Here is a 115,343-nt window from a genome sequence, read left to right as displayed (position 1 = left end):
ATGAAGAACTATGAGTGGTTCTCAGGTGCGCAGTCTTCCAATGGCAGAGCGCAACTCATTGGGCTGTTACAGTCCAATCCGCTGGGTTTGTATGACATGCTGGGCAACGTGTCAGAAATGATGTTCAATCCGTTTTACCTAAATAAACTCAACCGATTGCATGGCCAGGCCGGCGGCTTCGTCGTACGTGGCGGTAATTTTCTCTCCGGCCCGACAGAAATTCGCAGCGCGACACGTAAAGAAGTAAATTACTACGATCAGGCGACGCCTTTAACCAGCAAAACCACCGGCCTTCGTCTGGTGCTGGTGGCACCGACCATCACTTCAACTGATAAAGTGAAACTGCTGGAGAAAAGCTGGGAAACACTCGGGGCTGAAAATCAGGCCAACACAAAGAAAAACGATGAAGCCAAAGACACAGTCAAAGCGCTGGGCAGTCTCGCGTCGAATGTTGACGATGCAGCACTAAAACAAAAGTTGAAAGATCTGGAAAACCAACTGCGAGCCAGCAACCAGAAACAGCAGGAAGAGCGTGACCAGTCGATTCGCGCCAGCCTGAATTTAGGTTCATTTCTCTGCACCAAGTTACAGGATGATGGCCGCTTCCTCGATTTCTTAAACCATAACTACGAACTGCTGTGTAAGAACAAAGACGCCAGCGACGCCAATTGCGCCATTCGTAAAACCAAGCTGGGTGAGCAGTCTGACAGACTGCAACAGCTTACAGGATATTACGCAAGTAGCTTGGTTGATGCGACCACTCTGTATGGGAAAGAGGGTCTGCAGCATGAAGTCACGGTATTCGATCAAATGCTCACACTGAACAAGCGACTTTCAGGACTAAAGCCCTTCCTGGCCGCACACTGGCAGAATCAGCAGAAATATCTGGCAAACGGCAAGATAGATACAGCAGGCTGGCTGGAAAGCTGCAAACAGACCAACACCCCTAAAGCTATCACTCAGGAAAAGTAGGAAACAACGTGGAACGGGCAAGTAACTTATATTGGCAACGGTATTACCAAGGCTAGGTTGGCAGTCGACCAGCCTTGCCGAAACACAGCTCTATATCAGTATTCGGAATACCGATAGTGTATGGATTAAAGGCGTTAGTTAACGGGTGTTCAGGCTGGACAATAGTGGTGCCAGAGAGTTTAACGAACTGGCAGTAACTATTCAGCTCAATGATAAAACTAGTCATATTAAAATATCGGGATTTAAGTAATGCCTTCATCAGTTGTGCGCTCTATATTTCCGGCCTGACCGCGTTTGGCACAGCGGCCCAACATGAAGGCATTGCTGAGCAGGCTGAAGAAATATTCAGCCAAATCAGGAAAATTGTCAGCCTAGAAGAGATAGATTTTTCAGCACTAATCAAAGTGACTATATTCATCACCTCTTTTGAGGAGATCAACGGGCTACGCAACGTGCTGTACCGAAATTACCTGATCACTTGCCAGCCAGCTCGCTCGTAGAAGTCAGCCGCCTCTTCTCCCCTGACCTCTCGATAGAGTTTGAGGCTATATTCGGCCTTTGATTCATTGCTCATAGCCGGATAGTGACAACTGTTCGGCTCTAACGCCGTTTTATCAAACCCTCTCTGCAACATAACGTCCGATTTTCGCTCATAACTGACGTGTACTACTTGCATGTGGAAAGCGTCATGCCAGAAACGGACGCGCCTGGCCTGTAGGTAAGTTAATCAACAAGGAAAAGTTGAGCTGCTAAGTGCGTTTTAAAAGAAAATCTCTAAGTTCGGCTGTAACTTCTTCTGGTGCCTCTTCAGCCATATGATGACCGCTACCTATGGCTTTACCCGTGACATCTGGTGCCCAGCTTCTCCAGATACCCAATACGTCACCGTATATGTCTTCCAGATCATCAAATTTTGACCATAAGCATAGCGTCGGGCATTTAATCATCCGGCCGAGTTGACGGTCCTGAAGCTCATGCTGTTTATCTATATATAAACCAGCGCGATAGTCTTCTATCATTCCGTGTACTGTTTCCGGATCGTGTATGGCTCGCCTGAATTCAACATATTCTTCATCTCCCATTGATTCCGGCTGGCCTCCGTACCATTTGTCCGGGTCAGCCAGAATGGCCCGCTCTGGTTTCTCTGGCTGAGCAAAGAAGAACCAGTGATACCACTGTCTGGCAAATTTCTCATTACACCGGCTGAGAGCTTCAAGTATTGGGATACAATCCAGAACGGCAAGACAGGTGATTCGGTCCGGATAGTCAAGGGCAGCCCTGTAGGCCGTATAGCTGCCCCTGTCATGTCCAACAAGTGCAAACTGTTCGAAGCCCAGTTGGCTCATCAACTCAATACAATCTTTTGCCTTAGCTCTTTTAGAAGAATCCGCATGATCAGGCCGGTCGGCAGGTTTAGATGAGCGGCCGAAACCACGTAAATCAGGACATACAACGGTAAATGATTTGGCAAGCTCCGGGGCGACTTTTGACTAGGTTACATGAGTACGAGGATGACCGTGTAACAGCAAAACCGGAGGGCCATTACCACCATAACGTACATTAAGCTCTGCTTCTGAAACGTTAATTACTGTGTGCGTAAATCCCTTAAACATATTTTTCCCCTGCCAGTTGTGTAGTAAAAATTATAGGCAGTTTCTGCTCGCAATATTCCGAGGACGGATAAGCAACGGGAAGGCTGAGATAAATCATGGCACCCGAGGGCAACCAGAAATTCACGCAGGGATACAGGACAGAAACAGGCATCCGTCAGGGAAGATTTTCAGGCTTAACGTCCGCTTTTCACTCATAGAGGACAGAGTATCCGTGGCAAACTGCGTTGTGCCGTTCTGACGCTTCATAAATAAAGCTTCTGGCCGGAACGCTCACAGGTGATTGACGAAGATATTACGTGCTAGTGATCGGCGGGCAGCGGGTTAAAAATACAGAGACTGCTCCCACCAGCATAAGGGCTTCATGGATCATTTCCCCGCAGACAACGCTGGACCGTGGTTAACAAACCGGCGGCTCAAAACAAAAGGCCTGTCACTCCTTTTTGCCTGAAATCACACGCCGACGATGACAGTCGGTAGGCTGCAGTATGTTCCCGTCACATGAACGTACCTCCAATGTTTGGACAGGCTGTCCGTGCGTGTTATCCACAAGGACTGAATGTATTTCGTCCTTCTCAAACATATAGCGCTCTCCCCACTGACGTATAGCCACAACAATGGGGAAAATGGTTCGCCCTTTATCGGTAAGGACATATTCCCTGTACGCGCTGCCATCTGAAGCAGGACAGATCTCAAACACACCGATATCAACCAGTTGTTTTAGCCTGGAAGCCAGAATATTTTTAGCCAGTCCTAAATTCTTCTGGAACTCACTGAACCTGCGTACATCATCAAATGCCTCACGGATAATCATCAAACACCAACGTTCACCAATTGACTCTAATGTCCTGGCAACGGGACATTCGCTGGTCCTGAGTGATTCTTGTTTTGCCATCCGTTTTATCTCTCAGTTTACTTTTAGTGATCCAACCATACCCCTCCTTAAAAGAGGTTGCAAAAAAAAACCACCACTGTAGATTCTATTCGCAATGTAGTTTTAAAAAGAAACCAGATGAGGCAAGTATGCAGTGTAAGGCAGGCAAGAATTCTGATGTTGCGATACAGGCATCGTTAGCAGATGACCCGGTGCTCTCTCCCTGGATAATTTTTTTGTTCTCAGTGACTTGTGCCCTGGCGGTGGCAAATGTCTATTCTGCTCAGCCTTTACTTGAATCTATGGCAGCCACCCTGAATGTTGAACCCGGTATAATTGGCAGCGTAGTCACCCTTACCCAGACAGGCTATCTAGCCGGCTTGCTCTTTCTGGTTCCGCTCGGAGATCGGGTGAACCGAAAAATCCTCATTGTTACTCAACTGATACTTTCAGTACTGGCTTTGATAATAGCGGGATTATCACAAAATCTGGCGATCCTGCTTTGCGCTATGCTAGTGATCGGCTTGATGGCGGTAGTGGTTCAGCTCATGGTTGCATGGGCAGCGATACTGGCAGCTCCCCATAGACGCGGAGAGGTTGTAGGCAAGGTGACCAGCGGCATCGTTTTGGGGATTCTGCTGGCCCGCTTCGTCTCAGGAATCATTGCCGATCTTGCCGGTTGGCGGGCTGTTTATTTGATTGCTGCCTGCCTGATATTGCTGATCACATTAATCGTTGCGAAAGTGATGCCGCCCTCCCCGCCGCAGGCGAAAAAACCAACCTATGCCTTTCTACTCCTCTCTATTTTTCGTCTGTACATCACTGAACCTCAACTGAGGAAGCGCGGAGTCCTTGCTCTGCTTATCTTTGCAGCTTTCAGCATGCTATGGACCACGATGGTCATGCCACTTACTGCTATGTCGCTTTCGCATACTCAAATAGGTATGTTTGGTTTAGCTGGCATAGCGGGTGCGCAGGCGGCCTCAAAAGCCGGATTATGGGCAGACAGAGGCAAGGGGCAGCGCGCAACCGGATCAGCTCTGGCATTACTGACACTCTCATGGCTACCCATCGCGTATGCCGAAAAATCCCTGCTGTGGTTGATTATCGGCGTCATCGCGCTGGATTTTGCGGTGCAGACGGTCCATGTGATCAATCAGAGCATCATCATTTCAGCCATGCCCTCAGAGGCAAGCCGCCTCGTCGGAGCTTATATGTGTTTTTATTCCGTGGGCAGCGCCTTTGGCGCGCTTGTCGCAACTCAGCTCTATGCGCTCTGGGGGTGGCAGCCCGTCTGCTTCGCGGGTGCATTCGTGAGTGCCTGTGCTTTTATCTTGTGGTCAGGATTACCTAAATCATGAAATTACATCATCTGCTGCTTGCGATTCTGATAACAGCAATCTGGGGGGTTAACTTTTCAGTTATCAAGCTGGGGCTGAATGCCGTGGATCCCTTAATTCTGGCAGGTATACGTTTCACGCTATGCGCCTTGCCTGCGTTATTTTTCATAAGAAAACCTGACGTCAAATGGCGCTATATCATCAGCTATGGTCTGGTTTTTGGCATTGGTTTATGGGGGCTGGTCAACCTGGGGATTAAAACCGGGCTTTCTGCCGGAATTGCATCACTTCTGCTGCAATTCAGTGCCTTCTTTACCATCCTACTGGGAAGTTTGGTATTTAAAGAAAGTCTCAACCGTTATCAAATCGCGGGCTTCACTCTCGCTTGTACGGGCTTACTGAGTATTGTTTTTATTACTGATGGTTCCGTTACTCTCTTCGGTACGCTGCTGGTATTGGCAGGTGCGATGGCGTGGAGTATCGCCAATATCATTAATAAACGTTCGGGTACGAAGCAGATATTTGCCTTTTTGGTTTGGTCGAGCGCCTTTTCTCCAGTACCACTTTTTTTGCTGGACTGGCTGGTCAACGGTGCCAACGGATACACTGCGCTAGTCACACACCTTGACGCTCGCTCTGTGCTGTCAATACTGTTCCAGGTCTATCCCAATACGCTGTTTGGCTACTGGGTGTGGAATTCCCTGCTTAAGCAATACCCGATCTCTACCGTGGCGCCCTTGTCGCTGTTGGTACCGGTGTTCGGGATTCTGGGATCTATGGTGATATTTGGGGAAGATGTCTCGATGGTGAAGATTCTCGCCCTGATGCTGATTATTTCTGGACTGGCTGTAGGATTGTATGGTCACCGGTTAACGTCTTTTTTGCGGGAAAACGCATCAATTTGACACGTTACGTTCTTTACCGGCTGACGGCACAAGAACTATTTTGAAAAGCCCTTATAGCCATCAGGGATCAATTAAATAAAGCGGCCCGGAAGCCCGGCTACTTGCTCTACCTTGAGAAAATGGAAGCTGCAATTCTTGCTGCACTTGAAATCGAAGTCTTCCTTTAATTCGAATCATTCACCTTTAAAGCGCTTCCGACAAACTGATTATATCCGAGTGAAGTTAACGTCCGCTTTACGCTCACAGCAGACTCAGAGTAGCGCCTGGCCGCTGTGTGCCTGAAGCGGACGTTAATGCATTACCTATTCAGAAACAACCCAGTCATTTTAAGTCAGCAATAGAGTGCCAAGTTGATTAAATCAATGTTTGACGCTGACTAAATTTCCATTATTCTGGAAATATAGTTATTGGAGGTAGTATGGACTTACATACCGCAGCAAACGCACTTCGGGAGCTGGGCCACCCGACCCGTCTCAGCATATACCGGGAGCTTGTCAGGGCGGGTCATGACGGCCTGCCGGTTGGCGAACTACAGAAGCACCTTGATATTCCTGCCTCCACTCTCAGCCATCATCTTTCTGCGCTGATGTCTGCTGGCCTCATAAGTCAGGAACGTCAGAGCCGAACCCTGTTCTGCAGGCCCTGTTATTCACAGCTTGAGCAGCTGATGGCTTTTCTGACTGAAGAGTGCTGCGCCGGCGGCAGCGACTGCAGCCTGACTGCCGCGATCCCCCTTAAAGAGACTCCATTGTGAATAACGTGAATGATGCCTTGAACAATATCGATCCGACGCTCCTGGATGCGCCCCTTACGGAAGAGAAGCTGAAGGCCGCAGAAGTGCCGCACCCGCCCCGCATCCTGATGCTCTACGGTTCGTTGCGGGAACGCTCTTACAGCCGGCTCACCACGGAAGAAGCTGCCCGGTTGCTGACGGCTATGGGCGCGGAGGTGAAAATATTTAATCCGTCCGGCCTGCCTCTGCCGGATGATGTACCTGAAACGCACCCGAAGGTTGCAGAGCTGCGCGAACTGGTACTCTGGTCAGAAGGGATGGTCTGGTGCTCTCCTGAGCGTCACGGTGCCATGACCGGCATCATGAAGACGCAAATTGACTGGATACCCCTGACGTCCGGGGCGGTCCGGCCATCGCAGGGGAAAACCCTTGCAGTCATGCAGGTCAGCGGCGGCTCACAGTCGTTCAACGCCGTAAACCAGATGCGCATTCTCGGGCGCTGGATGCGAATGATCACCATCCCGAACCAGTCATCCGTGGCAAAAGCCTGGGCCGAGTTTGATGAGGACGATCGCATGAAACCTTCACCATATTACGACCGCATCGTGGACGTCATGGAGGAACTGATGAAGTTCACCCTGCTGACGCGCGGGCGAAGCAACTACCTGACCGACCGCTACAGTGAAAGAAAAGAGAGTGCCGCTCATCTCTCAGAGCGGGTCAATCAGCGCAGCATATAAAAAAGCCGGCAGATGCCGGCTTTTTTCACACTCGTTATGTCTGCAGCCTGGTGAAAAATCAGTGGCTGACGCGGTGACCGTGCTCATCAATGACCACTTCGCCATCCTCTTTGGTAAACGCTCCCTGCTGCGGATCTGGCAGAATGTCGAGAACCGCTTCGGACGGACGGCAGAGCTTCGTGCCGAGCGGCGTCACCACCACCGGGCGATTAATAAGGATCGGATGAGCCAGCATAGCATCGAGCAGTTCGTTATCGCTGAAGCGGTCTTCTGCCAGGCCGAGCTGCTCGTACGGTTCGGTATTCTTGCGCAGCAGGGCGCGTACGCTGATGCCCATGTCCGCAATCAGCTTCTTCAGCTCGTCGCGTGACGGCGGTGTTTCCAGATACAGAATAACCTTGGGTTCGGTGCCGCTGTTGCGGATAAGCGCCAGGGTGTTGCGGGACGTCCCGCACGCCGGGTTGTGATAAATGGTGATGTCAGTCATAAGCGGTACTCCGTAAAGGCGCTGCACAGTCGCAACACCGGGGTTAAGGTTAAACAGACAGGCGCAGGGCCAGCGCGGCCAGCGTCACAAAAAGTACCGGCAGGGTCATCACGATGCCCACGCGGAAGTAGTAGCTCCAGCTGACAGTAATATTTTTTTGCGCCAGTACGTGCAGCCACAGCAGGGTAGCGAGGCTGCCGATGGGGGTGATTTTCGGGCCGAGGTCGCAGCCGATGATGTTGGCGTAAATCATCGCTTCCTTCACCACGCCCTGTGCGGTGCTGCCGTCAATCGAAAGCGCACCAACGAGCACGGTAGGCATGTTGTTCATGACAGAAGAGAGCGCCGCCGTCAGGAAACCGGTGCCGAGCGTTGCGCCCCAGACGCCGTGCTCTGCAAACCGGTTCAGGGCGGCAGAAAGGTAATCAGTCAGGCCGGCGTTACGAAGACCGTACACCACCAGATACATGCCCAGCGAGAAGATAACAATCTGCCAGGGCGCGCCTTTCAGCACCTTGCCGGTATCAATCACGTGTCCTTTGCGGGCAACCAGCCAGAGAATACACGCCGCCACCGCTGCCACCAGGCTTACCGGCACGCCGAGTGGTTCGAGAGCAAAGAAGCCGACCAGTAGCAGGATGAGAACAATCCAGCCGGTTCTAAAAGTGCGCGCATCGCGAATGGCCTCACGCGGCGCCTTCAGTTTCGTCAGGTCGTAGGTGGCCGGGATGTCCCTGCGGAAAAACAGGTGCAGCATCACCAGCGTGGCGGCCACGGAGGCGATATTTACCGGCACCATCACCGAGGCATACTCGCTGAAACCCAGCTTAAAGAAGTCCGCCGTGACAATGTTCACCAGGTTCGACACGATGAGCGGCAGGCTGGAGGTGTCGGCGATGAAACCTGCTGCCATCACAAACGCCAGCGTGGCGCCGGGGCTGAAGCCCAGCGCCAGCAGCATGGCGATGACGATCGGCGTCAGAATAAGCGCCGCCCCGTCATTAGCGAACAGGGCGGCTACCGCCGCACCCAGCAGAACGATATAGGTGAACAGCAGCCGGCCTTTTCCGCCTCCCCAGCGGGAAACGTGCAGCGCCGCCCACTCAAAAAAGCCGGATTCGTCGAGCAGCAGGCTGATGATGATGACGGCAATAAAGGTAGCCGTAGCGTTCCAGACAATCTGCCAGACCACCGGAATATCCCCAATCTGTACTACGCCGGTCAGGAGCGCCAGAGCCGCACCGATGACTGCACTCCAGCCAATACTGAAGCCCTTCGGCTGCCAGATAACCAGTATCAGCGTCAGGACGAAAATCGCACCCGCCAGAAACATACTTTCTCCTTTTTAAATAAAGTTGCCCGTTAATCCGGGTTGATGATTATCCCGCACAAAACACATTCAAAAAATCGCATATATGATGGTAAAATTTTTTAAATGCAGACAGGCTTGCCGTTGGTGGTTGCGTTATCGCGTTCAGCCTGCTGGCTGAGCTTAAGGATGTCATCTCGCTGGCACAGGTAAGCCTGTTCAATTACTGCTGATGCCCAGGCTGGCATGTGCGGAGACAAACGGTAATGGATCCACTTGCCGTCTCGCCTGTCGATAAGCAGGCCGCTTTCTCTCAGTAAAGCCAGGTGTCGGGAAATTTTGGGTTGTGATTCCTTTAGCGTGGACGAAAGCTCGCAGACGCAGAGCTCACCTTTTTCGCGAAGTAACAGCACAAGGCTGAGCCGGGTTTCGTCAGACAGGTTTTTGAAAAGTTGCAGGGGCAGAAGTTGCGGCATGGTGATTCCTGTATACGATGTTAAGACAAGTGTCGTAGCTGGCAAACTTTGAGTCAATAACATATGCATAAAAACAGATATATTGATCTAAACAGGATTTATTTTTTAAGAACTGAATGCTTGTTATGCCTGCTCAGTTTAACGGAGTAGCTGTATCCTCTTTAGAATATTGAATGTCCGTTTTTCGCTCAAATCGAACCTTCCCGGCACTTATGTCCGCTCTGTGCTGTGAGTTCAACGGGTCGACGCAACGCTATCCTTAAACAAGGGGGGGACGTTGCCATGAAACGAAGAACGCGCATTTACTACACGCCAGAACAGAAAGCGATTATCTGGGACAGGTATAAGCAAGGTGATTCCCTGCATGATATCGCCAGAATGTTCGACAGATATCACTCTTCTGTTATGCCCACTATTCACCAAACTGGTGGTTATCGCCCTCCTGTCAGAAAGCGACACCGGCTGGCTCTTTCACTTGATGAAAGAGAGGAAATATCCAGAGGGCTGGTAGCAAAAAGTAGCATCAGGGACATCGCTGACAAATTATCAAGAGCCCCTTCGACTGTTAGCCGCGAGATCAAAAGGCATGGAGGTGCAAAACATTACCGAGCTGCAAAAGCTGATAAGGGCGCGTGGGACAGTGCCCTGAGGCCAAAACCTTGCAAGCTAATTGGATGCCCCGCATTGTGTAAAATCATTGCAGAGAAGATGTATCAGGACTGGTCGCCGGAACAAATCGCCGGTTGGCTTAAACGCTGTTATCCGGATAATCAGGAAATGCAGGTGTCACACGAAACGATTTATAAAACGCTTTTTATACAAACCCGGGGAGCTTTAAAAAAAGAGCTGCAGCAGTGCCTAAGAAGCGGAAGAGTAGTACGTAAATCCAGAACGACATCACTTAAAGGAAAGGGATTAGGCTCAATTCCGGATGCAATACCCATCAGCGAAAGGCCATCTGATGTTGCAGACAGAGCCATACCAGGTCACTGGGAGGGAGACCTGATACAGGGCTCTAAAAACTCATATATTGTCACGATGGTAGAACGCCATTCCCGCTTTGTTATGCTTGCCAAAATCAGTGATAACAAGACAGCCACAGTCATATCCGCACTAATCAAACAAGCCCGGCAGCTGCCTGTTGAACTGTATAAAACATTAACCTGGGATCGAGGGGCGGAAATGACTAATCACACCCTTTTTACTGTAGCGACAGAAATTGAGGTCTATTTTTGTGATCCTCAATCTCCCTGGCAACGCGGCTCCAATGAAAATACGAACAGATTGCTTAGGCAGTATTTTCCAAAAGGAACTGACTTATCGGTTCACAGCCAGCAAAGACTAAACAGTGTTGCCAGGCAGCTCAACGAGAGGCCAAGAAAAACGCTAGGCTATGAATCACCCGCAGAGCGTTTTAACCAATGTGTTGCATCCATCGGTTGAATTCACAGCCAAAAGCGGACGTTATTGACGCTAAGGTATATTAAGCAAAGGAGAATATGTCCTGCCCCCTTTGCAAAGCCATCGCATCTCAGCTGGCCAGCTAAACTTCATTACCGCACAAATTACCCATAGTGAAACCTTTCGTAACTGAGCAAGAACGCCTACTATTTTATCTAGTGCACTAGATAATCAAGCACCAGAGATTAAGAAATATGAAACCCAAAGAAAATATGGAAATTGGTAAGCAGCTGTCGTTTGCCCTTTATGGCGCTGCAAACCGCATGAACCGGCTCCATAAGCCGTTTCTCGACCCGCTGGGCCTGACGTTTCCCCAGTATCTTGTAATGCTTGAACTGTTCTGTGGCACACCACGGGCTGTGGGTGAGTTAGGGAGCAAACTTGATATGGACACGGGAACCATCACGCCTCTGCTAAAACGCCTGGAGGCTTCCGGCAAGGTAACGCGCACGCGCGATCCTGCTGATGAGCGTCGGGTGCTTATCACCCTGACCGAGGCCGGAGATGCCCTGCGAGAGGAACTCTGGTGTATCACCGACAAAATCAAAACCGCCTGTCAGCTCAGCGAAGAAGGGCTGGCTCAGCTGCGTGACACGCTGAATGCTTTGTCCCACCCGGCATCCGAATAAGCGGCGTGTCATCACTCCATAAACAAGGTACTTAATATGAAAATTGGCATCATTGGCGCAGGAAACATTGGCGCAACTCTGGCCCGTAAGCTTTCTGCTGTCGGACATGAAATAAAGCTCGCCAACTCCAGAGGACCGGACAGCATCCGTGACCTGGCTCGTGATGTGGGCGCAACCGCCGTTACGCGCGAAGATGCGGTAAAAGACGTTGACGCGATTATTCTTGCCATTCCTTTTGAAAAGCATCGCGGCCTGGCAAGCCTGTTCAGCCAGGTACCGGAGCGTGTCGTGGTTATTGATACCTCTAACTACTATCCCTTCCGGGACAGTGCCATTGCTGAAGTTGATAATGGCAAACCGGAATCTGTATGGGCGAGCGAGCAAACCGGACGACAACTTGTAAAAGCCTGGAATGCAGTCTTAGCCGCCACGCTGGCTGATAAAGGTCTTCCATCCGGCGCGCCCGATCGCATTGCGCTGCCCGTTGCCGGAGATAACGCTCACGCAAAAGCCGTAGTGCTTAAGTTAGTCAACGAAACCGGCTTTGATGCACTCGATGCCGGTCCTCTGAGTGAATCCTGGCGTCAGCAGCCCGGTACACCTGCCTATTGCACTGAGCTGGATACAGAGGAACTCAAAAAAGCCCTTTCATCCGCCGATGCCGCACGCGCCCCGAAAAACCGCGATGATCTGATAAAGGAATTTATGACCCCCGGTGCGAATTTCACGCATGAAGACGTTATCGCACGTAACAGAGAAGTGACGGCTTAGCGCCCTCGCCCCCTGCTTTTTTGAGTAAATAATGACAGGTCGGGGCGCAGGACTTGTCGGCATTAAACAGCCGGACTTCCATTTCAGAGGCGTCACAATTTGTATGTGAACGCCCTCTCTCTGAGAGCAAATATTCATTCAGGAGAAAACGATGAATCATTCTTTCCCTCTCAACATCGGTATCCTTGGCACAGGCCACATAGGTAAAACCCTGGCACGTAAACTGGCAGCCGCAGGACACAACGTAAAGGTCGCAAACTCGCGTGGACCGGAAACAATTGAGGCCGAAATACTGGAAACGGGCGCTCTGCCCGTTAAGGCTGAACACGCCGTCAGCGACGTTGATGTGTTAATACTTTCAGTACCGCTTATGCGGATCCCTGAGATTTCGCAGCTTATCGTAAGTCTGCCTTCTGACGTTATCGTGGCTGACACATCGAATTATTATCCGCACCGGGATCAGAAAATTGACGCGATTGAAGGCGGTCAGGTGGAAAGCCAGTGGGTTGAGAAGCAGTTAGGCTGGCCCATTATTAAAGCATGGAATGCAATTGGCTCCGGATCATTTGCAGCCAAAGGCAAGCCAGCCGGCGCAGAAGGCCGCATCGCCATTCCCGTGGCGGGTGATAACAAGGAGCATCGCAAACTGATTGCGAAGCTGGTCAGTGATACCGGCTTTGATGCCTATGATGCCGGCAGTCTGACAGAATCCTGGCGTCAGCAGCCGGGGTCTCCGGTTTACTGCACAGATCTGCAATACGATGAGATATCCGCCGCTCTGGCATCCGCTGAGGCATCTCGTCTGGCCACAAGAAGGGATCTTGCAGCCGCCATATTTCAGGAGCGGGCCGGCGACAACAGGACCAATCCGGATGCTGATTTTGGTGTACAGGTATCACGTATAATCTTTATGTAACTATTTACCGGGCGCTCAGAGAGGGCTTTACACATCCCTCATTCAGTACAGGAGTTCGTGGTAGTCCCGAAAATTAATGCTGACATCAGTCAAAGTAAGGTTTTAAAATTTCTTCAGTCCAGTTCATAAACGCCCTTACACGCTGCGACAAATTGCGCCGATGCGCGACAACAAAAGATGCCGTGAGTGGCTCGGGTCGCAGATCAGGAAGGACCTCAATCAGGGCGCCGCGTTTGATGTGCGGTAAGAGCGAGGAATACCCACCCTGGATTAGGCCCAAACCCGCCAGTCCTGCATCATGATACGCCGGCACGCTGTTGACCCTTATCGCGCCTGGTAGCATCAACGATTTGTAGCCATCGCCTGCCGGATACGCCCATCCGTCAGGCTTCGAACCAAAATTCCGGATGTAATGAACCATCCTGTGGCCTTGTTTAAGAAGATCATCTATCGTTTTCGGCACACCGAAGCGATCCAGATAGCCTGGGCTTGCTGCATTGATCATGCGTAGATGTCCCAGCGGCCTGGCAATAAGCGTTTCATCTACCACGGGCCCGAGACGAACCACGCAGTCAAATCCTTCCAAAACCAAATCAACACGCCGATCGGTGCTTGAAAGCTCAAGTTCCAGCTCAGGGTGTGCTTGCAGCAACTGTGGCAGGGCGGGAATCACCACGCTCTGCGCCAACACAGTCGGCATATCAACGCGTAACCGTCCCCGCAGTGGCATACCGAAATCAGTAAACATTGACTGCAATTCTTCAGCTTCCGACAAGAGATCGCGCGCGCGCGAATAAAAAGCCCGCCCATCTTCTGTCAGCTGCACGGTCCGCGTTGTCCGGTGCAGAAGCGTAGCGCCTACATCATGTTCGAGCTCACGGACCACCATTGAGGCACGTCCTTTCTGGATACCCAGACTTTCAGCTGCCTGAGTAAAGCTCTTCATTTCCGCTACGCGCGCAAAAATAATCAGCGCCTCCAGATTCTTCATTGTTCACTCTCAGGGTAACAGTGCGTTATTTTTTCCGTTATTTATTACCATTTTAATACTTAATAGACTGCTTTCACACCGCGTATCCCGCATAACGCTGTCTGAAACCTTTCATCTCTAAAGCACAGAATTAAACCCAACGTCTTTAATTCACCTCAGCTTTTTCGCGGCTATCTCTGTGATTACGCTGAAATACAACACCACTTACGCAGGATAAAGAGAAATGAATAAAGGTTATTTAATCGCTCACGTGACTGTATCAGACCCTGTCGCATACTCTGAGTATGCCCAAGCTGCCGGGGAGGCAATGCAGGATTTCAATCCGAAGATCATTGCCTGGTCTGGGCAGTATGAAAATCTTGAGGGTGAATCCCATGAACGGCATGTCGTTTTTGAATTCGCTTCTTTTGCCGAGGCCAAACGTTTTTATGAGAGCCCTAAATATCAGGCAGCCAGGTCAATACGAGCAGGCGCTGCGACCGGAACTTTTGTGTTGATTGAAGGCGCTGACCTTTAATACCAAGGACTATCATGTCCGTTTTGCGTTCACAAAAGAGTGTGCCCTCGCCTCACCCGCACCGTACCCAGATATGCCCGAAACAGGGCATATCCGGCCATAAACAACTGGATACTCTCAGCAGATGCCCGCACATATGACGGAAACCCGTTACTCTCCACAAGCGCCCCGGCTTTCTGAATATTTACAATGCTGCCGCTTACCCGCAGCCGGACTACCGCCGCCCGATATACGTCCTGGACGCGTCGCTGCTCCTGCTGCGCACCGCGTTGGATGGTATGGAACTGGATAAGCCCGGGCAAATCAGGATTATCCCTGGCGATTCATCGCACATTTTTTGCTCAGTGTATGATAGGATGAAGTTCATTCATTGAAAGGTTAATCGTTATGTCTTGTATCGATTCGCAATGAACCTTGGTGGTGAATCTACAACCACTGTTACCTGCTCTGTTAGAGCCTTTATGTCCTATCCCTTTTCAATAATTCTTCTTACGCAAACAATGCTTTGCTTTGGATTTAAAGTCCTATTTGTTGCTCTATGATGATCCTGAAACATACTCAGGCGAAAATCAGTAACCAGAACTTAAAAAACATACCAGCAGCTGTTAAATCCCTGATGCCCGACGCCCATCCTGAGAGAACGTTTCTGAACTGATTTCGCAACTGCTCCTGAGCATTAACGCTGCATCAGAGCCATCTTATGAACATGAAGCTTAAGAAGTGGCTCGGCCACTTCTCTACACGGCCACAAACATCCGAGTTCATCCCGTACCTTCCGAGCAATGACCCTGGCAGTGAAAATAGTTTCAAAGCAGAGCTATTTTCGACCTCTCAGATGGAGCGCTACGGACAAAAGCTGGCACGTTCGCATAAATTGTCTCCTGACAAACTGCCCTATTATTTGCTCAAACGCCTCGATAATAATGAGGCGGTAATTACGCAAAACTGCTACGAGCTCAATGCCGGGAAAAAGGCAAGCATCATGCCCGCAGGGGAGTGGCTACTGGACAATTACTATCTTATTGAGGAGCAGATCCGTATCGTTCGCCAGCACTTGCCGAAGAATTTCGGCAAGGGTCTTCCGGCGCTGGCCGCGCCGCACTCCTGTCCGCGTATCTATGATATCGCCGCCGAAGCGATTGCTCACGGAGACGGGCGCTGGGACGCAACAAATCTGACCAGCTATATCAGCGCCTATCAACAGGTGACGCCGCTTACGCTCGGCGAAGTCTGGGCTTTGCCCGGTATGCTGCGCCTGGCGTTAATTGAGAACCTCCGTCGGGTCAGTATCGATGTCGTAAAAGCCCAGCAAGCACGCACGCTGGCAGACAGTTGGGTAACGCGAATTTTCAAATGCGCGGAGAATGCTCCCGCCGACTTGATCATGGTAATTGCTGATATGGCGCGCTCCAATCCCCCGCTGAACAGTGCATTTGTTGCGGAACTGGTACGCCGTCTACAAGGGCGCGGCAATATGCTGACCTTGCCTCTGAGCTGGATTGAGCAGCGACTGGCTGAACAAGGCACGACCACCGACACCCTGATAAACCTATTCAATCAACAACTTGCCGCTAGCCAGCTCTCGGTGAGCAACAGCATTGCCGGTTTACGTTTACTGAGTGAAACGAACTGGGCTAATTTCGCTGAGGCCATGAGCGTGGTGGAGCAGACATTACGTCTTGATCCTGCGGGCACCTACCCCTTGATGCACTTTGATACGCGTGATCATTATCGCCACGTCATTGAGATCCTGGCCAGAGAAAGTCGCTTCAGCGAGCCAGAAGTCGCCCGCCGCGTGCTGGCGCTCTCCAAGGAAGCCGCCTCTGACACGCCGGGCGCCCATATTGGCTATTACCTGATGGGCGAAGGCCGTCATCAGCTGGAAACGCTTTTGTCGGCAGATACTTCACGGCTTATCCGTCTACGGCACAGTTTCAACCAGATCCCACTGGTTTCATGGCTTGGTAGCTTGTGTCTGCTAACCACCGCGATAACAGCCGAAATAGTGCAAGAAACGGCACACCAGGGAATGGACTGGCTACTGATACTTCTCGCTATCCCGCTTGTTGTGGTGATAAGTCAGTCAGTGACCGACCTGCTGAGTGAGGCGACCACCCGATTTCGCACCCCGCGCCCGCTGCCAAGGATGGATTTTTCTACCGGGATCCCGGAGGGCGCCGCCACCATGGTAGTAATCCCCTGCCTGCTCAGCAGCAGCGAAAGCATCAGCAAACTCATCACCAGTCTTGAGGTCTGCTGGCTTGGCAACCATAGCGAAAATCTCTGTTTCGCCCTTGTGGCCGACGTGACTGATTCGGCAGATGAACATTCTCCGCAAAATAACGCACTGATCGAACAGGCCATTTCACAAACGCAAGATCTCAACCGCCGCTACCCGGCCAGTCGCCCACGTTTTTATCTGCTCTACCGGGAACCTGAATGGAATCCGCTCCAGGGTGTATGGATGGGTTATGAACGCAAACGTGGCAAACTGGCCTTGCTGAACAGCTGGTTACGCCATCCCGAAGCCCAGTTTTCCAGTGTGGCAGGTATGCCTGCTGACCAGCTACCTGCGCGGATTAAGTACGTTATTACGCTGGACAGTGACACAGTTCTGCCACGCGATACGGCGCACAAACTGATCGCGACAATGGCACACCCACTGAACCGGCCCGAGTATGACGCTGCACGCCAACGGGTGGTTAAAGGGTACGGGATATTGCAACCGGGACTGGCGGAGGAGATGCCACGCAACGGGCAGGGGCGCTATGCCGCCATGAGCAGCAGCGTTGCGGGTAATAATCCCTATTCGATGATGTCTTCAGATATCTATCAGGACCTTTTTGGGGAGGGATCGTTTATCGGCAAAGGGATTTACGATGTCGATATCTTTGTTCAGGCCACGCAAAATACCTGCCCCGAGAATCTGGTGCTCAGCCATGATTTACTGGAAGGATGTTATGCACGTTCGGGTCTGCTGAGCGAAGTCTTACTCTATGAACAGTACCCAAATAACTATCTGTCGGACGTTGCACGACGCACCCGCTGGATCCGTGGGGACTGGCAACTGCTTAACTGGCTCAAACCCAACGTCAGAAAAGCGGATGGAACACAGGATAAAAATCCGCTATCTGCACTCTCTTACTGGAAATTATTCGATAATCTGCGACGCAGCCTGGTGGCCCCTTTCTCCTTGCTACTCCTGTTTTGTAGCTTGCTGTGGGTACCGAACCCATTTTATTGGCTAAGTGTACTGCTGCTGGTGTGGCTAATGCCTACAGTGCTGGCTGTTGTGCACGATCTCCTCAATAAGCCTGCCCGCCGTCCCCTTGGGCAGCATCTGCTGCTGGTCACTACCGGTGCGCTGAAGCGGTTTTCCCGGATCGGGCTCAATTTTACCACCTTGCCCCATGAGGCCGGCTATGCCCTGTACGCCATTGCCGTGACATTATGGCGTCTGGGATACAGTCAACGTAACCTCAGCCAGTGGGCCAGCCACAGTCCGGATAATGACCTGGCAAAAACCTCGCCTGTGCGGTTTTACCGGGCGATGTGGCTGAACGTGGTCAGCGGCGTGGCACTGATTGCCCTGACCGCGTATTTTGCACCGCCATTCCTGGCAATCGCTTTACCCGTCGGTGTGGTGTGGTGTCTGGCACCGCTTCTGCTAAGTTGGATGAGCCGCCAACCCGTACCGCATGCGTTCGCACCCAATAAAGAACAAAAACTGTTGTTGCGTCAGACCAGCCGCGAAATTTGGGCATTTTTTGAGACCTTTGTCACCGCGAAAGAGAACTGGCTTCCGCCTGACAATTATCAGGAAGCTTTACCGCCGGTAGTCGCACACCGTACCTCACCCACCAATATTGGCCTCTCACTGATGGCCAACCTGACTGCATGGGATTTTGGTTATATTCCGATTAGTGTGGTATTGCAACGCGTGACGCTTACCCTGGACACACTGGATAAAATGGCGCATTTCCGGGGTCATTTGTATAACTGGTATGACACCGTCACCCTTGCCGCACTCAGTCCACGTTATGTTTCAAGCGTCGACAGTGGCAATATGGCAGGCCATTTACTCACGCTTCGCGAAGGGCTTTCAGCCATGCGCAGTCAGCCGGTATTGAACCCGGTACAGGTGCTGGCGGGCCTGGACGATACACTGAGTATTTTGGAGAAGCACTGGGGCCAGAACGCCCCTGACAGTCTGCAAACGCTGCGTAAACAATGTCTTAATGCTGCCTCGCTGGCTCCGGCACAGTTGTTTATCGCATTAAAAAATATGCACACCCAAAGCAACCATCTGCAGGAGGCATGCAGTCACGAAGACAAACTCGCTCTGCGCTGGATAGAACATTTACAGAATCAACTGGCGCTGCTGTGCCATGAAGGGGCGCATCTGCTTGGATGGTTAACGCCAGCGTATGACGCAGAAGCCCTGCCCTCCCTTAGCTGGCTTGCCCGGGCGAAATTTACCGGAGAAGGAACGCCTTCAGCATCGGCAATCGCGCAGGCACGTATGCAGCTGGACATCATCACTGAACTTGAACAGCGGCTGCATGACCATGCGCAAATGGATTTCACGTTCCTGTACAGCGAAGCAACCAGCCTGCTCAACATCGGCTATAACTGTGACAGCAATATGCTGGATAAGAGTCAATACGATCTGTTGCCCTCCGAAATTCGCCTGACCAGTTTTCTCGCCATCGCGACAAATCAGTTGCCACTCAAAAGTTGGTACGCTCTGGGGCGGCTGTTCACCACCATTGATAACGAAACCGCACTGATGTCCTGGAGCGGATCAATGTTTGAATATCTGATGCCCAACCTGGTGATGCCCACCTGGCGCGGTAGCCTGATTGATGAGATGAGTCAGTCAGCGGTTATGCGCCAGATAGACTGGGGGAAAGAGCGCGGGGTGCCATGGGGCGTATCTGAGTCCGGCTACCACGCGTTTGATGTGCAGCAAAATTATCTCTATCAGGCATTTGGCGTTCCTGGCCTCGGCCTTCGTCGGGGATTGGCTGACGATATGGTCGTCGCCCCTTACGCCACGCTGCTGGCGTTAATGATCTCTCCGCAAAAAGCGTGTGAAAATTTGTTCAGACTGCAAAAAAGTGGCGCGCGCGGCGAGTACGGTTTTTATGAAGCGCTGGACTACACGCCGTCGCGTCTGGCCACCGGACAGTTATATGCCGTGGTGCAGTCATGGATGGCACACCATCAGGGAATGGCCTTTCAGTCACTGGCTCACGTGCTGCTTGGCGCCCCTATGGCGGAGAGATTCATGTCCAGCACGGCCTTCCAGTCGGCGAGCATGCTGTTACAGGAACGCGTGCCGGATGCGGTCGATCTCTACAGCCCGCGCCGTCATTTTGAGTCTCATGAAGGGATAGTCAAACCGGTTCGCTATGAACCCCGTATTTTCACTGGCGCTGAGAGTCCGGTTCCCGAGGTTCAGCTGTTGTCCAACAGCCATTACCATCTGATGATGACCCATACCGGCGGCGGTTACAGCCGCTGGAACGATCTTGCCCTGACACGCTGGCACAGCGATACCACCAGCGATAACTGGGGAACATTCTGCTATATCAGCGATCCACAAACGGGTGAAGTGTGGGGCAATACCTGGCAACCTATAGGCCGTGCCGACAGTAACGACGAAGTAATATTTACCGAAGCTGGTGCTGAATTCAGAGGTACCCTCGGCTTTCTTAGCGTCAAAACGCAGGTTGTGGTGTCGCCTGAAGACGATATTGAACTGCGCCGGATCACGCTGCTGCATCGTGGTCGCCAGCCTCGTACCATTGAACTCACCACCTACGCAGAAGTGGTGCTAGCTCCTGCCACCAGCGATCGGGCGCATCCCGCGTTCAGCAATTTATTTATCCAGACTGAGCTTATTCCCGCCCAGAATGCCATTTTGTGTCACCGGCGTCCGCGCGCTCCAGACGAAAAGAGTCCATGGCTGTTCCACATGATGGTGGTGCATGGCGACAACTCAAGAAGCGTCTCCTTTGAAACCGATCGGGCGAAATTTCTCGGTCGCGGCAAACGTCCGGTTGATGCACTGGGTATCAGGCAAAGCGGACCACTCAGCAACACATCGGGATCCGTACTGGACCCTATGCTGGCGATACGTCAGTCTGTGACCCTGCAGCCCGGAAAACCGGTCATCATTGATATCGTTTATGGTATCAGTGAAAATCGCCAGCTCAGCCTGGCGCTGCTGGAAAAATATCGCGATCATCCGATCGCTGACCGTGTTTTTGAACTCGCCTGGTCCCACAGTCTGGTCGTGTTACGACAAATTAACGCCAATGAAGATGATGCGGCGTTATTTAACCGGCTTGCGGGCGCGATCCTTTACCCTTGTCAGGAACTCCGCGCTGAGAGCCGGATAATTAGCAGTAATCGACGGGGTCAGTCGAGCCTGTGGGGCTGGGGCATCTCCGGCGATCTCCCCATTGTGCTTCTCAGCGTCACCAGCGAAGATAACATCCCTACTATTACCACCATGATTCAAGCGCACCGCTACTGGCGACTGAAAGGCCTGGCGGTGGATCTGGTGATCCTGAATGCCAACCCGGGTGGCTACCAGCAGGCGCTGCAAAATCAGATTATGGATCTGATTTACGCCGGATCTGAAGCCAGCCTGCTGGATAAATCTGGCGGGATTTTTGTACGTAATGGTGAACACCTTTCCGCCGAAGACAAGCTGCTTTTGATGAGTGTGGCGCACCTCTACCTCGATGACCGCGCAGGCGGCCTTAATGAACAGCTCGATCAGCGCATTCAGACGTCGAAAACGTTACCAAGGCCGTTTATTCCCTACGTTGTGCCGGGAACCAATCAGCATATTCCCTGGACGCCAGATACCGATCAACTCCTTCATTTCAATGGTCACGGCGGTTTTTCTCAGGACGGTCGGGAGTATCAGATTGTGCTCAGGGAAAACAGTCCGACGCCTGCTCCTTGGTCAAATGTGCTGGCAAACCCGAGTTTCGGCAGCGTGTTGTCTGAATCCGGCCAGGCCTACAGCTGGTATGAGAATGCCCATGAATATCGGTTGACGCCGTGGGAAAACGACCCCGTTAGCGATCGCAGCGGAGAAGCTTTCTATCTGCGCGATGAAGAGAGCGGCGCATGCTGGTCGCCGACCACCTTGCCGGTGCGCGGTCAGGGGGATTATTTGTCCCGACATGGTTTTGGCTACAGCGTATTTGCCCACCGGGAGAGCGGCATAGACAGCGAACTGACGGTGCTGGTCGCCGAGCAGGCTCCAGTCAAACTTGCGATCCTGACGCTCAGTAATAACTCCGGCCGCACGCGAAAACTAAGCGTTACGGGTTATGTAGAGTGGACCCTGGGTGAGTCACGAACTCAATCTGCTCTTCACGTTGTTACCCATGCGGCCAGCGTCGAAGGCGGCTGCGGTGTAATGGCAAATAACTTTTATGGCAGTAACGGAGCCGCACGTACCGCATTTTTTGCCGTCACGGGTGCTCACTGTTCGTTGACGGGCGACCGTCGTGAGTTTCTCGGCCGCAACGGTTCCCTGCAAAAACCGGCGGCAATGAATCTGCGCGCCCTGTCAGATAAAACAGGAGCCGGTCTCGATCCCTGCGGTGCGGTGCAGTCTGCAGCCACATTAATTGATGGTGATCAGAAGACATTTATTTTTGTGCTGGGCATTGGGGAAGATCAGGCTCAGGCTCAGGCATGCCTCACACATTATCTGAACGAAGAGGCCGCCCGCGAGGAGCTAGGTAACGTTCACCGGTACTGGCACAGCGTGCTGGATAAAGTCGTGGTCAGAACGCCTGACACCACCGTTAATTTACTGGTGAACGGCTGGCTGCTGTACCAGACGGTGGCCTGTCGTTTAATGGCGCGCAGCGGTTACTATCAGTCCGGCGGCGCGTTCGGTTTCCGCGATCAGCTGCAGGATACGCTGGCGCTGAGTCACGCCATGCCGGACCGGCTACGCGACCAGATTGTGCTGTGCGCATCGCGCCAGTTCATAGAAGGTGACGTACAGCACTGGTGGCATCCTCCGCACGACAACGGTGTCCGCACGCGCTGTTCGGATGATTATCTCTGGCTCCCGCTGGCTGTCTGTCACTATGTTGAAACCACGGGGGATACCGGCGTACTTGAAGAGCGCATACCTTATCTGGAAGGTCGGACGCTCCAGCCCGGCGAAGAGTCCGTCTACGATAAACCCATTATCAGCACCTTTGAAGAGACGCTGTGGATGCACTGTGTGAAAGCCATCAGACATGGCCTGCAGTTCGGGCTGCATGGTCTGCCCCTCATGGGCGCGGGCGACTGGAATGATGGCATGAACCGAGTCGGGATCGAAGGTAAAGGGGAAAGCGTCTGGCTGGGCTTCTTCCTGTACGACATTTTACAGCGCTTTGCAGACTTGGCTGAACAGCGTCAGGACGCCCAGATTGCTTCGCTGTGCCGTACAGAGGCGTCGCGTTTACAGAAAAACCTTGAAGCCTCCGCATGGGATGGCGAATGGTACCGGCGTGGCTATTTTGATGATGGCACCCCCTTAGGGGCGAAAGCCTCACAGGATTGCCGAATTGATGCTATTGCGCAAAGCTGGTCTGTGCTATCCGGGGCAGCCAGTCAGGAGCGCAGCATCCTCGCCATGCAGTCACTGGATAAGCATCTGGTAGATAACGAAGCCGGGATTATAAAACTGTTAACGCCGCCGTTCGATGGCCATGGGCCGAATCCCGGTTATATTCAGGGTTATCTGCCAGGCGTGCGGGAAAATGGAGGGCAGTATACGCATGGCGCAATCTGGGCGGTAATGGCTTTTGCGCGAATGGGTAATACTGCGCGCGCATGGCAGCTGTGGTCGATGATCAATCCCATAAACCACGCGCTAAATGCCCGCGATGTCGAGAGATATAAAACAGAGCCTTACGTTATGAGCGCGGATGTTTACAGCGTCGCTCCCCATATCGGGCGTGGAGGATGGAGCTGGTATACAGGCTCTGCAGGTTGGGCATATCGCCTGCTTACAGAGGAATTACTGGGGATTAAACATTATGGTGCAGATTTAGTTATACATGCCCACTTACCTCATGACTGGCCACCGGTTGGCATAACGTATCAATGTGGGCAAAGTCAGTATCACATCACCGTTTCGCAGGGCTGCGAGGAGTACCGGGTCGTCCTGGATGGTGTAATACTGCCACACGACCGGATTCCGCTGATTGATGACGGGCATAACCATACGGTCGATATTTTTCAAAACTGATACTGGCTCAATCAGTGTATTAACGCCTGCCGTTAATGCATTGATTGGCTTGGGGAAGAAGAATTGCGATTTGCCTCGGAGTTTCACTCCCTTCTTTGATTGTTTTTCCTGGCTCCTCTGCAAGCATGTAAGCAATGAACGGGTATTGGTGGGTCAACCTGCTCACCGACCACCCGAACGGCTTCTCTGGGTATGCTTTTTTAACTGGCGGTCATTTTTTGGGGTATCAGCCGGGAATGTCTTGCGCTTTTCATATAAATTCCCAAGGCATCCCTGAAAGCATCAGGATGAAATCAAGGATAATAATAAAAATCACAGAACATTGTTTAATAACGGCGTATGATTATTTATTACAGAGTTATGGTGTTAATTTATATTTTTTAGCCAGCTGTCGAAAAATAAAATAACAGGGAAAAGTTTACCTGTGCTTTTGTACATTATAATTGACAAAGCAACCGGTAATATTGGAAACGATACCTGTCTTGAGTGCCTCCTTTGAGGGTTGTTTTGTCGACTCTCCGAAAGCTGACAGATTTTATTCAGCCCTAAATTGACTCTTTTTTGCAATAAGCGCACTGCGCGACGGCAATTTACAATTATCTTTTTTATTAATTTTACAACTGTAATAAAGGTAAACTCATGAAAATCAAGCATGCTATGCCTATTGAAGGACATATTGTTGCGAGTCGGCGCATGGGCGAGACAAGCCACCCTTTTTGTATCCATAATGTCATGTTTAATAATGGAAAGTTCGCTGTCGTTCGTGCAGCATCAGGAATATGTCTCAAACCCGGCGATACTCTTCATAGATACGAATCCGCATGGTTTTGCAACAATATCCAAACACACCTTCTTCCCTTTGAATACATAGAAGAAAACGAATCCCAGAGACTATTAAATGAATACTAGGGCCTAAAATTAATTATCTGCTGTCATTAAAATAATGACTGGCAGGATGCTGTCTTCTGGTCACATTCACATAAAGCCCGCAACAGGCCTACAAACCGTTAGTTCGTCATGATGGAGAGTTTGATGTACTGGCCGCACTATGTGGACTGGGTCATAGTGATTATTAACCACTACGGATTAAAGATTAACTTACGCGCTAAGATGCCCATTTAAAATTACCGAGCGCTTCGTCGCTAGCCGTGAATGATCGTAAAACGGATATTGCCATGAAAAGACGTTGATTTGCCCACACTGTAAGTCGCTATTTATTATACATCTTGATAGAAAATAATTACCTGATGCATAAAAACCGCGCGCGGACGTTTTTTTATGGCATGAGTCTCATCACTCAGGACCGGTGGGCTGTTAAGTCGGCTTTCTTCACCGTAGCGGCGAAACGGGCTGTCAGGGGTATAGCCCTTGATGTGTTCCATATTGACGCGAGCGCCGTACATGGGCGGGTCATAGTTTTTCGCCATCTGTGAAGAAATGACGCGGCCTTCGGTGGTTGCGCCTTCAACTGCGATGCGAAAACGCTTTGCTTTAGTTGCCATTCATCAGGCTCCGGTCAGTGAGTTGGGTCAGGTCGGGGCCAGTTTCCTCCCGTCAGGCCGCACTGCTTTACTGGCAGGGATATTCTGTGCGCCAGATTGCGGAGACGCTCAGCCAGAAAACGCCGACCATGCAGAGCTGGAAGCTGCGCGACGCGTGGGACGACGTTGACCTTAAGGGCGATCCGATTATGCTACCAAACGACACACGCCTGATTTTCCTCGGCACCTATCCCCGCCCCGTCTGCCCGCTTTATGTAGCGGTTTTTTCCTGCAGCTGCATGATATAAACAAAAACCCGCTATCACTGGCGGGCCTGAGCATTGAAGAACCTTTTAGGATCATGCGAATTCATGCAGCATAGTCATGCACTGCCAGAAATTTCTGCCTTCACCGGTTCAGGTGTCAAGAAATCATCAAAAGACTTGTAGGTTTCAGTATCGAAAAGCGACACAGTCTCAACCTGCTCCATCGGCATGACGTGTCGGAAATGGCTGAAGTTAAGCGGCACAGAGTCAGCTGTAATATCTTGGCTCAGATAAAGCTCATAGTATCTGTGTTGCTCTTGGTAGCGCAGAGTGTATTTATCACGATATCCACTGATATAAGGGATGATGGCCAAGTGCTGTGTATCGTGGTGCTCCATACGAGGAGCAGCAACATAACCGATATAAACTTTACGGGACTTAAGGGTAACAAAAATCAGCTTCCCTTCATCAATCGCCTGGAGCAGTAATGCCTCGATACCATCCTGTGCTGCCATTTCTCTGTAAGCCTGCTGCCTGGTATCATTATTCTCCAGCGCCCGCTTCGCACTGTTTCCCTGTTCAATAGCCAGACATACAGCAATCATCAGAGAAAGAACGAAAAAAAGCGGGTAAGACATGACTTTAATATCCGTCAGCCATGAATAAAAATCAGCGTGGAGGCTGGGCCATATCATACCCAGAATGTTAATTATGGTACTCAGGAGAAGGAGGAAAACAAAAATTATGGAGACAACACCAAAGCCCTGAATAGCGAACTTACATCCATGCATAGCCACGTAAAAGTAAGCATTCCAACCATCGCTTCGGGCTAACTTTATGCGGGATTGATAGTGATTCTGTGTGTACCAAAACCCGCATACCAGAACAACCATAATGATCAGCGGACCCATCAACTATCCCTGTCGTTTAGCAGCCAGTTCTTCCATACGTGCACGCATTGAGTCACGTACCTGCTGATTTTTCATGTTGACCGTCGCTGAGCCGTTCAAATCGGTGATAATTTTACCGTTCCCTGAATTACTGACATCATGACGGATAGCTTCCTGCATGATCTTCCCCGGGGCGGATAACATCTTTCTGAGAAGTTCGGTCATATAACCTCCTGATGACACAAACGCCGCAGGCAGCGGCGTTTATAGTGTACTGCTACCTAACTATAGGACAGCTGTAAAAATACATAATTCGGCGAGAGCTACTTATTAACCTACCTGGCAGGGTCAATCAACCATTTTTAGTTGACGTGTTTATGAACAGGCAGAACCTAACGCCTCGTAATACTGGTTGTTCAACCTTGCCAGTGCTAAAAGTGGAACACGTTCTAGTCACACACGCTCTTGCAAGTCCCTAAACATTTTCCCTTCCGCCCTGAAATACTGTACACAATCACAGTATGTTTTTTCTATCGGATTGTGAAATCATTTTTACCTTGAAGTGAAATTAAACTTACGAAATCCTGTGCTTGAAAGTGATAAGGACCAACCCGTTATGAGAAAAGCCTGCAATGAATTTTTTGGCCCGGACTGGATGGCCTATCTAATTACTGGCGAACCTGGAACAGGCAAGTCCCTGCGGGCTGTACAACTAACAGCGCTTGATTCGATAACTCCTGATGAGGTTCGCTGGAAAAAAGCCATTGCACTGTGCGAAAAAAGGCCAACGAACTCAAATTTAAAGTAACAGGCACACTCGGGCTTTGTCTGGCTGATTGGTAAAATTGAACAATGCGGATAGCGGTAATCGTTACCGCTCAAAACTGTCTTCCTGCAATCACCCGCTCTGGTAGAAAAGCCGCACTTTTGCCCCTACATTTACGCTTTGACCATTCAATAACAGAGCAGTTTCTTCATCACTGCCACAAACCCCCTCGCTTTTAGCTCCTGCTTTAACCGTCGGCGCTGCGGCCCATACAGTTATTGACAGAACTCCGAGAGGACGCGGACGCGTCCTTAAATTCAAAACCCAATTCAACGGCACGTTTCGGAACAATCTTCCACTGCGCGAGACGGGTCAGGATCGGCGTATCATCGCCGCGTAAACGCCTTTAATGCGCAGGGTTACCGCTCAGTGCCTGATGCCTGATTGATGGATCTCGACACCACCGGCAAGAAAAAAAGATCAAAAATTCATCACTTTTTTGCCAGGTGAAAGGTTTAGTAAGAAATATCAGCCCCTTCACTTTCAGCCCTCCCCTTTCTCCAGCCCGCTGCGAATTCAGACGGGCTGTGATAATTCAGCGTAGAGTGCGGGCGACACGCGTTGCAGATACCCTCGGCAACGTGTTATCGGCGACAAAGAGCAGCCGGCTTTAAAAAGTTGCCGTTGTCCCATATAGCGCTATTATCCTTGCTTTAAGCTATTAACGGCTCTGAAAGGATTGACTGCCGCTATGCCCGTGAATTTTGATCTCAACGATCTTTATGCCTTTCGAGCGCTGGTTGAATACGGTAATTTTCGGCTTGCCGCAGAGTCTATCTGCCTTTCACAGTCAGCATTGAGCCGCAGGATAGAGAAGCTAGAATCTGCGCTCGGTATAAAGTTGTTCCAAAGAACTACCCGGCGCGTCACGCTGACACTATATGGACAGACCTTTGCTGAACGTTCAGATCAGCTACTGGCCAATGTTGAGTTGGTATTAGCGGATATCAATAAGGTTGGTCAGGATCGCGTGGGCTTGGTAACTGTCGCCACAGTGCCTTCGGCAGCCTACTATTTCATGCCTGACGTGATTCGCCGTTTCCAGGTCCGCTATCCACGGGTACGCGTTAAGATTATTGATAGCAGTGCCGGTAATGTCATTGAAGCGGTTGTCAGTGGTCAGGCAGACTTCGGTATCTGTTTTGCGAAAAACCTGCAGCCCAATATCGAATTTCTCCCGTTGGTGGGAGATGCTTACGTTGCCGCCTGCAGACGCGATCATCCAATAGCCAGCAAAAAAAGCCTGACCTGGCGCGAGTTTTATCAACACGATTATGTTGGGCTGGATAAGACATCTGGTAACCGCAATTTGCTCGATAAAATGCTGGAAAACATCACTCCTGAGCGTGCCAGTATCTGCGAAACCCGTCACGTGACGACCATGCTAGGTATGGTTGAAGCGGGCGTCGGCATTGCTGCCGTGCCCGCTATGTCGATGCCGACTTCTGAGCATTCATTGCTGACTCACCTGCCGCTAACGGATCCGGTGGTGAAGCGCACGGTTGGCCTGATCAGGCGCAGCGGACGTATGCAGTCCTACGTTGCCGCCGAGTTGGAAAAGTTGATCACTGAACAGTATCACGTGGGTTAATGGGTCGTTCAGTTTTCACAGATCGCATCCCGGTGGCGCGAATCGTTTTTTGCACCTCGGCGGAAGAGAGGAAATTCAGTAGTGCTTTGCCTTCTTTCGGGTGTTCTGCTTTGGCGGTCACCGCGCCGGAAAAACGGGTAATGTACTGCACATCTTCAGGCAGCTCGCCAATAAAGGTTACGCCCGCTACCGGCATCAATTCGCTCACCTGCTGGAAACCCAGAGCATATTTTCCTTTTGCCACCTCGGATGCCACCGGAATGCGCTGAATCAGGTGTGCTTTCTCTTTTACCTTCTTTTCAATACCCAGTTTTTTGAATAGCTGGCTGCTGACATATCGGCCGCTGGCACTGTCAGAATAAGCGATGGATTTGGCCTGCAGTAGGGTATTGCGCAGATCTGCCTGCTTTTCGATAGTAGGTTCAGGGTCACCCTGTTTGACGACCATACCAATTGATGAGTCAGCTAGCTCCACGCGCGAGCCTGGCAGTAGCCACTTATCCTTTTCCAGATTTTTCAGCGCATCACCTACCATAATTACCACATCAGCGTTTTCGCCACGGGCCAGGCGTGCTGGAATCGCCTGAGGGGTTTTACCCATGGAGGGGCCGGATATCAAAATGATGTTGTCGCCGCTCTCAGCTTCAAATTGTGGGGCCAATTTTTCCAGTGCGGCTTTAAATCCGCCTGATATCATGACGGTTACTTCTGTGGCCAATGCTCCCGTGCTGACAGAGGCAAACAGCAGCGTGGTAAGGAGCGAACGATAAATTTTTTGCATAACGTAACTCCTGACTCAACGGGCAGTTTGAAGTGATAACGCGCTGCGACGGTACAAATAAAACGTCGCCAAGAGAGCACATACAGCAGCAAAGCTCATCCAATAGCCGGGTGAGGCTTTATCGCCGGTGTACTCAATCAGTGCAGTGGAAATAACCGGCGTAAATCCGCCAAACACAGCAGTTGCCAGACTGTAGGCCAGAGAGAAACCAGCAACCCGGACCTCTGTTGGCATGATCTCCGTTAATGCCGGGATCATAGCGCCGTTATAGAGGCCGTAGAGGAAGGACAGCCACAGCAGTACCATCAGCATCATGGAAAAGCTCGGTGCTTTAGCAAGCAGGCTAAGCGCCGGATATGCCGTGATGAGGGCCAGCAATGCCATGGCAACCAAGACCGGCTTACGGCCATAACGATCTGACAGGGCACCACCTACCGGTAACCAGAGGAAGTTAGATATCGCAACCAGTAAGGTCACCAGCAGACTGTCAGAGGCGCTGAGCATCAACACTTTCTTACCGAACGTCGGAGCATACACGGTGATCAGATAAAATGCGGTGGTGGTCATGGCGACCATTAACATACCGGCAATAACTACCTGCCAGTTTGCTAAAAGGGTTTTAAACGCGTCGCGCATCGCCAGGTGATTACGGCGCGCGGTGAACTCTTCGGTCTCTTCCAGTTTGCGGCGCAGGAAAAAAATGAAAGGTACAATCAGGCAGCCGAACAGGAAAGGCAGTCGCCAGCCCCACTCGCGAATGGCGCTTTCTTCCATGATGGCATTCAGTGCGAAGCCCATGGCAGCAGCTACCATAATGGCCACTTGCTGGCTGCCAGACTGCCAGCTGGTGTAGAAGCCTTTACGGCCTGGCGTGGCAATCTCTGCCAGGTAAACAGATACGCCGCCCAGCTCTGCACCCGCGGAGAAACCTTGCAATAAACGCCCTCCCAGCACCAACAACGGCGCCCAGAAGCCAATCGTTTGATAGGACGGGAGCAGGACAATCAGGAAGGTCCCTGCGGCCATGATCGACAGGGTAACAATCAGACCTTTACGCCTGCCGACTTTATCAATGTACGCACCCAGCACGATTGCGCCGATAGGACGCATCAGAAAGCCCGCACCAAAGACGGCGAAAGTCATCATCAGCGAGGCAAATTCACTGCTGGCCGGAAAGAATGTATGTGCGATGTAGGTGGCATAAAATCCGAACAGGAAAAAATCAAACTGCTCTAGAAAGTTGCCAGAGGTCACACGCAGTATCGCGCTGGTTCTTGCCCAAGTTGTCATGGGTGCGTTAGAGGAATGCATTTTTATCTCCAGTTTGTCATTGACGCTTTTACAGCGCCTGTAGCTGCAGACTGGATCAGGAAAATAAAGTAAATAAGCGCAATAAAATCATGAATTGATGCGTTTGGTGCATGAATCAACGTTAACAATTATGATGGATAAGCTGTAACGGGATATTAACAGTTTCACTCCGGGCAATATTGTTTGATGAAGGCTAAAAACTTCATGCCTGTTTTGTGACAAGGTTCATATAAGGCTTAGGGGCAGAAAAAGGCTAAGGTGGGTAAAAAAGGAAGGATTGAGGAACGTCGCAGAATATCTCTGAAATAATCTTTTCCCTACGTCAGTATGCGACATTTCACTCTATAGCCACGTTGAGCAGCAAGATTTGAGATTGAATTTATTAGGGGTTTACGGCATGACTTGTCGGTCCGCTTCTCGCTCATAGCGATCTGAGCCACCCCATCAGGCTACCTTTTGCCAGCAGCGGACATAGCGATTCAGTGATTCAGTGATTCAACACATTCAGGCCACAAGTAAGGCATACTCACCGCAAACGGGTTTACCTTCAGGGGCCTCTAAAACAGATCATTTAAGCAGAGCGAGCTTGCTTTCAATAATATTGAGGGTGAATTCTGAAGACTTCTCGAAGCTTGCATTTTGAGCAACCACTTGAATCCCCTCAAGAATGAGCGTTATCTCTTTTGCCAGAGAATCAGGGGCATTTGCACCAGCCTTGGTACATAAAGCCTCCAGCCGCTGATATTGCCTTTTTTTATGACTGATTATCAGTGCGCGTACATCAGCATACTGATCACCTATCTCTGCCAACGTGTTGGTAAAAGGGCACCCTCGCTGGGACGTGCCAGAGAGATTGTCGATAACAAAACGTACGAACCCGCTAATTTGTTCAGCCGCACTATCAGCATGACTTTCCGCCAATTGGTCTAAAACGTGGCTGTAATCTTCGATTAACAACCCGATCCACTCCGATACCAGCACTTCCTTGGATTCAAAATGACGATACAGCGTCATCTTCGTTGACTGCGCTTTTTCTGCAATGGCATCAACGGTAACGCGAACTATTCCTTCCTGATAAAAAAGTGCTTCGGCCGCCTGAAGAATGCGATCTCGGGGAGGCAGGCGTGGCTCATTGGCTCTGGGCATCGTAAATTCCTGGTTGCAATGATACCGACTGGTATCATACGATACCGATCGGTATCAAAAGATACCACCAAGTATACCCTACATGGGCTTATCTGTCTTACTCAAAACACCGGAACGTTTATGAACTTATCTGACTACACATCTTTTGATGCCATCGGTCTTGCTGAGCTGATCAATAAAAAAGAAGTTAGCCCTGCCGAAGTATCATCCGCAGCCATGCGGGCTTATCAGGCCGTAAACCCTGATGTTCACGCTGTTATAGAATGCTGGGAAGGTGAAAAATACAATCAAGCGGGGCCAATGGCTGGCGTGCCGATGCTGGTTAAAGATCTGGGTATTTCCGTCGCCGGGCGCCTCAATGAGCTCGGTAGCCGTCTCGCAGCTGGCATGGTTTCGCCTCATGACTCCCATCTGACCGTAAAAATGAGGCAGGCAGGCTTGGTTCTTATGGGGCGAACCACCACGCCTGAGTTAGCTGCCAGTATTACTACCGAACCCCTGTTTAATGGCGGTACACGAAATCCATGGAATAGTGATTTTAGTGCCGGTGGATCGAGTGGCGGTTCCGCTGTTGCCGTCGTTTCCGGTATCGTTCCTGCTGCACATGCTACAGATGGCGGTGGCTCTATTCGTATCCCGGCATCAGCAAACGGCCTGTTTGGATTAAAATCCAGCCGGGGCCGGATCAGTATGGGACCTGATGTTGACGAAATCTGGTCGGGACTCGCCGTGCATGGTTTTGTCACCCGCTCGGTACGCGATAGCGCTGCGCTTTTGGAAGCCGTTCAGGGAAATATGCCAGGAGATCCCTTTAACATTGACCGCTCCACGCCTGGATTAGTCACAAGCGTTGAGAGCGACCCGGGCAATCTCAAAATTGGCGTTTTAACTCATCCTCTTAACGGTAAACGAAGCACACCGGAAGTCGTGTCTGCAGTTGAACAAACCGTCAAGCTGCTGCTGGCACTGGGCCATCAGGTGGAAGAAGTCATGCCAGACATTGGGCTGAGCTGGGATGCATTTGTGGAAATGAATGCGTGTTTCTGGGCGGCAAACTCAGCAGGCTGGATCGATGCGCTGGCTTCAATGAACAATAAACCCATCAATACCGAAACCCTCGAACCTTCTAACCTTGCCCTCTGGAAACTCGGTCATGAACTTAAGGCAACTGAGCTTGTTGGGGCAATGCACATGAGAAACACCGTTACGCGAAAGATGGGGGCATTTTTTGGGGAATACGATATGTTGCTGACCCCGACTTTGCCTGACGTTCCTGCGAAGTTGGGTGCCTTCAATCGCGGTCAGGATAAAATGGATGGCCGCGATTGGCTACATCATGTTTTCAGCCAGACGCCCTTCACAGCGCTGGCTAACGTGTGCGGAACGCCAGCCATGTCGATTCCACTGGGTTTCTGCGAATCAAACCATCTGCCAATCGGGATGCAGTTCTTCGCAGGATACAACTGCGAGCATGCACTACTCAGTCTTGCCGGTCAGATTGAACGTGCGCACCCTTGGCGTGGACGGCGTCCAGAGATCTGGGCAGGTGCGTTGCCAAACTGAAACTGCAATCTTCTCAGTTAATCGATAGATTGCGATATACGTAGCGGCGCGTCGCGCAAAGATAGATTTATTGTGCGACCGCTTCTCGCTCATAGCAGACTCGGACTAGTACCCGCTTTGTGCCAAACTAAAGGCGGGGACAAGCCTCACCCTAAGTCGGCAAGACCGTCTTTACAATGTCAGATACCTATCGGTTGATAGCCCTGCCATTCGGGTTGATCACGACTTCCTGAATCGCAGGGAGCCAGATGAATAAATAACCCCCCTACTTTTTCAAGTAACAAACAATCGTCAACATCTTTCAAATTATCTTTATGTTGATGATCGACGCCACAGAGCAACGTTTGTAGTGCTTTCTCTTTGGCACCTTGTGCATTTTCAGAGACAAATAAATCGAATTCATGTAACTCTGCTAGCCTGTCAGGTCTGTAACCGCCTGCGTTTACGAAAAATAACTTTTTCGTAAATTGCGATGGTTCAGCAGAGAGCTTGACGGAATATCCATCAGCCCAAGTAATACGGCTGTAGCCGTCAATATGAATTTTATCACTATCACCAAACCATGCTTCCCGCAGAGCAGGCCAAGCATCTTTTGGTTCTTTGGCTGCAACAAACTGGATGTCATGCACTTCAATATTAGATTTACCGGCGTTTCCACCGATGTAAAACATATACAGATTCATTGAACCCCTCTTTCAGTATTCTTATCGCTATGTATTTCACTACATAACGATTTGCACTGCAACTACCTAAAAAAGATAGAGTTGGTGTTCGGGTGATCTTTCATACCGGCATCCGTTAGCTTTGTAATTAAGATCGCAGACAGAATATCCGCTTTTGCTCGCGTAAGACGGCTTTGTGCCAATAGCGAATGTCTGAGAAGCTTCTAACGTCATTTCTTATACATTTTTTGCTTAGCTATGCTTAAGCGCAGGATTCATTTGCGAAATTCAGTGCATCTTTCTGAGGCGGGAAATATGCGCTGAAGCGCTCTACGGTAATGCGCCGAACGGGCATTAGGGTAAACGACACCCTGATGAATTACAGACAAGGGCAGAAAGCGAAGCCGGCTATCCTAATCACGTAACGGCCGCGTTGTGGGCTCAAAAAACTGATATGAACTATCACGGCATGCTTTCGCTTGATACATCGCCTTATCGGCATTTTCAAATAACATCTTGGCCGATGTCGTCCCAAACCGTGCAAGGCTGATGCCAATCGCCGCTCCGATCCGCACTTCCAGACTATTGATAGAAAATGGCTCTTTCAGGCTGTCAATGAGGCGCTGGGCGATTATGGACGCCGCCTCGCGATCGCTGCACTTCGCTGCGACCACAAACTCGTCTCCGCCCAGGCGTGCCACAGAGTCGCCCGGGCGCATGCAGCATTGTAGCCGTTCGCTTACCTGCTGCAGCAAGGCATCCCCAGTCGCGTGTCCCATCGAATCATTGACAGCTTTGAACCCATTCAGATCGATAAACAGGACTGTCGTGTATGCCAGATCTTCGCCCTGCGAGAGCATGCAGCTAACCTGGTCATTGATCCAGGCTCGGTTAGGCAACCCGGTCAACGTATCGTGGGTGGCCAGTTTCTCAAGTTTCTGGATCTTTTCTTTGTCACGCGTAATGTCGCGCGAAATCAACACGGCACCGATGTTGTTGCCTGTGGAAGGATCGCTGACGCCGCAGGCCTTGGTGCCAAGTGTAATGTAGTGCCCATCGCGATGTTGCTTGCGCACCTCCACTACGTCCGCCCGCACGCCACCATTGAAGAGATGTACCAGTACATCCGTGGCGGATGCGCGGTCGTCGGGATGCAGGAAATCTACGACCCGTTGGCCAGTCATCTCATCGGCTGACCAGCCTATCATTTTGCTATAAGAAGGCGAGATCGACACGTATCTGCCGTCCGTGTCGCAATGGGCGATCAGGTCGGTGCTGTTTTCAATCAACAAACGGTATTCCGCCGCCGTGCGCAGCGCGTCTTCAAGTGCTTTGCGCTGCCCGGTTATATCAACAATGAAGCCGCTGTACTGCAGATGAGAAGCACTAGGTTGGCAATCCGGCAGGCCTGAAACAATCACACGCCGCGTCGTCCCATCCAGACAATGGATCGGCACTTCGAGATGAAAAGGTGTCACAAATTCCAATGCCGCAGTAAGTTGCTGCGCGATCTTCGCATCATCATCAGCCTGTGCGAGCTTCAGCCATGCACTTAGCGTGACGCCTTTCAGTGCGGGCATTAGACCCGCAGGGCTTTCCTGACTGGCGATGCATATGCCTTGTGCGTCCATAGACCAAACGGCGGAAAGGGTAGGTTTGATCACAGTGTTCATGGTGGTCGGATCCGTTGTTTGCTGACAATACTGAACAAGCTCGATACTGGTCATCACCGACCTTTTGATCGCCGTAATTGCTGCCTCAGAAACTTGGGAAGTGCGTCGGTAAGAGGTTCTCAATTTCGCGAATGTCAGTCATGAGCGGTGGCTGACACTGTAGCTTGATCAACAGCACTTCTACGGTGCCATTTTGCCCGCAGAAATGAGCGGGAAATTCTCTATGACGAATACAAGGTCAGAAGGAGTAGTCTACGTTTATCGGCTGATTTACCCATGATCTTTAATGAAACCTGCATCCTACAACTGGCCTGGCCCCGGCCATATATGACATCTGTTGATGTCAGTTTAGAAGTGAACACGGCTTAAACGCCTGCAAGGCATTATCGGCTGGCTGATAACCCAGTACCTCCCTGGTACGTGACAGATCAAATCGCTTAAACCGGTTATTTGAAATTAGGATTAGATTGATCCTTCTTTTTCAATAACAAGAACGCGTGCTATTCCTTGCGGATGAGCAATGTGTTCTGTCCCTTCACTTGCATAAAAAATATCTCCTGTTTTCAGCTCCCTGCTTTTAATTTCCCCATTTTCTTTGTAAAACATTTCAACACAACCATCCATAACAGCAAAAACCTCTTGTCCGTCATTGATATGCCATTTGTAAGGTTGATCGGTCCAGTGAAGTTTTACGCTGATATTATCGAAGCTGGCAACATGTTGAGAGTCCCAGGCTTTTAAGCCAGTGAATTCTTTACTGCAATAAAAATCCATATATCCGCCTTATGCAGAAGTGCTTTAATCTCATCAACATAATGATTACCAGACAGGATTAATTAATTCTATACTCTCGACATCTCTTGTCCTGATCTGTCCTTCATACGTCCGCTTTTCGCTAATAGCCAGTATTATGCTGTGTGTTCAATCGGTCATGCTCGGCCACCTTTTTTAAAGATAGCCATGCGTAACCCGCTGAACTTACCGTTGATCGTTTGTCTTAAAAGCACTCAGTTTTTGGTTCTGCATAAAACAACTGTGCCTCGCCCTACATCGCCCTTTCTAAAAACTCAATAAAGGCTCGGACCTTTGAATTAAGTGCCGAACGTTCGTTGACGCAGGCATAAATATTCATCGGTAAAGACTCTATTTTGCTCTCACTACGGTGGCCTGAGCAGAACAAAGGCATGAGTTGACCACTGTTTATCAACGGCTGAGCAACAAAGCTTGCCAGTCGAGCAACGCCTCCTCCGTTTGCCGCTATTTTTGCAATGATATCAATATCGTCACTAATGAACATGGGGTTGAGTTTCGCGTTAACTGGTTGGCCATTGATCATAAAAGTCCAGGGTAGAAAACGACCATCTGTGGGATAGCGGAAAACCAGACAGGCGTGCTGGCTAAGTTCTTCGGGAGTTTGAGGGATGCCCGCATGGTTCAGATAAGCAGGGGCCGCACAGAAGATAAACGGTAACGATGCGATTTTCCTGGCAATCAGTTGATCGTTCAGCTGTGCCTCAATGCGGATACTGACGTCGACGCCTTCCAACCGATGGTCGACGTTGCGATCGGTACTAATCAATTCGATATTAATATCAGGAAAAGCGTTTTGAAAAGCGGGCATCAGTGGAGCGAGAACGTAACGACCAAATGCAGCCGTAGTAGCGATACAAAGAGGACCCTGCGGTTTGGTTTCAAACGCTGCAGCCTGCGAGGCGATTTCGATATCATGGGGAATATGGCGTACTTTCTCGAAATAACGCTTACCATTTTCGGTGAGTGTCATGCTACGTGTGGTGCGCGAAATCAGGCGCACACCCAAATGGGTCTCAAGCCGAGAAAGGCTCTGGCTAACTGCCGCTGGGCTCATGCCTTTAGCGCGTGCCGCCGCTGCAATACTGCCGTTCTCCACCACGCGGATAAAAGTGCTAATCAGCCCTAACACGTCCATATCATCCCCAATGCTTGATTCGTTACTTTTACTTAGTAATGATTAAAGCATAACCGCTCTACCCTCGTCCTCGTTAGGTTGTTAGGTTAGTCGCTGTTTCGCTAATCTTTGTTAAAAGGGACAACTTGATGACTCATTCAATCACTAAAAAAACAGCAAAATTCCGCTTACCCAAGCACGCTTCGCCCTACATATTTGCTCTTTATATGGCAACCATCATGGCGTTTCTGATGAGTTTGGTCATCACTCTGGCTGAATTTGGAAGGGGGCCGCATTACATGACAAATGTGATGAATGCTTATCAGGTTGCTATGCCAGCGGCCTTTGTTTGCATACTCGTTGTACGTCCGATTGTTATCCGACTTGTAGGATTGACCGTTCGCGGTCACTGAGGGATTTAATCCGCCTATTTCGACATCTCACATTAAGGCTTGCGAGTCCGATCCTCGCTCACAATGGAAGGTGCGTCCGCGTCCGGCTGCTTTGTGCCCGAAGCGGACGTTGTCAATGTTTGCACTATGCAGCCTTATCGAACGGCTGTTTCCGGGCAATTGTAGCCGCCCACATGTAGAGTAAGTGTCAGCTTGTAATGCACATGGGCGAGCATCGATCGGCACATTTACAGTAAAAGTCGTCCCCGTTATTCAGCACTGTCATCAGTAACATCACCGCTGTGACTTTCGGCATCACTTTGAACAAAGGGTAATACACGTCGCAACACCTTTTGCCCATCGAACGATCTATTTACTGGCTTTGCTTACATCGACATCTGTTGGGCGGACTTTAGGTGCTGCTCAACAACTGGCGTGTGCGCGTCGGCCAGGGCCTTCACATCCGGATCCTTGATCTTCCTGGAGTCACTCTGCAGCGTCGATAGCACCATCTTGTGGTCCTTAGTGCCGGCGTTTTCCATATACATTTTGTCAAATGCGCCGCCGCTCTGCTTTTCCAGCTCGGTGGCCATAGCCTTGTGCTTGGCGTCTGGCTCAGTCGGCAGTGCTACACCCTTTTGCTGGGCAACCGTCTGTACTTTGGTCAAGGCAGCGCCGTGGTCGTCGACCATCTGCTTAGCGAATGCTTTGACTTCACTGCTTTGGGCCTTGCTCAGCGCGATTTTGGCGGCGGCGATTTCATTAATATTAGCTTGCGCCATGTCCTTCAACGCTTTTACGTCGTCGGAGCTGAGCATGGTGCGCGATCCGGTCTGGCCAGCGGCACCATTCTGCGCGGCGCTCGTCGGTGTCTGGGCTTGCACGCCGACAGAGCTGAACATAGCTGCCACTACCGTTACGGCTAGCAGGGCTTTCAAGGTTTTACTCTTTTGCATTTTGCTCTCCTGATGGTCATGGGTAAGGTTAGCACCCGGTAATTAACCGTGCGCAGCCTCGTATGTAAGTTACTACTGCAATGGTCAGTATAGTGGAGCAACGATGTGAGACAGCAGTTTACGCTCATTGTCCTCAACGCAGGACGACAGGAAATGACGGAAGCAAAGAAGCGGAAACTGCACAGCGCGGAGTTCAAGGCGAAGGTCAGATTGGAGGCATACCGCTCACGAACGCGCGCAACTGATCCGGTGGCTACGTAAAGCCATAACGTCTGCTGCCCGCCTGTCGGAAAGTAGGGTTTAGCCTCACGAGCTGGCGGCGCTGGAATGGGCGGACTGAAGCCCGTCGTCCCACAGCGATCTGTCCTTATTCATTGAGTCTATTGTGAAAATGCTCTTGCCTCTATCCCCAGTAATAGGAGCAAGCTCAGCTGACAATTTTTTCAATCACATAAGATGACTATGAAGAAAGGGAATGCTTTTCCGGTTAGAAAAATCGCTACCAAGCCCGAGTCGAATGGATCCAAGCTGATTTTACCGACCTGATGTCGGGCCTGAGGTTGTGAACAGCGAAATCCCTGCTTCTGGCTCTTAAAACGACGTGTATCAGCGGATCTAAAAAAGCGCAGGAACTTCTTACCGGGCCGATACGACCTATCCAACCGGGCTTATTCGTAAAAAAAATCTTAACTCTGAACGCAGTCAGTCGATGTGTTATACAAATCAGCTCTGTTTTTTTGACGGAATAAGATCGTAGACATAACTGCGACGAAATATTCCGGGCAGGCGGTCATCTCAGCGTGGCATATCGGCTCGCTGCGTCCTCATATTTAATGCCTGTTAGAAGATAATAGATATTGTCCAGCAGCCCTTATGGTTAAACTACCGGTCGATGCGAGGCAGGCAGAAATCGGCTACTCTGTTTTGACGAAAGCGTAACAGGTCGCAGCAAGGCTCATTTCAAACATCAATAACGTGCTGTTACGCGATAAATATTAACCACTATTTTCAGAGTGGATTTTTAGCTAACAGACAACTCTCTTCAGAAAAGGCCATGTGAATCTCCAGATATGATTCAGCATAAGCCAGACTGCCCTCTCCGTATTTATTTTCCCGGAAAATCTACGACATCAGCAACCATGACATCGATTGCACTTTTTAAGTCATCCCTGCTTATCTGAGACTGACTGGTAGAAACTTTACCACCGTACGCTTTTCTGACTACTTTAATGACCGGCTAATTCGTTGTGACGTCTGGCAATACGGCTTCGATAAACAGATAAGTGCGCTGTGAGCGTTTTCCGGTCATTGTCCCCGCAACAACGGCTGTCACAGGAAGAAGCTCATAAACCTGAATACTGACTGGTTTCTGCCACTTTCGAAGAACAACCTGAGAGCGTTAAAAATTCTAATAGCGCTCAACTTTCAATCGAGCTTCTGTGGAATAATCATCTTCCCCCCCGGGAAATGATTGATAATGCATTGCCAGTTAAATTCATTACGAATGTTAAGATACCTATCATGCCGCAACCCTAATAAATATCACGCCATTAAAACAATAACCCACAGTGAATTTAAGAAAGCAACAGTCATGCGCCGAAAAATTTAACTCAACCTGTCTTTATTTTAAATTTATTTCTTCTGAAAGTTCTAAAAACCTATAACCTTTAGCACTCTAAAATATATAACCTCATTCAATGCTGGCTAATCCCCTAAAGACGTTCTTCTTTTACTGAGGTTATTTGCGACGAATCTACTTTTAAGCAGTACCTCATATGCCCTGAAGAAATCACTCATCACAAAAAGGAAAAATAAATTTAATGCCTAAGGCAAAAGTCTGGAGCTGACTATATATTTATCCTTGTAATTAATATTAACTTCATACTAAACCAGACGGGAGAGTTCTCAGATGAAAATATACATTTACGCTATAGCCGTGTGCGTTTTTTCATTTAGCTCATTTGCGGCAGAAATGATGCCGAAAAATGATTTTGAAAAGGTGCAGGGGCAATATGAAAAGGTTGGCAGCATTTCAACATCAGGTGAGACCAGTGCAGCCGATGCAAAGACTGAGCTTTCTGAACTTGCCGATAAGAAAGGCGGAGATATTTACGTCCTGACATCCGGCAATACCAAAAACAAGATGCATGCTACTGCAGATGTTTATAAGAAAAAGTGAATTAGGAGAAAGACACCCGTTGCGTAAGCACGGGTTTTCCAGTCTAAAGGGTGCCCGTGCTTCTAGCGTTTTGAGCATGAAGATTACCCTCTTGAATGATTCGCGGCAGTATCAGCCTAGCGGCTGGAAATTTCGCAGGCAGGAATTTATTTTTTCAATTTCTATCCGGAACCGATGAAACACGGGCTGGTTATCTGGGGAAGTCAATACCAGCTACAGCCCTGAAGATCTCATGGCGTTTCTGTTAATGCCTTTGTCTGACTGGCTCCGCAAGGAAGAAAAGGAAATTTTACGGATACGCTTTATGATGTGCCTTCACAGTATGACGCAACTGCTTAAGTCCAGACTATACGATGAGCATACAAAACCCCTGCTGACAGTGATAACTGTTGAAGGATTACCCGTCTCCTGGCATTTCCGAACTTGTCGGAGCGACCAGCATTGGATTAGAGCTAAGCTTCTAACACATGAACAGAATGACTTGCATCGCTCAACATACCGTGAGCCTCAGGTCCGCTTTTCGCTCATAGCGGTCAGACAACGTTCCTTATTTCCTGCTTTATGCCAGAAGTGGTCCTTGCTAACACCATGCTGAGTTAATTTATGGGCGCAGATCATCCTCTTTAAGCAGGAACAAAAAAACCTATCCAGAAAAGCACGTACCCAGGATTAGAAGGCTAGCGCTAAGGCCACAGGACGGTAATGTTTGCCGCTCCGCGGTAAACGCAGAAATTATCGGAGTCAGCTCGCCTCGTCCCCGCCATGGCTAGGCCATAAAACTCGAAATCATCCCTATACCTAAGCCGATCATTCAGACTATTGCTTTACTTCCATTCATTATCAAAGACGAGAATGGCAATATTTCAGTTTCCTGTTCTTCAATGCTGAAGGGTCATCGAAATTACTGGTCTGAACATTTGAATTAACACCCGCTTACTGTAATGCTCCGATGTACCCTGTTTAATCAAATAGTGGGATGAGGCATAACAGCAAAGGCGAGAGGCGACGTGACAGGCGTGTTTATTACAGGCCAACAGGGCCATCGTCGTACGAATTATTCCTCCGTGTATTGGCATTGCTCCTGACGAATACTTTAGATGACACTGGTAATAATACTAAAAATAAGCAGCCCCCGTGCATAAATTTAACAGGCCGTTGATGATGCGCTTGCTCATTCGCTTTTCTATGATAAATGCATGTGACTTCATGCTGGTGACACCCAACGCAAAACCTGTGATCGCCATTCCATTTATCGCATTACCTGCCCATAAAACACTAAAAATAAGTGGAATCATTATTTATAAAATACTGCCACTAATCTGATTCATTCAAAAAAAACTTTCCTATTTTTATATAAGCATTCACACTAACAACTCAACAAAATGACGCGAATGGTTATTTAGATAAAAAGAAAACCCTAGAAATAAATAAAGAAATTGTTCATAACAAAGGACCACTCTATCCAAAAAATCATAGATTAAATTTACAGACATCAAAAAACTATGTTTACGTGAGAAATAAAATGTACTCTAACGCGATATGGATTATGCTAGAAAAGTCAGTTAATATAATCGGCTTGATATATATTAATTCGCTTATGGCAAAGTACATTGGGCCAGAAAACTTTGGCAAAATAAATATTTCGACATCTATTTTTATTTTTGTACAAACGCTATCATGGTTTGGTGGTCAGAATATTATATTTAAACGCATGAGTGAAAATACAAAGTCTGGAATCGCAATGGCGATACACACTCAAAATCTACGGCGTATTTTCTTTCTCGTATCATCAGGCTCAGTTTTAATTTATCTCTATTTCTTTACTGATTTAATTGTATTTTTATTTGGCTTGGCCAACTGCATTGCCACATACTATATTGTGATGGACTTTTTTTCCATTTACAACAACACTCAATTAAAATCCAAAATAAATACAATTACGAATGTAATTGGGTTATCTCTCGCCCTATTAATTAGATATTATATTGCTCATTTTAAAATGCCGGTTCACTACTTTACAATACCTATTATCATTATCCCTCTCATACCTTACATTATGCGCTTCATTTATTTTAAATACACAACAAAAATAAAAGAAAACAGTAAGGTGGCTGGCATATATAATCGTCACATGTTATACGCTGGTGGTGCTTTAATCTTATCAAGCTTATCAGCAGATATATACACTCAGATATCCAGCATTTTTTTAACTAAGATAATGTCTTACTCTTATCTGGGAATTTATAGCGTAGCGTTAACAATAGGAGGTGCTTGGTCGTTTATTGTATTGTCATTAGTAACCAGTTTTTTCTCAAAGATTTATAGTGAGAAGAATGAAATAACCGTTGAGAAATTACTCATTAAAATAAACAGAATCGTGATTCTATTATCACTTATTGCTTTAGGTGGATTCTATCTTTTTGGAGGTTATTTTATACATTTACTCTATGGCGATAATTACATGGATTCGGTTAACATTATCCCCATAATAATCATTGGCACAATGTTCTCTTCATTAGGGACAATTTGTTATAGATATATGATAAAAGAGTCTGGGTATAGTTACCTGGCTAAAAAAATGATCTTATGCTGTATATTAACGATACCATTATCCTGGGTAATGATTAGTTCATTCGGGATTAATGGTGCTGCATATTGTTTTTTAACTGTAGAGATACTCTCTTGCACTTTACTTAATTATTTCTTCAGAAATAAAACAATCATCAAAATGCATCTTAACATTTTCAAAACGAGATAATTTAAATGAAAATGATAAAACACACAGTAAAATCAGCTTTAAACATCTATGCTAATATCTCTCCAAAGTTTTGTGCTAAAGCTCATTACTATATTAAGTTTAAGAAAAAACTTAACTTAACAAACCCCACCAATTTTAACGAAAAAATACAGTGGCTTAAGTTCAACGAACTGAATGGTGATATTTACACCATGTGCGCTGATAAATATAAAGTTAGGGAGTATGTTTCATCTAAAGGGTGTGATGAAATCCTTAATGACTTATACGGCGTATACGATAACCCACAAAGCATTGATTATAATACATTACCTGAAAAGTTTGCACTAAAATGCAACCATGGAGCCGGTTATAATATAATATGTGATAATAAATCATCAATAGACATTGAAAAGACAAACAGACAACTAAATAAATGGTTAAGACAAGATTTTTCTAACCTTTTTATTGAGCCCCAGTATAAAAAAATAGAAAGGAAAATTCTGTGCGAGAAGTATATTGAAAATGAAAGCGGTGGCTTTCCTGATGATTACAAATTTTACTGTTTTAATGGAAAACCATACGCGGTAATGGTATGTATAGGGCGAGAAAAAGGAATACCTAAATTTTACTATTTTGATATGAACTGGAACCCTTTACCTTTCGAGGATACCATTGAATTAATAAATAAAAAACGTTTCCCAAAAATGCCTGATGGTTTTAATAAAATGAAAGAGTATGCTGCAAAATTAGCTTCTGACTTTAAGTTTGTCCGAGCTGACTTTTACCTTCTAAATAGCAAGGTAATATTTGGTGAGCTGACATTTACCCCTTCAGCGGGACTAGATGTAACATTACAGGAAGCAGACTTTATTTTAGGAAGTCAGCTAAGATTATAGAGAGAAGGGTGATAAATAGATTTACAAGTGGAACAGAAAAATGCGTTACCCTTTACTCTGTCAGAACACAGTGATTTCAGGTAATAGGCAACGATTGGGGATAACACTAACATATTGATATTACCACTATCATTCATAGACATATAACTATGACGGTCAGGCTGATGGCCACAATTCAGCAATTCAGCGGCATGCCGCCTTTGTTGAGAAAATTAAAAGGTTGAGCTCGCTCAAAAATGGCGTAGTAGCTTCATTTTCATCCAAGGCTGCGCCATTACCTTTATAAACGTCTTAGGTAAAATACATTCGCGAAAAATTTAAAGAGGACACACCTAAAAAAAGACATGCAGTCATATAAAACATGATCTTAAATAACCCGTTATTCCATAATGAAAAATTTCTCGTTATTTTTACTTCTGGTAGAACACAAGTAGTTAATGACAGCGATGAATAATGACATGCAATAGAGGCCAATCAGTAGAAAACCATGGCCGAGACACGGTAAAAGTCTGTTTAGCGTCTTTACTCAATCGTTATCGTTCTTATCAATGATTGCTGCGATGAGCATCATCGCTCAGTCCGAATGATGGTTTGGGATAGTTGATGATTGATCTCATTGCTCAACCCGGACTGAGTAGGGATATAAAATTTGGCGAAGTTATTTAGCCAACAGTTCTCTTCGGACGATGTCTGCACCAGCACTTAAAGCATTTAGCTTGCCTCTTGCTACTCGACGAGATAAAGGCGTCATGCCACAGTTGGTGCAAGGGTAGAGCTTATCGGCGTCGACAAACTGAAGTGCTTTTCGCAAAGTATTGGCAACTTCCTCTGGTGTTTCAATGGTATTGGTTGCCACATCTATGGCCCCAACCATGACTTTTTTACCTCGAATGAGTTCAATGAGTTCCATTGGTACATGAGAGTTTTGACATTCCAATGATATTATATCGATATTCGATTTTTGCAGTTTAGGAAAAATCTCTTCATATTGTCTCCACTCTGTTCCCAGCGTCTTTTTCCAATCTGTATTGGCTTTAATGCCATAACCGTAGCAAATATGTACGGCAGTTTCGCAATTAAGCCCTTCAATTGCTCTTTCTAAAGCGGCAATACCCCAATCATTTACCTCATCAAAAAAAACGTTAAATGCGGGCTCATCAAATTGGATAATATCGACACCAGCAGCCTCTAACTCTTTGGCTTCTTGATTAAGAATTTTGGCGAATTCCCAGGCAAGTTTTTCGCGGCTTTTATAGTGACTATCGTAGAGCGTATCTATCATAGTCATGGGACCTGGTAGGGCCCATTTAATGGGTTGCTTGGTTTGCTGACGTAAATACTTGGCATCTTCAACAAAAACGGGCTTTTGGCGAGACACGGCACCCACGACGGTCGGTACACTCGCATCGTAGCGATTACGAATTTTAACGATCTCACGTTTTTCAAAATCAACGCCGTCGAGATGCTCAATAAACGTAGTAACGAAATGCTGTCGCGTCTGCTCGCCATCACTAACAATATCAATACCTGCCTGTTGTTGATCTTCCAGGCACAAACGCAGGGCATCTTGTTTGCCCTCAATTAATTCCTGATCTTGTAATTTCCAGGGAGACCAAAGTGTCTCAGGTTGAGCAAGCCAGGAAGGTTTAGGTAAACTGCCAGCAGTCGAAGTGGGAAGTAACTTTTTCATAATAGATGACCTTGTATTTGATTAATCAAAGAACGGAATTAGCAGACCATTGCTCAAGAATAGTTTGGTAAGGTTTGATGAAGTGCTTCTCAGTAAACTTTCCCTGCTCAACAGCTAATTGGCTACGTTCTTCTCGATCATAAACAATCTGCGTTATAGAATAATCCTGATGATTCAGGTTTGGTTGGTAGTATTTTCCTGCTGCAGAATTAGCATTGTAAATCTCAGGTCGATAAATCTTTTGAAAAGTCTCCATCGTGCTGATGGTACTGATAAGCTCAAGATTCGTGTAATCGCTGAGTAAATCATCAACAAAATAAAATGCCAAAGGCGCAACACTATTTGGCGGCATAAAATAGCGAGCCTGCAACCCCATTTTCGTAAAATATTGGTCAGTTAAAGAAGATTCATTCTGCTGATATTCGACGCCCAATACAGGATGCTCATTACCTGTTCGATGATAGGTATTTTTGCTTGAAACACTTAGGCATATAACAGGTGTTTTATTGAAGTTATCTTTGTAAGCCTTTGAACCAATGAATCTTTTAAAGATATTACCATGCAAAACGCCAAAACTCTTCGGCGTGCTAAATTTGGATTGATTATTATTGTGCTCTGGGAGTAGTACGCTGAAGTCATAATCACGTACGTAAGAGGAGAAATTATTGCCTAAAATACCATCAATGCGTTCGTTGGTTTTTTTATCAACGATATTTGTTTTCAGTATTTCAATAACTGGGAAGGCATCACCGTTGCCGTCAGCATCAACATTCAACTCAGCGGATATAATTTCAAGCTCGACAGAATAACGATCGCCTTTGGGGTTATCCCAATGCGCCAATGCGTTGAACCGATTGTCAATCATCACTAAGGCGTTACGCAAGTTCTCTTGGCGTTTCTCACCTCTAGCCAAATTAGCAAAATTAGTAGTGATGCGCGTACTTTCGGAGGGGTTATAATTCTCGTCGAAACGAATGCTTTTAATAGTAAAAGTAAATTCTTTATTCATTGTAATCTGGCATCCTAAACTCTGAGATAAAAAAACCTGATTTTTTCATTGCTTTTCAGCATGTCCTAAATTTCATTTGTGGTTTTCTCATTCAGTAGCCTTTATATTATCTATAGTTAATTACAGAGCATATTTTATGCCTGACTCATTGAGTGAGTAAAAGTGATTTAATTTCATTAAACATGAGTCTTATTCATGATTAGGGGTGCGGTAAGCAAAGGCATTGTGGCAGAAACCCTGATCGAAATGATTTAAAGCTGGAGTCCATAGGGTGTAGAGCGGCTAACTGTTGGGGTGTGATGGACGTCTCCCTCAGCGTAAAATCTGCCACTTATGCTGGTCTTGTTGAATAAAATGCATGTTGCTGAATGACAGGATCAGAACACGCATAAGGCTTGTCCTGCGCTCCGTTGGTTAGCACACCGCGATGCTGGCCATGTCATCATCAATCACGTGAGGGCATCCTTTGGAAAAACGTTTTCCGAGGAACAGATCTTCATGAAGCCGAAACCGGGGTTTCTGCCTGCAGGCTTTGCTGTAAACATACCACCTCAGATCCATCTTCTACGCCTGGCGTAATAAACCTGGCGGGATGGAAGTGTCGAAGTTAAACGCCTAAAGGCTCGTGAAGAAGAGAATGCCCGCCTGAAGTGGCTGCTTGCCAGAACCCTACTGGATAAGCAGATGCCTCAAGTGGCTTTAGGGCAAGAGTACTGACGACAGATCAAAAGCGAGAGGCGTGTAATGTGTAATGCGACGGTTCTGTTGCAGCGTCATGTCTGCAAGCTGACAGATTTGGCCCTGTTAACATGTCGCTATAAGTCACAGCACCTGGACGCTGGTGCTTATTTATCTACCCGCATAACTGAATTGGCGCTAGCACGCAGGCGTCTCGGTTAGCTATGCCTTCGACAACTTAGGCGGCGTGAGGACCATTACGCAAATCCGAAGCATGTCGTTTATCATCTCAGCGGCCAAGCCATAAACGCACACGTCGCAAGTGACTTGCCACTGAGCGGCTTTCGCTGCTGTACCCGAAAGCGGCCAGCCTGACGCAACAACACGTGTCTGACATCATTTATGATTGGCGGCAGCACAACAACGAACGTCGGCTACATGCAACGCTGAATTATCTAACACCATTAGCGTCTGTAATGAAGTTGCGAAACGGAGAATCCGTCAATAAAGACCGGCATTTTTCACTGATGGAGGTATCTAATCCTTGAACAGATTATGCTGACAGTACAGGCAGTATCTTGTTAAAACAGGCGTTCAGAATAACCAACTGAAACACCTGTATTAAAGCGTTCAAAGAGATAATTGATTAAGTCAGATATCCAGCCGATAAAAAACGGATGGCTCATTATGAGCTTCCGTTGACGGTTTAGATTGGGGACTCAAAAGATGCGCATCGCGTTGGCTCACTGCTTTCTCAATGTTTCTTCTTCGCTCATAGCCGTCTGAGGCAGTTTGGTGCCAACAGCGGACATATCAAACCTTATTTCTTCTTGTTCAGCATCGACTTTAAATCGGCAAAGGGATTATAGGTTGCTGCATCAACATCATTTTGCGCGTCCTCCCCCGCCACAACGCTTGTCCCGTACTGATCAGCTTCAGTGTACTTCGAGTGTTCATGATCATGACAATACAGACACAATAACTCCCAGTTACTGCCGTCTTCCGGGTTATTGGTATGGTCGTGATCAATATGGTGTACCGTTAATTCGCGGAGGTTTGAATAAACAAACTCGCGCGCGCAGCGTCCACAAACCCACGGATAGATTTTCAATGCTTTTTCGCGGTAACCATTTTCCAGCCGCGTGTAGTTTTTTGGGATCAGAGCCATTACCGATGTCACCTGTTATAAAGAGATAATCTTACATTTGATTGTTAGCTGGCTAGCTTGCTTAACAGGGTACTCCAAGTTGAATACTAAGTCCGCTCCTCACCTAAAATTCGATTAGAAGACCCGCTAAATGCAGATCTCAAGGAGAATGCGTACTAATTGATCCTCGACTTACTCCTTTCCGTTTTACCACTTCTGTCATGAGTTTTTGAGCGGCTAATCGGCTTTTTGAGCAATGAATCGCATGAGTTTATTACTGAAAGCTTATCTCTTACTGTGTAGGCCTGAGAAGTGCGTAAGCAAAGGGGATGATCCGGCCAGTACTGATCACTAAGGAACATATGGCTATGCAACTCAAAGATATACAGACCGATTCTCTGCAATAACCACTGTAGCGAGAAGATCGCTATGTATAACCACTGTAGCGAGTAATCTAAAGAGGCTATCCACTATAGCGAGTAAATAGCGGCATCTGGGCTCGCTAACTATCCACTGTAGCGAGTAAACCTGCTCATGCGGTAGTCATGATGAGCAATGTTTGCCTGGATAACCACTGTAGGGAGTATAAAAACGAGTATAACCACTGTAGCGAGTGAAGTTACTGCCCTAACAAGCTAACCGCTATAGTGAGAAATTACAGAATGAATGCGTGGTTGTTGTCATGTTAGTGATTACTAACATGAGTAATGACATGGCTTGGCAGGTTAGTAGTTACCAGGGCGGTTTAAAAGAATAACCACTATGAAGAGTAAAATACCTCGTTACAGTGGTTGGTTACTCGCTATAGCGGTTACTTGATAAGAGATCAAAAATACTCATCACAGTGGTTAGTGAGCCTTCTTACTCTCGCTACAATGGATAGCTTTTGCATTGCTTACTCTCTGCAGAAAGCGCTAACTCTTTTTGCCCTTTCTGATTTTCTCAAGCAGCGCCATCTCTTCACGTGAAAGCATCACCATCTCTCCGCCCTTCTCATTCACGTCCGGCTCGTTATCAAGCTCATCATCATGAATATCAGGCAGGCTTAACGGCAGGTCTGCAGGCCTGAGTTTTGGCCGGCGATAATGCACGGCAAAGTAAACCGTATTGCCACGCTTTAGCTCTGTGTAATCCAGGTAACCAATCTCTTTAAGCTGCAACATCGCCTTTCTGACCGTGGCATTTTGCGTAATAGCACGTGAGGTGAGATTAAGTCTGGCGCGTAAGCGTGCCATCGATATTGGTGCTGGATCGGTAGGAAGGCTTTCAATAAAAGTGTAGAGCGCCTGTGCAGACTCTTTACGAGAGAGTTCATTGATGGCCCTTAGCTGAAGAAGGACTTTTTTATCGAACTGATAGAGCTCGAAGATTTTGGGATCTGCCTGCAAGGTTACACTGTCGTTTTTGACGCTGTATTTTGCTGACTGAACAAGGTGAGTGATGTAAGTATCACCCTCTTTGTTTGAAAAAGAGATGGTGTTAGTGGCAATACGCTTCAAGGACGAATCTAAACGGTCTCTGAGCTTCGCAGAGGAGCGCACAGAGGGTATGCCACATAACTTGGCGAAATCGACGAAAGGAAGCGTTACGCTGTCTCCCAGAACCTTATATTTGGCAAAGGCATGAATGATACCGACCCAAGTTTTGAAATCGTTATCCATATCCAGCCGGGCACCAAGGATCTTTATATTCTCATAGCCTTCAGATTTGACGATCGACAGCTGTTTTAGCTCATCAGTAACGTCCATTGAAGAGAGTTGATTCTTTTGACCTCGAGCCGTGGATTTCAGCGTAGGGACAAATAAACCCAGTCTCATCAGGGCAACGGGCTGAACTGTGTTGTTACTATTGGGTGTGAGGTTGATAACTTCACCGGTTCGCTTGTCAGTTTCGCTAAACGCTTCCGCTATCATATTGTTTTCTTGTTCTTTTTTCGGCATCGGAAATTCCGTGATATGAACAATTAATAATCGCCGTTACTGGTTATAGTGGATACTAGCACTCACTGTAGCGGTTAGGCTACTTACTACAGTGGTTTATTTCCTCGCTATAGTGGTTGCTTTACTCACTACAGTGGATAGTGATCCCCTTTCAGAGCAGGCAGGGCAAGGGATGGCTGCACATGGGGATCTTATGAGGATCTGTTATTGGATCTACCCATTAGATAACTCGCTCAAATAGTTACCATGAACTGTGCATATCTTCATCATACTTTCTTCGAATTCAATATCCTTCACTGCAAGGCTCAACCGCGATGGGTTATTTCGTTCATTTCGTAGCCAGAAGTTAAGCACAGGATAAAAGCACAGTTACTCGCTATAGTGGTTTTCATCTACTCTCCAGCGCGGTTAGTAACACTCGCTACAGTGGTTGTTTCACTACCTATAGTGGTTAATCTTCTCTCCATAGTGGTTATAGAAGCCCTTAAAGGCCTTATACAGCAAGGGCTGCCAAGGTACGGGGATCTATTTAGGATCTATATATGATCTATATAGGATCGACTGATTGGATCTAGCCTGTGAATAACGGGGAAAAGTGATTCATAAATATTTGAGAGCGATATACAAAAAGAGACAACGCAAGACGCAAAGTTAACGGCCTGTATTGGCAGTGAATCTACATTTTTTCAGATTGAACAACCCTTCACCTTAACGCTCAGTTTTTGACACCGCCCTACTCTGTTCAAAAAGGTGACATTCGTTAAAACTTTACCTTCGCAAAGGTAGCTCCATGCATGACGAGCAACGTAACCTGTATTTTTCGAAACCGGGCAAAAGAATTCTTTCAAATACATCAAATATGCTTTTCTGATCGACGACCTCATTAACCACATAAAATATGTGGTTAATGAGGATGTTAATAATTAAAATAAAGGCTCATTATATCTGTGAAGTTAACGTATTAACTTGCTGATAATTAAGTTTAAAGATGACGACAATAGACATTTTAAAATGGGAAGATCTTGGTTCCTGAGTTTGCCGTTTCTGATGAGCAAAACCAAATCACTTTTATAACGATATTTTCCCTTTACAGGCATATACGAACGTAATGAGGAAGGCTTCGGCTTTCTGAAATTAGACGAGGGAGAACATAGGACTGATCAGACTGGTGCGAGAAGAACTTTTGATGATGGGGATCAACGATATGTTTTCTCTTTTGCAAAGAGGCTAAATGTTCAGATACAGGTCACTTATGTCGAGCCTCTGTAAGTTTCACCCGCTCAACACGGCATTACACTTTTTATCATGCTTAGCTCTCACTGGATTTGTGGATGAAACTTTTTTACGTATAGAAATAAATCCGTCATCAGTACGTACATCAACAGTTTTAACGCCGACATGAAAGTGTTGCACATGCTTAGACTAAAAAATTAGAACAGATCATTTTAGAAATAGAACTCGTTAAACCTATCTACTGCTTAACACACTGCTTATCTTCTCTATTAAATATGTCGTTAAATCCAAATGAACCGCCCTCCCCTTTGCTCATCCTTATGTGCCGCCTATACATGTACCATCACTTAATAGATCCTCGCACTGCCGTACAAAAACAAGCTTTTGAAAGCAGTAATTTACAGCAGAAAGCGATTGCCCAGAATCGTATGCCAGCAGCAGAACATTTTTTTTCACCCTTTGAATATACTGCTAACTATATGACAATAAGGGGTTTTTGTGAGATTTTCATGATGAAAATACCCTAACTAATCTTTTGAATTTTTCGATTGCGTACGAGTAATCAGGGTACATTGCACCAATTTGCAGTTTGGTGGCTCAAACTCACTAAGATATATATCTGCGTATACCTACCTAAAGCAGATTTAATTTGATGAGGTAATGCAAATGTGAACGGCACAGCAATATTACTTGCTCGCATCTTAGTTTTTTTAAAAAAATTTATTATCGTTCAGCATCATCAGGCCAGGTTGCCAGATCCGGACTCTAGATAATTTTTCTCTTAGCTATCAAGCCGCATGCTTTTTTAATATTGCTGAATGTAGCAATAATAACTCGCAAACACAGCGTAAAGTGAACATCAGACTCTTTATTTTCCATTAGAAAGAACAAAGGTAGTCTACGAAACGTGATCTTCAGATTCGTTTCACCAACCCAATGATTTAAGTGATCACTATGAATTGAATTAAGCTTTGAGCGTTACACGTTCTTTATCCTGCGTAGCACTGCTTTGACCCGGTTGTTAATAAAGGTGGAATTAGTTTGCGGGATTAGATATGGCTGTCAAATGCACGCTTGTTAAGTAGCTATGATCTTCATAAGCACCCATACGTTATATGCTCCTACTATTCTGTTTTTTGAAGCGCAGCCGCACTGCTCTCTGCTAAATTTACCTTGAGGAGCTAAACTTTACTTATTGATGGCAGTTCCATGCTTCAAATTAACTTTAGCGTGATAAGTCAGCGAAATTTACATGACTTCCCTGGTTGTTATCAGCAATTAAATAAGGTGTGTGTGTACCGTTTGAATAGTTGAGAAGGATTTGACGTGACGCTCAACATAGTTGTGCTTTAAATTGTAGTTCATCTCATGAATGCGTTTTTTACAACGTAAACCGAATAAGCCAAAGTTGACTAGAAAAAATACGACCCAAGTCGTCTGTGAATTAACCGGCGTAAAGATACTTGCGTAGAGTTTCTACAACGTTGACAACTACTGTGAAGTAGTCAAACAAACCTGATCTGCCATTACCTCTTTTGAAGCCCTTAAACGATACGTAATCCTCTTTAGCTTACCTCAGAAGCGAATACCGACAGCCTTCCCTCGAGACTAATCGCATTTGATTCCCATACTTCTAATCTCATTATTCATAAAATATATCACCTTACCATTTTAATTCTATGCTATTGAATCTAAAGGAATATATTATAATTTTCATGATGAAAACACCTCTTTGCACTCGTCTTTAAGACTTTACGATAGCGGAATTTGGATACCCCCTCTTATGAATAAACCCAAAAAGTTATGCTCGAAACACGCAGCCTTCTAAGCATCATTTACTGTATTAAAATGATTACAGATAGAAGCATTGATTTCCCCTAAAGAGAAGAAATGCTCTCGATTTGAAAAGCTCTTGCTTATAAGCGTGTTGAAACTGCAACAAAGCAATAAAATCGCTTCAGTAAGAACAGCCAGCCAAATTGTTGTTGTAAGAAAAGGTCAATAATAGATGTGCATTTTCCTTGTTACGCGACTTAGCGTTATATCGTTATAAACCTTATTTAGGGTAAATGTCAGTTTCTTTCTTTTAATTCAAAAGTAGTAATTTGAAATCATCTAATAATGAACCGCATGCTTTGATCCACCTAGTCAGAAAAAATCCAAGTTTTTGGGATTTTCCTAAAAAATTGGCAGATTTCAGTTTTTTGTGTAGTATGCCAAAAAACATTAATACTGAGGTGCTTATGAAGCGTGATTACGGTGGTGTGCTGGAGATGGCGACGCGTGCTAATTCCATGTTGCACGGGTTAAGCAGTCACATTGAACAGCAGCGGCAGGAATTTAATCAAACAAGCTTTTATCAAACTTTTTCCCGCAACGCTGTAGCTAATATGCCTTTGCTGAGTAAACACGCTGTCGTTGCTGCCATAAATGATATGGAAGAAGCCGGTTATCAGTTTGGTAAAAAGCAAACGGGCAGCACTTCACAATACGCACTGAGCTTACAAAACGTCATCGACATCTATCAGCATCGCAAAGTGCCAAAATACCGCGATAAGCATGAAGGGCCATTCGTTGTATTTGTGGTGAGCCTCAAGGGTGGCGTGTCTAAAACCGTCAGCACTGTCACGCTTGCTCATGGTATGCGCGCCCATCCGTCCATGCTGCACAACGATTTGCGCATTTTGGTCATCGATCTTGACCCGCAGGCATCCAGCACCATGTTCTTAAGCCATACCAACAGCGTCGGTTCTGTACTCGAGACGGCTGCCCAGGCGATGCTTAACGATCTGGATGCGGATCAGTTGCGTGCTCAATTCATCAAACCGACAGTCATGCCAGGCGTCGATGTTATACCTGCTTCAATTGATGACGGCTTTGTGGCCAGCGATTGGGAAGAGCTGGTTGCGGAACATTTACCAGGAGTTGCACCTTCAGAAGTGTTGCGTCGAAATGTGATTGATCGCCTGGCAGGCGACTACGACTTTATCTTCCTTGATACGGGTCCGCATCTTGACTCCTTTATGTTGAATGCCATCGCCGCCAGTGATGTTCTGCTTACACCGACACCGCCTGCACAAGTTGATTTCCATTCAACGATGAAGTACCTGACGCGCCTACCGGAAATGCTTGAGCGCATCGAGTCAGAAGGGGTTGAGCCGCGACTTAAAGCTAATATTGGCTTTATGTCGAAGATGACGTCTAAGCATGACCATTTAACCTCTCAGAGCTACGCGCGCGAAGTTTTTACCAAATCAATGCTGGACTGCGGTTTACCGCGATTGGATGGATTTGAGCGCTGCGGTGAATCCTTTGATACTGTGATAAGTGCAAATCCTTCTTCTTATCCTGGTAGTGCGGACGCATTACGTAAAGCCAAACATGAAGCTGAGCAGTTCTCACGGGCTGTTTTTGACCGCATTGAATATATCAGGAGCACGCTGTGAGCGATCCAAAACAACTAAAGCGCATCGGCCGAACCCTTGGCCAATCAGCGATCGCGAGTATGATCGACAGCAGTAGCCAGTCTCGCGTCTTCACGCTGAAGTCAGGAAAAACAGCGACCTTTGTTCGTCAGTTAGTGCCACATGATGATATTGAAGCGAAAACTTTTGTTGATCCGCAGATCAATGGACGTGACCAAAAAACGTTGACGGAAGAGTCCGTTAAAGACATTACGCGGACTATCACCTTACAGCAGTTCTTTCCAGCGATTGGCCGTATGAAGGGCGATCGTGTTGAAATCATGGATGGTTCGCGTCGTCGAGCGGCTTGTCTTTTCTCCGGTGCCAGCCTTGAAATCCTGACTACCGTAGACGAACTCGATATCAGCGATGCGCGCCAGCTAGCTGCAGATATACAGACAGCTAAAGAGCACAACCTACGCGAGTTAGGTTTGCGCTTCATGTTGCTGCATGAAGCAGGCATGAGCAAAAGCGATATTGCCAAAGCTGAAGGTATCTCTAATGCCAAGGTGACGCGTGCTTTTCAAGCCGCCGCAGTGCCAGTGGAATTTATTGAGCTGTTCCCGGTGGTTTCAGAATTGACGCTTCAGGACTATCAACTGCTATTGGATGTTTGGGAAGAGGCGAAAGCGGAAGCTGTCGACATTACAGATGTAATCGCGAAGGTTAAGGAAAAGATCACCGAAGCTGAGTTGCCCAACACCAGCAATGCTGACGAGAAGAAGTCTGCGATCCTGGGATTCTTCAAGGCGACGAAACGGCAACTAAAAGCGCCGGTTAAGATCAATAAAGCAGTTATAGAAAAATTGGCAAGTTTTACCACGGCTAATACCTATGCACGTCGTAAAACCAATGAAGAGAAGCGCACGGTGCAGTATGAGTTCAGCCGTTTGCCGAAAGAGATTGCAGATCAGATCGACCGCTCAATTAGAGAAATTTTGGCGACAATGAAATAACGCCGTTGAGTAGGGCAGGGGAAGGTGCTGAGTTCTCTGCTTTATGATTACATTTAAGAAGCCGGCTACGAGCCGGTTTTTTATTGGTTTTGATAATTTAAAATGTTAGTGGCATTTCAAGTTATGCGTCATCAATTGAGCGTAATCATAAGGTGTGAATGCTCATAAAAGAGCCCTTTGCATGGGCAACCTAAGGTATAATTTTTTCTTTTGGTTAAAGAGGTAGATATGTGTGCGTATTTAAATTCTACCGCGGGTAAAAGTGCAGTTGAGTGTGTATCAATGATAGAGAATCAGGTTGCGACTTTTCCCGACGGTAACTGGCATGTTGGGTTAAAAAATAAAACTAAAATTGTTTTGGCGCTCATTAATGAAGAGTTTGCGGCCGAAAAGCTGGGCTTCAAAGAAAGTGAAGATCTAAAACAACGTGTCTATATCGCGCAAGATAAACTCATTGAAGCAGCTCTCTGGTAAGTACAGGTTACAGCGTAATAGTTAAGCTGCTATTTAGAATGAACCGTGCCGCAGAGCATTTAACCTCAGAATGGTCTCGGCACAGCTTCTAACATAACGCTTACCAATAAATCAAAGCACACCGTTTGGGAGTCATGACTTCTATCATTAAGCGCGTCCTATATCCTGACAACAATCAGTTGCGGGTTCTTTATTAGCTTAAAGCCTTCTCGTCCACTCAACCTTTACGTTTACGCTTGTCACTTTCGCGAACCTAACAAATATGTTTACTCTCTGAGGCGTCGATCCATGCATTGGTGTTGAATCCGTGTTCACGCTTTAAGGTTTATACACCACGAATGAATATTCAAATTTTTTGATTTCTTTGAGCAAATAGCACTGCTTTTAATCAAGCTTCCTCAGCTCTATGATTGTTCACATCGAGGCACAATGACTCACACCGAATAAAATTAACTGAGGAAATGACCATGAAATCTATCAAAACTTTCGTTGCAGTTGCAGCCCTGACCCTGGTTTCTTTCGGTAGCTTCGCACAAAGCGTTACTGCTTCCGCTTCTACACTTGACGGTGCCGAAGCCAAAATTGCGGCTCAGGCTCATAAGATTGGCGCTTCATATAAAATTACTGGCGCCCGTGTTGATAACAAAGCTTACGTATCAGCCGAACTGACCAAATAAACAGAATTGATTCAGGAAAGGCTGCCCAATAGGGTGGCTTTTTCGCATTTGAAGTCAACACTCCCATCCAGAATGATGCCGCAGTATTGAGTCATGCCAGCGCGCTCCTCCTCTTTTTTACTGATACGGCACAACCACGTTTAGGTGACATGGATTTCATCACAGTTATCCGTAAAGTGAGGCGGGAAAGCGCACTCATTTCAATTGTGAATTGGGCAGGGCATGTGGATGACTTGCCACGAGAGACACGCTGAGCTTGCTATCGCAACTTTAAGTCTCAATCCTGAGTATGTTGCGCGATGATCACTGCTTTGGAAATAGGGGTAAATGGTTGCGCTAAGCAAAGCATTTTTATCCGCATTCATTCATTTGTGAGAAAATACACGCCAGTTATTTCATAAACCGGCGCGTGTTTCAGTTAATTCAGTCAGAACAAAATCTGAATCTTGGCATAACGCTCTTTGTCTGAAGCCATTTCAAATGCACGGGTCACATCTTCCATGTGCACTTCAGCAGAAAGCAGGGGAGAGGGATCTATTCGCTGTTGTTCAAGCCATTTCACTGCAGTTGTAAACTCTTCGGTAAATCTAAACGATCCTTTCAATGTGATCTCTTTTACCAACAAGCTCCCAATCGGATAATCCACGCTGGCGGACCCCATGCCGAGCTGAACGATGGTTCCACCGGGACGTGTGAAGTTCACTACGGATGTCACTGCCGCAACTGCTCCAGAGGCTTCAAAGCAGACATCAAAATATCCCCCGTTTTCTGACCAGCGTTGAAACTGTTCCTCATCACGCGGATCCGATGCAGAGGTCGCGCCCATTTGCAGCGCCAGAGAGCGGCAGCGTTCGCTGATATCTGTAGCAAAAACGTCTGCTGCACCGGACGCCAACGCCGCCGCAATGGCCAGACAACCAATGGGGCCAGCGCCGGTTACCAACACGCGTTTTCCTACCAGATCCCCAGCCTGACGAATGGCATGAATACAAACGGCTAACGGCTCGGCAAAGACCAGTTTTTTGGAATCGGCATCAGACTGACAAGGCACGCACTGTTGCGGATTAAGGGCGATGTATTGGGCAAAGCCGCCATTAACATGTGGATGAAATTGCGCACTTCCCATAAAGCGCATAGAACGGCAAAGGTTTTGCTTTCCCGCCAGGCACAGCGCACACACATTGCACGCCCGCGACGGATTTACAGCAACACGCTGACCCGGATAAAGACCGCTATGCTGAGGAGCTTGTTCAATCACGCCGATAAGCTCATGACCAAGAATCATTGGAGTCTTAAGCACTGACATGCCTGCGCGACCGTGTAGATAGTAATGGATGTCCGATCCGCAGATCCCTCCACGCTCAACTTTCAGTAAAACTTCCTCATCTTCATTCCACTGCATGACATAGGGCTCACATCGCACATCGTGAGCCTTATGGATAACAACAGCACTCACTGCTTGAGACGGCATCGCTTTACCTCATCGAATTTTCTTCATACTTGTTAAACTTGCCCGTCAAGGCTATACCCGATATTGGGCACCAAAATGATGCAAATTAATAACGCTCATTGTGACGGCAGTTATTGCTACAGAGCGACTTTTATTTAATTTTTATATTTTCCGCTATGTGATTGCACCATTATTGTGATCGCGATCGATAATAAACGTTAATTTGCACTAATTATGTGCTTATTCTTTTTTAAAGGAGATAAGTAAACCATATGTTTGTCTTTTTGGGACTATTCAGCAGTTTCTTAGAGGGGGTTTCTTGAGGTTTAATTATTATTTCCCCAATAAAAAATATATAAATCAGCAAGTTGAAACTTTTCCTGATAAATAAATAACACAGTAAAGGGCAATAAATTTATTTTAATGACGTCATGAAACTGTGAAAAAAACGTTGCAAAAAGATTTTTTAAAGTGATAAAACATTCTCACTTGATAAGTAGTTTTCACTTCTGAGGTTAAAGATTATGGCTCTTGAAACGGCTGATGTTCGTATTTCATTGTCTTGGAATCGCCCTGATAAAAAATGGCTTACTGCTTTTGCACAATTTCCTGTGGCCAATATTGGCGATGCCATGGAGCGGTTGAATATGTGTGATGCAGGCATCGTGCCGATCAGCAGCAATACCGACTTTGTCGGCTTTGCCTTCCCCGTGCTGGTCACTGCGGGTGACAATGCTGCGGTAATCAAAGCGCTGGATTACATCCAGCCCGGTGACGTGATGATGATCAATGGATTAGGCCATATCGACCGTGCACTGGTGGGCGAACAGCTCACCCAACGTTTTCAACATGCAGGTGCTGTTGCACAGGTTATTGATGGCGCAATACGCGATCGCAAAGTGATTGAATCTACCGGTTTGCCTACTTTCAGCCGTGGAACCACTCCTGCCGGGCCATTCAAAAATGGTCCGGGCGTAATTGGTGAGCCGGTAGCAATTGGCGGCGTCGTTTGCTGTGCCGGAGATATCGTAGTGGGTGACGAAGACGGCATCATTGTTATTCCATTCTGGCGCGCTGAAGCCGTGCTGGCAGCGGTGCAAGAAGTGGCACGTCGTGAAGCTGAAATGACGGCTGAAGTAACGCAGCAGTATCAGTAACACGGAACTGTGAAAATTATTGCGTTAACGCCGGGGTAATTCCAACACATTTTCAGGGCAAAAAAATGACGAAATCACATGCAGTAACTATGGATTACGCTTTGCCGAAGGATGGAAAGACGAAGAACAACGTAGTGCGCCGCGCCTCGATTGCGGGTGGCGTGGGTTCGTTTGTGGAATGGTATGACTATGGGATTTACGGCTTACTCGTCAGTTCTTTAGTGCTGGTTTTTTCTGCCAGTGATATGAGTACAACCGATGCTGGCTTAATGCTGACCTATGTCGGTTTTACCGTGAGCTTCTTAGTCAGACCTTTTGGCGGCGTTATCTGCGGTTATCTGGGCGATAAAATGGGCCGCCAGAAACTGCTCGCCATTCTGCTGTTGATGATCTCGCTGGCTACCGCCGCGATTGGTTTATTACCGACTTATGCCAGCATCGGCTGGGCTGCACCCGCATTGCTGATTTTGCTGCGCATCGTGCAGGGTTTTTCTGCGGGTGGAGAAGTCTCTGGAGCGGGGTCTTTCGTGGCTGAATATGCGGAAGATAATCGTCGCGCCGTGGTGATGTCGCCGCTGGTAATGGGATCGTTTATTGCACTGCTGTTTGGCAGCCTTTTAATCAGTAGTTTAATTAACATTTTCGGCACCGACGCAATGAACAGCTGGTTATGGCGTGTGCCTTTCCTGCTGGCTATTCCGATGGCGCTTATTGGTGTTTATATCCGTACCCGCATTGAGGACACGCCGCACTTTCAGATGGTGAAAGCCAGCAAACGTGTGGTGCGAAATCCCCTTAAAGAAGTGCTCACCTCAAAGCGCCACCTGAAAGCGATTGGCCTTGCCATCACCTTGCCTGCTGTCAATGGACCAGGCTATTACATTCTGTTCGTCTACATGCCGACCTACCTAAATAAAGTCATGCATTTCCAACAGATACAGAGCCTGATGGTGACGGCTTGTGGCCTGTTGACTATCGTTGCCACCATTCCTCTGATGGCCTGGCTCTCTGATCGCCTGGGACGCAAACCCATGCTTATTGCCTCGGCCATTGCTATGGCGCTGCTGGCGTGGCCCTGTTTCTGGTTATTGACGCTGGGCATGATGCCGCTGGCGTGCATGGCGGCGATATTGCTGGCCTTCGCCTTTGCCGGACATGCCGCGGTCATTCAGGCAACGCTTGCTGAGATGTTCCCGACAACCGTGCGTTACAGCGCATATAGCATCGGCTTTAACCTCTCAACGGTAATATTTGGTGGCTCAGCGCCGTTGCTGATGACCTGGTTAATTGGCCTGACCGGTATCGCTAGCATCCCTAGTTACATGGTGATGTTCACGGCAGCACTGACTTTGATCAGTGCCCTCTATCTGAAAGAAACTGCCGGCAAGCCGCTCTGTGACGAGTAACTGCTGCAAGAAAAGTATCCACTCTGGTATTCGAGGTCATTATGAAAAACGCGTCACCCTGGCGTATAGGGTTTGATATCGGCGGCACCTTTACCGATCTGGTGCTGCTAAATGACACGACGGGCGAAGCCATTCGTCATAAAACGCTCACCACGCCGGAGGATCCTTCTGAAGGCGCTTATACCGGCCTGACGCAGCTCGTTGAGCTGGCCGGTTTGCAGGCAAGTGACATTTACACCATCACTCACGGGACCACGCTGGCGATCAATGCTTTACTGGAGCGGTACGGTGCGAAAACCGCCTTGGTAGTGACGCGAGGTTTTAGGGACGTGCTGGTGCTGGGGCGTGAATACCGCTACGACATCTATGACCTAAACGGCGCACCGGCACAGCCGCTGCTGCCCCGTTCGCAGGCGTATGAGATCTCCGAACGCGTGACAGCGCGGGGTGAAATCATCACGCCGCTGGATGAGGCCGAGGTGGTGCGGCTGGCCGCTGAGTTACGTGAGCAAAAATATGAAGCGGTCGCGGTGCTCTGCATGCATGCCTATGCCTGGCCGGAACATGAGAATCAAATTGAAGCCATTCTCAGCCGCGAGTTGCCAGGCATCTCGATTTCAGTATCACACAACGTGTCACGTGAGATTCGTGAATACGATCGTGGCGTGTTGACGGCGATGAATGCCTTTGTTCAGCCCAAAGCGCGCCGCTACATGGCGCGGCTAGAGAACAAGCTACGCGAAGGCGGCTTTACCTGTGACTGGCTGGTAATGGGATCTAACGGCGGATTAATGGCGCCACAGGTCGCTGCGGATTATCCCACGCGGATTATCGAGTCCGGCCCGGCGGGCGGCATTGTGGCGACTGCGGCGTTTGCCCGCAAAAATCAGGAGCGTCAGGTTCTGGCGTTTGATATGGGCGGCACCACCGCGAAAGCCTGCGTAGTGCGCGACGGCGAACCTTCAATTACCACGGATTATGAAGTCGGTCGCGCGGATCGTCTGCTGAAAGGCAGCGGGCTGCCGGTGAAGTTACCGGTGGTGGACATGATTGAGATTGGCGCTGGGGGCGGCAGTATCGCCCGTGTCGATTCTCTTGGGCTGCTGGAGATTGGCCCGGAAAGCGCCAGCGCCTGGCCTGGCCCGGCGTGCTATGCCCGAGGCGGCGATCGTCCAACGGTAACGGATGCCAATCTGGTATTGGGTCTGCTGGATCCGAATGCGTTTCTTGGTGGCCGTATGCAATTGGACGTTGACGCTGCACGCCAGGCGATTCGCCGCATTGCAGAACCGCTGGGTTTGAGCATTGAAGATGCCGCGTGGGGCATACATGAAGTGGCCAACAGTAAAATGTCCGAAGCGCTGCGCACCCATTCGGTGGAAAAAAATGTTAACCCGTCGCAGATGACCATGCTCGCTTTTGGCGGCGCTGGTCCGAGCCACGCCTGGTCGCTGGCAAAACAGCTGAGTGTGAAAAAGGTCTTTTTCCCCAATGGTGCGGGCGTCTATTCCGCGTTTGGCTTGCTGACGGCGCCGCCGAGCGCTGACTTTGTGCGAAGCGATCGCTGCCGCCTGTTACCCGGTGTGGATATCACGCGCATCAATGCGGTGTTCGCAGAAGGCTTTGATGAAGCGATGACAACGTTAGCTGCTGCCAATGCCGATCCCGCCAGCGCGGTGCAGCAGAAACTGGCTGGCGTTCGTTACGTCGGTCAGGGTTCTGAACTGACAGTAACGCTACCTGAAGCTTTCCTTACAGAGGGTAATGTGCAGGCGCTGATCGACGCGTTTGAAGCAGCACATCTGACGCGCTTTGGCCGTACGTTGCCGGGACAGGGCGTTGAAGTGGTGAACTGGCGCGGTCGGGTGCAAACCACGCCGCCAAAACTCAACACCACTGATCAACTGAGCCACCCAGAACCGGATGCTGCGGAAAAAAACTTGCAGGTCTATCTGGGCCGTGAACAGGGTTTTAGTTCCTGTCGCGTTATCCCTCGGAGCCTGTTGGTAACGGGTGAAGCGGTGCAGGGACCGGCGCTGCTGCAGGAAAAAGAGTGTGCTATCTACGTCGGTCCGGGCGCTTGGGCGCAGTTGGATGAACAAGGCAATATTTTGATGGAGCTGAACTGATGACTGTTGCAACCCCCGATAATCTGCGTTTTTTGGACGACCCGATCAGCCTGCGCATTACCTGGGATCGCCTGGTGAGTATTTCCGAAGAGGCGGCGGCCACGCTGGTGAATATGGCGTTCTCTAGCATCATTCGCGAAGTGGGTGATTATTCGTGTTTGCTGATGGACGCCAGCGGCAGTTCGCTGGCACAGCCTAAAACCAGCGTACCGGTGTTCATTGGTACGTTACCCGCTACGGTGCGACATCTGCTGGCGAAGTTTCCGGCGGAAACGCTGAAGCCTGGTGACAGCCTAATCACCAACGATCCGTGGCTGGGCACTGGCCACTTAAATGATGTCACCGTCGTAACACCGGTATTCCGTGACGGTAAGCTGGTGGCTTTCACTGGCGCCGCTGCGCACATGTCTGATATTGGCGGATCGCTGAATATGGGGTCCTCGCGAGACATGTTTGAAGAGGGATTTTTGATCCCGCCAAGCAAATTGATGATCGAAGGAGAGGTCAACCAGCAATTGCTGGATCTGTTCCTCGCCAACGTGCGTTCACCTGATCAGGTTGAGGGTGATTTGCACGCAATGCTGGCCGCCAACCAGATTGGTGCCAATGGATTGCTTGGGCTGATGGACGATCTGAAACTGAACTCTGTCACGCCGCTGGCGGAGAAGATCCATGCGCTGACAGAAAATGCGATGCGTAAAGCGATTCAGGCGGTGCCGGACGGGCGTTACGAAGCGGCTGTGGACATTGGCGATTATGAAGGTGATATCCATCTCAACGTGGCAGTAATTGTCGATGACAGCAATATCACGATTGATTATGCGGGCTCATCGGCTGAATCGCTGTTCGGCAGCAACTGCCCAATGTCCTTTACCTATGCCTACAGCGTCTACCCACTGAAGTGCCTGCTTGAGCCAAATTTGCCCAACAACGAAGGCTGTTTTAAATCAATTAGGGTGACAGCGCCGGAAGGCTCTATTGCCAATGCACGACCGCCTTGCGCCGTGGAGATGCGTAACCGCGTGGGGCACATGGCGCACGCCGCGATCTTTACTGCGCTTTCCGAAATCATGCCCGAACGGGTAATGGGACACTCCGGCAGCGCGCCTGTGACCTGTGACGTTTTCGCCGGCCAGTTTGATGATGGTCGGCGCTTTGTTGAAAGCCTGTGCGTTAACGGCGGAACCGGCGCCCGTCCTGCTGCTGACGGCATTGTGACCGGCTTTCCAGGCAATATGTCATCAACACCGGTTGAGCTGATCGAGTCGGCTACACCGTTGCTGTTCATGCAAAAAGCAATTGTGCCCGATTCCGGGGGGGCAGGGCGCTATCGCGGCGGCGTGGCACAGCGCATGGTGATTCGCAATACCAGCAAATTTCCGCTTTCTCACAGTATGTTCTATTCGCGACAGAAACACGCGGCTGAAGGTGTACTGGGTGCGTCTGCGGGCGCGCCGAACTATGTCGCCATCAATGGCGAGTCGCTGGCAAAACCGGTGGGTCGTCATGACGTGTTACCGGGCGATGAAATCACCATTCAGATGCCTGGCGGCGGCGGAAAAATGCCGGTCGGCGAGCGTGATCAGCAGGCGATTTTGTGGGATCTGCAGGAAGGTTACATCACCGAAGCGGGCGCGCTGCGCGATTACGGCGTGGACGTTACTGAGCTGAAAAGGAGGTAGAACATGGCATCGTTAAGAGGGAAAGTGGTAGTGATTACCGGTGCCGGCAGCGGCATTGGTAAAGCGGCAGCTGCGGGATTCGCAGCGCGTGGCGCACGTGTGGTACTGGTTGGACGTCGTCAGAGCGTGCTTGATGACGTTGTGGCAACACTGCAACAGCAGGGCGGTGAAGCCTGGGCGTATGCGGCGGATATCGCTAAAAAGAGTGACGTGAGCACACTCGTTACCTGGGCGAATACCGAGCTGGGCGGCGTCGATATTCTGGTGAATAACGCCGGCAGCGCCAGCAAGACCCTGAATGCGCGCTGGATTGATGAGGAAGAGTGGGATCAGGTGCAGGACGTCAATATGAAAGCGGTGTTCCTGTTGACGCAAGCACTGCTGCCAACCATGCTGGCGCGTAAAAACGGCACCATCATTACCGTGTCATCGCTGGCGGCGCTGCGACCAAACCTGCTAGGCGGCGCAGCATACGGTGCTGCCAAGGCGGCCGTTCGCAACTTCATGACTTATCTGCATAACACCTTTCGCAATGATGGCATTCGTTCCACCTGCATTTTACCGGGCGAAGTGAATACGCCCATCATGGATAACCGTGCTAATCCGCCGTTGCAAAGTATTCGTGACCAGATGGTGCAGCCGGAAGATGTGGCCGAGGCAATTTTACTGTGTGCCAGCTTGCCTGCGCGCACGGTAATTGAAGAATTGATTGTCGCGCCGACCTTCCTCCGTGATGTATCCGGCGATATCGAAGTGAGCCGCTGGAAGAATGCGCCAGCAGAGTGCAATGCCGAGCGTGAGAACAAACGCTGAATCCTACAAGAAAGGTAAACTATGTCTTCCAAATCATTTAAAGCCGCTGAGGCAGTGCTGCGCATCGAACGCACATCGCTGCGCGTGCAACAACCCGCCTCGAATGCCAACATGGTCTCGTTGGCTATGGGCGAGCCCGATTTTGACACGCCGCCGCGCATTATTCAGGCTGCGGTGGATGCATTGCAAAGCGGATACACTCATTACGCACCGCTACTGGGTGATAACGCGCTGTGTCAGGCACTGGCTGAGGATGTATCGGCGCAAAGTGGCAATTCGGTCAAGGCCGGTGAAATTTTGGTGACGCATGGCGGAACGGCGGGACTGGCGGCAGCAATCCTCTCGATCGTGAACCCCGGCGATCGTGTGGTCATTCCAGATCCGACTTATTCGTTGTACGCCGATCTGGTGAATATGGCGGGTGGGATTTGTATACCGATGCCGTGTCGTGCCGATCTGCACTGGGATTTAACCCGTCTTGATCAGACGCTGGAAGGGGCAAAATTGTTTGTCTTCTGTAATCCTGGCAACCCAACCGGTATTGTTCACAGCCGTGAAGAGATAGAAGCGCTCGGCGCACTGGTGAATCGTCATGATACGCTGGTTATTGCCGATGAAGCCTACAGTGATCTGGTATTTACCGATCGTCCTTTTACCTCAGTGCTTCAGGTTCCGGCCTTCACTGGGCGAACGCTTTTCTGCCAAACTTTTTCCAAAAGCTATGCCATGACGGGCTGGCGCGTGGGCTATCTGGCGGGACCAGCGGAAATGATTGCGGCAGCGGCACGCGTACACAACAGCGTGAATGGTTCCGTTAACAGTGCGGTGCAGCGCGCGGCGCTGGTTGCGCTCACCGAGTGCAAAGATGATGTCAAACGTATGTATGATATCTACCGTGAACGTCGTTTGCTGATGATGAACGGATTGGCGGCGATCCCTGAGCTGAAACTGAATGAGCCTGAAGGGGCATTTTACTGCTTCCCTTCTTACTCGCTGCCGATTCCGGCAATTGATATGGTTTCGCTGCTGCGAGAGCAGGGCATCGCCGTACGGCCGGGCAGTGAATTTGGCGCGGCGGGAGAAGGACATTTACGTCTCTCTTATGCTGCCAGCAGCGAGGCGATCAGTGAAGGTGTTCGCCGTCTGAAACGCGGTTTGGCTGGGCTGAAATAGCAGTACGTTTTACTGGAAGAGAGATCGACAATGACGGGGAAAATCATGCGCAGTGACACCGAAAGAAACCGTAAAAACCTGATTCAGGCAGCGGCAAGGCTGTTCGAGCGATCGGAAACGCCGATCAGCATGACAGAAATCGCAGCTGAAGCTGGCGTGTCGGTGGCGACCGCGTATCGGCAGTTCACCTCGGTCGAAGAGGTGCTGAATACCTACCGTCATGATGTGGGTCTGTTATTGCTTGAATTCAGCCAGAAACAGACCGGCAGCGGCTTGCAGCAACTGGAGAATGTCAGCCGTTACTGGATCAAATTAGTGCGAGAACGCGGTGCAGCAATGGTGCCAATGCGTAACCGGCGTGGATACCTCGAGCGTTTGTGGGAAGGTGCTGAATATCTGCTGGTGCAGGCGAATGCGCTGCGTCCGGCATTGCGCGAAGCCATGAAAGAGATGGATTTGCCGGATATTGGCGACAAAGCGGTGTTTCTCTGGAACATCCTGTTTGACCCGCGTGAAATTTTCGATTTGCTGGACACCGTCGGCCTGACTGAAAAGCAGGTTGGCACACAGTTGTTGTCAGTGCTGGTCGGCGGTTTGCGCGGTTTCGCAATGGCTAACAACTTCTCTGTTGAGGCCTATAGAGCGAAATAATCCTGGCCGCGTTAGCGGCCATTTTCCTGAAAATTCTTCTTATCATCACATCGGCGATGAGGGCTTCGTGCGCCCTGAATCGCACCAAAGAGGTGGCATGATGGCTTCACTTTCTTATGTTTCTGACGAAGTAAACTCACCGTGGGCAACCTATTTGTCGCAGGTTGAGCGCGTACTGCCTTATCTGGGCGAGCTGTCGCGCTGGGCCGATACGCTGCGGCATCCCAAGCGAGCATTGATTGTCGATATACCACTGGAAATGGATGATGGCAGCGTACGCCATTTTGAGGGGTTCCGCGTACAGCACAATCTCTCACGCGGTCCGGGGAAAGGCGGCGTGCGATATCACCCTGATGTCAATCTGGAAGAAGTGATGGCGCTGTCCGCCTGGATGACAGTGAAATGCGCGGCGCTCAATCTTCCCTTTGGTGGTGCTAAAGGCGGCATTCGCGTTGATCCACGCGAATTATCCGTTAAAGAACTGGAGCGGCTGACGCGCCGATACACCAGTGAAATCGGTTCTCTTATTGGTCCGCAGCAGGATATACCCGCTCCAGATGTCGGCACAAATGCGCAGGTCATGGCGTGGATGATGGATACCTGGTCGATGAATGTTGGGGCAACCACAACCGGCGTCGTAACGGGAAAACCGATTCATCTTGGCGGTTCGCTGGGGCGAGTAAAAGCGACTGGCCGCGGGGTATTCGTGACGGGCAGAGCAATGGCATTACGCATGGGTTTGCCGCTGGAAAATTGCCGTGTTGCTGTTCAGGGATTCGGCAACGTCGGCAGCGTATCTGCTGAGCTTTTTACTGAAGCGGGTGCGAAAGTCATCTGTGTTCAGGATCACAGCGCTACGCTCTTTAACGCCAACGGCATCGCTATTCCGGCGCTGATTGAGTGGCAAAAGCAGCATGGCAGCATCGCTAATTTCCGTGGTGCAACTGCCGTCAGCAATGAGGCATTTTGGGAGCAGGGTTGTGACATTCTGATCCCGGCAGCACTTGAAGGGCAGATCACCGCTGAACGTGCCAGAAAGCTCATGTGCAGCCTGGTGCTTGAAGGTGCGAATGGACCGACGCTTCCTGCTGCTGATGACATCCTGCGAGACCGCGATATTACGGTGGTGCCAGATGTGATCTGTAACGCGGGTGGCGTCACCGTAAGTTACTTCGAGTGGGTACAGGATTTTTCCAGCTTCTTCTGGAGCGAGGATGAAATCAATGCGCGCCTCGATAACATCATGGAGCAGGCGCTGGGATCCGTCTGGCTAAAAGCGCAATCGCTTAAGGTCACGCTGCGAACCGCCGCCTATGCTGTGGCTTGTGAGCGTATTTTGACAGCCCGCAAAGAGCGTGGCCTTTATCCCTGATTATCGTTTAAAACTGGATGCTTATTGTTCCGTTAAGATATCTGCTGCTCGTGTTCGCCATTCTTGCCGCATGGGCTTTTAATGCCGTGGTGATCAAAGGGGGCGTCAATGAGATGTTCACTTTATTTCTTACCACACTGCGTTCTTATACTGATACCGTTTATCCGGATCAAACGCAGACAACTGCCGCTGCTACTCAAACTGGCGCTGAGTGTTGGCCTGATGCATTTTTCGCTGTTGTTCCTGGGTATGACCTATACCGATGTCGGGAACGCAGCCATGATTGTGCACTTAGGTACGCCGTTCGCCATATCGGGAGCCGCGCTGTTTCTGAATGAGCGCACTGGGGTAGGCCATTACAACTATTTTGATAAAACAGGACAGGTCATTAGAGCCTGTCGCAACGCCAAGGTTATTCGAGCAGCACCAGCATCGCGCTTTAGATCAAGCTCATGGCATGTCTGATTAGCGCTATCTGAACGACTCGGCATTGACGCGAGAGTGAGATGCTCATCGCGCAGACAAGCAAGAGATGTTTTACGATAACTTTTTATGCCGATACCGCTCTCTTTGAATTAAAGTCCTGACTGAACTTATCCCTTAAACCTGTTCTGCATAAGCATGTTCAGATGCGGGAAACGACCCTTCCTTCACTGCTGCTACATAACTTTTCAGCGCCGCTTGAATGCTTTCCTGTCCCACCATAAAGTTGCGCACAAACTTAGGTACCTTGCCACCCTGGCTCAGACCCAGCATATCGTGCAGGACAAGAACCTGACCATCGGTATCAACGCCCGCGCCAATCCCGATCACAGGGACTGTTACTGACTCGCTCAGCGCTTTACCCACCGAGGATGGAACGGCCTCAACCAAGATCATCGCCGCACCTGCCGCTTCCAGTTTTATGGCGGCATCAATCAATGCTTGTGCTTGTTGTTGTCCACGTCCCTGCACTTTAAATCCACCGAACATATTTACCGATTGTGGCGTTAGCCCAATGTGAGCACACACAGGTACGCCGTTGCGCGTCAACTGACGCACCGAATCGCACAACCATTCTCCGCCTTCTAATTTCACCATCTGCGCACCCGCCTGCATCAATTGCCCTGAACTATAAAGCGCTTGCTCAGGATTGGAATAAGTCATGAAAGAGAGATCGGCAATGATAAAACTTCCGGCGTTACCGCGCTTCACGCTGGCGGTGTGGTACACCATATCTTCAAGCGTGACGGGCAGGGTGCTGTCATGACCCTGAAGGATCATGCCGAGGGTATCGCCGATAAGCAGCATGTCTACGCCAGCATGGCTGGCCTCATGGGCAAAGGTAGCGTCATAACACGTCAGCATGGCGATTTTCTCGCCACTCACTTTCATTTTTTGCAGATGCGTAAGGGTGATACCGGGCATTTTATTTTCTCACATGAACGATTCGGTAATTAAAAACGCCGCGATGAGGATCATCAGGGCGCCGGAAATCTGGCTCACACGCTGTGCTGCTTTGGGGCGGGTCTGTAACACTCGCCGGGAACCCCAGGCTACAATCAAATACACTACCGCGCAGTTAAAAACGTGCACCATTCCCAAAGCGATCATCTGGAGCGACAGCGACCAATTGCTCTCCGGATCGGTAAATTGCGGCAATAAAGCCAGAAAAAGCAAAAAGACTTTGGGATTTAACCCACTGATACATAGTCCTTTCCAGGCCCAATTCGACCCTGTCCCGACCTCTTTCGTTTCACTGGATGTCGGTACCGAAGGGTGTTTTATCATGCCGATACCCAACCAGAACAGATAACCGGCACCAGCCAATGTTAATATTGTCATGATGATCGGCACGTTGGTGACCAGTGCGCCGACGCCCGTTGCCACAATCAGCGTTGCGAGCAGGTGACCACTTAGTAATCCGGCAATAGCGGGGAGAACAACACGACCCCGTATTCCCGCCGATATGGCATAGGCCCAATCCGCGCCGGGCGTGATAACAAATAAGATCGAAACACCCCAAAAGGCTGCAAATAAACTTACCGCCATGTCTGCACCTCATGCATTTTTATCGTCCGCATGATGCAATGAAATGGAGGCTTATTTTGTAGCGTGATGATGAACATTTCCCTACCTAATGGCTAAACACCGTTGCTGGAAAGAATATCCTTACTTGATTAAAATGTGCTTCCAATGTTTATGCATAAAACCTTCGCTAAAGGTAGATCTTTCCAAATGGACCGCATTGATCGCAATATTCTTGCCGCGCTGCAAAGTGATGGTCGATTATCTATAACTGAGCTTGCAGAACGAGTAGGGCTCAGCTTGTCGCCCTGCCATCGAAGAGTTAAAGCGCTGGAGCAAGGTGGCGTAATACGCGGATATCATGCGCAGCTTGATCCCGGCGCTCTGGGATACAACTTTACAGCCCTTGTCTTCGTGACATTACGGGATGGCGACCGGCAAGCTGTAAACGCTTTTGAGGAAGCCGTTAAACAGGTGCCGCAGATTACGCTGGCGCAACGTCTGTTTGGCGATCCCGACTATCTGTTACACGTCACCACGCGAGACTTACCGGCGTTCCAGCAACTTTATGATGAAAAGCTGTCAGGTATGGCGGGAGTGCAACGTTTAACTTCCACGTTGGTGATGAAGACGGTGATCCAAGATCGCCCGCTGGTATTAGGCCAAGGTTGACAGTTCCAGGGCATTGGCAGGTAGCGTCAAGACATCATCTCTTGCATCTCATTTAACTGGCATTAAGCCATTACCTTCTCAATGAATGATTATCAAAAAAAGACTCAGATAATTCTTTGCGCTTACGCTTGTTGGATTCCCTGCGGTGACTAACCTTGAGGCATCTGATGATGTCCGGGATTAACGGTGTATGCATCTGGCGTGGCCGATGACCGGCATCAGGGGAGTGATGATGATCAAGCATGATGCAGTAGTCGTGATGCCCTGTAATGGGTTTACGATTCAGCGTGTCGATAAAACCAGTAAATCCAATGAGGAGAGCAATAAACTGGAAGAAGAAATTTGGGGTTTGTTTGGGGAAATAGAAGCTGAAACGGATGAACATGAGAAAACGGTGATTCGGGAGCGAATTTGGCGGCTGGCCGCAACCGGCGACAAGAAGGGATGACGGCAACCTGTTCGGCGCCATCACTCTATTACGCGGACAAAAGCTGCATTACCTGCTTTGCCACTTCATCGGGTTGTTCTTCCGGTAGCCAGTGGCCGCAGCCTGAAACGCTGCCACCGCGCACGTTGGATGCGAACTCCTCCAGCATTGGCACAATCAGAGAACCGTACGAATGCTCGCCCCCAAGCGCCAGCACAGGAATGGAGAGCCGTTCTTCTTTCCAGACAAGGGCATTCTCGTGATCGCGCGGAAAGGCGCGGTACCATTCCAGACCGCCTCTTAGGTTTCCCGGCTGTGCCAGCGCGCGCGCAAATGTGTCTATTTCATCAACCGAATGCGCGCCATGATCAAACGCCCGATCGTAGATAAAGGCAGAGACATACTCCCGCTCACGGCCTTGTATCAATAACTCTGGCAAATCACGCTTCATGTGGAAGGCGAAATGCCAGACCTTTTGCTCATGCGAGTTTTGCACCCAACGGCTCCAGCCAGGTTGAGATGCATCCAACACGGCCAGGTGCGTAACGGCATCCCGCTGCGTCAGGGCAAGCGCCAAGGCCGTCATCGCCCCAATATCATGACCACAGACTGCATATTTCGTAAAACCCAATGTTGTCATAACGGCGTGAACATCACTGGCCATGCTGTGCTTGTCATATCCGCCCTGAGGTTTCTCAGAATGCCCGCCTCCGCGAAGATCAACGGCCACGACAGTGTGCCGTTTAGCAAGTTGCGGCATCATGTGACGCCATTCCCACCACGTTTGCGGAAAACCGTGAATCAGCACAAGTGGCGATCCACTACCGCCAATCACGGCATGAATGTTAATGTCGCCAGCTACTACCCTACGGTGTTCGAAACTCTCAATATTCATGCTGTCTTCTCCTTCCATTCAGCGAAATCTATCGGCATGGCTTAAAGCATTGATGGCTTTTAGAGGGAATCAGACCAGGCGGGCTCCGCAATCCACATGAATGGTTTCACCGGTGATGGCTTTGTTCTGCATAAGGAGCAACACCGCCTGTGCCACTTCATCAGCAGTTACCAGACGAGGAACGGGATTTTTCTTTGCGACCTCATCGAGTACTCGCACGCCGAGTTCTGGGAAAATAGCGTCCCACATTGGCGTGTCCGTATAGCCGGGTGCAACGGCGTTAAAGCGAAGGGGAGCGAGTTCCAGCGCCAGCACGCGCGCCAATTGTTCAGTTGCCATTGTGGCAATGCCAGATACCCATGCGCCGCTGACGGGGCGGTCTGATGAGAGCCCACCGGTAAATGTAAATGATCCACCTGGCCGCATAAGACCATGCGCAGCACGCACCACTTCAACGGAACCCCAAAGACGTTCATCAAACTTATGTCGAAAATCACCGATTTCAGCTTCAAGTGGACTGCCTACTTTGGTGCTACCCGCAGCAATATAAACGTGATCGACAAAAGGGAGCTGAGCAAAGAGTCCCTGAAGGGATTCTGTGTTGTTGATGTCAGCGACCTGGATTTCCAGCCCATTCACAGCTCTTTGTGCGGCCTCGAGTTTTTCCTTTGTCCTTGCGACGGCTAGCACGCGTGCGCCAAGTGCGGTGGCGGCTTTAGCGACGGCAAGACCAATCCCTTCTGAGCCGCCAATAATCACAACCTGCTGATCATTCATCATAAAATCTTCATCCTTTTTCAAAATGTGGCGCGGGCACTGAGGCGCCCTTATTGTTTAGTGAGCGATAAAAAATACTTTCTTGCGCAGAGGTGTCAAGCAGATATAATGCGCAAATGACAACGAATACCTCTCCCACAGCTGATTCTAAATCCCCTGGGCGCAAGTCCACGTTTGACCGGGACGACGCGCTCAGTATTGCTTTGAATCTCTTCTGGCGGCATGGCTATGAAGGCGTATCGATAACCGATTTGTGTCAGGCGATCGGCATAGCGCCGCCCAGTCTTTACCATGCATTTGGCAGCAAGGCTGATCTCTATAGAAGTGCTTTGCGGCTTTATGCCGCGGGCAATCTAACCGTGGAAGAGATCGCGGCGATGCCTTCTGCCCGTTCAGCGGTACAAAGCGTTTTGGCGTTCGGCGTTAAAGCGGTGACGCAGCCGGGTAAACCGGTTGGTTGTATGATTTCCAGCGGAATGCTCATGGTTGGCGTAGAAAACGCGGACATCGCCGCGGAGTTGCGCACGATGAGAGCTGAACTCCGCGAGGCGCTGGAGCAACGTATATTGTGCGACGTGGAGGCGGGATTACTGCCGCCTACTGTTGATTCGGCTGCGCTCGCCCGCTTTTATGCAACGGTCCTACAAGGGCTTTCGGTTGCTGCGGTGGATGGTGCAGAACGCGCCGAACTCGATTTGGTCGTTCAGGCTGCTATGCAGGCCTGGCCAGCGTAAGCGCTTAAGAACAAGGATTTTGCTGTTTCGGTTAAACGTTGAAGAAAAAATCTGAGTAATACGCTGGCGTTTCGGGGACGTTGAGGCTTTGGATATTTAGGGCAAACGTTCATTTTTGTGAAATGAAAATTCGACATAATTAAGGTGAATATGATTTCTAAGGATAATGCAGAGCACTACGTTTGGGGTGATAAATGCGATGGATGGTACCTGGTCAAAAACCAGGATATGCTCGTTATTCATGAGAAAATGCCTGCGGGCACACAGGAAAAAAGGCATTATCACGCTGTCTCGAGACAGTTTTTTTTCGTTCTTGAAGGCGTCCTGACAATGGAACTGGAAGGAGAGAAACATGCGATCGGAGCCCAGCAGGGAATTGAAATCCCTCCCGAGGCAAAACATCAGGCCAGAAACGATTCAAATAACCCGGTTGAGTTTATTGTTATCTCTCATCCAACCACGCGTGGCGATCGCTTCGACATTCCCGATATCACATCTTAAGAGATTATCTTTTTTATAAGACGCTATTCGGATTTTTATAAACAGGGTTGTATCACAGATCTAACATCATAATTCAATGCCATGTGATTATCTTATTTCTAATTGGATTATTTTTTTATAAATTACCTAGAAATCATGCCGAAGATTAATTTCACAATAGTTGCCCATCTGAGGTTATATTGATGAGAGACACAGGCGTACAAACGGGTATCAATGAAAAAACATATATAAGGCAAGAACTATATAATAATTTCTAAGATTTATTAAATCCCATGCTATTTCTGGCAAAAAAGAGAGTTTTTCATATTTTAACTCTGACCGAAAAATGTTTTATGCCAGAAATCTTATGAATACAGTTAGTTGCCAGCACAAAAGATATAAGATTAATACGGCGCTAAAAGATAGTAACGCTACGTCTGCAACGTGGACACGTGAGTATAACGTTTGTATCTTTTGCCTTACTCAGCATAAGATTATTAGGAAAAACGCCAATTCTTCAGAAGTAAGCCCTGTTATGGCGTTTCGAATAATTTCACCGAACATCACCGGGAGATTGCTATGCCAGATAAAATGTCTGCTCAGTGCCATTGTGGTGCGGTCGCTTTCACTGTGGAACTGATCGACGGGTTTGACTCAGTCCGGCGCTGCAACTGTTCTTTTTGCCGTATGCGTGGTGCCGTGGTTGTCTATGCCGCAGGCGTAGAAGTAACAGAGGGGCGAAGCCAACTCACTGAATATCGCTTTAATAGTCGAGAAGTTGCACATTATTTCTGTTCAGTTTGCGGTATCTATACATTTCATCAGAGCCGTTCTGATCCTGAAAAATTTGGTGTCAATGTTGCCTGCATTAAAGGGATATCGCCGTTTGATTTTACATCGGTCATTGTAAGTGATGGGAATAATCATCCTAAAGATGGCGGGAAGGGCGGTGTGGCGGGTTATCTCTCTTATGCCCCTAAATAACTTTCGCTAAAAAAGCGACATTAAGGCGCATTTCGGTCATACCTGAGTGCTGGCAAAAACGGGTTGTTCAACCGTATGCAATCTGGACGTGATGCCCCTCATATCTTGAAAAAAAGCCTATTAGGAGGTGCAACATGGCCACCTTTAATTGGGCGCATAGTGCCTGGTTAGCCTTGGCGATTGGATTAGAGATCGTAGCGAATGTTTTTCTGAAGTTTTCCCATGGCTTTCGCCGCCCTCTGTAGGGTGTATTGTCACTTATCGCGGTATTGACCGCGTTCAGCGCGCTGGCTGGATTTTATTCGGGCAACGATTGAGTTCCCGAGGCTGGTTAGGCGTGGGATTGTTATTAGTGGGCATGGTGTTGATTAAATTCGCTTAAAAGCAGAGAGATGTCAGCAGGTACCTCATCCATAACATCTATTCTCTACCAAAACGCGACGGTAGTGACCGTCGCCATTGGTTTGACTGAGCTTAACCTGATTGTCGCTGTTATCCTCTGAGAGCTTGACGCATCGCATCAGGGATTTCTGCCAGGTATAACGCAGGTAATCCTTCATAGTCTGTGGTGAACAGGACATGACGATCATCTGGGGAGAAAGAAGGGTGAGGATGAGTAACCTGGCGATCGCCATCTAGAACGCGCCATGAACTATTATGTGCCGCAAGCGGCGTATATTGGCGTGTTTTAACATCAAATAAATATATCCATGGATCATTTTCAATCGTATGGCTGGTAGTGTCTTGTACATCCACAGGAGTACCAGAGCCATCGCCGACGAGCATTGTGCCGTTTTCATTGCTCATGAGATGCGAACATGCAGGCATCTTCATCAAGCACGTATCTTCGTGAGTGACCGGATCATAGCGGCGCACATATCGGTCATGCTGACCTTTAAGATACGACACGTAAATCAGCGCCGATCCGTCAGGCACCCAAAACTCGTGTGTACAGCTTTCACCGGACTCATGTGATTTTACCTTACGGACATTATTGCCCTCTGAATCCATTAACCACATGCGTGCATCAACAAGGTCATGAGGTCCTTCATGACAAAATGCGACGGTATTATCATCAAACGGCCGATAAATGGGATGTCCTAGCCATTCATTTCGCTCATGTATTACCTTCGATTTGCCACTCAGTAGATCAATCTTTAGCAGACGACAGTGTGGATTACTGTGATAAAACGCCTGGAATATGGTCCAGTCAGACAGCGTTTTCCAGTCTTCACGGCTGATTTCAATGCCTACTAAACTATTACATTCACTGTTTGCCACCCAAGTACCGTATCCAACCCATTCATCTGGTACCTGGTAAACAATATCCTCACTTAAATCATCTAAGTTAACGCGTAATAGATTACGTTCGTTTTTAACGTAATAAAGGAACTTATCATCAGGTGAAAGGAAGCCGCCAAAAGTGTTATCACCTTTACCCTCTGTGAGTTGAACGGCTTTTTGCGATCTTAAATCAAGAAGATAGTAGTTGCGATTTTTATCAAATTCACCCGCAAAAAGTATTTTATTACCTTCGTTGGTAAAACATTTCTGATAGAAATAATTGCGATGGCACAAGACATCGGGAGGCGTTAAGCGTGTAACAGAGGCGCCGGTTTTCGGATCCTTAAATGTAGAGAAGTTAAACTGAATGCTTGAACCCTTGGCCATGATGTTCTCCATGAGTGGCTTTACATTAACTCACTGAAATAAATAGGATAATTTATATGATTTAAATTGAAACATTGTTTCATTTTTATAAGTATACATTAACGATTTGCTCTATGAGACGCTAATCACCCTTGAAAATGTAGAGTCGATCACATTTCAAATAATTATTTGTACCGTCATAAAACTGATTCAATAGTAATATTTTCGTGGCGTCATTTCTTTTAAAGCCCTCCTGTCGTATAGAAATTTTCTCTCAATAACCGTAATGATTGGGTTCAGCTCACTTATATGCTTCGCTCTGAACATGAATAGTCGATGATTTAGCTATCAATGACGAAAGATTCATTCCATAGGTACTGTTTAACAATCTCTTTAATGTGAAGTCATTCACAGCTATCGATCACAGATTGACATATAAAGCCCTCTATCAATAAAAATGAAACAGTGTTTCATATTACAAATGCTATCTGGGTGGGTATCAGGATGAACGTAGAAAAAAGAATTCTATTCAGACATCAACTTGCTTACGGAGGAGGGAATCTACTCGGTAGCGGGGCTCTGGCTATCGCCGGCATCTGGCTATTGTATTTTTACACCACATTCTGTGGACTGACGCTTTTACAGGCTTCTGTTATTTTCTCTGTCGCAAGCATCATTGACGCCGTAAGTAACCCTTTGATGGGCTATCTTTCTGATAATTTTGGTAAAACGCGACTTGGCAAACGTTTTGGCCGACGTCGATTTTTCATTTTACTCGGCATACCCCTGATGATGTTCTATCCATTCTTGTGGATAGAGGGCTTTGGCTTTTGGTATTACTTATCTACTTATGTTTTATTCGAGCTGATTTATACGTCGGTGATGGTGCCGTATGAAACGCTGGCGACAGAAATGACGACCGATTTCTCCGCTCGCTCTAAACTTACCGGTTACAAAGCCATTTTCGGTAAGATAGCTAACTTCCTGGCTGCTTTAATCCCGGGCCAGTTCATTTTGATCTATGGCAAAGACTCTGCGCAGCCCTTCTTTTTTACCGCTTTAACCTATGGCGTCATTCTGTTTATCGCTATTGGGTTACTCTATTTCTATTCGTGGGAACGGCCAGTAGAAGAAACCTCGGTAGCCGAAGAGAAGAAAATAGGTTTAGCGAAAACAGCAATAACGCTGGTGCGGGACATGAAATCGACCTTTCATCTGCGCGTTTTTCGTAAGCACTTAGGAATGTACCTTTGCGGTTTTGGTGCAGAGTGGCTATTTGCCTCTGTCTTCACCTATTTTATAATATTCGTATTACAGTACGATCCCGCCATGGTAGCGGGGCTTAACAGCCTTAATTCCATTCTTCAATTATTCTCTACAGCGATCTTTATCGGTATCTGTGTAAAGCACGGTTTCAGTAAACCTTATATCTGGGCACTCTGTATTGTTGTATTCGCCGTTATTTGTTATAGCCTGCTGCATTTCCTTAAACTACCGCAACAGTATGTCACTGTAGCCATGTTAACTATCACGGTGATTTTCGGTATCGGTACCGGCGGTGTGTACTACATTCCCTGGACGGTTTACACATTCCTGGCAGATATTGATGAAGTATTTACTGGCCGCCGTCGTGAGGGCATCTATGCTGGAGCGATGACCTTCTCAGGAAGGTTAATGCGTTCGGTCATTGTCTTCGCAATGGGGGCAATCCTGAGTTTTTACGGTTTCCAGTCTAAATCCCATACTCAGCCTGAAAGTGCTGTCACGGCGATAGCCATGGTCTTTGGCATTGGCGTTATCAGCCTTGCTTTTATGTCGATGGTTTTCAGCTATCAAATGAAGTTAAATCGCAAAACACATCTGGTGGTTCTCAACGAAGTATCGCGTATAAAAGCAGGGGGAAAAATCAGTGAAATTGACCCCGAAGCTCGCGCCGTTATCGAAGAGCTTACGGGACACGTTTACGAGCAGTGTTGGGGTAATAGCGCCGTCTGCCGAAATATATTCGATACACCAAATGATGGCCAAATAAATACCAGACAGCCTGTGAATATCACCAAAAGTTCGTAATAAACAGGCTTGCATCCTCATTCTGGCCGGGAATCCGGCCAGTGATTTCACTCTTTTCAAAACCGCTTTTAATACACTTTACGCTAAGAGGCTCCGTAAGGAGCCTTTTGCCCGCTCTGAACTGCCTCAAAACAGGTGAATATCATAGCGATATTTCCCAACTACCGTGGGTAGCAGCAGATTTTCCTGTTATCCATAGATGTGGAAAGCTAAAGACTTGTGAGCGGTGATTAATACGGAAAAGCATCATGGATACAGTCAGAGAGCTACAAGGGCAGCACGACAGCTTCATTCTGAAACGCGGCATCATTATCTGGCGCCGTTTGCAAAGCTAGACGGACCGGGAAAGCCGCTGCTTCATGGGGCGTGCGGTCGCCCAAATGCCCGCTTAAATCAGTATTAACTAATCCGGGGCAAACCGAGACAGCGGTTATCGCGGTATCTTTCAGTTCTGCGTTGAGCTGAATAGTCAGCATGTTCAGTGCAGCTTTTGACGTGTTATAGCCTATAAGTTTCACATTATAAAACGGTGACTCTTTATCATTATTCAGCGTAAGCGAACCAAGACTACTTGAGATATTCACAATACGCCCGGCTGATGACTTACGCAGCAAAGGCAACATCGCCTGGATAACAGCCAGCGGTCCGATAAAATTGGTTTCAAGTACATGACGTACTGTGTCTGGCGAAGTGCTACCCGGTAAACCATCACGGGCATCTGCAATGCCGGCATTGTTAACCAGAATGTCCAGACGACCGTATGCATTTTCGATGTGTTCCGCCGCCGCAGCGATGTTTTCACCGTCGCAAATATCAATTTGAAGGAATGAAACATCAAGTCCTTCGTTCATCAATGTATTAGCCGCCGCCTGCCCGCGGGCTGAATTGCGTGCCCCAAGTAATACCTTGGTACCCGCCAGCGCCAGCTGTTTCGCGATTTCGTAGCCGATACCTTTGTTGCCGCCCGTGACCAGCGCAAGTGAAACGGTCATCGCTTACTCCTTTAGATTTATTAGTGAAGAGGGTGTCCTCTATAATATGAAGAATCCTTCACTAAAAAGAATTCGCGTATGACGTTGAAAACCTTGTCCAGCTATAACCCGCGTAGATCACCGCGCCAGAGAAGATCAGCTGCTACCGTCGACGTTATTCTCGAAGCCACTATTCAGGTTTTACTGAGTAGTGGAACCTCGCAATTGACCACTACGCGAGTAGCCGAGCGGGCAGGGGTGTCGGTGGGTTCGCTTTACCAATATTTTCCTAACAAGCAGGCGCTGTTCTTTGCATTGAACGATCACTATTTAGACCATCTCGCCGGACGAATTGAAAAAGTATGTGAGACGTTGCAGGGCGCCCCGTATACCCAAATGGTTCAGGGCGTTATCAGTGAATACATCAACATTAAAACAGAACGTTATGACGTTACCTGCGCACTTTATCGCGCAGCTGCTGAAATCGACGTGAGTGATATTGTTGAAAGCATGTGTCGGCGCATTGAGGTAGCCAGTGAAGGGATGCTTGCTTCAGCATCGGATGCGAAATTTCAGAACCTTTCCTCTCTCAACGTGACCTTATTGAACGTGCTTTTTGGAACCGTGCGGACTTTTTTTGACCGCAATCGGCCAGAGCTTCTCAACAATCAGTTGCAGGAACAGCTGATAATAATGTTCTGTACCTATCTGAATAGGACGAAATTGCCCTAAATAAACGCTGCTGCTTTACATCAAGCCTGTCGGGGATAAAAGAAAAACAGCGTTTATTTAGCCTTTGCTGTTTGAGACGCGGTTTGACAACCTACCAATCGTAGGTTACTACTAGTAGGTAATGCCTTAACGGAGATTGCCGACATGCACGCACTGATCGTTACTGCCCATCCTGATCGCAATTCACATACCCAAACGGTGGCATCACACTTGGCCAAAGGCGTTGTTGCCAGCGGCAATTACACCGTTGAGCATGCTGATTTAGCAGCTGAACAGTTTGATCCTCGTTTCAATCAAGCGGATTTCGACCAATTTAAGGGCAAGTTAGCATCACCTGCTGACGTCATTGCCGAACAGGTGCGCGTAGATCGCGCGAATGCACTGATACTGGTTTATCCAATCTACTGGTGGTCATTTCCAGCCCTGCTAAAAGGGTGGATTGATAGAGTGTTTACACAAGGCTGGGCGTACGACGATACGGGACAGAATGTTATCAAGAAGCTTGAACATTTACAGGTGCATCTGATTGCGGTGGGCGCAGCGAGCCAGCGTACCTATGTTCGCCACGGTTATTTCGGCAGTATGCGCACGCAAATTGACCACGGAATTTTTGGCTATTGCGGTGCGCCGGTAGTGACCAGTGAATTACTGTTAGCGTCGGATAAAAACTTTCCTGACTCACATTACGCTCTGGCATATAACCTTGGCGAGCGGCTTTTTGAACAAAAGGAACCCGCATGATCCAGGCTCCTCGTCAGCGCATGACTTATCAGGCAAGGCGACAACAGTTACTTACCGTAGGCTGGAATCTCGTGCGCCATGAAGGCACTGATGCGTTAGCGTTGGGACGTCTGGCCATTGAAGCGGGTGTGAGTAAGCCAGTGGTTTATGACCATTTCAAGTCACGGCAAGGCTTGCTGGTAGCCCTTTATGAAGATTTTGATGTGCGACAGACTGCGATTATCGATGCCGCAATGGCTGCTGCGGACAACAGCCTGGAAGAGAAGGCAGCTGTAGTGGCATCACGCTATGTTGATTGCGTGCTGACGCAAGGGCGTGAAATCCCTGATGTGCTGTCAGCATTGGATAGCACGCCAGAACTTGCTGAAATAAAGCTCAAATATCAGCGCGACTTTATGGAAAAATTTCGCAACTGGTTTGCTGAGTTTGTTAAACCAGCCGGCATCCCACAATCAAGTTTGTGGGGAATGCTGGGTGCGGCGGACGCCATTTCAAATGCGGTTGTCTGTGGCGATATTCTTCAACAGGAAGGTCTTCAGGAGCTCACTTTACTGATCATTAATTTGGTAGAGCGATATCGCTAATGCGTTAAACCCCCCAAAGCGCAGCAGCATCCCTGTTCTTATTTAGGGATCGCTCATTGTGGGAACTGAAGCCCCAATGAGGGTTTATCAAACCGGATCGGTTCGCGAATTGCTGCACTTGGGCGCAATGAAAATGACACTAGCGAGCTTAGCAAGCTGCTGTAAAAGGGCGCTGCCAACCCGTCAGTCTGCTCCATGCAGGAGCAGACTGATACTTGCTGGTGGCGACATCGGAAGGCACATTTTATCGCGCTGCCATCCGCTGCATAGCTTCACGCACGGGTACACTTCCACCCGTCAGTTCAATAATGATGCGGCTGACATCAGGCTGTTCTATGATTTCCAGCAGTGTCATCGCGACATCATCACGGGAAATATCGCCATAGGGGATCGCCAGCCCGGCACGAACAAGTCCGCTACCTTTCTCATCAGTCAGCGTTCCGGGCCGTAAAATCACCCAATCCAGTTCACTTTCCGCAAGCGCGACGTCTGCCATCTTTTTGACGCGCATGTAATTCTCAAAGCTAGCCGGAAGGCCTTTTCCTCTGGCGGCTTCCGGGAATGCAGAGACCAGCAAAAAGCGCGTGATCCCGGCCTGGCTTGCAGCGGCAACGGCGGTTTTTAACCCCTCGCCATCGATAGCATTCGTCATTTCCTCTCCGCCTTTTCCCCCTGCACCGGCTGAAAAAACCACAATTTCACTTCCTGCCATCAGCGATGCAAGAGATCCGGTATCCAGTTTCGTCAGGTCGCCTTTGACCGGCTCGGCACCAATCTGGCGCAACGACGGCTCTTGGTCATCTTTGCGATAAAGCGGGCGAGCAGTGTGCCCTTTTTTTGCGAGCAGGGATGACAGGCGATAACCTATGTTCCCGGCACCACCAATGATAAATACGTTAGCCATCAATACCTCTCTTCAATGATTCTTGGGAGTAACGGTGCATTTAGGGAGTTAGGGTACGGTTGCAGGCAACAACATAATCATGGCTGAGCAGGCCGCTGGCTGCCATGAAATGATTGATGAGCGCATCTCGGTTTGCAGGTGCCCGTGTCCTGGCAGCAGCCTGCTTTATTTCGTCTGTTGTCAGTTCGGAACAGTGCCTTATCGTCGTCTGCGACCGGGAAAGCAATGCGCAGACTGATCAAAAAAGCCTTAATCCCGCCTCGTAACCGCCCACATAATCTGCCTCAGCTTTTGCATAATGTGTTAATTATTCATGCGCTTTAACGTCTTCAATGAATTTAAGAACAGCATTTGTTACTGCCTGCGGCTGCTCTTCTGGCTGAAAATGCCCGCAATTCTTAATCAAATCGCCTCTGATATTTGTTGCGTAGGGTCTCACCGCAGCTGCGATGTCCGGAATCGATCCCTGGTCCGCACTTAATCCGAGTACCGGCATGGTCAGCTTATTTGTGCTCAGCAATAATTTATTCTGAGATGTAGACATTGCGGCCGCCCGATAAAAACTCAATCCTGCTCGCATACCGCCTGGCGCACTGAAAATACGAACATATTCATTTAACGTTTCTTCAGAGTAACAATGAGGATTGACGGTCTTCTCGTGAAAAAACCAGGCGAGATATTCACGCTCCCGTCCCTGTAAAAGAATTTCGGGAAGATCTGGCAGAGCATTAAATGAAAAGTGCCATGTTTTCCATGATTTATCAGAAGAAGTGAGAAGAAACTCCGGCATTGTGACGCCGGGTATGCCCGCATCCATTAAAACCAAGGAACTGACTTCGCTACCGAAAGTTAATGCATAGGGAAAAGCGACCCAGGCACCCACATCGTGAGCGACAAGATGATAGTTATCCAGACCTAGCGAGGCGATAGCATCATGAAGGCGTTCTGCAACGGTCTGTGTATCATAGCCATCTAAAGGTTTGTCGCTGTCTCCCTGTCCGGGTAAATCAATCGCTAACACGCGAAACCGTTCACCGAGCGTGGGCATAACATGCCTCCACGCATACCAAGATTCCGGGAAGCCAGCGAGAAGAACGATAGTTTCAGACGTATTCGCGCCCCCATCAACGTAATGGAATCTCAAATCATTGACGCGCACAAATTTGTGCTCGAATCCTTTTGGCGCAGAGGGCATATCAAATTTTTGCATTATTAATTCCGGATGTTTGTAAACGGTTAGGGGGTGAGGCATCGCTTTTTCAAAGCAAACCAATTTGTATGGATCCCTTCCACTGCTGAGTAATCCGCAAAGGAAAGCAGCATAATTCCTTGATTTAAAAGTCAATGTTTATTGAAAATCCGTACCCGACCACGGATTTTTACTGCAAATGATTTTGGCATGAACTATCACAATCTATTTATAGAATGATCACTTCCTAAATAATTAGCTAAGAAGCTGCCTTTAGGCAAGAAGATTTTTCTTCTGAGTGATCAATAGATATTTACTGAGGATAAATTAATCAATTTAACTCAACGCAAGCTTTTCCCTTGCTCTGTTAAGCCTTCATGATCGTTGACCGCAATCGCTGCCATTGATTCAGGAACAACATGAATACCCTTGTATAGCCTGCTGCTTGTTTACAAATGCGCGGCAAAAACGGACCACTGATATTGACCCGATTTCATCGACTAATGACCTGAGAGCCTGTCACGTATCCACCCTTCTTCCTCTTAGAGTAAGCCATCTCGCAGGCAGCTGCGGTACCACAACACATACAGGGCTGAGCCTGAATCTGATTAATCACTGGGGTAATCAATGAAATTAACACAAATCCGCAATGCTACGCTTGTGCTGGAATATGCCGGTAAAAAGTTCCTTATCGATCCGATGCTGGCAGAGAAAGAAGCCTGGGATGGCTTTGCCGGGAATGCACGACCTCATCTTCGCAACCCTATGGTTTCCTTGCCGGTTAATGTTGAGAGTTTACTGTCTGTGGATGCTGTTATCCTGACACATACACATACCGACCACTGGGACGAAGCGGCGCAGCAGGCAGTACCTAAAAACATGCTTGTTTATACGCAGAACGAGAGTGACGCAGCGCTGGTTAGCTCGCAGGGTTTTCTTAATGTGCGTGTTCTGAAAGAAGAAAATCATTTTGTCGATGGGCTGACTATTTATAAAACCGATGGTCAGCACGGCAGTAACGAATTGTATGCCGATGCGCTGTGGGGCGATTTGCTAGGCGATGCGTGTGGGTTGGTCTTCACACATCATGATGAGAAAACGCTCTATATTGCAGGTGATACCGTCTGGGTTAAACCTTATGTAAGAAGCTTGCAGCGTTTCCAGCCGGAGGTTGTGGTGCTTAACACTGGCTATGCTGTTAACGATCTTTACGGACCGATTATCATGGGCAAAGAAGACACATTGCGCACGCTTAAGATGTTGCCAACTGCGACCGTCGTGGCCTCGCACATGGAATCAATAAATCACTGTCTTCTCACCCGCGCTGAGTTGCGCGAGTTTTCGCTTGAACACGGCATTCAGGATAAAGTTCTTATTCCGGCAGACGGTGAGACAATGGCTTTCTAATAGCGCTTTCCGCCCGGTTGAGGGGAGCATACACTCACGCAGTGCTATCTGTTCCCCTCTTTAAACTAAACTATCAGTGACTTATCTGCCGGTAAGCCGGTAGTTATTCTTTACGGTAAGGTGACTTTCATGTCTGCTCTGACGGTTGCCGTGATCGCCACGGCTGGATTTAGCCCGTTTCACTTTTCAGTGCCTTGTATTCTTTTTGGGCAGTCGATGCCGCAGCCAGACTTATTTCATTTGGAAATCTGTGCCGAAAAACCCGGTGTAGTGCTCTCTGATATTGGGCTGTCCATCAACGTAGAGCACGGACTTGAGCAGCTTGACGTTGCAGACATCATCATTGTGCCTTACTGGCATAATCCTGATGAAAAACCCTCGCAGGCTCTGTTGGATAAGCTGATAAGCGCATGGCAGCGTGGCGCTGAGGTGGTGGGTCTTTGTTTAGGCACTTACGTATTGGCCTATTCAGGCTTACTTAATCAGCACCGTGCTGCAACACACTGGGAATATGAAAAGGACTTCATCAAACGATTTCCTGCCGTTCATCTTGACAGCAACTCGCTGTATACCAGCGACGAACGTCTTATTACCTCTGCAGGCACGGCGGCCGGTATTGACTGCTGTCTGAATATCATTCGTAACCATTACGGTTCTGCAATTGCCAACCGGGTAGCAAGAAGAATGGTTGTGCCACCTTACCGGGAGGGCGGGCAGGCCCAATTTATTGAACGCCCGGTGCCGCTCTCGACGCGAGACAGCAAAATCAACGAGCTGATTGAATACCTACGTCGCAATCTGGACAAGCCGCACGATCTCGACTCGCTGGCTGGATTTGTCAATATGAGCCGGAGAACGCTGACGCGTCATTTTTCCAAGGCAACCGGAACGACACTTGGAGAATGGCTGAACGCGGAGCGCCTTCAAAGAAGCCAGGAACTGTTGGAAACAACGGATAGCAGTATTGAAAGCGTGTCTGAAATGGCTGGTTTTCAGTCGCCCATCTCTTTTCGCCAGAGTTTTAAAGCGAGATTTAGTGTCAGCCCAAGCGAATGGCGCCGGGCATTTCGAGGGCCTGAGTATGTTGATCACAAAAGGATGTGAGAGCAGTTAAGAAAGCGGGGGTGATTAAATTGATTCGCTGACGAACGGTATTTCCCTGCTGGTGGCTTAAAATTACTGTACGCAGTGGAATAGATAAAATAATAGATAAAATAAAGGAATGGAGAGAATGAGTCCTTGTGAAATTGCGTTAATAAATCTGCTTAATCAGATGGCATTGAAAACCTTTCCGGGCCTTACTATGGCTATTGGCAAAGGAGATAAAATAATATGGCAGCATGGAGCGGGTTATGCTGATGCTAAAAATAAAATTAAAAACAAGTCAGAAATGATTTTTGGTATTGGCAGCATAACCAAAATTTTTGTTGCAGTGTTAATTCTCCAGTTAAACGAGGAAAATTATCTCACTCTCGATGAACCTATATCAACTTGGCTGGACAAAAATGTCCTTGCAGACGTCGCAAATGCAGAAAGCGTGACTGTAAGGCATTTACTCTCGCATTATTCAGGTATACCCAGCTGGGAAGATCAGCACTCATGGATTCATGATGCTCGCGGTAAGAGGGTCAAACCGGAAAAGATTTGGCTGCCACAGGAAAACCTCGACTATATCCGGGGTAAAAAACCGCTGTGTGCTCCAGGAGAAGCATTTCATTATTCTAATAGTAATTTCACTTTATTAGGTCTGTTGATCGAAAAACTTACTTCTAATAGCCTCGAAGAGGAGTTATATAAAAGAATTATTAATCCGCTTTTGCTGAAAAGCACCTCTCTTGAATCGGTTGCCTCTTTAGAAAATCAGTATTCTTCCAAAAGATTCCACAGGCTGGATCCTCATTTTATTAAAAAAGCCGGAGTTTCAGACTATTTTAAGATTGAGCCTAACAATATTCTGGATGTTTCCGCGATCAATCTCTCTGTAGAGTGGGCGGCCGGAGGGATCGTTTCTACTGCACAGGATGTTGTTAATTTTATTTTGGCGCTCAAAAACGGTGAATTGCTCAATCCCAAAAGCATGAAAGAAATGCAACAGTGGATGCCAGCCGATAATGCTGAAATGGGATTAAGTTTATTTAGAATGGATACTGATTACGGCACAGCCATAGGTCACGGTGGAAACGTTCTTGGTGCCAGCGCCTGCGTATGGTGGTATGAAAAAACAAACTGTGCACTTGCCATACTCACCAATGTTGGATCAATGCACGCTAGTCCTGATGCTCACTGTGCAAGTACAATGTTCAAAAACGCAGAAGTGGGTAAACTAGCACAGGAAATATGTTCTTATTATTAAAAATAACACTCACTTTACGTCTGAACTTTGGCGTGATCTGATCTATTTTGCTTACTAAGAGCAGCGCCTCGCGAAAAGCCCGACTCCATAGCGGCATCATATTTATAATCGTATCCAGGCTGTTATTTACAGCCGTTGCTATGACGTTTCCGTTTTCTGAACTGAATGGCTGCATGCATTACGTTGTCCATATCTAAAAAAATGCTCAGCATTTACTGCCAGTGCAGATGTTAATCGTTGCCGTTAACGCTGATGGTACTTTTTAAATAATTCAGAGAACCATTCGATAAAAACCCGAACCTTAGGGGGGAGATAGCGCCGGTCAGGGTAGAGGATGGAAACCGGTTTAGTCACCGTTGCATAATCAGATAAAATTTCCGTCAGCCTGCCGGTTTCGATGTAAGGTTCTAATGCAGTACGTAATGCGTGGAGCATACCGAGGCCCGACAGACCGCAGGACAGAAGAACATCTGAATTATTAACCCGCATACTGTATCCTGGACGCCGTGAAACAATCTCTCCGTTCATGACAAATTTCCATTCCTGTACATCCCGGCTGTGTTCACTGAAAAAATAAACGGCTTTATGATGATCAAGTTCATCCGGCGTTAGAGGCGTGCCATATTTTTCCAGATAGGACGGTGCTGCACAGGTGACCATCTGAAGGTCGCCCATACGACGCGAAATAAAACTTGAATCAGCCAGTTCACCGAGTCGAATAACGCAGTCGACGCCCTCTGTAATCAGATCAGTCAGTCGATCTGAAGCCGTCAATACTATTTCAATCTGTGGATACAAAGCCTGAAACTCGCTTAGACCCGGTATCAGAATGCTATGTATTAGAGCCAACGGGGCATCAATACGAAGCTGCCCGCGAGGAGGCTGACCTGGAGAATAAGAGGCCATCATGTCGTTGACATCGGTCAGAAGCGTTTTAGCTCGCTGATAAATTTCCTCTCCTTCAGCCGTTACACTCAGGCTGCGTGTTGTGCGGTGCAGTAGTTTAACGCCCAGCGTATCTTCCAGCTGCTGTACAGCCTTACTAACCGCAGGCCGATGCAATTGCAGAGCATCAGCGGCCCGGGTGAAGCTGTGCGATTCAACGACCTGAACAAAAATATCCATCAACTCAAGCATATTTGAGCGCATAATTTTTCAACTCCGCAGTTATTTTCCAACCGAAATTGTGATAATGCGGATTATATTCCATCCGGATTGTTTCTCCTGCAGTAACACTGAAAATCTTTTATGCGGCTTTTTACCCCTGCCCGTCTTTCTTATCATTGCCCTATCTAATGCAAACCTATGGGAAATGAAAGAAATGAAAGCATGGTTATTGAAAGACTTTGGTGTTGAAAACTTAAAGCTTGAAGAGGTTGAGACGCCTACACCAGGGCCGGGTGAACTTTTGGTTAAAGTAGGCGCGGTTTCGCTTAATTTTAGGGACAAGGCAATCGTGGAGGGCTTCTATGAACCTCATCTTGTTCCAAAGCCACTTATCCCTGTCTCTGATGCGACAGGAACCGTTGTTGCTACAGGTGAAGGTGTGACCCGTTTCAGTACAGGCGATCGCGTTAACTCACATCTCTATTCCCGCTGGTTAGATGGCGAACCTGCTGCCGATGAACCTGCCTGGTGTATTGGAATGCCGTTACCGGGAGCGCTGGCTGAATACATGATTCTGCATGAGGATAGCGCAGTAAAAGCCCCTGACAGCATGACAGATGAGGAAGCCTCAACGCTTCCTATCGCTGCACTGACGGCATGGTACTCGCTAATGGATATTGGTAACTTGCAGCCCGGACAAACCGTTCTGATACAGGGAACTGGCGGCGTCTCCGTTTTTGCTGCTCAAATAGCGCATGCATATGGCGCCCGCGTCATTGCGACGTCCAGTAACGATGCTAACCTCGATCGCATTAAATCCTTGGGGGCAGATGAGGGGATTAACTATAAAAAATATCCTGATTGGGAAAGCAAAGTTCTCGAGCTGACTGAAGGTAAGGGAGCTGACGTAACGGTGGAAGTCGCCGGTGGCAATGGTATCAACCAGTCGATCGCTGCGACAAAAGTTGCCGGAACGATTGCTCAGGTAGGTTTTCTTACTGGCCAGACAGCACAGCTTGATTTGATGCCGTTAATTTTCCGCCAGACGACAATCAGGGGCATTGCGGTTGCTCCACGTTCCTCTTTTGATCGGATGAACCCATTCCTCAATAAACATCAAATCAAACCCGTAATTGAACAGGTTTACCGTTTTAACGAGGCGGTAGAAGCTTTTGAGCACCTTTCTCGTGGAGCATTTGGCAAAATCGTCATCAAGATTGATGGCTGATAACGATTTTTGACTTTACCAAAATCGGGCAGTTGTCATTGAATGCCCGATTCATTCGAACTCACTAGCCATAAGCGTTTAAATCGCTTTAACAATGCTTTTAATCGTGCTCCTGAACATAATCTAAATGTCCGCTCCTTGCTTATAACACTTTTTTGCCCATCACTACTGCTATGTGCCAAAAGAGGACATTTGTTAGTTAAGGTTTTAGGAAACGAAGCTCAACATAGCTATGTTAAATTCGACTCACAAAAAAACTTTAACCGAGAGAAAATAATGGAATGGTTTAGCCAGGATGGGTTCGAGGTTCGCCTTGAATGGGGCCAGGCGGCTGTAGATTACTTAGCCGAAAAAGCAGATTGCGCCGTAATAGTCGACGTTATGTCCTTTTCCACCTGTGTGAGCCTGGCTGTTGAAAAAGGTGCCCGCATTTACCCCTATCCGTGGAAAGATGAATCCGCAAACGAATATGGTATAAAAATCGGCGCGAAGGTAGCCAGCCCGAAGAGAAGATTCAGCGGTGAAGGTTACAGCCTGTCGCCCGTTTCTGTTCAAAACATAAGCGATGGCGAAAGGCTTGTCCTGCCATCCCCTAACGGATCGACCCTTTCTTTCCGGGCGCGGGATACCGGGATTGCGGTTTTCAGTGGTTGTCTCAGGAATATGTCTGCAACTGCGAATGCATGTGGCATCTTTAAACGTATACTGATCATTCCCTGTGGAGAGCGATGGCCTGATGGCAGCATCCGTCCCTGTGTCGAAGATTACGTAGCAGCTGGCGGCATTATCGATGTGATGGGGCGCGGAAACTGCTCACCAGAAGCACAGGCGGCGGTTGCAGCCTGGCAGTTTTATCAGCAGCAAAATCTGCTTCCTCTTTATAAATGTTCCTCAGCCTGTGAACTTCAACAGCGCGGATTCAGTAAGGATGTCGAACTCTGCCTTGAAACAGATGCAGCTAAGCTGGCGTGCCAGTTATATGGCAATTTTTATGCATCAGGTGCATGAGTCTTTAATCCAGCTACGCTGAGCCAGAATTCAGGATTGCCTGAATAATGTTTGGAAAGCCAATGCCCGCTTTTCGCTCTTAGCAGACCTTGCCCTGCCGCATGTCCGCTTTGTGCCAAAAGCAGACATGTAAATCAACCGACGGTACAAGGAGTGAAGCGCGTCAAGGTTCGGGTTTCTGAAGGAGCAAAAAAGCTCTATCGCGCCCTAAGCGACGTTGATAGCGTCAACCCGGTCAGGATAGAACGCCAGGTAAGAGGCTATTTGTGCTGCTCCAGGAAACGGGTGTTCATAAGTCCATACGGCGTTCACGCTACGTTCTCCACCCACTGGAATGCTGTAGTAAGCGCAGTCCCCTTTGTAAGGGCAATACGTTGCATGGTCGGTACGCTCGAGCTGCTCCATGCGAACATCGTCGCGCGGGATGTATAGGACTGCCGGGTAGCTTGCTTCCTTCAGGCATAGCGCTCGGGTGGTGTCCGCGATGGCCGTTCCGCCCAGCGTCACGGTAACGCGGCGAAATTCGGGCGTAATCGTGATCGGATGGTCCAGCCCAGGCAGTTTTATAGGTTTGTTCATACGTTACACATCCGTAAAATGACAGAAGAAGCGCAGCGGGTTATACACCTGCCGCGCAACGCTTTAGACGTTAGCTTTAATCTCACTGAACCGACTACCCTCGACGGAAGCAGACTACCACGCCTGCTCGCTACCGCCTCTAAGTAGACCTCTTCTATTGCGCGAAATCTACGGTTGGATTTCGCGCGACTTTAAAGTTAGATCACGCCTTGTTATCAAGCTCAGGGATACCGCTGCTACGGTCTGCATATGCAGCCTGGAAACTTGGACGCTGCTGCCAGCGCTGCCAGTATGCGTCCAGGAACTCGAAACGTTCGTCCAGCGGCGTAGCATTCACCGGGAACTTCGAGAACGCGATCGCGGTTGCCAGCGTGATGTCGGCGAAAGTAGGCTCGTCGCCCCCCAGCAGCCATTGGCGTCCGTCCGAAAGATGTTTGTTGACCAGTGCAGCATGGGCCAATGCTTCTTTGCGGCAGTGTTCGCCCCAGGCTTCGTTCTTCGTCAGTTCGAGTTTGAAGCCGAGACCGGTATGCAGAACGTGGAAAGCCGTGACGATTCGATACAGGATGTGAACCCAGATGCGGTTATCCCACATGTTGTCCAAGCCCTGTTCCAGCGGCGTCTCCCCCATGATCTTGCGGCCGGGGTAGGACTGGTCCAAATAACGTACGACAGCTGCAGTTTCGGAGATATAGCTACCATCAGCAAGCTCGAGGGTCGGCGTCTCACCCCAGGCATTCATTTTCAAGTGACGCCATCCACGCTGTTCGCCAACCGGCGTCATGTCGTAAATAGTCTCCTGGAACTGATCAGCGATCCCTTTTTCATGCATGAACAGGCGCAGGCGCTGTGGGTTAGGGAAAGCCGAAGGCGAAGTGAAAACGTTCAGTTTGCTGGTCATAGTGTAGCTCCTAAAAGTATGTAGAGGTGTAAGCCAAAACCGTGCACTGCTTGAGTAGCGCGGCCTTGTCGCGTTGTTGCTGTAGCAGTAGATGTACCTTAATGCGTTGTTCGTGGTTGATAAACCATGTAATAATCAATTCATTTATTACAAATGGTAATCAATATGGCAGCGGGTAATCCACTTCAGCTTGGCAGCATTGAACAGTTCTGTAGAGCAGCGGAGACCGGCAGCTTCACCAGTGCGGCTGAGATTCTCGGTTTGACGCCGGCCGCAGTCAGTCGGTCGATCAGTCGGCTCGAGCAGCGCCTCGGAGTACGTCTTTTTTTGCGGACCACCCGCGCCGTCAAGCTTACAGCTGAAGGCGAGCTCTATTGGAAAGAATGTCATCTGGCGCTTGAGCAAATCGCCGAGGCTGAGCGAGCGATCACGGGTTCACAAACCGTCCCTAGCGGACCGCTACGCATTAGCGTCAGTGCTGCTTACGGCACGTTTCGCCTTTTACCCTTAATGCCCAAGTTCACTGAGCTTTATCCGCAGATCGATATCGAGATTAGTATCTCGGACAAAATAATCGACTTTGTTGAAGAGGGCTTTGACCTGGCAATTAGGCTAGGCGTTCTGCAAGATTCGCGTCTTGTCGCCTTCAAGCTTGAGGACGCCTCGCTTGGGGTATTCGGAACGCCGACATACCTTGCAAAAAAAGGTGAACCATACCGTATTGATGACCTCAATCAACACGATTGCATCCAGTACATATCACCGAATACAGGGCGCCCGCTGCAGTGGCTGTTCACCGATGAGTCAGGTACTTCAATCGAGAAACAGATAACGAGCCGGATGCGTGTACTTAATGATGCGTTAGGGGCTGTCGCTTGGGTTAACGCGGGCGGAGGCCTTTATCAAACCTATCGCTTTGCCGTGGGAGACGCTTTAAGGCGTGGAGACCTTGTAGAGGTCCTTCAAAAATATGGAGGCCGCTCTCGCCCGTTTTCGATTCTCTACCCCCAGAATCGTCATCTATCAGCGCGAGTACGCGCATTTGTAGAGTTCTTGCGCTCTGCAGTGAAATCGTAACTTACAGGATGCGCTCGATATCGAAGTCGCAGCTTTTTTAGCACGATCAGCCATTCTCTCAGCGTCTGCTGGCGGCCCAGGCTGTCTAAAAACGCGAAATCACAATGTTTTCAGGGGGCGCTTTACCATTCCCTACCTCGCCGCTTTTCGCTCATAGCAGACGATGTCTGGCCCGTAGCCCGCTGTGACCAGACGCCGAGGAATGATCTGTCGATGGCAAAACTGGGCTGCATCCGGCTCTTTTACAAAAAGTGATGCAATTAAGGGACGCAGCCTGGGGTGGGGAGAGTGTTTATTTCAGCGGTGCCGCCAGCGTGACAATCCACAGTTCACTGTCCGACTCAAGTTTCTTCAACGGCTTTACGCCGATAGTCGTTGCAACCGGCTTATCATCTACCGTAAGCGTCCCCTGTTCGGTCACCCGATAATCCTTACGCTTCTTACCTTCAACCGGATTTTGCATGACCGTTCTCACGCCGAAGTCATTGTCATTGGTGACCGCCAACGTTTTATTGTCGATCAGCGCCAGACCTTCGGCCTTCTCCTGCTGCCAGCCGAGTTGACGTAAATCGACCACCAGCGTTTTAGCGGCGAGCTTAATGCCGCGCTGCGCCAGCGCTTTCTCGTCGTCAAACTCCGGATACTCGCCAGGCTTATCGAACGCTGCAAGCTCGGTAGCCGGGCTAAGATCCACCTTATAGATAAGATTGCGCATCGCATCGTCTTTGTCGCTGCCTTGTTCAATCAGCAGGATATGCTGATTGTCAAGCGCCACGATATCGCCAATTTTTGCGTCGCTGTTTTTAGCGTAAGCGGCGCTGTCGATAGGGTAACCATACATCGCGGTTTTCCCGGTCGCCGGATCGAAGCTCAGCAGGCGGGTAAAGCGCGCCTGCTTTTTACTTTTACCGTTGATATCCAGCGTGCTCTGCACCGCGGCGATGATACGCCCGTCCGGCATGCGGGTGAGCCCTTCAAAACCACGATTTGGCTGACGCCATTTGAGAACGTTCAGCAGACCGCCCGCGATCGATTTCTCTCCCTCTGCTGCCTGCGGCCCGTGAATTGTCAGGATCTTGCCGCGCGCATCAACGTTAATCAGGAACGGACCATACTCATCGCACAGCCAATACCCTCCTTTGCCGTCCGGCGTAATACCTTCCGTATCCAGACCGCGGTTATCGCCATGCAGCACTTTCAACGTATCGCTTAGCGCGATTTCATTGGTTGATCCGATGACGCCATCCTGCAGCGGCAATCCGTTAATATTGCCCTTATCGTCATGCAACGGTCGGGCGTCCGTGGCCTCCGCTTTGCCGTTCTGCACCCGAATATTCATCAGCAGCGGGGCGAACTCTGGCGTGACGAAAATTTTTGCCTCTCTCTTACCCACATCCGGCGAGTCAGCATTCGGCCCACGATCGGTGACGGTTGCGAAGGTGAGCGCATCCCCCTGCTTGCCGGTAAACAGCAAACCGGAGCCGATCCCCACCGGCAAACCATTTGGAAACGCGCTGGCAAACGCGCCGTTGTAGCTTACGCGCGTACCTTCGGGAAAACTGACGATATAGCGCTCGACCTGCGGCTGCGCCGCGAGCGTTGATGAAGAGAGCGCACAGCCAATAACCAGAGAAATAGCTTTCATTTTCATATTGTTAATATCCATGTAGGGAAGCTAACAGCATAAAGAACAAAAATGACAGAAAAATGAAATCTCCGGGAAACATTGGCTGCTAACAGGTTGATTTCTTCACCGTTAAGAAGGTGGATGGTGAGAGAATGAACCTGTATGTTTAGATATTATGGTCAAAATTCCAGGACAAAGGGGGTGACATTGATGCGGACACTGGCCCGTAATGACTAAGGCAGGAAGTTCAGCCTGGCAAGGTAGCTAAAGATGTTCAGCCTGGTGGCGTCTTTTCCCTGAACCGGTAACGTCCGCTTTTTGCTCATAGCTGAATTTTAACGTTACATGAACGGACATCAATCTTCTCGCCCGTAAGTCTCTCAACAGCATCAATTGCATCTGGATCACCATGCCAAGCCATGCAACTTAAACAGTCGCCACCACAATCAAAACATCCCTCACCGTTAAAAAAACAACTAACTGCCTGTAGCCATCACGCCGTTTTTCGTATTCCTTATTTTCACAAACGCCTGCTGTAATTCAACCGCATCATCACCGTGGTGAGCCCTGCGATGGTCATCCGGGCAAAGTACGATCAGATTAGACAGCTCATCAGGCCCCTCATCTTTTAAGGCCACAATGTGATGCACTTCCGCAAAGATTGCGCCGTTGCGCGTACGGAATCCTTTTTTCCCACAGAGCTCACACGTGCCGCTGCTTCTGACCATAGCCATCTCACGCAACTTCCTGCTTCGCTTAACCGCTGGTGATTCTTCGGAATCAGATGTGCTGTCTACCGATCCTTTCTGATCGATATACCTGACCGGTTTGCCTCTGGTCAGTGTGATCTCACCCGTTGACGGTTCATATTCCGCACTCCACTGGACGCTGTCCAGAACTCGCAGGTTACTGTTTTTTTCTTTATGCAGGATGACCTGAACAGGAAGGTTTCGCTCGATAACGGCCTGGTAAATTCTGTCTGTCTCTTCGCCAACATGACCCTGACCACGGGATATGTACCGGGTGACATAGCTGCCTTCCGGTGCGGCAGGCGACTCCACTTTATGCATCCAGATATTCATGACAACGATATCGCCCTCAACCCATGCCCATCTCATGTTCTGGCGAGGATAGTTTGCGTGGGGCCAGTCTTGTAGTTCCATACCCGCCTCTTTAAGCAGGGCATATATTGTCGTTCCTTTCTTGAGTTCCGGTAAGCTCATGAATCCTCCTGGTGTGATTAAGTACTATCGGCAATGGATGCGCGCCTTTTACAGATAATTCAGGGGAGGGGCTCAGAAAACTGGCAGGACAGTGCTGTTTTACCTCATGTTATGACTGGTCTGTTTTATCGGAGCTGATAAGTTAGTTAAAAACGACAGGGGGCGACCGTGAAAAAGAACCGGTACCAAATTAATATTACCCGTAGTGGGGAAACGAAGTCTTACAGCGTGGGATTTCAGACAGAAGAGAAATTCGTCAGATCATGGCAATCCGTTCTGAAACAACATCACGGTCATGATCCACTCGTGCAGTGCTGCTGTCCGGGCACGGGTGACCGCAGGTTTGCAATCCGGCTGCGAAGAGAATCTGGCAGATATCATCTCAGCCGGTTCAGCAACAGTGGCATTGAGCATTTCCCGGAATGTGTCTGGTACTCATCAGCCTCGATTAGTGGACAACAAAGCTATACAGAGGGAGTAGTAGAAGAGGAGATCGATGGCACACTGAGAGTACAGCTTGCCGTTTCCCTTGATGGCGAGAACCCCGTTGATCGGCAACCAAGAGGAGACGGACCTCCTGGTAATCAGGCGGGGGGAAAGACACAGTCGGTTATGAAACTGCTGGGGCTGTTGAGCCTTCTTTGGACGGAGGCGGGACTTAACGTCTGGTATCCTGCAATGAAGAATAAACGATTCACCGGCTCGGTTCATGGCTGGCTGGAACAGGCAGCAGGCCGCGTACGTGCCGGTCGCACCCGGTTGAGCGATGTTTTGCTGATCGGTGCTCAAAACGCGACACCGCAGGCTGAGGCAAACAGCGATAAACTGGCTTCAGCGGCATCTGCAAAAAAGAGGCTTGTCGTCATTACCTCACTGGCCGGGTGGAATGAAGAACGCGAAGTTGCAAACACACACGTACCCGTCAGAGATTTTGCTGGTCTACCGAAACTTGAAACTGATGCCGGAACCTGGCAAGAAACCCTCAGACGGCATCCCTCAGAACATGCAGCCTGGAAACGAGGAGAGCGGGTTATCCTTATTGCCCTGACTGACGTACCTATAGGCAGAGAGGCAAAGGTGCTGAGGATGGCTTTGATGTACGTCAGTTCCCGGTGGATACCGCTGGATTCCTCACTAGAAGGGATTATCGAGGAAAAGCTGGCTGCTGAAGAACGAAGCTTTATGAAACCACTTCGATACGATTCCGAAGAAGATGATGTGTTTGCTGATTTTCATTTGCTGGATACTGAAACAAACCACCTTCCGATGGAAGTGTTTGGTATGGGTACGCCTGAGTATGTCATCAGAAAGAACCAGAAGATGGCGATCTATAATTCCCGCTATGGTACAGCAGGCTGGTGGCACTGGGATGCGTATAACTCGCCAGATACGGCAATGATCCCTGTATTTCCACCAGCCAAAATACGTAAACATAAGGATCTTCAGAAGTAGTGAGTCGATACAAGGCCTGAAATGTCCGATAACCAGAAGAGGGCGAAAGCCCTCACATTGCCCGCATTCTCTTATTTAACTACGGTTGTATCCGACCAGGCGGCTCAAAAGAACTTCTTTCCAGTGAGAGTTGTGCACGGCCTCTACAAGGTCCGGGTGCAGGACAGACATGAACAAAAATCAGCGTTCACAGGAGTCTGTAATGACCAGGCCGACCTTAGCCGTAACGCTGGCTAAGGAAGTCAGAAATACATTCTGTGATTTAACAGGTAAAGTTACTTTTAAATCAACCTAAAAGGGGCTGCCTGGAAAACGAAAAATATCCTACGCTAAGCCTGTTTTCTATACAGACTACTATCCACTGAGCGTAATGCGCGGTATTTAACCTGTCCCAGTTTGAGGTTTGTTCGCCAGACGTAATCCCCGCTAAGGTTGATATGTAGAGACAGAACGTCTTAATACCGGGGTAAGTGCCAGTGCACGTGAATTTAATACAATCCGACAAACCATAATCAGGGTACAAGCAGGGCAGTAACAATCCTGAATACAGAAACGGCTTCAGACGCTACCGACTTTGACCGTCCGCTTTGTGCCATAAGCGGACGTTAGTTAACCGGTTAAGTGAAGTGCGAATAATTTTTGCGTTAACTGTTATAGCCAGTGAATGTTTCAGATGACTTTCTCACTGGCTAGTCAAAATACCGTCTAATTCATCTCTGCAGCGTGCCCGGTTTTATCCGTAAGACCGGACAACACCGCAAGTATCAGTGCAATGACAGACAATATAGCGCCTGCCCAATTTGGCGATTGCAGACCGAATCCCGCAGCAATCACTGCGCCACCCAGCCAGGCTCCTACGGCATTACCGAGGTTGAAAAGACCAATATTAACCGCAGCGGCCAGCGTGGGGGCACCCGCTGCCCGTGCTTTATCCATCACCAGTTTCTGGATAGGTGAAACTGTCGCAAATCCAAACGCAGCCATCAGGAAAATGCAGAGAACTGACATAACCTGGCTGTGCGCCGTAAAGTTGAATATCAGTAACACGACGGCCTGAGCAGCCAGCGTGATGTAGAGCATCGGCATAAGAGCGCGATCGGCATACCGGCCACCAAGCTGGTTTCCCGTAAACAATCCCAGTCCGAACAGCAGCATCAGCCACGCGAGGCTGCTTTCACTAAATCCTGCCAGCTCCGTCATCATTGGCGCGATGTAGGTAATTGATGTAAAAAATGCCCCCGGCCCGAAAACAGTAATACCCATTGCCAGCAGCACGTTGACGTTTCTGAAGGCGTTAAACTCATGCGCAAATCTCTGGTTATGGGGTTTTGGCTGGTGCGGGATGAGCATTCCGATACTGATAACCGTAATGACCCCTATCACGGCTATGGCAATAAAGGCATCACGCCAGGAGAGGTGTTGACCTATCCAGGTACCTGCGGGTACGCCTATAAGGTTTGCTACGGTCAGCCCCATAAACATGAACGCAATGGCCCTCACGCGCTTAGACGGTGCAACCATATCTGCTGCAATAATCGAACCAAGGCCAAAGAAAGCGCCGTGCGTCATCGAGGTAATAATTCTGCCTAGTATGGCAATGCCAAGTGTCGGGGCAAACGCCGTCACCAGGTTACCTGCCACGAAGAGCAGCATCAGGAAAACCAGCATGGCTTTACGCGGGACTTTTGAACCCAGAATAATCAGGGCCGGTGCGCCGACGAAGACCCCCAGCGCATATGAGGTCGCCAGGTAGCCGGCAATGGGGATGGTGACGTTAAAATCAACGGCAATGACGGGGAGCAGCCCGGCAATGATGAATTCAGTTGTTCCGATACCGAATGCACCTATCGCCAGCGCCCATAGAGCTAATGGCATAACAAATATCCTGTAAGTAACATTATGTTTTACGTTTTAACTGCTCCGGCAGACGGGAAGGTTTCAGCCCGTAAGGCAATTAAAGCAGCGGGACGATAAGGATATAAGTTTGCTAAAAGGCGATAAACGGCCCTGGTATCTCCTCAGTGACGACAAAAAGTCTACCTAATCGAACCGAAATAGCCTTCTCCGGCCTTTTTCAGCAGTGCGTCAACGATTAGGCGAACTCTGGGTATGAGGTGCCTTGTTCGGGGCCAGATAACGTTCAACTCAACCGGGATGGGGGCATGATCTGCCATCACGGAAATCAGGTTGCCTGCGGCGATATGGCTGTTAACCATAGACTCAGGAAACTGCGCTAGCCCCACGCCAGCCAGACAGGCCTGAATCATGGCATCTCCGTCGCTTATCTGATGTGCTGTGGGGGATATATATTTCACTTCACGCTCCCCGGCCTTTCGCAGCCGCCAGGCAAGGGGGGCGCCCCGACGGTAGCCCATAATGCAGTAGTGGCTTTTCAAATCCTCCATTTCGGCCGGCAGCCCGTTCTGCTCAAGATAGGCTGGAGAGGCGCACAGGATAAGCCGCTGCCGGCTCAGCCGACGGGCGATCAGCTCATCGGTACTCTGTAGCTCTCCCAGTCGCAGAACCAGGTCAACGCCTTCCTCCACCGGGTCAATAAGACGGTCATTGAAAGTTAGCGCCAGCCGCAGGGCCGGGTAGCGGGTCATTATCTCGATTAATACCGGCATCATCAGATTCCGTCCGAAAGACGCAGGCATATCAATACGGACCGTCCCAGCGGGATTTTCCTGACGTCTGCTGAGCGTATTCTCGGCAGAGTCGAGAATTTCAAGCGCCGAGAGGCAACTGGTCAGGTAAGCCTCTCCATCACTCGTCAGGCTCAGTTTACGCGTTGATCGGTGAAAAAGACGCGTTCCCAGTCTCTCCTCAAGCCGTGCCACACTTTTACCTACGGCCGATTTGGTAATGCCCAACTGCTCCGCGGCCTCAGTGAAGCTGCTCGATTTCGCCGTAATGACAAAGTTGGTAATTCCCCGCAGGGATTCTGCTGTAAATCCGGTAGACATAAAGTTGACTCAGTGACGACTCATAGTGCGTTTATCGATGTGTAATTCTATACCAGGCTTATCGCTATCAGTAAATAAAGCACCGGCAACCGCCGGATAATCCATTTTTTAATTACAGGTGACAGCCATGTCATATGAAAAACCACTCAAATTTGTGTCTCTTCTGGGTAGCCTTCGCAAAGCATCTTTTAACGCCATTGTGGCGCGCAATCTTGCCTCACTTGCACCCACACATGTGGAGATTAGCGCACTCGGCTCTGTAGGAGAGATACCGCACTATGATGCAGACCTTCAGGCGCATGGCTTCCCCGATGCGGTGGTGGCAATGGGAAAAGCAATATCGGCAGCGGATGCGCTGATTATCGTCACGCCTGAATATAACTACTCCGTCCCGGGCGCCCTGAAAAATGCGCTGGACTGGCTTTCCCGCCTGCCGGACACCCCAGTTGCCGGCAAGCCTGTTGCCATACTGACGGCGTCACCCGGGGCGATAGGCGGTGCAAGGGCCCAGTATCACCTGCGCCAGATTCTGGTCTTTTTGGACGGAAGGGTTCTTAACAAGCCTGAAGTCATGATCGGTCAGGCCCCTTCAAGACTGGATCCCGAAAATGACAGCATAACGGACGCTGACACCCGCAGCCTGATATCAGCACAGCTCGCTGCACTTGCAAAAATGACGGCCAACCAGGGCTGATCATCCCATCACTCTTATCCGTAAACCCCTTGGGAGAAAATTATGTCTACCGAAACTATTCGCGGTATGGACCAGTTGGCATCACCGTTTCTGATATTGATGAGGCGACCCGCTTCTTCGAAGAAGCCTTTGGTGCAGAAGTTATCTATGACTCCGTTTCACAATCGGACGACGACGTGAAAGGGGAAGATACGGAAAACATCCTGAATCTGTTCCCGGGAACACGTATCACCACAGTCAGAATGATGACGCTGAAGCACGGGCCGGGGCTTGAGCTTTTTGAAATGAAAGGGCCAGAGCAGAATCAGCCTGTGCGGCCAAGCGACTACGGGTTACAGCATTTCGCCGTATACGTTAATGATATTAATGAAGCCATCAGCCTGTTTGAACGTGCCGGCGGGAAAATGTTTACCTCTCCTCAGCCGCTGATGTTTCCGACTGAGGTCGGAGACAATAACTTTTTCTGTTACGGCCGCACGCCGTGGGGCAGCGTCATTGAGCTGATATCCCTGCCAACAAAATTGCCTTATGAAGATCATACTTCTCTGCGCCGCTGGAAGCCTTGAATGTGATTGGGTGCGCCTAGGCAGGCGTACCCGTAAGGACACAATGTCAGCTCTTTGCTCATAGCGGACAGAGAACGACTTCTTACTGTCTGCTTCCTGCCATAAATGGGCATTATTAACAGAGCGGTTGTCTAAGCCTGATAACAGGTCACGCCAGCGCTGTTAGACCCTTTCAAACTCAAGCCACATCGTGATAAGCGCTTGCGATCTGGTATAGCCGCAAAAATTACAGGTATAATCCCGCAAATTATTCAACTGGTTTAGAAACAAAGATGACAAAACTTACCTTACAAGAGCAGATGCTTAAAGCTGGATTAGTAACCAGCAAAAAAATGGATAAAGTCCAAAGAACAGCTAAAAAATCACGCGTTCAGGCCCGTGCGGCAAGAGAAGCGGTTGAAGAAAACAAAAAAGCACAGCTAGAACGTGACAAACAGCTAAGTGAACAACAAAAACAAGCCGCTTTATCTAAAGAGTATAAAGCTCAGGTGAAGCAACTCATTGAAATGAACAGAATCGACATTTCAAAAGGGGATATTGGTTTCAACTTCACAGACGGCAATTTAATTAAAAAAATAGTTGTGGATAAGATGACGCAAGCTCAGCTGATTAGTGGGCGTCTCGCCATTGCTCGTTTGGTTGTTGATAACAGTGGCGAGAGTGAATACGCGATTATCCCCTCGAGCGTAGCCGATAAAATTGCGCAGCGAGATGCGAACAGTATTGTATTAAACAGCGCCCTCAGTCAGGAAGAGCAGGATGAAGAAGATCCCTATGCTGATTTTAAAGTGCCCGATGATCTGATGTGGTAATCATCGGTTACAGAGCTCAGATCTCACGTTCAAATGCCTCTGGTTTAGTCTCCCCGCAGGGGTCTTTAGCATCACGTCGGGTAACTTTGCGGAAGCATCGTCATAGATTCATTCGCATTCAGAACGGGCAGGCGTTACGGGCTTTGATCCCCTCTCCGTTGATGGGATGAGCAAAATGCAACTCGCTGGCGTGTAGCATCAGCCGCGGCGTCTGTTCAGTACCGGGCAGCAGGCGACCACCATACAGGTCACAACCCAAAATAGGGTGGCCAAACTGCTGGCAGTGAATGCGGAGTTGATGGGTACGCCCGGTCTCCGGGGTTAGCGCCACACGCGTTAACGGCAGAGACATCCCCTTGTCCAACTCATGATAAAAGCGCTCAACGACCCGATAGCGAGAGCGAGCAGGCTTGCCGTGAATTGCGCAAATCGTCATCAGTGGAAACAGCGCAGGGTCTTTGGCAATCGCAGCGTCTATTACTCCTTCGTCATTGTCTGTATGTCCGCAAAGCAGTGCGCTGTACACCTTGGTCACACTGCGCTGGCTGAACTGCTGGCAGAGAGCGGCATTTATGGCCTTGTTGCGGGCAATCACCATCAACCCGGAAGTACCAAAATCAAGGCGATGTACCAGAGTGCAGCCGGGGAATATTTGTACCATCCGATGATGCACAGAATCGAGATTTTGCGGATTTTTCCCCGAGAGGCTGAGCAGCCCGGCGGGCTTATTGATAAGCACCAGATGATCGTCTTGGTAGAGAATCTCAATCTTTTCATGGCAGGGCGGGGCAATAAAGGTATCGATAATCTTAGACATCAGGCTATCCGCATGGAAAAGGGGAGCGGATGATAACGAAATTTAAGTCGACTGACGACTCTGGCTGTTAGTCTAATAGAGCGTTTGAGAACACCCTGTCACAGTAATGACGGCGCCAGATATTTCGCGATTTACTCTGTTGGCGGTGCAAGCACAACGGTGTTAATTTCACGCTGAGTTATGCATGGCGAGCAGAAAAAACAAAATCATAATGTTATTATTCAGGCCATAGGATGCAGGCAGCAATTGCCATACGTACTCACTCTGGGAATGACTTATGAACAATGAAGTACCATTAAAATACTATGACATCGTAGATGAGTATTCTACGGAAGCCGCAAAGCCGGTAAGCGATTCAGAACGCGATGCACTGGCGCGCTATTTTCAGCAGCTGATCACCCGTTTAATGAATAACGAAGAGATCAGTGAAGATACCCAGAAAGAGATAGCCGTTGAAGCGGGTATCGACGAGATGCGTATTGATGATATCGCTACGTTCCTGAATCAATGGGGCAATGAGTAACGCTTATTAGCGTAGTTTGAGAAGGGTACAAAGTGAGTGGGTTGTGTCCGCTTACCCGTTCCGACGTACGTCTAAATGGTTTCCAGCTGCGCCGAACGCGCAGCCTTAAGGTCCCTTCACTTCTCTCTTGTCGCCTCTTCAGCGTTTCAGTTGGCGTCGCTTATGCCTTCTTCTGACTGTCTACTCGCATAGCAGAAATTTATCGTCCAGACTTAAACTGAAGACATAGTCTGAGCACGCATTGTGTTTTACACTGCGCGCTGAAAAAAATTGAGTAGATAAACGAATAAGTAGGCGGTAATGGCGATGAACGGAACGATCACAACCTGGTTTCAAGATAAAGGTTTTGGATTTATCAAAGATGAAAACGGTGATAACCGTTATTTTCATGTGATTAAGGTCGCTAACCCGGAGTTGATTAAGAAAGATGCGTCGGTGACTTTTGAACCCACCACAAATAACAAAGGCTTGTCAGCTTATGCTGTGAAAGTCGCACCGGAAAGCAAATACATCTATATCGCTGGCGAGCGCATCAAGCTCACATCAATCAAATCTTACCTGGTTTACAGCGAAGAAGTCCCTGCTGATACCCGCATTGATAAAGAAAATGCGGTACTGTCTGTGGGTTTACTGATGGGCAGTATCAGGCCGAAAACATCTGCTAAAGCGGGTGAAATGCGCTCACTGAAAAAACTGGCGATCACCACTTTTCAGGGAACGACACTCATTTTCTCGGAAGATGAGATTGACGTGGATACAACAGTGAAAATGCTCAAGGTCTGAAAGACTTTGGGCTAACTTCAGGCCGAAATCCTGCGCCATTAATAAGCAGGATTTCGGCCTTGCTTACTGAGCTTAATACGTTTTCTTGCCATCAATGCGGAACCCTGCTGGTGGGTTGCAGAATAATGAAGTTTTTATCGATACGGTAAGTGATAGTTTTGCCAGTTTAGTTACATCATTCTATTAATGGTTTTGGTTAGAGCACCGCTTAACTTCAGCAAACGCCATTGAGCTTGAAATGTCTACACCTCAAACGTCAACCTGAAATGACTTCCTGTAAGGGCGCGTCGCACGCATGATGAAATCAGCTCAACAGACTGCGGGATTAATGCTGACGCAGTCATTGCTGAAAGTGTGAAGGGTCTGGCAGGAAAGGAGGCGAGTAAATTCACATCAGCTCAACGCCAAAGCGACGCAATATAACGGCCCAGATCACGAACAGCAGAATCGTCATTACGCAGCATATCGCCAGGGTGAGCCAGAAACCAAAACGCTGATACAAAAATGGAAAGGCGATAAACATCGGCAGCGTCGGCACTACGTACCAGAAAGTATACCAGGCGTGGTTGGCAATCTTTTCCTGCGTCTGCCCCTCAAGCTTCATCCACACCAGCACCAGCACCGTAACCAGAGGCAGGGCGGCCAGCAACCCTCCAAGCCTGTCGCTGCGTTTTGCCACTTCAGAAATCAGAACCACCATACCGGCGGTAATGGCGTATTTTATTATGATCCAGAGCATTTGTTCTCCTTTCTGCGGTAATCCGGCTTATCGGTTATTTCATATAGGCGCGGATAACCGCCACGATGTCTTCAAGGTCGTTTTCTCGATCTTCCGGCGTGGCGGATTCACTCATCAGGTGTTCCCGAATATGGCCTTCCAGCAATTCATTCATCAGCCCGTTGATTGCTCCCCGGACAGCAGCCACCTGCTGCAACACCTTCAGGCATTCCGTGCCTGATTCCAGTGCTTTTTCAAGCGATTCTGTCTGACCTTTAATGCGTTTAACGCGCAACAGCAATTTTTTCTGGTCTTTCAGCGTATGCGACAAAGGTGCCTCCATGTTGTTAAGTAGTATACTGGGGTATAGTATATATAAAGGTTAACGTTCTGGCATGCTTAAGTCGTAGTGAGATACTTTCTGTATAACGCCCCGGTTCACATTTTGGCTGGCATTCATGCCGGAATCCCCCGGAAGGGGTTTTGATATCTTTAATGAGGAGTCCTTATGGCCGCTAAATCACCCTGCACAGACATATGTGCTTTCGATAATGCCAAAGGATGGTGCCGGGGCTGCGGACGTACGCTGAAGGAAACGCGGGAGTGGCGTAAACTTTCACCTTACCACCGCAAGGAAATTGAGCGTGTTCTACCGGCTCGCCTCAAAATCGTGCGTATTGAAACAGAATAAAGTCACCGGCTCCGGCTGTACCGCGTTGCCATTATGATACCGGATGCCAGGTAATCTTTGTTTCTGCTTTCTTTCTGCTGAGCCACTGCCGGCCGGAAGCATGCGGGTGGCAGAGCGATTAAGGCGTAACGCAATTTTATCATCCTCCTCACTGGGTTCCCTTTCTGAAACAAAAACCAGCCTGTTTCCTGAGTTTTCGAATGACACAGGAAGCGGCCTAATCCTAGAATCAATAAATTTGTAGCGTATATTATTTTTTGTAGTAATTTCTACGCAATGAAAATACACATTCTTGTACTGACGCTCTCGACAGAGCAGGCCACGCTGCGCATGCGCGTATGGCGATCGCTGAAAAATGCAGGTGCAGCCGTGCTGCGCGACGGCGTATACCTGCTTCCTGACGTTGAAGAGGGCTATGTGACTTTCGTCCAGACAAGTCAGGAGATACGCGACGAAGGTGGCTCAGCGTACGTGTTTACCGCAGATTCTGCAGAAGACGATGCACTTCGTCCGCTGTTTGACCGCTCAGAACAGTACGGCGCGTTTCTGCAGAACCTGACGGCCTGCAGAAACGGACTGACCAGCGATACCGCAGCCAGCCAGCTTAAGCCGCTCAGGAAATTGCGCCGCGAGTTTGACAAGCTGAGCGCCATTGACTTTTTTCCCAGCGAAGCGCAGAGACAGGCCAGAGCCGCTCTTGCTGAATGTGAACTGCATATAAACTGGCTGATTTCTCCTGACGAGCCGCATGCCCGGCAAGGAGACCTGACCCGACTCTGTAAAGAAGATTTTCGCCGCCAGGTGTGGGCGACGCGTAAGCGGCCTTGGGTTGACAGGCTGGCCAGCGCCTGGCTTATCCGTCGATTCATTGATGACGAAGCCCGGTTTCTGTGGCTTGAAAATGCAAATGCCTGTCCGCCCGACGCCATTGGGTTTGATTTTGACGGCGCGCTTTTCAGTCACATAGACATGCGGGTGACGTTTGAAGTACTCGTCACCCGCTTCGGTCTTGAGCAGGAGGCACTGAATGCCTTCGGGCAACTGGTGCACTATCTCGATGTGGGCGGTATTCAGCCCGCTGAGGCAGTAGGCGTCGAAAGCATCTTGGCAGGATTACGCCAAAATATTACGGATGATGACGAACTGCTGTCAGCAGCCTGCCTGGTGTTTGACGGTCTGTTGAACTCTTGTGAAAAAAGGTGCAGTAATCATGAACAAAGTATCATCCGTCGCTCTACCGGAGACAGAAAGTAAAATCTCTCCGGTCACTTTACGTGAAGCTTTTCTGTTCTGGCTGAAGCTGGGCTTTATCAGCTTTGGCGGACCTGCTGGGCAGATTTCCATTATGCATCAGGAATTGGTCGAAAATCGGCGCTGGATATCCGAACGGCGTTTTCTGCATGCGCTTAACTTCTGTATGGTGTTGCCTGGCCCGGAGGCGCAGCAGCTGGCAACCTATATTGGCTGGCTGATGCATAAAACGTGGGGCGGCGTGCTGGCAGGCCTGCTGTTCATACTCCCCTCGCTGCTGCTTCTCATTGCGCTTTCGTGGATCTACATTGCCTGGGGAGATGTAGCCGTAGTGGCCGGCATATTTTATGGTATCAAACCTGCCGTGGCGGCCATTGTGCTTCAGGCCGCACACCGCATCGGCTCCCGCGCACTGAAAAATGGCACACACTGGGCCATCGCGGCGGCGGCATTTATCGCCGTCTTTGCCCTCAACGTATCGTTCCCGCTGATTGTCATTTTTGCAGCCGTAGCCGGATTCATTGGTGGGCGCATGGCACCGGAAAATTTTACGGGCGGTAACGAGCACAAGGTGCAGGATAAGAGATATGGTGCTGCCGTTATTGACGACAACACACCGCTTTCGGCCCATGCCGTTTTCAGCTGGCTGCGTATGGCAAAAGTTATCGCTGCCGGTGCAGTGCTTTGGTTCATTCCGATGGTATCGCTGGTTGTCCTGCTGGGATGGGACCATCCGGTTACGCAGATGAGCTGGTTCTTCACTAAAGCCGCGCTTCTGACCTTCGGCGGTGCCTATGCGGTACTTCCTTATGTTTATCAGGGCGCGGTTACACATTTTAGCTGGCTGACGCCGGGACAGATGATGGACGGTCTGGCGCTGGGCGAGACCACGCCTGGACCGCTGATTATGGTCGTAACCTTTGTGGGCTTTGTAGGCGGTTACACGAAAGCCGTGTTCGGCCCGGATACACTATTCATTGGAGGCGCGGTAGCTGCCTGTTTGGTGACATGGTTTACCTTTCTACCCTCGTTTATTTTCATCCTTGCTGGCGGCCCTTTTATTGAAACAACGCACAATAAAATTGGCTTCACTGCACCATTGACGGCGATTACCGCCGCTGTAGTGGGAGTTATTCTTAACCTGGCATTATTTTTTATCTGGCACATCATCTGGCCCGCAGGCGCAGAAGGCGGCATTGATGTCTGGGCAGCTGTTATTGCTGTTGCTTCCGCCGTTGCGCTTTTCCGCTATAAGTGGAAAGTCACTCATGTCATTGCTGCTGCAGCAATGATGGGGCTTGCGGTGCATCTGTTCGGCTTTTCACCGGTGTGATATTCGTATGGCCATTGCTGAATTGCGCCTGTCAACAACATGAAATCGGCGTAATAAATTACAGTCTGTAAAAGAGGAAACCCTGAATCGCCCATAAAGGTATTTTGCTCTCCTGTTTAACCTGCCCCTTATCAGCCTTTCCTGGCTTTTCTTCCACGCCAGTATTCCTCAAGATAAGGCAGCACTTCCAGGAGAAAAATCCCCGTAAGGACGGCGACAATATAACCGGTCGGCAAAGGGTCTGCTCTCTGTTTCAGTTCAAACCGGGCAGGTTCTTCCCCGAAACCAAATAACGCCAGAAACTGCGGCCAGTGACGTGAGATGACCAGCAGTAGGGCCATAAGGGGGACCATTTCAAGGAAACTGTGAACGTGTTGCTCAACCGGGGAAACTCGCCTTGCGGTCACTGCATAGCTGACATCCCATAAGGCGGTGGCCTCATGACAAAAGAACAACACAATCATGAACGCAATAACCAACGCGTTAACGTCCAGAAAGAGGGCTGAAAGTAAAGGCAGACCCATCTCTAAAAACATCAAGATATGAATGTAAGTTTCTTTGAGTCCGGTAGTCGTTTCTATATCCGTTGCTCTGTGGCAAAGCCAGTCGGCAAATCCGGCAATAAGCCATACAGGCAGAACGAAATAAAGCAGCAGCAGCATCTGTGGATCGGAATGATACATCACATTTTCCCTGCATATCGAAGGTAAAGCATAGCCATTGCTGGCTATACCCAACAATTCTGGAACACGTTATTTACCGTTTCTTCATAAATAAACAGAAAGCGCTGTACTTTGGCCTGGCTTTTGACAACCTGCAACCGCGTCATTCTCAGTTTTGCTTCTGCGAGGCTATCAGACATTTCATCCTCTTTATATCGAAGCCTGTCTGAATGATGATTTTTAATTCTCACTCATACACTTGCATGGCCAACTGAAATAAATAACTTTGTTTAACTAAAGATTAATGTAATTAACTGACTCATCCACCTAAAAAGAAAATCACACAGCATGTACGCAAACTGGCAAGGGAGGATGAACTACGGTTTCAGGCCTCAGGCAAGAGACAAGAATTTCAACGCAGTTTTCTTCCGGTTACCGCGTTTGCCTACGCCGTTCAGAAAGAGACAGAAGCTACTGCTTTCGCTTTCCCTCTCCGGGACGCTGTCACACGGTTTCCTTTCTTTGCTTTCTGCTGCTGGTATTCCTGCTGCGCTGCAGCTGTGTCCCCCGGGTGTCTGTCAGCAAAGGTCAAATGCTTTAACACGCTGATGGCCCCCTACGGCGCCCCGGCTTTACCAGGTGCTCAGCCCGACTGCGCCGGCTGGCCTCAAATGATGTTGGAAAAAGGTAAAATGGTCAGCGTTCTGACACCAAATTAAGTGTAGTTCTCAGTTTCGGATGAGGCGAGGGCACAGTTTTCATGAGTAAAAAACCCGCCGGAGGCGGGCTTTTTACTGGTTTATGAAAAATGCAGCTCAGGAAGCAGACCCCGCCGGGCGCCCCTTCCGGCTGATCAGACCGCCTTTTCGTCCGGCCTCACTGGCACGCTCAGGGCTGTTTTTAAAGTTTCCCCCACTGGCCTGCCCGCCTTTTCTGCCCGCCTCAGCGGCCCGTTCCGGGTTCTCCGCAAAGTTTCCTGCCCCACCACGGTGTTCTGCCATAGCCCCTCCCGGGAAAATGTGAGTCATCACATCATTGAGCATAGCGTTTTTATCTGAGAAGTTAGATTTAAACAGATAAATATTATAATCGAAGCCACTGGCAGCAAAAGATACCGCACCCACACAACCGGTGATCTAACAGCGGAGCACTGCCATGAAAGGCAATTCGCCAAAAAAAATCCCGCCGTAATGGCGGGAACATGAGGAGTTTAGGTTAGTTATTATTAAGTAGTCCGGTATTTTGCCAGATTTAAAGCCTAAAAAATAAATGGGCTCTCATGCAAGTTAGCCGGCTGCTGTTTTGGCCTCAGGGATGCCTGTGACAACCTCAGTCAGGCGTTTTATTTAACCGAGAAATGCATCGGCTTACCGTTTGCGTTTGCTGAAAGCACACGCATCCGCTTCTGGCACAATACTCACGGGAACTGGATGCCCCTTGTCTGTTATGAGCGAAAAGCGGACATCAGACCCCAAAATTGTCTTTGCCAGAAACAGGAATATTGCGTTTTTTCTCTTTCAGCCCGAGCCGGATACGAATTGCCCAGACAGGAAATATCTGTAGCGGGCGTTTTTGGCCGATATAAGGGAGCATTGTAGTCATAAGCAATCTCCAGTTATTAAGGAGATGTGATGATGTCCGGCTTATAAGAGCGAATAGCGGAGATGTCGCTATTTTAAACAGCAATAGCTTTTCGGTAATAATAAAGCCATTGCTGATACATTTGGATTTCATTCCAAATGATCGCAGGTCAAAGTGACAAAAATGAAAAGTATTATCATCCCGTCATTTAACTTTTTGGACATGCCCGTTACCGTTTAAAGCGATTAATTGCCGTATCAGTTACCGGTGTGAAAAATGAAATCAATGTACCTTCAGGATCGCGGATCTGCATTGTCCTGTTTCCCCAAGGCATATTTTTCGGTTCATGGAAAAACTCATTGCCAAATTCTTTTAATCTGAAAAATTCCTTATCAATATCATCCACCATAAATTCGAGAATAGCTGACTGATTGGAAGCCGGCTGTGCACAATTTTCTTTGAAGAAAACGACCGTTTCTACGCTCCCTATGGCTAGTACTGGTACTGGTACTGGTACTGGTACTGGTACTGAGGTGATGATTTCAGCAAAGACAGGGGCAAGCCATTCAGCCTGATAACCAGCTCATAAAATTCAACAGCTTTTTTGATGTCTTGTACAATAAGGCGCATTGATACTAACTTAATGGTACTTTCCTCTTTGCTGCGAGAAGCGCAGCTTGCTGGAGTATCATCGTTCAAGCCTGCGGACAGCGTGGTGGCAACAGGTACAAAAAAATGCGACGTGCAGATCGACTTTTCCAAATCATCCAGATACTCAGACGGTCAAATTTTCCGGTAACCGCAGCAAGGCTTGCGGAGGAACTTGAGGTATCTAAGCGAACGATTTATCGGGATATTGCTGACCTGGCAGGACAACGTGTTCCTGTTGAGGGGGAGGCCGGTACTGGTTACAGGCTCAGCGTATATTACGATATGCCACCCTTGATATTCAGCGACGAGGAACTTGAGGCGGTATTTCTTGGCGTTGAACTGGTGCAACACCTGCCGGATGCCACACTCGCGAACAACGCAAAAGATGTTTTGTCGAAAATATCATCCGTGTTACCTGAAAAATTACTGGGATTTTTAAATCAATCGGCGGACGCTATTAAACCTGAAGAATCAGGCAGCTATAAAACCGATACGCGGTTATTCAGAGCCGCAATACGCTGCGGTAAAAAACTGCCACTTGAGTACCGTTCCGCCGATGGCGAATTCTCCAGCAGAATCGCTTGGCCCATTGTCCTTGGATATGACCTGGCTCATTGTCTTCTCATTGCCTGGTGCGAAAAGAAAAGGGGTTTCCGACATTTTCGTGCCGACAGATTGGTAAAGATTGTTTTACTGGATGAACCGATAGGTTCAGGTAGAAAATTGCTCAGAGCACAATGGAAAGAATGGCGTGAAGCAGCGCATTTGCAGCACAGAAATAAAGTTAACCATGTTGTTAAAACTTCAATTGAAAGAGAGTAATGGCTGCAACACTTAAACGATATGTTGAAGCGCTCGGTGGCCAGTTAACGAGAGCGAAGAGCAGACGTTAACCTCACATGGATATAATCAGTTTGTCGGAAGCTCCCTAAAAATAGACGGTTCGAATGCGCGTTCAGTGGCCACAAAAAGATTCGGCTGCTGAGGGCAAGGCCGGCAATGACGCATGAGGTTTTCACGCCAGCTGGACTGGGTAGTAAGGCGGCTCTGATCTGTTCAGAACAGTAACAGATCCCTACAGCGATAAAGTCAGGCATTACCTGCCAAACTGATAGCGAATAGCG

The 115,343-nt window shown here is 48.7% G+C and carries 98 protein-coding genes and 9 pseudogenes (1 of these 107 running past the window's edge); 61 read left to right on the top strand and 46 right to left on the bottom strand.

Annotated features, from left to right (window positions below; translation table 11 throughout):
* Positions 1-972: the 3' portion of an SUMF1/EgtB/PvdO family nonheme iron enzyme gene (locus tag ACF2G4_RS21125; RefSeq protein ID WP_409076390.1), read on the top strand. It extends 612 nt beyond the left edge of the window; the window shows 972 of its 1,584 coding nt (coding positions 613-1,584); the start codon falls outside the window, past its left edge; it ends in the stop codon at positions 970-972.
* 269 nt (positions 973-1,241) lie between these two features.
* A pseudogene (locus ACF2G4_RS21120) lies at positions 1,242-1,534 on the top strand (RidA family protein); the annotation flags it as partial.
* Positions 1,535-1,721: 187 nt separating this feature from the next.
* On the opposite strand, the pseudogene ACF2G4_RS21115 reads toward ACF2G4_RS21120, so the two are convergent.
* Positions 1,722-2,585 (bottom strand): annotated as a pseudogene (locus tag ACF2G4_RS21115) (alpha/beta fold hydrolase).
* A gap of 430 nt (positions 2,586-3,015) precedes the next feature.
* Positions 3,016-3,477, bottom strand: coding sequence for a helix-turn-helix domain-containing protein (locus ACF2G4_RS21110; protein ID WP_215844727.1), 462 nt, complete (start codon positions 3,475-3,477; stop codon positions 3,016-3,018).
* A gap of 128 nt (positions 3,478-3,605) precedes the next feature.
* Here ACF2G4_RS21110 and ACF2G4_RS21105 point away from each other — a divergent pair, with 128 nt between their 5' ends.
* The 4 genes from ACF2G4_RS21105 to arsH all read left to right on the top strand — a co-directional run bounded on the left by ACF2G4_RS21105 (position 3,606) and on the right by arsH (position 7,174).
* The gene (locus ACF2G4_RS21105; RefSeq protein ID WP_409076443.1) at positions 3,606-4,817 is read left to right on the top strand and encodes an MFS transporter; all 1,212 of its coding nucleotides are present in this window, start codon (positions 3,606-3,608) and stop codon (positions 4,815-4,817) included.
* Positions 4,814-5,701 carry an EamA family transporter gene (locus tag ACF2G4_RS21100; RefSeq protein WP_409076389.1) on the top strand — a complete coding sequence of 296 codons (888 nt, stop codon included), beginning with the start codon at positions 4,814-4,816 and terminating at the stop codon, positions 5,699-5,701. The genes ACF2G4_RS21105 and ACF2G4_RS21100 overlap by 4 nt, the downstream gene beginning before the upstream one ends.
* A 418-nt stretch (positions 5,702-6,119) precedes the next feature.
* Positions 6,120-6,455 (top strand): helix-turn-helix transcriptional regulator, encoded by a 336-nt coding sequence (locus ACF2G4_RS21095; protein ID WP_215844726.1) that lies wholly within the window; start codon positions 6,120-6,122, stop codon positions 6,453-6,455.
* A complete protein-coding gene (gene arsH / locus ACF2G4_RS21090) occupies positions 6,452-7,174 on the top strand; it encodes an arsenical resistance protein ArsH (protein ID WP_409076388.1) in 723 nt (240 codons plus the stop codon). Before ACF2G4_RS21095 ends, arsH begins: the two co-directional genes overlap by 4 nt.
* Positions 7,175-7,232: 58 nt before the next feature.
* On the opposite strand, the gene arsC is transcribed toward arsH, so the two are convergent.
* From arsC to ACF2G4_RS21075, 3 genes are all read right to left on the bottom strand, one after another.
* On the bottom strand, positions 7,233-7,661 hold the full coding sequence (arsC, locus tag ACF2G4_RS21085; RefSeq protein ID WP_110015861.1) for a glutaredoxin-dependent arsenate reductase: 429 nt from the start codon (positions 7,659-7,661) through the stop codon (positions 7,233-7,235).
* 49 nt (positions 7,662-7,710) lie between these two features.
* Positions 7,711-8,994 carry an arsenic transporter gene (locus ACF2G4_RS21080; protein WP_243079575.1) on the bottom strand — a complete coding sequence of 428 codons (1,284 nt, stop codon included), beginning with the start codon at positions 8,992-8,994 and terminating at the stop codon, positions 7,711-7,713.
* Between the two features lie 98 nt (positions 8,995-9,092).
* Positions 9,093-9,446 carry a metalloregulator ArsR/SmtB family transcription factor gene (locus tag ACF2G4_RS21075; RefSeq protein ID WP_243079576.1) on the bottom strand — a complete coding sequence of 118 codons (354 nt, stop codon included), beginning with the start codon at positions 9,444-9,446 and terminating at the stop codon, positions 9,093-9,095.
* 282 nt (positions 9,447-9,728) lie between these two features.
* Between ACF2G4_RS21075 and ACF2G4_RS21070 the strand changes: the two genes are divergently transcribed.
* The 4 genes from ACF2G4_RS21070 to ACF2G4_RS21055 all read left to right on the top strand — a co-directional run bounded on the left by ACF2G4_RS21070 (position 9,729) and on the right by ACF2G4_RS21055 (position 13,223).
* A complete protein-coding gene (locus ACF2G4_RS21070) occupies positions 9,729-10,889 on the top strand; it encodes an IS30 family transposase (RefSeq protein WP_409076269.1) in 1,161 nt (386 codons plus the stop codon).
* 212 nt (positions 10,890-11,101) lie between these two features.
* Positions 11,102-11,536, top strand: a complete 435-nt coding sequence (locus ACF2G4_RS21065) for a MarR family transcriptional regulator (RefSeq protein WP_332626194.1) — start codon at positions 11,102-11,104, stop codon at positions 11,534-11,536.
* 18 nt (positions 11,537-11,554) lie between these two features.
* Positions 11,555-12,307, top strand: coding sequence for an NADPH-dependent F420 reductase (locus ACF2G4_RS21060; protein WP_409076442.1), 753 nt, complete (start codon positions 11,555-11,557; stop codon positions 12,305-12,307).
* A 151-nt stretch (positions 12,308-12,458) separates the two neighbouring features.
* On the top strand, positions 12,459-13,223 hold the full coding sequence (locus ACF2G4_RS21055; protein WP_409076387.1) for an NADPH-dependent F420 reductase: 765 nt from the start codon (positions 12,459-12,461) through the stop codon (positions 13,221-13,223).
* A gap of 85 nt (positions 13,224-13,308) precedes the next feature.
* Here ACF2G4_RS21055 and ACF2G4_RS21050 read toward each other — a convergent pair whose 3' ends face one another.
* Positions 13,309-14,214, bottom strand: coding sequence for a LysR family transcriptional regulator (locus ACF2G4_RS21050; RefSeq protein WP_409076386.1), 906 nt, complete (start codon positions 14,212-14,214; stop codon positions 13,309-13,311).
* Positions 14,215-14,437: 223 nt separating this feature from the next.
* On the opposite strand from ACF2G4_RS21050, the gene ACF2G4_RS21045 reads away from it, so the two are divergent.
* The 3 genes from ACF2G4_RS21045 to ACF2G4_RS21035 all read left to right on the top strand — a co-directional run bounded on the left by ACF2G4_RS21045 (position 14,438) and on the right by ACF2G4_RS21035 (position 24,923).
* Positions 14,438-14,731: a DUF1330 domain-containing protein gene (locus ACF2G4_RS21045; RefSeq protein WP_243079582.1), complete on the top strand. Its 294-nt coding sequence runs from the start codon at positions 14,438-14,440 to the stop codon at positions 14,729-14,731.
* Positions 14,732-15,431: 700 nt separating this feature from the next.
* Positions 15,432-24,014: a GH36-type glycosyl hydrolase domain-containing protein gene (locus ACF2G4_RS21040; protein ID WP_409076385.1), complete on the top strand. Its 8,583-nt coding sequence runs from the start codon at positions 15,432-15,434 to the stop codon at positions 24,012-24,014.
* A gap of 639 nt (positions 24,015-24,653) precedes the next feature.
* Positions 24,654-24,923, top strand: coding sequence for a hypothetical protein (locus tag ACF2G4_RS21035; RefSeq protein WP_409076384.1), 270 nt, complete (start codon positions 24,654-24,656; stop codon positions 24,921-24,923).
* 392 nt (positions 24,924-25,315) lie between these two features.
* Here the strand turns inward: ACF2G4_RS21035 and ACF2G4_RS21030 are convergent.
* Positions 25,316-25,516: pseudogene (locus ACF2G4_RS21030) on the bottom strand (GPO family capsid scaffolding protein); the annotation flags it as partial.
* Positions 25,517-25,533: 17 nt separating this feature from the next.
* Between ACF2G4_RS21030 and ACF2G4_RS21025 the strand changes: the two are divergent.
* Positions 25,534-25,683: pseudogene (locus tag ACF2G4_RS21025) on the top strand (terminase gpP N-terminus-related DNA-binding protein); the annotation flags it as partial.
* A gap of 194 nt (positions 25,684-25,877) precedes the next feature.
* On the opposite strand, the gene ACF2G4_RS21020 reads toward ACF2G4_RS21025, so the two are convergent.
* A complete protein-coding gene (locus tag ACF2G4_RS21020) occupies positions 25,878-26,672 on the bottom strand; it encodes a hypothetical protein (protein ID WP_409076383.1) in 795 nt (264 codons plus the stop codon).
* Positions 26,673-26,675: 3 nt separating this feature from the next.
* Positions 26,676-26,876, bottom strand: coding sequence for a hypothetical protein (locus ACF2G4_RS21015; RefSeq protein WP_318385949.1), 201 nt, complete (start codon positions 26,874-26,876; stop codon positions 26,676-26,678).
* A gap of 391 nt (positions 26,877-27,267) precedes the next feature.
* Here ACF2G4_RS21015 and ACF2G4_RS21010 point away from each other — a divergent pair, with 391 nt between their 5' ends.
* Complete coding sequence (locus ACF2G4_RS21010) at positions 27,268-27,459, top strand: hypothetical protein (protein WP_409076382.1); 192 nt, start codon at positions 27,268-27,270, stop codon at positions 27,457-27,459.
* Positions 27,460-27,670: 211 nt separating this feature from the next.
* Here ACF2G4_RS21010 and ACF2G4_RS21005 read toward each other — a convergent pair.
* A pseudogene (locus ACF2G4_RS21005) lies at positions 27,671-27,811 on the bottom strand (hypothetical protein); the annotation flags it as partial.
* A 357-nt stretch (positions 27,812-28,168) separates the two neighbouring features.
* Between ACF2G4_RS21005 and ACF2G4_RS21000 the strand changes: the two are divergent.
* Positions 28,169-29,068 carry a LysR family transcriptional regulator gene (locus ACF2G4_RS21000; protein ID WP_409076381.1) on the top strand — a complete coding sequence of 300 codons (900 nt, stop codon included), beginning with the start codon at positions 28,169-28,171 and terminating at the stop codon, positions 29,066-29,068.
* On the opposite strand, the gene ACF2G4_RS20995 is transcribed toward ACF2G4_RS21000, so the two are convergent.
* From ACF2G4_RS20995 to ACF2G4_RS20985, 3 genes are all read right to left on the bottom strand, one after another.
* Positions 29,043-29,849, bottom strand: a complete 807-nt coding sequence (locus ACF2G4_RS20995) for a substrate-binding domain-containing protein (protein ID WP_409076380.1) — start codon at positions 29,847-29,849, stop codon at positions 29,043-29,045. The two genes, ACF2G4_RS21000 and ACF2G4_RS20995, sit on opposite strands and share 26 nt — an antisense overlap.
* A 15-nt stretch (positions 29,850-29,864) precedes the next feature.
* Positions 29,865-31,160 carry an MFS transporter gene (locus ACF2G4_RS20990; protein ID WP_409076379.1) on the bottom strand — a complete coding sequence of 432 codons (1,296 nt, stop codon included), beginning with the start codon at positions 31,158-31,160 and terminating at the stop codon, positions 29,865-29,867.
* A 567-nt stretch (positions 31,161-31,727) separates the two neighbouring features.
* A complete protein-coding gene (locus ACF2G4_RS20985) occupies positions 31,728-32,306 on the bottom strand; it encodes a TetR/AcrR family transcriptional regulator (RefSeq protein ID WP_409076378.1) in 579 nt (192 codons plus the stop codon).
* 120 nt (positions 32,307-32,426) lie between these two features.
* Between ACF2G4_RS20985 and ACF2G4_RS20980 the strand changes: the two genes are divergently transcribed.
* Positions 32,427-33,869, top strand: a complete 1,443-nt coding sequence (locus ACF2G4_RS20980) for an amidase (RefSeq protein ID WP_409076377.1) — start codon at positions 32,427-32,429, stop codon at positions 33,867-33,869.
* A 179-nt stretch (positions 33,870-34,048) separates the two neighbouring features.
* Here the strand turns inward: ACF2G4_RS20980 and ACF2G4_RS20975 are convergent, their stop codons facing one another.
* The 4 genes from ACF2G4_RS20975 to ACF2G4_RS20960 form a co-directional block, all read right to left on the bottom strand.
* On the bottom strand, positions 34,049-34,552 hold the full coding sequence (locus ACF2G4_RS20975) for a DUF1543 domain-containing protein (RefSeq protein WP_409076376.1): 504 nt from the start codon (positions 34,550-34,552) through the stop codon (positions 34,049-34,051).
* A gap of 392 nt (positions 34,553-34,944) precedes the next feature.
* On the bottom strand, positions 34,945-36,204 hold the full coding sequence (locus ACF2G4_RS20970; protein ID WP_409076441.1) for a diguanylate cyclase domain-containing protein: 1,260 nt from the start codon (positions 36,202-36,204) through the stop codon (positions 34,945-34,947).
* Positions 36,205-36,666: 462 nt separating this feature from the next.
* Positions 36,667-36,978 (bottom strand): cupin, encoded by a 312-nt coding sequence (locus ACF2G4_RS20965; protein WP_215844958.1) that lies wholly within the window; start codon positions 36,976-36,978, stop codon positions 36,667-36,669.
* 271 nt (positions 36,979-37,249) lie between these two features.
* Positions 37,250-38,152: a LysR family transcriptional regulator gene (locus ACF2G4_RS20960; RefSeq protein ID WP_409076375.1), complete on the bottom strand. Its 903-nt coding sequence runs from the start codon at positions 38,150-38,152 to the stop codon at positions 37,250-37,252.
* Positions 38,153-38,280: 128 nt separating this feature from the next.
* Between ACF2G4_RS20960 and ACF2G4_RS20955 the strand changes: the two genes are divergently transcribed.
* Complete coding sequence (locus tag ACF2G4_RS20955) at positions 38,281-38,544, top strand: DUF2798 domain-containing protein (protein ID WP_243079591.1); 264 nt, start codon at positions 38,281-38,283, stop codon at positions 38,542-38,544.
* A gap of 365 nt (positions 38,545-38,909) precedes the next feature.
* Here ACF2G4_RS20955 and ACF2G4_RS20950 read toward each other — a convergent pair whose 3' ends face one another.
* Entirely contained in the window at positions 38,910-39,479 is a 570-nt protein-coding gene (locus tag ACF2G4_RS20950; RefSeq protein WP_215844955.1) for a DUF4142 domain-containing protein, read from the bottom strand.
* 1,909 nt (positions 39,480-41,388) lie between these two features.
* On the opposite strand from ACF2G4_RS20950, the gene yahO reads away from it, so the two are divergent.
* The 3 genes from yahO to ACF2G4_RS20935 all read left to right on the top strand — a co-directional run bounded on the left by yahO (position 41,389) and on the right by ACF2G4_RS20935 (position 45,291).
* Positions 41,389-41,658: a DUF1471 family periplasmic protein YahO gene (gene yahO / locus ACF2G4_RS20945; RefSeq protein WP_409076374.1), complete on the top strand. Its 270-nt coding sequence runs from the start codon at positions 41,389-41,391 to the stop codon at positions 41,656-41,658.
* A 1,522-nt stretch (positions 41,659-43,180) separates the two neighbouring features.
* Positions 43,181-44,416, top strand: coding sequence for an oligosaccharide flippase family protein (locus ACF2G4_RS20940; RefSeq protein ID WP_409076373.1), 1,236 nt, complete (start codon positions 43,181-43,183; stop codon positions 44,414-44,416).
* A 5-nt stretch (positions 44,417-44,421) separates the two neighbouring features.
* Positions 44,422-45,291: an ATP-grasp fold amidoligase family protein gene (locus tag ACF2G4_RS20935; RefSeq protein ID WP_215844953.1), complete on the top strand. Its 870-nt coding sequence runs from the start codon at positions 44,422-44,424 to the stop codon at positions 45,289-45,291.
* 658 nt (positions 45,292-45,949) lie between these two features.
* On the opposite strand, the gene ACF2G4_RS20930 is transcribed toward ACF2G4_RS20935, so the two are convergent.
* Both ACF2G4_RS20930 and ACF2G4_RS20925 read right to left on the bottom strand, forming a co-directional pair.
* Positions 45,950-46,981 carry a methionine synthase gene (locus ACF2G4_RS20930; protein WP_243079596.1) on the bottom strand — a complete coding sequence of 344 codons (1,032 nt, stop codon included), beginning with the start codon at positions 46,979-46,981 and terminating at the stop codon, positions 45,950-45,952.
* A 25-nt stretch (positions 46,982-47,006) separates the two neighbouring features.
* Positions 47,007-47,990 carry a DUF1852 domain-containing protein gene (locus tag ACF2G4_RS20925; RefSeq protein WP_409076372.1) on the bottom strand — a complete coding sequence of 328 codons (984 nt, stop codon included), beginning with the start codon at positions 47,988-47,990 and terminating at the stop codon, positions 47,007-47,009.
* A gap of 461 nt (positions 47,991-48,451) precedes the next feature.
* Between ACF2G4_RS20925 and ACF2G4_RS20920 the strand changes: the two are divergent.
* A pseudogene (locus tag ACF2G4_RS20920) lies at positions 48,452-48,991 on the top strand (transposase); the annotation flags it as partial.
* Between the two features lie 497 nt (positions 48,992-49,488).
* Here ACF2G4_RS20920 and yajD read toward each other — a convergent pair.
* Positions 49,489-49,836: an HNH nuclease YajD gene (gene yajD, locus ACF2G4_RS20915; RefSeq protein WP_243079597.1), complete on the bottom strand. Its 348-nt coding sequence runs from the start codon at positions 49,834-49,836 to the stop codon at positions 49,489-49,491.
* An 893-nt stretch (positions 49,837-50,729) separates the two neighbouring features.
* Positions 50,730-51,755 (bottom strand): RepB family plasmid replication initiator protein, encoded by a 1,026-nt coding sequence (locus ACF2G4_RS20910; RefSeq protein WP_243079598.1) that lies wholly within the window; start codon positions 51,753-51,755, stop codon positions 50,730-50,732.
* 3,476 nt (positions 51,756-55,231) lie between these two features.
* On the opposite strand from ACF2G4_RS20910, the gene ACF2G4_RS20905 reads away from it, so the two are divergent.
* The 4 genes from ACF2G4_RS20905 (at position 55,232) to ACF2G4_RS20890 (ending at position 58,559) form a co-directional block, all read left to right on the top strand.
* Complete coding sequence (locus tag ACF2G4_RS20905) at positions 55,232-56,434, top strand: AAA family ATPase (protein WP_243079684.1); 1,203 nt, start codon at positions 55,232-55,234, stop codon at positions 56,432-56,434.
* A gap of 59 nt (positions 56,435-56,493) precedes the next feature.
* Positions 56,494-57,408, top strand: coding sequence for a ParB family protein (locus tag ACF2G4_RS20900; RefSeq protein ID WP_409076440.1), 915 nt, complete (start codon positions 56,494-56,496; stop codon positions 57,406-57,408).
* 228 nt (positions 57,409-57,636) lie between these two features.
* Positions 57,637-57,882, top strand: coding sequence for a hypothetical protein (locus ACF2G4_RS20895; protein ID WP_409076371.1), 246 nt, complete (start codon positions 57,637-57,639; stop codon positions 57,880-57,882).
* Between the two features lie 467 nt (positions 57,883-58,349).
* Positions 58,350-58,559, top strand: coding sequence for a DUF1471 domain-containing protein (locus ACF2G4_RS20890; RefSeq protein WP_215844950.1), 210 nt, complete (start codon positions 58,350-58,352; stop codon positions 58,557-58,559).
* Positions 58,560-58,986: 427 nt separating this feature from the next.
* Here ACF2G4_RS20890 and idnD read toward each other — a convergent pair whose 3' ends face one another.
* Positions 58,987-60,030, bottom strand: a complete 1,044-nt coding sequence (idnD, locus tag ACF2G4_RS20885; protein WP_409076370.1) for an L-idonate 5-dehydrogenase — start codon at positions 60,028-60,030, stop codon at positions 58,987-58,989.
* A 503-nt stretch (positions 60,031-60,533) separates the two neighbouring features.
* Here idnD and ACF2G4_RS20880 point away from each other — a divergent pair.
* The 9 genes from ACF2G4_RS20880 to ACF2G4_RS20840 all read left to right on the top strand — a co-directional run bounded on the left by ACF2G4_RS20880 (position 60,534) and on the right by ACF2G4_RS20840 (position 70,857).
* Entirely contained in the window at positions 60,534-61,166 is a 633-nt protein-coding gene (locus ACF2G4_RS20880; protein ID WP_409076369.1) for an RraA family protein, read from the top strand.
* Positions 61,167-61,231: 65 nt separating this feature from the next.
* On the top strand, positions 61,232-62,572 hold the full coding sequence (locus ACF2G4_RS20875) for an MFS transporter (RefSeq protein ID WP_215844947.1): 1,341 nt from the start codon (positions 61,232-61,234) through the stop codon (positions 62,570-62,572).
* Between the two features lie 41 nt (positions 62,573-62,613).
* Positions 62,614-64,701 (top strand): hydantoinase/oxoprolinase family protein, encoded by a 2,088-nt coding sequence (locus tag ACF2G4_RS20870; RefSeq protein ID WP_409076368.1) that lies wholly within the window; start codon positions 62,614-62,616, stop codon positions 64,699-64,701.
* The gene (locus tag ACF2G4_RS20865; protein ID WP_409076367.1) at positions 64,701-66,383 is read left to right on the top strand and encodes a hydantoinase B/oxoprolinase family protein; all 1,683 of its coding nucleotides are present in this window, start codon (positions 64,701-64,703) and stop codon (positions 66,381-66,383) included. The genes ACF2G4_RS20870 and ACF2G4_RS20865 overlap by 1 nt, the downstream gene beginning before the upstream one ends.
* A gap of 3 nt (positions 66,384-66,386) precedes the next feature.
* Positions 66,387-67,196, top strand: a complete 810-nt coding sequence (locus tag ACF2G4_RS20860; RefSeq protein ID WP_409076366.1) for an SDR family NAD(P)-dependent oxidoreductase — start codon at positions 66,387-66,389, stop codon at positions 67,194-67,196.
* A 21-nt stretch (positions 67,197-67,217) separates the two neighbouring features.
* Complete coding sequence (locus ACF2G4_RS20855; RefSeq protein WP_409076365.1) at positions 67,218-68,369, top strand: pyridoxal phosphate-dependent aminotransferase; 1,152 nt, start codon at positions 67,218-67,220, stop codon at positions 68,367-68,369.
* Positions 68,370-68,414: 45 nt separating this feature from the next.
* Positions 68,415-69,020 carry a TetR/AcrR family transcriptional regulator gene (locus tag ACF2G4_RS20850; protein ID WP_252515102.1) on the top strand — a complete coding sequence of 202 codons (606 nt, stop codon included), beginning with the start codon at positions 68,415-68,417 and terminating at the stop codon, positions 69,018-69,020.
* 100 nt (positions 69,021-69,120) lie between these two features.
* Positions 69,121-70,392: a Glu/Leu/Phe/Val dehydrogenase gene (locus tag ACF2G4_RS20845; protein ID WP_215844986.1), complete on the top strand. Its 1,272-nt coding sequence runs from the start codon at positions 69,121-69,123 to the stop codon at positions 70,390-70,392.
* A gap of 108 nt (positions 70,393-70,500) precedes the next feature.
* On the top strand, positions 70,501-70,857 hold the full coding sequence (locus ACF2G4_RS20840) for an EamA family transporter (protein WP_409076364.1): 357 nt from the start codon (positions 70,501-70,503) through the stop codon (positions 70,855-70,857).
* Between the two features lie 135 nt (positions 70,858-70,992).
* Here ACF2G4_RS20840 and panB read toward each other — a convergent pair whose 3' ends face one another.
* Both panB and ACF2G4_RS20830 read right to left on the bottom strand, forming a co-directional pair.
* Positions 70,993-71,799, bottom strand: coding sequence for a 3-methyl-2-oxobutanoate hydroxymethyltransferase (gene panB / locus ACF2G4_RS20835; RefSeq protein ID WP_215844940.1), 807 nt, complete (start codon positions 71,797-71,799; stop codon positions 70,993-70,995).
* A gap of 9 nt (positions 71,800-71,808) precedes the next feature.
* Complete coding sequence (locus ACF2G4_RS20830; RefSeq protein WP_409076363.1) at positions 71,809-72,423, bottom strand: LysE family translocator; 615 nt, start codon at positions 72,421-72,423, stop codon at positions 71,809-71,811.
* A 186-nt stretch (positions 72,424-72,609) separates the two neighbouring features.
* Here ACF2G4_RS20830 and ACF2G4_RS20825 point away from each other — a divergent pair, with 186 nt between their 5' ends.
* Together ACF2G4_RS20825 and ACF2G4_RS20820 are read left to right on the top strand one after the other, a co-directional pair.
* Positions 72,610-73,071 carry an Lrp/AsnC family transcriptional regulator gene (locus ACF2G4_RS20825; RefSeq protein ID WP_409076439.1) on the top strand — a complete coding sequence of 154 codons (462 nt, stop codon included), beginning with the start codon at positions 72,610-72,612 and terminating at the stop codon, positions 73,069-73,071.
* Positions 73,072-73,261: 190 nt separating this feature from the next.
* Positions 73,262-73,519 (top strand): hypothetical protein, encoded by a 258-nt coding sequence (locus ACF2G4_RS20820; RefSeq protein ID WP_243079599.1) that lies wholly within the window; start codon positions 73,262-73,264, stop codon positions 73,517-73,519.
* A gap of 28 nt (positions 73,520-73,547) precedes the next feature.
* Here ACF2G4_RS20820 and ACF2G4_RS20815 read toward each other — a convergent pair whose 3' ends face one another.
* Together ACF2G4_RS20815 and ACF2G4_RS20810 are read right to left on the bottom strand one after the other, a co-directional pair.
* Positions 73,548-74,393 carry an alpha/beta fold hydrolase gene (locus ACF2G4_RS20815; RefSeq protein ID WP_409076362.1) on the bottom strand — a complete coding sequence of 282 codons (846 nt, stop codon included), beginning with the start codon at positions 74,391-74,393 and terminating at the stop codon, positions 73,548-73,550.
* 69 nt (positions 74,394-74,462) lie between these two features.
* Positions 74,463-75,173, bottom strand: coding sequence for an SDR family oxidoreductase (locus ACF2G4_RS20810; protein ID WP_409076361.1), 711 nt, complete (start codon positions 75,171-75,173; stop codon positions 74,463-74,465).
* Between the two features lie 113 nt (positions 75,174-75,286).
* Here ACF2G4_RS20810 and ACF2G4_RS20805 point away from each other — a divergent pair, with 113 nt between their 5' ends.
* The 4 genes and pseudogenes from ACF2G4_RS20805 to ACF2G4_RS20790 all read left to right on the top strand — a co-directional run bounded on the left by ACF2G4_RS20805 (position 75,287) and on the right by ACF2G4_RS20790 (position 77,750).
* The gene (locus ACF2G4_RS20805; RefSeq protein WP_409076360.1) at positions 75,287-75,904 is read left to right on the top strand and encodes a TetR/AcrR family transcriptional regulator; all 618 of its coding nucleotides are present in this window, start codon (positions 75,287-75,289) and stop codon (positions 75,902-75,904) included.
* Between the two features lie 150 nt (positions 75,905-76,054).
* A complete protein-coding gene (locus tag ACF2G4_RS20800) occupies positions 76,055-76,405 on the top strand; it encodes a cupin domain-containing protein (RefSeq protein ID WP_409076359.1) in 351 nt (116 codons plus the stop codon).
* A gap of 558 nt (positions 76,406-76,963) precedes the next feature.
* Positions 76,964-77,368: a GFA family protein gene (locus ACF2G4_RS20795; protein ID WP_409076358.1), complete on the top strand. Its 405-nt coding sequence runs from the start codon at positions 76,964-76,966 to the stop codon at positions 77,366-77,368.
* A 134-nt stretch (positions 77,369-77,502) separates the two neighbouring features.
* Positions 77,503-77,750 (top strand): annotated as a pseudogene (locus ACF2G4_RS20790) (SMR family transporter).
* Positions 77,751-77,860: 110 nt separating this feature from the next.
* Here the strand turns inward: ACF2G4_RS20790 and ACF2G4_RS20785 are convergent.
* On the bottom strand, positions 77,861-79,039 hold the full coding sequence (locus ACF2G4_RS20785) for an oligogalacturonate lyase family protein (RefSeq protein ID WP_409076357.1): 1,179 nt from the start codon (positions 79,037-79,039) through the stop codon (positions 77,861-77,863).
* A 483-nt stretch (positions 79,040-79,522) separates the two neighbouring features.
* Between ACF2G4_RS20785 and ACF2G4_RS20780 the strand changes: the two genes are divergently transcribed.
* Entirely contained in the window at positions 79,523-81,088 is a 1,566-nt protein-coding gene (locus ACF2G4_RS20780) for an MFS transporter (protein ID WP_409076356.1), read from the top strand.
* Positions 81,089-81,354: 266 nt separating this feature from the next.
* Here ACF2G4_RS20780 and ACF2G4_RS20775 read toward each other — a convergent pair whose 3' ends face one another.
* On the bottom strand, positions 81,355-82,080 hold the full coding sequence (locus ACF2G4_RS20775) for an SDR family oxidoreductase (protein ID WP_409076355.1): 726 nt from the start codon (positions 82,078-82,080) through the stop codon (positions 81,355-81,357).
* Positions 82,081-82,158: 78 nt separating this feature from the next.
* On the opposite strand from ACF2G4_RS20775, the gene ACF2G4_RS20770 reads away from it, so the two are divergent.
* The 3 genes from ACF2G4_RS20770 to ACF2G4_RS20760 all read left to right on the top strand — a co-directional run bounded on the left by ACF2G4_RS20770 (position 82,159) and on the right by ACF2G4_RS20760 (position 84,116).
* A complete protein-coding gene (locus tag ACF2G4_RS20770) occupies positions 82,159-82,791 on the top strand; it encodes a TetR/AcrR family transcriptional regulator (protein ID WP_409076354.1) in 633 nt (210 codons plus the stop codon).
* Positions 82,792-82,935: 144 nt separating this feature from the next.
* Positions 82,936-83,532, top strand: coding sequence for an NAD(P)H-dependent oxidoreductase (locus ACF2G4_RS20765; RefSeq protein WP_243079610.1), 597 nt, complete (start codon positions 82,936-82,938; stop codon positions 83,530-83,532).
* Positions 83,529-84,116 carry a TetR/AcrR family transcriptional regulator gene (locus ACF2G4_RS20760; RefSeq protein ID WP_215844927.1) on the top strand — a complete coding sequence of 196 codons (588 nt, stop codon included), beginning with the start codon at positions 83,529-83,531 and terminating at the stop codon, positions 84,114-84,116. Before ACF2G4_RS20765 ends, ACF2G4_RS20760 begins: the two co-directional genes overlap by 4 nt.
* Before the next feature lie 244 nt (positions 84,117-84,360).
* On the opposite strand, the gene ACF2G4_RS20755 is transcribed toward ACF2G4_RS20760, so the two are convergent.
* Positions 84,361-85,020, bottom strand: coding sequence for an NAD(P)-binding oxidoreductase (locus ACF2G4_RS20755; RefSeq protein WP_243079611.1), 660 nt, complete (start codon positions 85,018-85,020; stop codon positions 84,361-84,363).
* Positions 85,021-85,327: 307 nt separating this feature from the next.
* On the bottom strand, positions 85,328-86,230 hold the full coding sequence (locus ACF2G4_RS20750) for an alpha/beta fold hydrolase (RefSeq protein WP_409076353.1): 903 nt from the start codon (positions 86,228-86,230) through the stop codon (positions 85,328-85,330).
* Positions 86,231-86,836: 606 nt separating this feature from the next.
* Between ACF2G4_RS20750 and ACF2G4_RS20745 the strand changes: the two genes are divergently transcribed.
* The 3 genes from ACF2G4_RS20745 to ACF2G4_RS20735 all read left to right on the top strand — a co-directional run bounded on the left by ACF2G4_RS20745 (position 86,837) and on the right by ACF2G4_RS20735 (position 89,969).
* Positions 86,837-87,616, top strand: a complete 780-nt coding sequence (locus tag ACF2G4_RS20745; protein ID WP_332626263.1) for an MBL fold metallo-hydrolase — start codon at positions 86,837-86,839, stop codon at positions 87,614-87,616.
* A gap of 129 nt (positions 87,617-87,745) precedes the next feature.
* Complete coding sequence (locus tag ACF2G4_RS20740; protein ID WP_409076352.1) at positions 87,746-88,720, top strand: GlxA family transcriptional regulator; 975 nt, start codon at positions 87,746-87,748, stop codon at positions 88,718-88,720.
* A 127-nt stretch (positions 88,721-88,847) separates the two neighbouring features.
* Positions 88,848-89,969, top strand: coding sequence for a serine hydrolase domain-containing protein (locus tag ACF2G4_RS20735; protein WP_409076351.1), 1,122 nt, complete (start codon positions 88,848-88,850; stop codon positions 89,967-89,969).
* Positions 89,970-90,212: 243 nt separating this feature from the next.
* Here the strand turns inward: ACF2G4_RS20735 and ACF2G4_RS20730 are convergent, their stop codons facing one another.
* Entirely contained in the window at positions 90,213-91,118 is a 906-nt protein-coding gene (locus tag ACF2G4_RS20730) for a LysR family transcriptional regulator (RefSeq protein ID WP_409076350.1), read from the bottom strand.
* A 172-nt stretch (positions 91,119-91,290) separates the two neighbouring features.
* On the opposite strand from ACF2G4_RS20730, the gene ACF2G4_RS20725 reads away from it, so the two are divergent.
* On the top strand, positions 91,291-92,304 hold the full coding sequence (locus tag ACF2G4_RS20725) for a zinc-dependent alcohol dehydrogenase family protein (protein WP_409076438.1): 1,014 nt from the start codon (positions 91,291-91,293) through the stop codon (positions 92,302-92,304).
* A gap of 276 nt (positions 92,305-92,580) precedes the next feature.
* Positions 92,581-93,312, top strand: coding sequence for a 2-phosphosulfolactate phosphatase (locus tag ACF2G4_RS20720; protein WP_409076437.1), 732 nt, complete (start codon positions 92,581-92,583; stop codon positions 93,310-93,312).
* A 207-nt stretch (positions 93,313-93,519) separates the two neighbouring features.
* Here the strand turns inward: ACF2G4_RS20720 and ACF2G4_RS20715 are convergent, their stop codons facing one another.
* Both ACF2G4_RS20715 and ACF2G4_RS20710 read right to left on the bottom strand, forming a co-directional pair.
* Entirely contained in the window at positions 93,520-93,891 is a 372-nt protein-coding gene (locus tag ACF2G4_RS20715) for a DUF427 domain-containing protein (protein ID WP_409076349.1), read from the bottom strand.
* A gap of 202 nt (positions 93,892-94,093) precedes the next feature.
* Positions 94,094-94,792 (bottom strand): glutathione S-transferase family protein, encoded by a 699-nt coding sequence (locus ACF2G4_RS20710; RefSeq protein ID WP_409076348.1) that lies wholly within the window; start codon positions 94,790-94,792, stop codon positions 94,094-94,096.
* A gap of 165 nt (positions 94,793-94,957) precedes the next feature.
* Here ACF2G4_RS20710 and ACF2G4_RS20705 point away from each other — a divergent pair, with 165 nt between their 5' ends.
* On the top strand, positions 94,958-95,869 hold the full coding sequence (locus tag ACF2G4_RS20705) for a LysR family transcriptional regulator (protein ID WP_243079621.1): 912 nt from the start codon (positions 94,958-94,960) through the stop codon (positions 95,867-95,869).
* A gap of 292 nt (positions 95,870-96,161) precedes the next feature.
* On the opposite strand, the gene ACF2G4_RS20700 is transcribed toward ACF2G4_RS20705, so the two are convergent.
* Together ACF2G4_RS20700 and ACF2G4_RS20695 are read right to left on the bottom strand one after the other, a co-directional pair.
* On the bottom strand, positions 96,162-97,520 hold the full coding sequence (locus ACF2G4_RS20700) for an esterase-like activity of phytase family protein (RefSeq protein ID WP_409076347.1): 1,359 nt from the start codon (positions 97,518-97,520) through the stop codon (positions 96,162-96,164).
* Between the two features lie 452 nt (positions 97,521-97,972).
* Entirely contained in the window at positions 97,973-98,719 is a 747-nt protein-coding gene (locus ACF2G4_RS20695; RefSeq protein WP_409076346.1) for an HNH endonuclease, read from the bottom strand.
* Between the two features lie 168 nt (positions 98,720-98,887).
* On the opposite strand from ACF2G4_RS20695, the gene ACF2G4_RS20690 reads away from it, so the two are divergent.
* Positions 98,888-100,171, top strand: coding sequence for a DUF1173 family protein (locus tag ACF2G4_RS20690; RefSeq protein WP_409076345.1), 1,284 nt, complete (start codon positions 98,888-98,890; stop codon positions 100,169-100,171).
* A gap of 705 nt (positions 100,172-100,876) precedes the next feature.
* Here ACF2G4_RS20690 and ACF2G4_RS20685 read toward each other — a convergent pair.
* Both ACF2G4_RS20685 and ACF2G4_RS20680 read right to left on the bottom strand, forming a co-directional pair.
* Positions 100,877-102,046, bottom strand: coding sequence for an MFS transporter (locus ACF2G4_RS20685; RefSeq protein ID WP_409076344.1), 1,170 nt, complete (start codon positions 102,044-102,046; stop codon positions 100,877-100,879).
* Between the two features lie 161 nt (positions 102,047-102,207).
* Positions 102,208-103,137 (bottom strand): LysR family transcriptional regulator, encoded by a 930-nt coding sequence (locus ACF2G4_RS20680; protein WP_409076343.1) that lies wholly within the window; start codon positions 103,135-103,137, stop codon positions 102,208-102,210.
* A gap of 127 nt (positions 103,138-103,264) precedes the next feature.
* Between ACF2G4_RS20680 and ACF2G4_RS20675 the strand changes: the two genes are divergently transcribed.
* The 3 genes and pseudogenes from ACF2G4_RS20675 (at position 103,265) to ACF2G4_RS20665 (ending at position 105,209) form a co-directional block, all read left to right on the top strand.
* Positions 103,265-103,831 carry an NADPH-dependent FMN reductase gene (locus ACF2G4_RS20675; RefSeq protein WP_409076342.1) on the top strand — a complete coding sequence of 189 codons (567 nt, stop codon included), beginning with the start codon at positions 103,265-103,267 and terminating at the stop codon, positions 103,829-103,831.
* 42 nt (positions 103,832-103,873) lie between these two features.
* Positions 103,874-104,397 (top strand): annotated as a pseudogene (locus ACF2G4_RS20670) (VOC family protein).
* Between the two features lie 272 nt (positions 104,398-104,669).
* The gene (locus ACF2G4_RS20665; RefSeq protein ID WP_409076341.1) at positions 104,670-105,209 is read left to right on the top strand and encodes a DUF2058 domain-containing protein; all 540 of its coding nucleotides are present in this window, start codon (positions 104,670-104,672) and stop codon (positions 105,207-105,209) included.
* Positions 105,210-105,327: 118 nt separating this feature from the next.
* Here the strand turns inward: ACF2G4_RS20665 and ACF2G4_RS20660 are convergent, their stop codons facing one another.
* Positions 105,328-106,026: an RluA family pseudouridine synthase gene (locus ACF2G4_RS20660; RefSeq protein ID WP_409076340.1), complete on the bottom strand. Its 699-nt coding sequence runs from the start codon at positions 106,024-106,026 to the stop codon at positions 105,328-105,330.
* Between the two features lie 277 nt (positions 106,027-106,303).
* On the opposite strand from ACF2G4_RS20660, the gene ACF2G4_RS20655 reads away from it, so the two are divergent.
* Together ACF2G4_RS20655 and ACF2G4_RS20650 are read left to right on the top strand one after the other, a co-directional pair.
* Entirely contained in the window at positions 106,304-106,549 is a 246-nt protein-coding gene (locus ACF2G4_RS20655) for a YmjA family protein (RefSeq protein ID WP_215844911.1), read from the top strand.
* Between the two features lie 300 nt (positions 106,550-106,849).
* Positions 106,850-107,332, top strand: a complete 483-nt coding sequence (locus ACF2G4_RS20650; protein ID WP_215844910.1) for a cold-shock protein — start codon at positions 106,850-106,852, stop codon at positions 107,330-107,332.
* A 388-nt stretch (positions 107,333-107,720) separates the two neighbouring features.
* On the opposite strand, the gene ACF2G4_RS20645 is transcribed toward ACF2G4_RS20650, so the two are convergent.
* Entirely contained in the window at positions 107,721-108,071 is a 351-nt protein-coding gene (locus ACF2G4_RS20645; RefSeq protein ID WP_409076339.1) for a DUF3147 family protein, read from the bottom strand.
* A 34-nt stretch (positions 108,072-108,105) separates the two neighbouring features.
* The gene (locus tag ACF2G4_RS20640; RefSeq protein WP_409076338.1) at positions 108,106-108,381 is read right to left on the bottom strand and encodes a metal/formaldehyde-sensitive transcriptional repressor; all 276 of its coding nucleotides are present in this window, start codon (positions 108,379-108,381) and stop codon (positions 108,106-108,108) included.
* Between the two features lie 177 nt (positions 108,382-108,558).
* Here ACF2G4_RS20640 and ACF2G4_RS20635 point away from each other — a divergent pair, with 177 nt between their 5' ends.
* The 3 genes from ACF2G4_RS20635 (at position 108,559) to chrA (ending at position 111,325) form a co-directional block, all read left to right on the top strand.
* The gene (locus ACF2G4_RS20635; protein WP_243079632.1) at positions 108,559-108,741 is read left to right on the top strand and encodes a DUF1289 domain-containing protein; all 183 of its coding nucleotides are present in this window, start codon (positions 108,559-108,561) and stop codon (positions 108,739-108,741) included.
* A gap of 282 nt (positions 108,742-109,023) precedes the next feature.
* Positions 109,024-109,995, top strand: coding sequence for a chromate resistance protein ChrB domain-containing protein (locus ACF2G4_RS20630; RefSeq protein ID WP_409076436.1), 972 nt, complete (start codon positions 109,024-109,026; stop codon positions 109,993-109,995).
* Positions 109,952-111,325, top strand: coding sequence for a chromate efflux transporter (gene chrA, locus ACF2G4_RS20625; RefSeq protein WP_409076337.1), 1,374 nt, complete (start codon positions 109,952-109,954; stop codon positions 111,323-111,325). Before ACF2G4_RS20630 ends, chrA begins: the two co-directional genes overlap by 44 nt.
* Before the next feature lie 131 nt (positions 111,326-111,456).
* Here chrA and ACF2G4_RS20620 read toward each other — a convergent pair whose 3' ends face one another.
* The 5 genes and pseudogenes from ACF2G4_RS20620 to ACF2G4_RS20600 form a co-directional block, all read right to left on the bottom strand.
* Complete coding sequence (locus ACF2G4_RS20620) at positions 111,457-112,008, bottom strand: diguanylate cyclase (protein WP_215844907.1); 552 nt, start codon at positions 112,006-112,008, stop codon at positions 111,457-111,459.
* A 44-nt stretch (positions 112,009-112,052) separates the two neighbouring features.
* Complete coding sequence (locus ACF2G4_RS20615; protein WP_409076336.1) at positions 112,053-112,187, bottom strand: hypothetical protein; 135 nt, start codon at positions 112,185-112,187, stop codon at positions 112,053-112,055.
* Between the two features lie 615 nt (positions 112,188-112,802).
* Positions 112,803-112,988 carry a general stress protein gene (locus ACF2G4_RS20610; RefSeq protein WP_332626428.1) on the bottom strand — a complete coding sequence of 62 codons (186 nt, stop codon included), beginning with the start codon at positions 112,986-112,988 and terminating at the stop codon, positions 112,803-112,805.
* A gap of 463 nt (positions 112,989-113,451) precedes the next feature.
* Positions 113,452-113,589: a hypothetical protein gene (locus tag ACF2G4_RS20605; protein WP_409076335.1), complete on the bottom strand. Its 138-nt coding sequence runs from the start codon at positions 113,587-113,589 to the stop codon at positions 113,452-113,454.
* Between the two features lie 208 nt (positions 113,590-113,797).
* Positions 113,798-114,213, bottom strand: a pseudogene (locus ACF2G4_RS20600) (VOC family protein).
* A gap of 90 nt (positions 114,214-114,303) precedes the next feature.
* Here ACF2G4_RS20600 and ACF2G4_RS20595 point away from each other — a divergent pair.
* On the top strand, positions 114,304-115,041 hold the full coding sequence (locus ACF2G4_RS20595; protein ID WP_409076334.1) for a helix-turn-helix transcriptional regulator: 738 nt from the start codon (positions 114,304-114,306) through the stop codon (positions 115,039-115,041).
* Positions 115,042-115,343 lie beyond the last annotated feature (302 nt).

Source organism: Pantoea phytostimulans, from assembly GCF_046118715.1.
GTDB lineage: Bacteria > Pseudomonadota > Gammaproteobacteria > Enterobacterales > Enterobacteriaceae > Pantoea > Pantoea phytostimulans.
Note: the sequence above shows the minus strand (reverse complement) of the source record. Positions and strands in the feature narration are given on the sequence as shown.

Bases quoted from the DNA above. Each gene is read 5' to 3' on its own strand.
- ACF2G4_RS20650 (WP_215844910.1), top strand. From the start codon at position 106,850: ATGGCGATGAACGGAACGATCACAACCTGGTTTCAAGATAAAGGTTTT.
- ACF2G4_RS20805 (WP_409076360.1), top strand. From the start codon at position 75,287: ATGACAACGAATACCTCTCCCACAGCTGATTCTAAATCCCCTGGGCGC.
- ACF2G4_RS20680 (WP_409076343.1), bottom strand. From the start codon at position 103,137: ATGTCTACCGGATTTACAGCAGAATCCCTGCGGGGAATTACCAACTTT.
- ACF2G4_RS20660 (WP_409076340.1), bottom strand. From the start codon at position 106,026: ATGTCTAAGATTATCGATACCTTTATTGCCCCGCCCTGCCATGAAAAG.
- ACF2G4_RS20925 (WP_409076372.1), bottom strand. From the start codon at position 47,990: ATGAATAAAGAATTTACTTTTACTATTAAAAGCATTCGTTTCGACGAG.
- ACF2G4_RS20595 (WP_409076334.1), top strand. From the start codon at position 114,304: ATGCGACGTGCAGATCGACTTTTCCAAATCATCCAGATACTCAGACGG.
- ACF2G4_RS20705 (WP_243079621.1), top strand. From the start codon at position 94,958: ATGGCAGCGGGTAATCCACTTCAGCTTGGCAGCATTGAACAGTTCTGT.
- ACF2G4_RS20710 (WP_409076348.1), bottom strand. From the start codon at position 94,792: ATGACCAGCAAACTGAACGTTTTCACTTCGCCTTCGGCTTTCCCTAAC.
- ACF2G4_RS21110 (WP_215844727.1), bottom strand. From the start codon at position 3,477: ATGGCAAAACAAGAATCACTCAGGACCAGCGAATGTCCCGTTGCCAGG.
- ACF2G4_RS20975 (WP_409076376.1), bottom strand. From the start codon at position 34,552: ATGAATCTGTATATGTTTTACATCGGTGGAAACGCCGGTAAATCTAAT.
- ACF2G4_RS20880 (WP_409076369.1), top strand. From the start codon at position 60,534: ATGGCTCTTGAAACGGCTGATGTTCGTATTTCATTGTCTTGGAATCGC.
- ACF2G4_RS20720 (WP_409076437.1), top strand. From the start codon at position 92,581: ATGGAATGGTTTAGCCAGGATGGGTTCGAGGTTCGCCTTGAATGGGGC.
- ACF2G4_RS20810 (WP_409076361.1), bottom strand. From the start codon at position 75,173: ATGATGAATGATCAGCAGGTTGTGATTATTGGCGGCTCAGAAGGGATT.
- ACF2G4_RS21080 (WP_243079575.1), bottom strand. From the start codon at position 8,994: ATGTTTCTGGCGGGTGCGATTTTCGTCCTGACGCTGATACTGGTTATC.
- ACF2G4_RS20745 (WP_332626263.1), top strand. From the start codon at position 86,837: ATGAAATTAACACAAATCCGCAATGCTACGCTTGTGCTGGAATATGCC.
- ACF2G4_RS20775 (WP_409076355.1), bottom strand. From the start codon at position 82,080: ATGACCGTTTCACTTGCGCTGGTCACGGGCGGCAACAAAGGTATCGGC.
- ACF2G4_RS21000 (WP_409076381.1), top strand. From the start codon at position 28,169: ATGCCCGTGAATTTTGATCTCAACGATCTTTATGCCTTTCGAGCGCTG.
- ACF2G4_RS20970 (WP_409076441.1), bottom strand. From the start codon at position 36,204: ATGAACACTGTGATCAAACCTACCCTTTCCGCCGTTTGGTCTATGGAC.
- ACF2G4_RS20855 (WP_409076365.1), top strand. From the start codon at position 67,218: ATGTCTTCCAAATCATTTAAAGCCGCTGAGGCAGTGCTGCGCATCGAA.
- ACF2G4_RS20815 (WP_409076362.1), bottom strand. From the start codon at position 74,393: ATGAATATTGAGAGTTTCGAACACCGTAGGGTAGTAGCTGGCGACATT.
- ACF2G4_RS20715 (WP_409076349.1), bottom strand. From the start codon at position 93,891: ATGAACAAACCTATAAAACTGCCTGGGCTGGACCATCCGATCACGATT.
- ACF2G4_RS20890 (WP_215844950.1), top strand. From the start codon at position 58,350: ATGAAATCTATCAAAACTTTCGTTGCAGTTGCAGCCCTGACCCTGGTT.
- ACF2G4_RS20985 (WP_409076378.1), bottom strand. From the start codon at position 32,306: ATGCCCAGAGCCAATGAGCCACGCCTGCCTCCCCGAGATCGCATTCTT.
- ACF2G4_RS20900 (WP_409076440.1), top strand. From the start codon at position 56,494: ATGATCGACAGCAGTAGCCAGTCTCGCGTCTTCACGCTGAAGTCAGGA.
- yajD (WP_243079597.1), bottom strand. From the start codon at position 49,836: ATGGCTCTGATCCCAAAAAACTACACGCGGCTGGAAAATGGTTACCGC.
- ACF2G4_RS20845 (WP_215844986.1), top strand. From the start codon at position 69,121: ATGGCTTCACTTTCTTATGTTTCTGACGAAGTAAACTCACCGTGGGCA.
- ACF2G4_RS21105 (WP_409076443.1), top strand. From the start codon at position 3,606: ATGCAGTGTAAGGCAGGCAAGAATTCTGATGTTGCGATACAGGCATCG.
- ACF2G4_RS20825 (WP_409076439.1), top strand. From the start codon at position 72,610: ATGGACCGCATTGATCGCAATATTCTTGCCGCGCTGCAAAGTGATGGT.
- arsC (WP_110015861.1), bottom strand. From the start codon at position 7,661: ATGACTGACATCACCATTTATCACAACCCGGCGTGCGGGACGTCCCGC.
- ACF2G4_RS21100 (WP_409076389.1), top strand. From the start codon at position 4,814: ATGAAATTACATCATCTGCTGCTTGCGATTCTGATAACAGCAATCTGG.
- ACF2G4_RS20905 (WP_243079684.1), top strand. From the start codon at position 55,232: ATGAAGCGTGATTACGGTGGTGTGCTGGAGATGGCGACGCGTGCTAAT.
- ACF2G4_RS20955 (WP_243079591.1), top strand. From the start codon at position 38,281: ATGACTCATTCAATCACTAAAAAAACAGCAAAATTCCGCTTACCCAAG.
- ACF2G4_RS21040 (WP_409076385.1), top strand. From the start codon at position 15,432: ATGAACATGAAGCTTAAGAAGTGGCTCGGCCACTTCTCTACACGGCCA.
- ACF2G4_RS21045 (WP_243079582.1), top strand. From the start codon at position 14,438: ATGAATAAAGGTTATTTAATCGCTCACGTGACTGTATCAGACCCTGTC.
- ACF2G4_RS20895 (WP_409076371.1), top strand. From the start codon at position 57,637: ATGTGTGCGTATTTAAATTCTACCGCGGGTAAAAGTGCAGTTGAGTGT.
- ACF2G4_RS21070 (WP_409076269.1), top strand. From the start codon at position 9,729: ATGAAACGAAGAACGCGCATTTACTACACGCCAGAACAGAAAGCGATT.
- ACF2G4_RS21015 (WP_318385949.1), bottom strand. From the start codon at position 26,876: ATGACCGAACTTCTCAGAAAGATGTTATCCGCCCCGGGGAAGATCATG.
- ACF2G4_RS20950 (WP_215844955.1), bottom strand. From the start codon at position 39,479: ATGCAAAAGAGTAAAACCTTGAAAGCCCTGCTAGCCGTAACGGTAGTG.
- ACF2G4_RS20870 (WP_409076368.1), top strand. From the start codon at position 62,614: ATGAAAAACGCGTCACCCTGGCGTATAGGGTTTGATATCGGCGGCACC.
- ACF2G4_RS20760 (WP_215844927.1), top strand. From the start codon at position 83,529: ATGATCCAGGCTCCTCGTCAGCGCATGACTTATCAGGCAAGGCGACAA.
- ACF2G4_RS20685 (WP_409076344.1), bottom strand. From the start codon at position 102,046: ATGCCATTAGCTCTATGGGCGCTGGCGATAGGTGCATTCGGTATCGGA.
- ACF2G4_RS20735 (WP_409076351.1), top strand. From the start codon at position 88,848: ATGAGTCCTTGTGAAATTGCGTTAATAAATCTGCTTAATCAGATGGCA.
- ACF2G4_RS20820 (WP_243079599.1), top strand. From the start codon at position 73,262: ATGCATCTGGCGTGGCCGATGACCGGCATCAGGGGAGTGATGATGATC.
- ACF2G4_RS20795 (WP_409076358.1), top strand. From the start codon at position 76,964: ATGCCAGATAAAATGTCTGCTCAGTGCCATTGTGGTGCGGTCGCTTTC.
- ACF2G4_RS20875 (WP_215844947.1), top strand. From the start codon at position 61,232: ATGACGAAATCACATGCAGTAACTATGGATTACGCTTTGCCGAAGGAT.
- ACF2G4_RS20605 (WP_409076335.1), bottom strand. From the start codon at position 113,589: ATGACTACAATGCTCCCTTATATCGGCCAAAAACGCCCGCTACAGATA.
- ACF2G4_RS20750 (WP_409076353.1), bottom strand. From the start codon at position 86,230: ATGCAAAAATTTGATATGCCCTCTGCGCCAAAAGGATTCGAGCACAAA.
- ACF2G4_RS20995 (WP_409076380.1), bottom strand. From the start codon at position 29,849: ATGCAAAAAATTTATCGTTCGCTCCTTACCACGCTGCTGTTTGCCTCT.
- ACF2G4_RS20675 (WP_409076342.1), top strand. From the start codon at position 103,265: ATGTCATATGAAAAACCACTCAAATTTGTGTCTCTTCTGGGTAGCCTT.
- ACF2G4_RS20860 (WP_409076366.1), top strand. From the start codon at position 66,387: ATGGCATCGTTAAGAGGGAAAGTGGTAGTGATTACCGGTGCCGGCAGC.
- ACF2G4_RS20755 (WP_243079611.1), bottom strand. From the start codon at position 85,020: ATGGCTAACGTATTTATCATTGGTGGTGCCGGGAACATAGGTTATCGC.
- ACF2G4_RS21020 (WP_409076383.1), bottom strand. From the start codon at position 26,672: ATGGGTCCGCTGATCATTATGGTTGTTCTGGTATGCGGGTTTTGGTAC.
- ACF2G4_RS21035 (WP_409076384.1), top strand. From the start codon at position 24,654: ATGAAAATCAAGCATGCTATGCCTATTGAAGGACATATTGTTGCGAGT.
- ACF2G4_RS20610 (WP_332626428.1), bottom strand. From the start codon at position 112,988: ATGGCAGAACACCGTGGTGGGGCAGGAAACTTTGCGGAGAACCCGGAA.
- ACF2G4_RS20800 (WP_409076359.1), top strand. From the start codon at position 76,055: ATGATTTCTAAGGATAATGCAGAGCACTACGTTTGGGGTGATAAATGC.
- ACF2G4_RS20635 (WP_243079632.1), top strand. From the start codon at position 108,559: ATGGCCGCTAAATCACCCTGCACAGACATATGTGCTTTCGATAATGCC.
- ACF2G4_RS20910 (WP_243079598.1), bottom strand. From the start codon at position 51,755: ATGCCGAAAAAAGAACAAGAAAACAATATGATAGCGGAAGCGTTTAGC.
- ACF2G4_RS20930 (WP_243079596.1), bottom strand. From the start codon at position 46,981: ATGAAAAAGTTACTTCCCACTTCGACTGCTGGCAGTTTACCTAAACCT.
- ACF2G4_RS20935 (WP_215844953.1), top strand. From the start codon at position 44,422: ATGAAAATGATAAAACACACAGTAAAATCAGCTTTAAACATCTATGCT.
- ACF2G4_RS20850 (WP_252515102.1), top strand. From the start codon at position 68,415: ATGCGCAGTGACACCGAAAGAAACCGTAAAAACCTGATTCAGGCAGCG.
- ACF2G4_RS20765 (WP_243079610.1), top strand. From the start codon at position 82,936: ATGCACGCACTGATCGTTACTGCCCATCCTGATCGCAATTCACATACC.
- ACF2G4_RS20865 (WP_409076367.1), top strand. From the start codon at position 64,701: ATGACTGTTGCAACCCCCGATAATCTGCGTTTTTTGGACGACCCGATC.
- ACF2G4_RS20785 (WP_409076357.1), bottom strand. From the start codon at position 79,039: ATGGCCAAGGGTTCAAGCATTCAGTTTAACTTCTCTACATTTAAGGAT.
- ACF2G4_RS21065 (WP_332626194.1), top strand. From the start codon at position 11,102: ATGAAACCCAAAGAAAATATGGAAATTGGTAAGCAGCTGTCGTTTGCC.
- ACF2G4_RS20960 (WP_409076375.1), bottom strand. From the start codon at position 38,152: ATGGACGTGTTAGGGCTGATTAGCACTTTTATCCGCGTGGTGGAGAAC.
- ACF2G4_RS20980 (WP_409076377.1), top strand. From the start codon at position 32,427: ATGAACTTATCTGACTACACATCTTTTGATGCCATCGGTCTTGCTGAG.
- panB (WP_215844940.1), bottom strand. From the start codon at position 71,799: ATGCCCGGTATCACCCTTACGCATCTGCAAAAAATGAAAGTGAGTGGC.
- ACF2G4_RS20645 (WP_409076339.1), bottom strand. From the start codon at position 108,071: ATGCTCTGGATCATAATAAAATACGCCATTACCGCCGGTATGGTGGTT.
- ACF2G4_RS21095 (WP_215844726.1), top strand. From the start codon at position 6,120: ATGGACTTACATACCGCAGCAAACGCACTTCGGGAGCTGGGCCACCCG.
- ACF2G4_RS21050 (WP_409076386.1), bottom strand. From the start codon at position 14,214: ATGAAGAATCTGGAGGCGCTGATTATTTTTGCGCGCGTAGCGGAAATG.
- ACF2G4_RS20695 (WP_409076346.1), bottom strand. From the start codon at position 98,719: ATGAGCTTACCGGAACTCAAGAAAGGAACGACAATATATGCCCTGCTT.
- ACF2G4_RS20840 (WP_409076364.1), top strand. From the start codon at position 70,501: ATGAGATGTTCACTTTATTTCTTACCACACTGCGTTCTTATACTGATA.
- ACF2G4_RS20965 (WP_215844958.1), bottom strand. From the start codon at position 36,978: ATGGATTTTTATTGCAGTAAAGAATTCACTGGCTTAAAAGCCTGGGAC.
- ACF2G4_RS20830 (WP_409076363.1), bottom strand. From the start codon at position 72,423: ATGGCGGTAAGTTTATTTGCAGCCTTTTGGGGTGTTTCGATCTTATTT.
- ACF2G4_RS21055 (WP_409076387.1), top strand. From the start codon at position 12,459: ATGAATCATTCTTTCCCTCTCAACATCGGTATCCTTGGCACAGGCCAC.
- ACF2G4_RS20725 (WP_409076438.1), top strand. From the start codon at position 91,291: ATGAAAGCATGGTTATTGAAAGACTTTGGTGTTGAAAACTTAAAGCTT.
- ACF2G4_RS20655 (WP_215844911.1), top strand. From the start codon at position 106,304: ATGAACAATGAAGTACCATTAAAATACTATGACATCGTAGATGAGTAT.
- ACF2G4_RS20730 (WP_409076350.1), bottom strand. From the start codon at position 91,118: ATGCGCTCAAATATGCTTGAGTTGATGGATATTTTTGTTCAGGTCGTT.
- ACF2G4_RS20780 (WP_409076356.1), top strand. From the start codon at position 79,523: ATGAACGTAGAAAAAAGAATTCTATTCAGACATCAACTTGCTTACGGA.
- ACF2G4_RS20615 (WP_409076336.1), bottom strand. From the start codon at position 112,187: ATGTCTGATAGCCTCGCAGAAGCAAAACTGAGAATGACGCGGTTGCAG.
- ACF2G4_RS20940 (WP_409076373.1), top strand. From the start codon at position 43,181: ATGTACTCTAACGCGATATGGATTATGCTAGAAAAGTCAGTTAATATA.
- ACF2G4_RS20740 (WP_409076352.1), top strand. From the start codon at position 87,746: ATGTCTGCTCTGACGGTTGCCGTGATCGCCACGGCTGGATTTAGCCCG.
- ACF2G4_RS20770 (WP_409076354.1), top strand. From the start codon at position 82,159: ATGACGTTGAAAACCTTGTCCAGCTATAACCCGCGTAGATCACCGCGC.
- ACF2G4_RS21010 (WP_409076382.1), top strand. From the start codon at position 27,268: ATGAGAAAAGCCTGCAATGAATTTTTTGGCCCGGACTGGATGGCCTAT.
- ACF2G4_RS20990 (WP_409076379.1), bottom strand. From the start codon at position 31,160: ATGCATTCCTCTAACGCACCCATGACAACTTGGGCAAGAACCAGCGCG.
- chrA (WP_409076337.1), top strand. From the start codon at position 109,952: ATGAACAAAGTATCATCCGTCGCTCTACCGGAGACAGAAAGTAAAATC.
- idnD (WP_409076370.1), bottom strand. From the start codon at position 60,030: ATGCCGTCTCAAGCAGTGAGTGCTGTTGTTATCCATAAGGCTCACGAT.
- ACF2G4_RS20620 (WP_215844907.1), bottom strand. From the start codon at position 112,008: ATGTATCATTCCGATCCACAGATGCTGCTGCTGCTTTATTTCGTTCTG.
- ACF2G4_RS20700 (WP_409076347.1), bottom strand. From the start codon at position 97,520: ATGAAAATGAAAGCTATTTCTCTGGTTATTGGCTGTGCGCTCTCTTCA.
- ACF2G4_RS21075 (WP_243079576.1), bottom strand. From the start codon at position 9,446: ATGCCGCAACTTCTGCCCCTGCAACTTTTCAAAAACCTGTCTGACGAA.
- yahO (WP_409076374.1), top strand. From the start codon at position 41,389: ATGAAAATATACATTTACGCTATAGCCGTGTGCGTTTTTTCATTTAGC.
- ACF2G4_RS20665 (WP_409076341.1), top strand. From the start codon at position 104,670: ATGACAAAACTTACCTTACAAGAGCAGATGCTTAAAGCTGGATTAGTA.